Below are 115343 nucleotides of genomic sequence, written 5' to 3'. Positions count from 1 at the left end.
ATCTACGCGATGCTGGCGGTAGTGCTGGTCGCCGTCGGTGGTGTGACCACCTACAAGATCTTCGTGCCGAAGGAGGCATCGATCACCAACGACGTCGTCCATCGGCAGCTGGAGGAGGTCCAGGATCTCACCACGATGGTGGAGCGCGACTACGGGTTCGTCACCTACAAGGACGGCAATACGGTCTTCACCACGAAGCAGTTCACGATGTTCTACATCTATGAGGCACGCGCCGGCTTCGACCTGTCCAAGGCGAAGATCGAGGTCAAGGACAAGACGGTCGACGTGACGCTTCCCGCTCCCACGGTCCAATCGATCTCCATCGACTCCGATAAGCTGCGTTTCTTCGACAAGTCGTCGACGCCGTTGAATCAGATGGATGCCGAGGACACCAAGAAGGCGTTGGACGTGGCGAAGAAGCAGTGCGAGAAGGATCTGGACCGGTCGGAGCTGCTGAAATCGGCCAACGAGCACGGCAAGGAGGTCGTCAGGAAGCTGCTGTTCGGAGCGTTGTCCGAAACGGACGGCTACACGGTGAACGTGACCACCACCGAGCCGAAGTCGTGACGATCCCAGTCGCATGAGGGAGAGGCCTAGAGCCTCTCCCTTTTTTCGTATCCGCCGGTTCCCGATTCCCGGCGTCCCGGAATCGGGAACCGGAACCGCGCATCACCGAACGTCGATGATTCCTCGCAGCGGCGGAATACCGGGGAACCCGGTGTCCATGTGAACAGGGCGCCGGTTCCCGATTCCGATCGGACGAAAACGGGGAACCGGACCGGCCTGAACATACGACAAAAGGGAGACCCGAAGGTCTCCCTTTTGTCCATACGGACGCTAGATCATCACGCGGCGAAGTACTCGACGCCGGCCTCGAACAGCGGCTGGTACTTGTCGCCCGGGACGTTCACGTACAGACCGTTGCCGGAACGCTCCGAATGACCCATCTTGCCGAACACGCGGCCGTCCGGGCTGGTGATGCCCTCGACGGCGAGCATCGAACCGTTCGGGTTCACCGCGAGATCCATGCCCGGAACGCCGGACTCGTCCACGTACTGCGTGGCGATCTGGCCGTTGGCCTTGAGCTGCGCCAGCACCTCGTCGGAGGCTACGAAGCGGCCCTCGCCGTGGGAGATGGCGACCGTGTGCACGTCGCCCACGGAAGTCTTCGCGAGCCAAGGGGACAGGTCCGACGCCACGCGCGTGCGCACGAGGCGGCTCTGGTGACGGCCGATCGTGTTGAACGTCAGCGTCGGGCACTCGGCGGTCATGTCGACGATGTCGCCGAACGGCACCAGACCCAGCTTGATGAGCGCCTGGAAGCCGTTGCAGATGCCGAGCATCAGGCCATCGCGGTTCTTGAGCAGGTCGCGCACCGCCTCGGTGACGGCCGGGGCGCGGAAGAACGCGGTGATGAACTTGGCGGAGCCGTCCGGCTCGTCGCCGCCGGAGAAGCCGCCCGGAATCATCACGATCTGGCTCTTGTTGATCTCCTCGACCAGCTTGGCGGCGGACTCGGCCACGGCCTGGGGCGTCAGGTTGTTGACGACCAGCGTGTGCGCCTCGGCGCCGGCGCGTTCGAACGCGGCCGCGGAATCGTACTCGCAGTTGTTGCCCGGGAACACGGGGATGATGACGCGCGGCTTGGCCACGCCCGCACCGGTGTACACGGTCTTCTTCACACCGGCGGATTCGGCGTGGAAGTCGACGGTCTCGACGGTCTCGGTCTTCTCGGTGCCGTGGGAACGGTACGGGAACACGGACTCGATGCCGCCCTCCCACGCGTTCTGCAGCTCGGCGAGGTCGATGGTCTCGCCGCCCGCGACGAACTCGTACTCCGAGGAGGTCACACCGATCTCGCCCACCTCGACGAGGTTGGAGACGGCCGGGATCTTCTCGTTGTCCTTGAGCTCGACGATGAACGAGCCGTAGGCCGGCGCGAACAGGTCGTCGAGGGCGATGTCGTCGTTCAGGGTCAGTCCGATGCCGTTGCCGACGGTCATCTTGAACAGCGCCTCGGCGGTGCCGCCGTAGCCCGGAGTGGACACGGCCAGCGCGGTGCCGAAATCGGTGAGTTCCTCGACCAGGCCGAACGCGTCGAGCAGCGCGTCCTTGTCCGGCGTGAGGCCGTCGGCCAGGTAGCGCGGCGCGATGCGCACGACGCGGTGGCCGGCGCCCTTGAACTCGGGGGAGGTGGCGCGCTTCATGCTGCCCACGGCGACGGCGAAGGAGATTAGCGTCGGCGGCACGTCAAGCGCCTCGAACGAGCCGGACATCGAATCCTTGCCGCCGATGGCGCCGGCGCCGAGGTCGATCTGCGCCATCAGCGCGCCCAGCACGGCGGCCGTCGGCTTGCCCCAGCGTTCCGGCTCGTCGCGCAGCTTCTCGAAGTACTCCTGGAAGCTCAGATAAGCCTTCTCGTGCTCGAAGCCCGCCGCGACCAGCTTGGCCAGCGATTCGACGACGGACAGGTAGGCACCGGTGAACTGGTTCTTCTCCATGATGTACGGGTTGAAGCCCCAAGCCATCGCGGAGGCGGTGGTGGTCTCGCCGAACACCGGGAACTTGGCGACCATCGCCTCGTTCGGGGTGAGCTGCTTGACGCCGCCGAACGGCATGAGGACGGTGCCCGCGCCGATCGTCGAGTCGAAGCGCTCCGACAGGCCCTTGTTGGAGGCCACGTTGAGGTCGGTGACGAGGGCGTGCATGCGGTCGGAGAGGGAGCCGGAACGCCATGCGGCCGGCGTCTCGTACGCCTGCTGGACCTCGACGTGCACCGACTGGTGCTTCGGGGCGCCGTTGGAGGCGAGGAACTCGCGCGAGAGGTTCACGATCTCGTCGCCGTTCCAGGTCATCACCATGCGCGGGTCCTCGGTCACGGTGGCGATCACCGTCGCCTCGAGGTTCTCCTCGCGCGCGTAGCCCAGGAACTCGTCGACGTCCTCGGCCGCGACGTCCACGGCCATGCGCTCCTGCGATTCGGAGATTGCCAGTTCGGTACCGTCGAGACCCTCGTACTTCTTCGGCACGGTGTCGAGGTTCACGTACAGGCCGTCGGCCAGCTCGCCGACCGCCACGGACACGCCGCCGGCGCCGAAGTCGTTGCAGCGTTTGATGAGACGGCAGGCGTCACCGCGGCGGAACAGGCGCTGCAGTTTGCGTTCGACCGGCGCGTTGCCCTTCTGCACCTCGGCGCCGTCGAGTTCGAGCGATTCGACGTTGTGCGCCTTTGAGGCGCCGGTCGCGCCGCCGATGCCGTCGCGGCCGGTGCGACCGCCCAGGAGGATGACCTTGTCGCCGGGAGCGGGGGTCTCGCGGCGTACGTGGTCCGCCGGAGTGGCGGCCACGACCGCGCCCACCTCCATGCGCTTGGCCACGTATCCGGGGTGGTAGATCTCGTTGACCTGACCGGTGGCGAGACCGATCTGGTTGCCGTAGGAGGAGTATCCGGCGGCGGCGGTCGTCACGAGCTTGCGCTGGGGGAGCTTGCCCTCAAGCGTTTCGGAGACCGGCACGGTCGGGTCGGCGGCACCGGTCACGCGCATCGCCTGGTACACGTAGGAACGGCCGGACAGAGGGTCGCGGATGCAGCCGCCGATGCAGGTGGCCGCGCCGCCGAACGGCTCGATCTCGGTGGGGTGGTTGTGCGTCTCGTTCTTGAACAGGAACAGCCAGTCCTCGTCGTGGCCGTTGACGTCCACCTTCACCTTGACGGTGCAGGCGTTGATCTCCTCGCTCTCGTCGAGGCCGGTGAGGATGCCGTTCTTCTTGAGCCACTTCGCGCCGATCGTGCCCATGTCCATCAGGCACAGGGGCTTCTCTTCGCGGTCGAGTTCGCGGCGCAGCTCCAGATAGCGTTCGAACGCGGCCTTGACCACGTCGTCGTCGATGGCGACGTCGGTCAGGATCGTGCCGAACGTCGTGTGGCGGCAGTGGTCGGACCAGTAGGTGTCGATCACCTTGATCTCGGTGATTGTGGGTTCGCGTCCGGCTTCGGAGAAGTACTTCTGGCAGAACTCGAGGTCGGCGAGGTCCATGGCGAGGCCGCGCTCGTCGATGAACCGCTGGCCGGCCTCGGCGTCCATCTCGTTGAATCCGGCGATGACTTCGACCTTGCCGGGGGTCGGCACGGCGGTCTTCAGCGTCTTCTTCGTCTCGAGCGACGCTTCACGCGCCTCGACCGGGTTGATGACGTAATGCTTGATCGCCTCGACGTCCGCGTCCGTCAGATCGCCTTCGAGGGCGTACAGCTTGGCGGAGCGGACGACCGGACGCTCGCCCTGCGAGATGAGCTGGATGCATTCGGCGGCGGAGTCGGCGCGCTGGTCGAACTGGCCGGGCAGGAATTCGGTGGCGAACACGGACGCCTCGCCGAACTCCGGCAGGTCGGCGTACACGTCGTCCACCTGCGGCTCGCTGAAGACGGTCGGCGTGGCCTTGTCGAACAGGGCCTTGTCGATGCCTTCGACGTCATAGCGGTTGACGATGCGGATGTGCTTCAGCCCCGTGATGCCGAGGATGGTTTTGAGCTCGGTGCCGAGCTGCTGGGCCTCGACGTCGAAGCCGGGCTTCTTCTCCACGTACACGCGGAAAACCATAGGGGATCCTTTCCTTGGTGGAAGTCGTCTTGGAAGTCTTATGCGGGAAAACGAGCTGGCTCCCCTCATGAAGTCATGAAAGGGGAGCCAGCGGAAGAATCATTCGGCGCGTTCGATGCCTTCGGCCTCGGCCAGCTTGACCAGGCGACCGTAGATCTCCTCGTACGCGGGGATGATGTTGCCCAGGTCGCGGCGGAACAGGTCCTTGTCGAGGTGCTCGATCTTGCCGGACTTGTCCTTGAGGTCCCACAGACGGCAGGTATCCGGGGTGATCTCGTCGGCGAGCAGGATGGTGCCGTCGGAGGTCTTGCCCTCCTCGATCTTGAAGTCCACGAGCTGCACGTCGATCTTGGAGAAGATGTCCTTGAGCCCCTCGTTGACGGCGCGGGCGATGCGGGAGATCTCCGCGAGCTCCTCTTCGGTCGCGAGACCGAGGGCCACGATGCCGTCGTCGTTGATGAACGGGTCGCCCAGATCATCGGACTTGAGGCAGAACTCGAGGATCGGCTTCTTGAGGGGCGTGCCCTCCTCGACGCCATAGCGCTTGGCGAAGGAGCCGGCCGCGGTGTTGCGCATGATGATCTCGAGCGGGTACATGTCCATCTTCTTCACCAGCTGCTCGGTGTCGGACAGACGCTTGATGAAGTGGCTGTCCACGCCGCGGGCCTTGAGCAGGTCGAAGATGACGGAGGTGATGTGGTTGTTCAGGTTGGCCTTGCCTTCGATCTGGGCCTTCTTCGCGCCGTTGCCGGCGGTCGCCTGATTCATGTATTCGACCCACAGCACGTCGGGGTCGTCGGTTGCGTACATCTTCTTGGCCTTGCCCTTGTAGAGCATTTCCAGTTTCTCCATTACTCGCCTTTCAGGAGTGGAATATCTGGGTGAACTAACGGTAAAAGGGTACCAATCGCCGGGGATAACGACGCCGCCGTGCAGCGCATCGTTTCCGTGGGACTCACCGCACCTCGATGTCGAGCGCATCGGCCACGCGGGCCGCCTTGACGCGGGCCTCGTCCGCGGAGCCTCCGATAGCCAGCGCGACCGCCATGCGGCGATGGCCGTGCACCTCCGGCTTGGCGAAGACACGCAGGTCGGTGCCCGGCTCGGCCAGCGCTCCGGAAAGATTCGAGAACTCCGCCTCGCCGTCGCCGGCGACCACGATCGCATGGCTCGCCGCCACGGAGCCGGCGGGCATCGACAGCGCCACATGCCCCTCCGTGATCGGCAGACCGAGGATCGCGCGCGCATGCAGCGCGAACTCGCTCAGGCGCTGCGAGGCCATCGTCACCATGCCCGTGTCATGCGGACGCGGGGACACCTCGTTGAACAGCACCGATCCGTCGGTCAGTACGAACAGCTCCACGCCGAACACGCCCCAGCCGGTCTCGCCGCTTGTCCTCGCCTTCGCGACCAGCCCCTCGACGGCCGTGCGCGCGATGCGGCCGGCCGTCGCCAGCACGGCGTCGGAAGCCGTCGCCGGCTGCCAGGATTCGCGGTAGTCTCCCGACTCCTGACGCTGTCCGATCGGCGCGCACGTCACGATGCCGGCCGACGACGAGACCGTCAGCACGGTCAGCTCGTAGTCGAGCGGCGCCAGCGCCTCGACGATCACACGAGACACGCCCCCCTCGCCGGCGGCGCGACGACCCTCCTGCGCCTCGGTCCACGCGGCGTCGATCGCATCGGCCGAACGCACCACCGACTGGCCGTGGCCGGACGAACTCATCACCGGCTTGACGACGCACGGATACCCCACCGTCGCGGCCCCCTCGCGCAGCTCCTCGAGCGAACCGGCGAAACGGTACGGCGTGGTCGGCAATCCCAACTCCTCATGCGCGATGACGCGTAGACGTTCGCGGTCCATGCAGGTCGCCGCGATCTCGGCGCTCGGCACCACCTGAATGCCGCGGGCGGCCGCGTCGGCCAGCTCGGACGTGGCGATCGCCTCCACCTCCGGCACGACGATGTCGGGCCGCACCTCGTCGAGCAGGGCGCGCAGCTTGCCGGCGTCCGCCATGTCCAGCACGCGGGCCTCATGCGCGACCTGCTGCGCCGGCGCGCCCGCGTACGAATCGGCCGCGCACACCCACGCGCCGAGCCGCATGAGCTCGATCGTCACCTCCTTGCCGAGCTCGCCCGAACCGAGGAACAGCACGCGCGTCGGATGCGCGCCGAGCGGCGTGCCCAGCACGCGCCCGCGGCAATCGGCGGGGGAGAAGGAAGTGGACGGGGAATCAGAGGAAACGTTCACGCTATCGGTCATGCGACACATTGTCGCATCGCGCCGCGCCGCGCCACGCCGGCCCCTCCCCGCCATGGGACCCGCGGCACCGGTCGGAAGACGATTTCATCCGTCGGACGCGTCCTGATAACCCTCCATAAATACCGCGTATAGACACGCCGTGGCCGCGCGTGCCGCCGGGGCGTACGGTGGGTGTCACCGATCGATCGAAACAGACGATCGGGCCAACGTTCAAGGGACCCGCGGGGAGAGACAATGGGGAACGACAATCCGCCGCTCATCGGAAACCTGATTTCACGAAGGGCGGCGGGACTGCCACCGAACCCGTTCGCCGAAGCCGACGCCCGCGTCGCGGCGGCGGTCCGCGCCGGTCGGCGCATCATCGACCTGTCCAAAGGCAATCCGGACGGTGCTCCTCCCTCGTTCATGCAGGACGCGCTCGCCCACGCCGCGCACGACCCCTCCTTCTTCCGTTACCCGCCGTTCGACGGCGTCCCCGAATACCTCGCCGCGATACGCGACTGGTACGCGGAACGCTACGACGTGACGCTCGCTGCGCGTACGCAGCTGCTTGCCGTCGCCGGCGCGTCCGTCGGCATCTCCACCGTCATCGACGCGCTGATCGACGAAGACGACGTGGTTGTGGCCGTCGACCCGTACTACCCGCAGTACGAGGGTTCCACCGCCATCGCCAAAGGCCGTTTCGTGCCGATTCCCGCCGATCCGGCGCACGGGTTCCTGCCCGACCTCGACGCCGTCGATCCGGCCTTGTGGGACCGTGCGAAACTCCTGATCCTCAACTACCCGAACAACCCCACCGGCGCGGTCGCCACGCCGGAGTTCTACGGCAAGGCCGTCGCGCTCGCCCATGCGCACCGCTTCGCAATCATGAACGATTTCGCGTACGCGGGCATCGAATTCGGCGGAGACCCCTCTCCCAGCATTCTCGAGACGCCCGGAGCCATGGATGTCGCCGTCGAGCTCGGCTCCCTGTCGAAGATGTTCATGGTGGCCGGCTGGCGTGGTGGATGGATCGCCGGCAACGCCGATATCCTCGCCGCCGCGAAGGCCGTGCACCGTCAGACCACCGTGCTCGCACCGAGCGTCGTCCAGCAGGCGGGCGCCGTCGCGCTGCAGAGCGACCTGCGCTCGGTCTCCCGGCTGGCCGTGACCTATGGCCATCGCGCGGAGGTGCTCGGCGAGGGACTGCGCGAGGCCGGACTGGACGTGACCGAGGTCCGGGGCGGCCTGTTCCTCTGGGCGCGGGTGCCCGAAGGACACGGCACGTCCGACGGATTCACGTCGTGGCTGCTGGAACATGCCGGTGTGGCCGTCATCCCCGGCTCCTGTTTCGGGCCGCATTCGGACGGCTACGTGCGGTTCAGCCTGCTGCGCCCCGAAGGCGATCTGTACGCCGCCGTGTCCCGCATCGCCGGAGCCCTGTCGTAGGCGACGTAGACTGGAGCAATGCGTGAACACGGAGATGAAGCAGAGCATGAGGAGAGCATCGACCGGCCGTTGACCATCGCGCTGGTGGTCGATACGGTCGGCAACCAGGGCAACGGCACCTCCAATTCGGCGTTGCAATGGGCCGCGGAACTGGAGCGTCAGGGACACCACGTGCGGCTGGTCGGCATCGGCGCGCCGGAATTCCCGGCGCGCGTGAACAGGGTGCCGCTGGTCTCGTGGGTCGCCGCCAAGCAGCAGATGCAGTTCGCCGAACCGAGCGACACCCTGTTCCGCGCCGCATTCGACGGCGTCGACGTCGTGCACATCTACATGCCGTTCAAGTTCGGTCGCCGCGCCGCGAAGGTCGCCCGCCAGATGGGCATTCCGGTGACGGCGGGATTCCACCTCCAGCCGGAGAACGTGTTGTACTCCGCCGGGCCGCTGCGCTACATCCCCGGTATGGAGCGTTTCCTGTACTGGTTGTTCCGCCAGTGGCTCTACAAGCGTGTCGGCCACGTCCACACGCCCACCGAGATGACCGCGAGCCTGCTGCGCGAACACGGGTACAAGGGCGTGATGCATGTGATCTCCAACGGGTATTCGCCGCGGTTCACCGCGCGCAGACCGTTGGACCCGTCGGCGCCCGCGCATGTGCCGTTCCGTGTCGTCGCCTCCGGGCGACTCGCCCATGAGAAGGACCAGATCACGCTCATCAAGGCGATTTCGATGAGCCGGCACGCCAGCGACATCCAGCTCGTCATCGCCGGCACCGGGCCGTTGAAGCGGTACCTCACCTTCCGTGCGAACCGGCGTCTCAAGCGCAGAGCCGACATCGGGTTCCACCGCAACGCCGACATGCCCGCCCTGCTCAGGTCCTGCGACCTGTTCGTGCACTGCTCGATCGCGGACATCGAATCGGTGAGCGTCATCGAAGCGATGGCCTGCGGACTCGTCCCGGTGATCGCGGCATCGGAGCTGTCCGCGGCGAGCCAGTTCGCGCTGCTGGACGAATCACTGTTCCCCGTGCGGGATGCTGCGATCCTCGCCCGGCGCATCGACTGGTGGATCGATCATCCGGACGAGCTCGCGCGTTGGGGAGCCCGGTACGCGGAGCACACGCGCGAACACTATTCGGTGGAGGCGTCCGTCCACCGGTTCGTCGATATGGAGCGCGAGGCCATCGCCGACAGCTGATGCGGACCGACGCGGCCTTGCGCCGACCGACGCGTCACAGCAGCGCGATGAGCGCGTCCGTCTCCTCGTCCGTGGTGGACCAGCTGGTGCAGATGCGCATCACCGTGTGCGTGTCGTCGGCTTTCTCCATGAAGCCGAGACGTACGTGCTCCGACAGCCGGTCGATGGTCTGCTGGTCCAGCGTGACGAAGATCTGGTTCGTGGGCGCCTCGAACGTGAGCGTGTATCCCTTGTCGCGCAGCGCCTTGCGGATGCGGTCCGCCTGTTGGTTGGCGTTGCGTGCGATGTGGAAGTACAGGTCGTCGGTGAACAGCGTGTCGAACTGCACGCCGAGCAGGAACCCCTTGGCCAGGAGCGCCCCGTGCTGCTTGACGAGCGTGAGGAAGTGGCGTGGCGCCTTGCCGAATGCGCCGTGGTTCGTGAAGACCACCGCCTCGCCGAACATCGCACCGACCTTGGTGCCGCCGATGGTGAAGACGTCGGCGATGCGGGCGAGGTCGGGCAGCGTCATGTCGCATCCGGTGGAGGTCAGGCCGTATCCGAGGCGCGCGCCGTCGATGAAGAGCGGCATGTCGTATCGGTGTGCGACCTCGGCGAGACGCTCCAGCTCCGCCTTGGTGTACATCGTGCCGTATTCGGTGGAGATGGAGACGTATACGCAGCCGGGGAAGACCATGTGCTCATGGTTGGCGTCCGCGTAGAACGTGGCGCAATACTCATCGAGCTCGTCCGCGTCCATCCTGCCGTCGTGGTGGGGGAGCGTGAGGACCTTGTGCCCGGAGTATTCGATGGCACCGGCCTCATGCACGTTCGGGTGTCCTGATTCGACGGTGACCACGCCCGCGTATGGAGGGGTGACGGCATCGATGACGACCTGGTTGGCCTGCGTGCCGCCGACGAGGAACCAGACGTCGGCTTCCGGGACGCCGCACGCGGCACGGATCTTCGCCCTGGCGGACTCGCAGATTCCATCGGAGCCGTATCCGGGGTAGAGGCCGTCGTTGATGCGGGTGAGCGCGTCCAGAATCGCGGGGTGCGCGGCGCGCGAATAATCGTTTTCGAAGGAAAGCATGAGAACGAGTGTATGCCCCGGCCGGGGCCGCATGCGTACGACGCGCGGCGTGGCGTCATGCGCATGCGCGAGAGGGGAAGGAAGGAAGAAGATGGCCCCGGAACCGAAGGGAAAAGTTCCGGGGCCATCGTATGGGGAAGGGATGGTACGTCGTTTCCATCTACCTGTGCGGCACGGTGCGGACCGCATTGCCCGGCGCCTGCCGCCATCCATTCACACAGTACACAGCCATCTCGTTCATCGCGGCCCGGCGATCGCCGTATGTCCTTGCCGCGCCTCGTTGCGAACCAATGTTCGCTCTGTTCTGTTGTTCTTCACTTATATCGAAGGCGTTGCGCTTGCGGTCTTACGACGTTCTGCGCTTCGTTGCGACCTGCCGAATCCTCGGCCGATCTTAAACTCCGGCCTTCGATTTGCAGTATACATCATAAGTGAACATAAAAACAAGCTTGACACGCTGAAAACATAACGGGCAGTAATGCTGAGCGCGTATCATACAAACAAACAAAAACGAACACGATTCCGTTTTTACGGAAATGAAACGAACAAACCGTGGTTGATTGCACAGTGCGACACGCCGAGTTTGGACAGGCTTCGAAACTCGTGTACAGTAACCACCTGTTGTCAACAACCGGTGCAAGCCGGTCGGAGACACCACATGGTGGCTATAGCTCAGTTGGTAGAGCATCTGATTGTGGTTCAGAAGGTCGCGTGTTCGAGCCACGTTAGCCACCCCAGGGAAACCCCCGAGGCATCACCTCGGGGGTTTCGCATATCCCGCGTCGCCCGGCGCCGTGGCATCGGGTAGCGGATGGGGATTCCAGATTGTGGCGTGTCGTCGTCCAGGGTCTCCGTATCATGGATATTCGTGTGTGCCGACGGCATGCCTTATGTGACAGGCGTGCGGGTCGGGATATCCCGCGAATCGTTTGGATCGCGCGCAGCAATGCGGCGGCGAGAGAGGGGCGGGCCATCGGGCCGGTGGACCGTGGCTTACTTTCCGATTCGGATTGGTTTCCGGAATCCAGGGGAAGTGTGGCTCACGATGCTGCGGGCCTCACGGAAACAAGAGATAACACTGAATCGGAGAATTCAAGTTGCCTACTATCGAACAGCTCGTCCGTAAGGGACGTTCGCCGAAGCCGAAGAAGTCGAAGACTTTGGCGCTCAAGGGCAGCCCGCTGCGCCGCGGCGTGTGCACCCGTGTCTACACCACCACCCCGAAGAAGCCGAACTCGGCTCTGCGTAAGGTCGCCCGTGTGCGCCTGTCCTCCGGCGTGGAAGTCACCGCCTACATCCCGGGCGAGGGCCACAACCTGCAGGAGCACTCCATCGTGCTCGTGCGCGGCGGCCGTGTGAAGGATCTGCCGGGCGTGCGCTACCACATCGTGCGTGGCGCGCTCGATACCCAGGGTGTCAAGGACCGCAAGCAGGGTCGTTCCCTGTACGGAGCAAAGAAGGCGAAGTAAGAGATATGTCACGTAAAGGACCCTCCAAGAAGCATCAGGTGCTGCCCGATCCGATCTACGGTTCGACCGTCGTGGCGCAGCTCATCAACAAGATCCTGCTTGACGGCAAGAAGTCGATCGCCGAGGACATCGTGTACTCCGCGCTCGACATGGTCAAGGAGAAGACCGATCAGGAGCCCGTGGCCGTGCTGAAGCGCGCCCTGGACAACATCCGTCCGTCCCTCGAGGTGCGTTCCCGCCGAGTCGGCGGCGCCACCTACCAGGTGCCGGTCGAGGTCAAGCCGAACCGCGCGAACACCCTGTCCCTGCGCTGGCTGACCGACTTCTCCCGCGCCCGTCGCGAGAAGACCATGGCCGAGCGTCTCGCCAACGAGATCCTGGACGCCTCCAACGGCCTCGGCGCTTCTGTCAAGCGTCGCGAGGATACTCATAAGATGGCAGAGGCCAACAAGGCCTTCGCCCACTACCGCTGGTAATTCAAGTAGAACGAGAGTTAAGGAAAACTCATGGCGCTAGACGTCCTTTCGGATCTTCACATGATCCGCAATATCGGCATCATGGCTCACATCGATGCCGGTAAGACCACCACCACCGAGCGTATTCTGTACTACACCGGCAAGAGCTACAAGATCGGCGAGGTGCATGATGGCGCCGCGACGATGGACTTCATGGCGCAGGAGCAGGAGCGCGGCATCACCATCCAGTCCGCCGCCACCACCTGCTTCTGGAACCGTCAGTCCCACGACACCAAGGACAAGTTCCAGATCAACATCATCGACACCCCGGGCCACGTGGACTTCACGGCCGAGGTGGAGCGCTCCCTGCGCGTGCTCGATGGCGCCGTCGCCGTCTTCGACGGCAAGGAAGGCGTGGAGCCGCAGTCCGAGACCGTGTGGCGTCAGGCCGACAAGTACGGCGTGCCGCGCATCTGCTTCATCAACAAGATGGACAAGCTCGGCGCGAACTTCTACTACTCCGTCGACACCATCAAGGAGAAGCTGGGCGCCAACCCGATCGTCATGCAGCTGCCGATCGGCGCCGAGAACGACTTCGCCGGCGTGGTGGACCTCGTCGAGATGAAGGCCTACGTCTGGAACGGCACCGAGGGCCTCGGCGCCAAGTACGACGTCACCGACATCCCGGCCGATCTCGCCGACAAGGCCGAGGAATACCACGAGGCGCTCGTCGAGGCCGCCGCCGAGGCGAACGACGAACTCATGGACAAGTTCTTCGAGTCCGGCGAGCTGACCAAGGAAGAGATTCGCGCGGGTGTGCGTGAGCTCACCATCGCCAAGAAGGCCTTCCCGGTCTTCTGCGGCTCCGCCTTCAAGGATAAGGGCGTCCAGCCGATGCTGGACGGCGTCGTCGACTACCTGCCGTCCCCGGAGGACGTGCCGGCCATCAAGGGCTACAAGCCCGGCGACGAGTCCGTCGAGATCGACCGCAAGCCGGTCACGACCGATCCGTTCTCCGCGCTGGTCTTCAAGATCTCCACCCACCCGTTCTACGGCAAGCTCGTGTTCGTGCGCGTCTACTCCGGCGCCGTCAAGCCGGGCGATTCCGTGCTCGACTCCACCCGTGAGAAGAAGGAACGCGTCGGCAAGATCTTCCAGATGCACGCCGATAAGGAGAACCCGGTGGATGCCGCCGAAGCCGGCAACATCTACACCTTCGTGGGCCTCAAGAACGTCACCACCGGCGACACCCTGTGCGCCATCGACGCTCCGATCACCCTCGACTCCATGACCTTCCCGGAGCCGGTCATCCAGGTGGCCGTCGAACCGAAGACCAAGGCCGACCAGGAGAAGATGGGCATCGCCCTCGCCAAGCTGGCCGAAGAGGATCCGACGTTCCAGGTCACCACGGACGAGGAGTCCGGCCAGACCCTGATCGCCGGCATGGGCGAGCTTCAGCTCGACATCATCGTCGACCGTATGCGTCGCGAGTTCAAGGTCGAGTGCACCCAGGGCAAGCCGCAGGTCGCCTACCGCGAGACCATCCGTAAGGCCGTCATGGACCAGGGCTACACGCACAAGAAGCAGACCGGTGGTTCCGGCCAGTTCGCGAAGGTCCTGATGAACTTCGAGCCGCTCGAGACTACCGAGGGCAAGACCTTCGAGTTCGAGAACGCCGTCACCGGCGGCCACATCTCCCAGGAGTTCATCCCCTCCATCGAGGCGGGCGTCAAGGAAGCCATGGAATCCGGCATCCTCGCAGGCTTCCCGGTGGTGGGCGTCAAGGCCACCGTCACCGATGGCCAGATGCACCCGGTCGATTCCTCCGAAATGGCCTTCAAGCTCGCGGGCTCCATGTGCTTCAAGGAAGCCGCCCCGAAGGCCAAGCCGGTCATCCTCGAGCCGATCATGGCCGTCGAGGTCCGTACTCCGGAGGAGTACATGGGCGAAGTCATCGGCGATCTCAACCAGCGCCGTGGCAACATCCAGTCCATGACCGACGCCACCGGCGTCAAGGTCATCGACGCCAAGGTCCCGCTGTCCGAGATGTTCGGCTACATCGGCGACCTGCGTTCGAAGACCCAGGGCCGCGCCATGTTCACCATGCAGATGGACTCCTACGCCGAGGTGCCGAAGAGCGTCTCCGACGAGATCATCAAGGCCCAGCGCGGCGAGTGACACGCGTAGCTACGTTGATTTGCGTCACGTCTCCAGTCAGCGGTAATATCGTGTACCGCTGACTGGGTTCTGGCTCATCAATGTGGCACGAAACCCAGAAACCCAGTAACCCTACGAAACGTCCAGGAGGACAAAGTAATGGCAAAGGAAAAGTACGAGCGTACTAAGCCGCACGTTAACATCGGTACCATCGGCCACGTCGATCACGGCAAGACCACTCTGACCGCGGCCATCTCCAAGGTGCTGCACGAGGAGTTCCCGGATGTCAACCCGGAGTACGACTTCAACCAGATCGATTCCGCTCCGGAAGAGGCCGCCCGCGGTATCACCATCAACATCGCCCACATCGAGTACCAGACCGCGAAGCGTCACTACGCTCACGTGGACTGCCCGGGCCACGCCGACTTCGTGAAGAACATGATCACCGGTGCCGCCCAGATGGATGGCGCCATCCTCGTGGTCGCCGCCACCGACGGCCCGATGGCCCAGACCCGCGAGCACGTCCTGCTCGCCCGTCAGGTCGGTGTCCCGAAGATCCTGGTCGCCCTGAACAAGTGCGACATGGTCGACGATGAGGAGCTCATCGAGCTCGTCGAGGAAGAGGTCCGTGACCTGCTCGACGAGAACGGCTTCGATCGCGACTGCCCGGTCATCCACGTCTCCGCCTACGGCGCCCTGCACGATGACGCCCCGGATCACGAGCACTGGGTCGAGCAGATCAAGAAGCTCATGGACGCCGTCGACGAGTACATCCCGACCCCGGTCCACGACCTCGACAAGCCGTTCCTGATGCCGATCGAGGACGTCTTCACCATCTCCGGCCGTGGTACCGTCGTCACCGGCCGTGTGGAGCGTGGCCAGCTGGCCGTCAACTCCCCGGTCGAGATCGTCGGCATCCGTCCGACCCAGAACACCACCGTGACCTCCATCGAGACCTTCCACAAGACGATGGACGCCTGCGAGGCCGGCGACAACACCGGTCTGCTCCTCCGTGGCCTCGGCCGTACGGACGTCGAGCGTGGCCAGGTCGTGGCTGCCCCCGGCACCGTGACCCCGCACACCAAGTTCGAGGGTGAGGTCTACGTCCTCACCAAGGACGAGGGTGGCCGTCACTCGCCGTTCTTCTCCAACTACCGTCCGCAGTTCTACTTCCGCACCACCGACGTCACCGGCGTCATCGAGCTGCCGGAAGGCGTCGAGATGGTCCAGCCGGGCGATCATGCGACCTTCACCGTCGAGCTGATCCAGCCCATCGCCATGGAGGAGGGCCTCACCTTCGCCGTGCGTGAGGGTGGCCACACCGTCGGCTCGGGCCGTGTCACCAAGATCCTCGCCTGATTCACATCGGAGCGATCTTCGCGACGCGCTTGAACTAGCGTGCTGAATGGGTCCCGGAACCACTTTGGTTCCGGGACCCATTTGTATATTCGGCCGTTTGTGGAGATGTCCTACGCCTCCGGGCAAGGAAACCGACCGTGTTCTTATCATCCTCGCCGCCGTGTCGCGGTAGAGGGGTGATGGCATAATAGCCAAGGCAAATTTTGGGTAAGCCCTCGACACTAGAAACATAGGTGAGAATCGTGGCACAGACTACCAATGACATCAAGAACGGATCCGTCCTGAACCTCGACGGCCAGCTGTGGACCGTCCTCAAGTTCCAGCACGTCAAGCCGGGCAAGGGCCCCGCCTTCGTGCGCACCACCATCAAGAACGTCCTGTCCGGCAAGATCGTCGACAAGACCTTCAACGCGGGCATGAAGATGGAGTTCGAGACCGTCGACAACCGCAACCTCCAGTACTCCTACGAGGATGGCGACAACCTGGTCTTCATGGACATGACCACCTACGACCAGGTCTACGTGCCGAAGTCCCTCGTCGACACCAAGTTCCTGCTCGAAGGCACCGACTGCATCGTCTCCTTCCACGACGAGACCCCGCTGAGCGTCGAGCTGCCGGCGTCTGTGGTCCTGACCATCACCCACACCGAGCCCGGCCTGCAGGGCAACCGTTCCAACGCCGGCACCAAGCCCGCCACCGTCGAGACCGGCGCCGAGATCCAGGTCCCGCTGTTCATCAACGAAGGCGAGAAGGTCAAGGTCAACACCACCGACGGCTCCTACCTGGGCCGCGAGAACTGATTCGACCGCATCAGGCCAACAGCAGACCGGCAGACCAGCACCAAGAAGAAGGACCAGCAGAGGCATGGCACGTTCCACCGCACGAAAAAGGGCTCTGAACACGCTGTACGAAGCGGACGAGAAGGGACAGGACATCCTTTCCCTTCTGGAGGAGCGCATCGAGACGCCTGGCGCGCAGACGCCGCTGCCGGAGTACGCCATCGACATCGTCAAAGGCGTCGCCGAGCACATCGCCGACATCGACTCCACCCTGGACGAGCACTCCACCGGGTGGAAGGTCAAGCGCATGGGTGTCGTCGACCGCAACATCCTGCGTATCGCCGCATGGGAGATTCTCTTCAACGACGAGGTGCCGGACAAGGTCGCCATCGACGAGGCGCTGTCCCTCGCGAAGACGCTGTGCGACGACGACTCGCCCGCGTTCATCCACGGATTGCTGTCCGCCATCTGCACGGCCAAGGAAAAGCCGATCGATTAGTCATTGCTTCAAACGCCTCCCCGCAACACGGGAGGCGTTTTCATGAGCGGACGCGTCGCACGACGACGCGATGGCCGCACCAACGCGGCCGCAGCCGGCGCATCGGACGCATACCGCACACGCGGCGTGTGAGTCTGCGCTGGCCGATAACCTAAGTTACGGATAACCCGAGTGATCACAAAGGGGGTTTTGGTGAGCGAGAACGCAAACTATTCCAAGGACGACGCGGTCCTTGTGCTGGAGGACGGCCAGGTGTACGTGGGAGAGCCATACGGTGCCCGCGGTGCGACCACGGGTGAGATCGTGTTCGCCACCGGCATGACCGGCTATCAGGAGACGCTCACCGATCCAAGCTACGACCGCCAGATCGTCGTGCAGACCTTCCCGCACATCGGCGACACCGGCGTCAACCATGAGGACCCGGAGTCCTCCCGCATCTGGGTGGCCGGCTATGTGGTACGCGAACCCTCCCCGAACGTGAGCAACTGGCGTGCCGAAGGCAGCCTCGACGACGATCTCGTGGCTAACGGCATCGTGGGCCTCGCCGACATCGACACCCGCAAGCTCGTACGTCACCTGCGTTCCGCGGGCGTCATGCGCGCCGGCATCTTCTCCGGCGACGCCCTCGTGGACGACTCCGGCCACGTGAGGGAGCTCGATGAGCTCCTCGCCCGTGTCAAGGACACCCCGCAGATGCAGGGTCTGAGCCTGTACGACGAGGTGTCCACCAAGGAGACCTACACCATCGAACCGTGCGGCGAATACGAGGGCAAGGAGCCGCTGTACACCGTGGCCGCCGTCGACCTCGGCATCAAGGGCATGACCCCGCACCGCATGGCCGAACGTGGATGCCGCGTGCACGTCGTGCCCTCCACCATCACGTTCGAGGAGATCGAGGAGCTCAACCCGGACGGCGTCTTCTTCTCCAACGGCCCGGGCGATCCGGAACAGGCCGGTCCGGAGGTCGAGCTGCTGCGCAAGGTCCTCGATGCCGGCTACCCGTTCTTCGGCATCTGCTTCGGCAACCAGCTGCTCGGCCGTGCGCTCGGCTTCGGCACCTACAAGCTGAAGTTCGGTCATCGCGGCATCAACCAGCCGGTCAAGGACATGACCACCGGCAAGATCGAGATCACCGCGCACAACCACGGCTTCGCCGTCGACGCGCCGATCGGCGAGACCGTCGACGCTCCGTTCGAGGACGGCAGGTATGGCAAGGTGTTCGTCAGCCACATCGACCTCAACGACGACGTGGTCGAAGGACTTCAGTGCGTGGACATCCCCGCGTTCTCCGTCCAATACCACCCGGAGGCCACCGCCGGCCCGCACGACGCAGCCTACCTGTTCGACCGTTTCTGCGAGCTCATGAAGAACAACCCGCGCGCAGAGCGCACCAACTCCAAGGAAGGTAAGTGATATGCCGAAGCGCACCGACATCAAATCCGTGATGGTCATCGGATCCGGCCCGATCGTCATCGGTCAGGCGGCGGAGTTCGATTACTCGGGCACCCAGGCATGCCGCGTCCTCAAGGAGGAAGGCATCCGCGTCATCCTCGTCAACTCCAACCCGGCCACCATCATGACCGATCCGGAGATGGCCGACGCCACCTACATCGAGCCGATCGCCACGCCGATCCTCGAGCAGATCATCGCCAAGGAACGCCCCGACGCGCTCCTGCCCACCCTCGGCGGCCAGACCGCGCTGAACGCGGCCATGGCCCTCGGCGAGGCCGGCGTGCTCAAGAAGTACGGTGTCGAGCTCATCGGAGCGTCCCTTGAGGCCATCGACCGCGGCGAGGACCGCGAGCTGTTCAAGAAGGTCGTCGACGAGGCTGGCGCCGAATCCGCACGTTCCCGCATCGCGCACACGCTCGCCGAAGTGGACCGCATCGCCGAGGAGTTCGGCTACCCGCTGGTCGTCCGCCCGAGCTTCACCATGGGCGGTCTCGGCTCCGGCATCGCGCACGACGAGGAGGAGCTCCACCGCATCGCCGGTGCGGGCATCCACTACTCGCCGACCGACGAGGTCCTCATCGAGGAAGGCATCGAGGGCTGGAAGGAATTCGAGCTCGAGCTCATGCGCGACCGCAAGGACAACGTCGTGGTCGTCTGCCCGATCGAGAACGTCGACCCCGTTGGCGTGCACACCGGCGATTCCATCACTGTGGCTCCCTGCTTCACGCTCACAGACCGTGAATACCAGAAGCTGCGCGACATCGGCATCGCCATCATCCGCGGCGTCGGCGTCGACACCGGCGGCTGCAACATCCAGTTCGCCATCCACCCCGAGACCGGCCGCATCATCGTCATCGAGATGAACCCGCGCGTCTCCCGCTCGTCCGCACTCGCCTCGAAGGCCACCGGCTTCCCGATCGCCAAGATCGCGACCAAGCTGGCCCTCGGCTACACGCTCGACGAGATCCGCAACGACATCACCCAGTCCACGCCCGCCTCCTTCGAGCCGACCATCGACTACGTCGTCACCAAGGTGCCGCGCTTCGCGTTCGAGAAGTTCCCGGGCGCCGACCCGACCCTGACCACGTCGATGAAGTCCGTCGGCGAGGCCATGGCCCTGGCCGGCAACTTCCAGGAGTCCCTCGGCAAGGCCATGCGTTCCATCGACAAGCGTCACATGGGCTTCAGCTGGGATGGCGACAAGCCCTCCGCCGAGGAGGTCGCCGATCTGCTCAAGGCCGTGCACGTGCCCACCGAGCACCGCTACCTCCAGATCATGCGCGCCATCTGGGGCGGCGCCACCATCGAGCAGCTGTACGCCGCCACCAAGATCGACCCGTGGTTCCTGAAGCAGCTCACGCTCATCAACGAGACCGCTCAGGCGGTGCGTGAGGCCGAGACGCTCACGCGCAAGCTGCTGCGCCGCGCCAAGCTCGCCGGCCTGTCCGACCTGCAGATCGCGCACCTGCGCAATCTGGGCGACGAGGGCGAGAACACCATCCGCGAACTGCGCTGGACCTACGGTCTCAAGCCCGTGTACAAGACGGTCGACACCTGCGCCGCCGAATTCGACGCGGCCACGCCGTACTACTACTCCTGCTACGCGGACGAGAGCGAGGTCAAGCCGCGCGAACGCGAGGCCGTGATCATCCTCGGTTCCGGCCCGAACCGCATCGGCCAGGGCATCGAGTTCGACTACACCTGCGTACACGCGGTGCAGGAGCTCGGAAAGGACTATGACACGATCATGGTCAACTGCAACCCGGAGACCGTGTCCACCGACTACGACATCTCCGACCGTCTCTACTTCGAACCGCTCACCTTCGAGGACGTGCTCGAGATCTACGAGGCCGAGAAGAGGATGGGGCCCGTCAAGGGCGTCATCGTGCAGCTCGGCGGCCAGACGCCGCTTTCGCTCGCCGCGCGCCTCAAGGCCGCGGGCGTGCCGATCCTCGGCACCACCCCGGAGGCCATCGACCTGGCGGAGAACCGCGAGCTGTTCGGCGAGGTGCTCAAGAAGGCGAAGATGAACGCGCCGCGCTACGGCACCGCGCTCAGCCTCGAGGAGGCCCAGGAGGCCGCGCGCAACATCGGCTACCCCGTGCTCGTGCGTCCGAGCTACGTGCTCGGCGGCCGCGGCATGGAGATCGTCTACGATGACGCGCAGCTCGAGAAGTACGTGAACCGAGCCCTGGCCGAAGCCCAGGCCGATACGGTCGTCTCCGGACGTCTGCCCTCGCCGCTGCTCATCGACAAGTTCCTCCAGGACGCCATCGAGATCGACGTCGACGCCCTGTTCGACGGCGAGGAGCTGTACATCGGCGGCATCATGGAGCACATCGAGGAGGCCGGCGTGCACTCCGGCGATGCCGCCTGCACCCTGCCCCCGTCCACGCTGTCCGACGACCAGATCCGTCGTCTGCGCGAGGGCACCTACGCCATCGCCAAGGGCTGCAACGTTCAGGGCCTGATCAACGTGCAGTACGCCTTCATGGCCAACACCCTGTACGTCATCGAGGCCAACCCGCGCGCCTCCCGCACCGTGCCGTTCGCTTCCAAGGCCACCGGCGTGGCGCTGGCCAAGGCCGCCGCCCGCATCATGGCGGGGGAGACCATCGCCGACCAGCGCGCCAACGGTCTGCTGCTGCCCAAGGGCGACGGCGGCGTCATGCACCGCGGCCAGCAGGTGGCGGTCAAGGAGTCCGTCCTGCCGTTCAAGCGTTTCCGTACGCCCGTCGGAAAGACCGTCGACATCCTGCTCGGACCGGAGATGCGCTCCACCGGCGAGGTCATGGGCTTCGACCGCGACTTCCCGCACGCGTTCGCCAAGAGCCAGCTCGCCGCCTATGAGGGAGGCCTGCCCACCCACGGCAACGTGTTCATCTCCGTCAACGACACCGACAAGCGCCAGCTGCCGCTCATGGCCGTGCGTCTCGTCGAGCTCGGATTCACCATCTGGGCGACCGAGGGCACTGCGTCCGTGCTGCGCCGCTACGGCATCGAATCGAAGATCGTGGACAAGATCTCCACCCGCGTGGACTCCGACCCCGAGGCTCCGGTGCAGGTCGTGCACGCCGAGGGATCCGTCGGCAAGAACGTCGTCGAACTCATCGAGGAAGGCGCGATCGACATGATCCTCAACACGCCGAACTCGAGAGGCTCGCGTTCCGACGGATACTCCATCCGCGCCGCCGCCATCGCCGCCGACCTGCCGCAGTTCACCACCATCACCGAGTTCTCCGCGGTGCTGCTGGCCATCGAGGCGGTCAAGCGCAACGACTACCAGATCATGAGCATCCAGGAGCATTCGAAGCAGTTGTTCGCCTTGGAAAGCAAGGATTTCTGACCAACGGAATTCCTCTCGCACGAAGGAAGGGATCGCGATGAGTGACAGCCCCATTGAGGAACAGGACAAGGAACGGCTCGCGAGGCGTTCGGACTTCGGTCTGCGCCTGCGCAATTCGATGGACAAGTACGGTCCGTTATGCGTGGGCATCGACCCGCACCGAAAGCTCCTGACCGATTGGGGCTACAACGTCGACGCCGACGGCGCGGAGATGTTCGCCATGCGCATGCTGCAGGCCGCGAACGGACGCGCCGCCGCCGTCAAATTCCAGTCGCCGATGTTCGAACGGTACGGTTCGAAGGGATTCGCCGCGCTGGAACGGGTGCTGTACGCGGCCCGGCAGATGGGCATCATCACCATCGTGGACTGCCTGCACGGCGGCCTGTCCACGACGATCTCCGCCATCGCCGACGCCTACTTCAAGCCGGGCGCCCCGCTCAGGGCCGACGCGATCACGCTGCTGCCGTACTACGGCGCGAGGTCCCTGCAGGGGCTCATCGACGACGCGCTCGACAACGGGCGCGGCGTGTTCATCGCCTCCCTCACCTCCAATGACGAGGGACGCAGCCTGCAGAGTGCTATCCGGCAGCGCGGCGACTACGAGGGCAAAACGGTGGCGTACGGCATCGCCGCCACTGCGCAGAAGAACAACCGCAACGTGGACGGCATGGGCTCCGTCGGCCTCGTCATCGGCGCGACCATCGGCCAGTGGATCACCGAAACCGGCGTGGACCCCGCCAAGTTCACCGGTCCGATTCTGTCTCCCGGCTACGGCTGGCAGGGCGCCGACGCCAAGGACCTGCGTACCGTGTTCAAGGGGACCAGAGGCAACGTGCTCGTCACCGTCTCCCGCTTCATCGCCTCCCACGGGCCGGACATCTCCGCGTTGAGCGAAGCGACCGAAGCCATCTCCCTGGACGTGCGGCAGGCGCTGCTCGAGGCCACCAGAATCGGGGACGAGGAGTCGGACACCGCCACCATCGTGGACATGAAGCCGGCCGGCGGCAACGCCGACAACGATCATCAAGGAACGGAAAACGTGACCGAAGACAAGACCGAAGCAACGGACGCCGCCGTCGAAACCGCCACGCCGGAACCGTCCGTGGACGGCGCTCCCGCCGCCGACGTCGCGCCGGGAACCGACGCCAAGGAGGACGACGCCTCGGCGCTGCGCGGAGGACGTCTCCTCGTGCTCACCGGACCCGCCGGCGTAGGCAAGGGCACCGTCGAAGTGGCGCTGCGCAAGAAGCACCCCGAAGTATGGGTGTCCGTGTCCGCCACCACCCGCGACCCCCGTCCCGGCGAAGTCAACGGCGTGAATTACTGGTTCATGAGCGAAGAGGAATTCGCCGAGAAGGAGAAGGCGGGGGAGTTCCTCGAAACCGCACTCGTGCATGGCATGGCCCATTACGGCACTCCGTTGAAGCCCCTCGAGGAGCATCTCGCGGTGGGCACCCCCACGATTCTCGAAATCGACCTGCAGGGGGCGCGCCGCGTCAAGGAGAAAGCCGCCGAACTCGGGCTCGACGTGATGACCGTGTTCATCGCGCCGCCCAGCTTCGACGAACTCGTACGCCGTCTGACCGGCCGCGGCACCGAGACCGAGGAGCAGCGCAAGCGTCGTCTCGAGACCGCCAAGGTCGAGCTCGCCGCCGAAGGCGAATTCGACGTGACCATCATCAACGATGACGTCGAACGCGCCGCGGGCGAACTGTGGAGCCTCATCGCCAAGGAGTACGGCATCAAGGAATGACGGACGCGGCTTCCGCGAACGCCGTGCGACGGTTCGCGGGTGGCCACATCCCATCATGACGACGGAGGGCCGATCCCGTACCACGGGACCGGCCCTCCGTCATATCCGGGCGGAATCGCGGACGAATCGCGAATCAGCCGACCGAACGCTGCGACGTCTCCGCGCCGAAGAAGCCCACCACCAGCATCGACGCGATGGCGATGGCGCTGATCGCCACGAAGATGGACGTGGCGCCGAGCGCGGTGAGCATCCAACCGACCACCATCGGCATGAGCACGTTGAGCAGCTTCGCGATGGCGTTGGCCAGACCGACGCAACGGAAACGCACCTTCGTGGCGAACAATTCAGGTGCATACACCGCCACCACGGACGCCATCAGCGTGTACAGGCACATCATGAGCAGGAACCCGACCACGATGGCGCCGACGGTGGAGGTCTGGAACGCGTACAGCATGCCGAACACGCCGGTGAACAGGAACGCGGGCACGATGGTGCGCTTGCGGCCGATACGGTCGATGAGCAGCGAACCGATGAGGCAGCCGACCGGCGCGCCCAACATCATCAGCGTGGACGTGATCAGGGAGCTGGACAGGTTGATGCCGCGCTTGACGAGAATCGTCGGCACCCAGGAGGTGAACGCGTACGAGCACACGTTGGTGGCGCCCACGGCGACGATGGCGACCAGCAGGCATACACCCAGCGAGCGGCCGCCCGCATTGCGGGTCTGAGCGGCCGCATCGGCGGACGTCGCCGCCGCATCCACCGGACGGGAGCCGTTGGCCTCCATGCGGCGGACAATGGCGTCCGCCTCCTCATAACGGTCATGCACGGCGAGCCAACGCGGCGATTCGGGGATGTCGCGACGCAGCCACCAGATCACGGCGGCGATCAGGCCGATGCCCACGAACAACGGGCGCCACGACCACCGGGGGATGATCCACGCGCATAGCAACATGGCGATCGGCACGCCGCAATTCGCCACCAGGGACACGATCGCGCACCAATGACCGCGGCGGTTCATCGGCGCGAACTCGTTGACCATGGCGAACCCGGTGACGATCTCCGCGCCCAGACCGAGCCCCGCGCCCAGACGGCACAGGGCGAGGACCGGCATGGATGGCGCGAACGCACCCAGGAACGTGAAGCCGCCGAACAGCAGCAGGTTGATCTGATAAGCCACTCGGCGCCCCTTGAGGTCGCCGACGAAACCGGCCAGCAACGAGCCGATGAGCAGCCCGAGGAAACCGGCCGACATGAACGTGGAATTCTGCTGCACGGTGGACCAGTGGGTGGCCAGCGCGCTGCTGGCGACCGCGCTTCCGATGTACACGTCGATGCTGTCCATGAGCATGCCCGCGGCGACCAGCGCCACGATGCGGTGGAACATGGGGGTCTCGTTGGCCCTGTCCACGCGTGAGATGATGTCCTGCACCTGTTCCGAATGTCGTGTTTTCGAATCTGCCTTCGAATGATCCGTGGCGCCCCGTGCGCCGCTGTGCCCCGCCGTGGCGGTGATGCTCTGCCCTTCGGCAGCGGTCATGATGAATTACCTCTTATACTGCGAACCCTTGGCCCGCACGTCCTGCCTGCCGTCGCTCCCGTTGTGCGGGACACGGACAGGCCATAGCGTGCGGAGCCTGAATCCAGGATCGCGACGGTCATTGTGTGACCCGCCTGCGATTTTCCTGCACCATAGATTAGGAGGATGACGACGAGGGGCCTGTCGCCGGTCACTATGTGACCGGCGACAGGCCCCTCGATGCGGACCGGGCGGATCAGATGGATCAGATGAACGGAATGGCGGAGATCAGTGCTCCGGCTGCTCCTTGACGGCCGCGGACCGACGTTCGGCGATGATCGCGTCGGCGAGCTTCGGCTTCTCCGTAAGTTGGCCGGTGAAGCCGGGGCGGATGTCCATGTGGAGCACGAGGCTCGTGCGATAGCCCTGTTCAGCGAGTTTCTTCGCGGCCTCACCGGCCACGTGCAGCACGTCGTCGAGGTTGCCCTCCACGTCCGTGAACAGGGCGTTGGTCTCCTGCGGGAGGCCGGAGTCTCGGATCACCTCGATGGCCTGCGTGACGTAGGGGGAGACCTCGGCGCCCGCGCCCGTCACCGACACCTGGATTGCGGCCACCGTGTTGAGATACGATTTGCCGGTCTTCGGGTCGATGGGGACCTCCTGCCTCACGGCGAAACGGTCGGTCGCCGTGGCGAGCGCCGCGTCACGCGCGTCCGAAGCGGTGCGCCCGGTGGCGTCATCGTTCTGCGTCATCGTCATTCCTCCTTCTCTCACCGCCACTGCCACGCGTGGTCCATCGGGCCGGAACCGTGGCCCAGGTCGAGCATCGCGTTCAACGCGCCGGTCAGATACTCCTTCGCATGCCGGATCGCCTCGGGCAGCGTCTCGCCCTTCGCGAGATTCGACGCGATCGCGGAGCTCAGCGTGCAGCCGGTGCCGTGCGTGTTCGGGTTGTCCACGCGGTCGCCCTCGAACCACGTGACCGTGCCGTCGGCTTCGGCGAGCACGTCGTTCGCGTCGTTCGTGTGATGACCGCCCTTGACGAGCGCCGCGCAGCCGTAGCGCGTGACGAGGGCGCGCGCCGCCGCCTCCATCGAATCGGCGTCGACGATCGCCATGCCGGTGAGCTCCTGCGCCTCGGGGATGTTCGGAGTGATGACCGTAGCCAGCGGGAACAGCTTCGACGTGAGTGCGGCGATCGCGTCGTCGCTGATGAGTTTCGCTCCGGAGGTCGCGACCATGACAGGGTCGAGCACCACGTTCGTCGCGTGATGGAACGTGAGCCGGTCGGCGATCACATCGATGATGTCGGTGGCGGAGACCATGCCGATTTTGACGGCGACCGGCGGGATGTCCTCGAACACGGCGTCGATCTGATCGGCGAGGATGTTCGGCTCGGTGTCCTGGATGGAGCGCACGCCGGTGGTGTTCTGCGCGGTGAGCGCAGTGATGGCGCTCATGCCGAACACGCCGTTGGCGAGCATGGTCTTGAGGTCGGCCTGCATGCCGGCGCCGCCGGAGGAGTCCGAACCGGAGATGGCGAGTACGGGGGGAAGGGTCGTGGTTGCTTGAGTTGACATATGACACAGCTTAGTCGCGAAGCGCCGGTTTTTCACCAGTTTTCCTTGAATATCCGACGTCCTTGTGGTGTGATGGTGTGAGCCTACGAGAGAGGGGTATCATGACCGACGACGTGTTGCGCCGCGACGGCGTGCTGGCGCGCATCACCGGATTCGACGAGGGGCGCGTCGCCTATTACGCGACGATGCCGAACGGGCGGAGCACGCAACTCACGTTCCCGCGTCAGGAGGTGTTCGACGTGGGCGACGTGCTGCTCGTCGGCGACGGTTTCTACACGAAGGTGCCCGCCTCCGTCTGGCCGGTGAAACCCCGCGTCGGCGTCGTGCGCCGCGCTCTGGAGGACGCGGTCGTGCTGGAGACCTCGGATGGGTTGGAGCTCCTCGAAGGCGACTATCCAGTGGACATCGCCCCCGGCAACACGGTCGAGTTCACCGACCTGTTCGGCATCGAACGCGTACTGTGGCCGACGGCCATCCGACCCGGCGAATCCGACCACGACGACGACATCAAACAGTACCGGATCACGCCGAGCGCCGACCCTGACCTCACGTTCTCGTCGTTCGGCGGCTACGAGCAGGTCGTCACGCGTGCCAAGGAGCTCATCGAGACGCAGCTCGGCAACAGCGTGCAGATGCGCGCCATCGGCGCGAAACCGATCAAGGGCGTGATCTTCACCGGAGCATCCGGCACCGGCAAGACGCATCTGGCGCGCATCATCGCCAATGTGGCCGACGCGCAGTTCTACCTCGTCTCCGGTCCGACCATCGTGAGCAAATACGTGGGCGACAGCGAGGAGACGCTGCGCATGATCTTCGCCGCCGCGCAGGCCGACCAGCGCGCCATCATCTTCTTCGACGAGATCGATTCGATCGCCTCCTCGCGCGACACCGACACGAACGGCGTCGGCAAGCGTCTCGTCGCGCAGTTGTTGACGCTCATGGACGGTTTCGCGTCCAAAGGCAACGTGGTGGTCGTCGCCGCCACGAACCGCATCGAGGATGTGGACCCGGCGCTGCTGCGCCCGGGCCGATTCGACTGGCAGATTCCGTTCCCGATGCCGAGCGAACACGATCGACTTGCAATCCTCGAAGTGCAGGAACGTGCGCTTTCGACCGAGGGGGAGTTGCCCCTCGCGGACATCGCACGGCGCACCGAAGGGTGGAGCGGCGCCGAGGTATGCGCCATCTGGACGGAGGCTGCGCTCGTCGCCGCCAAGGACCGTCGCGCCGCGATCCGCGCCGCCGACCTCACGACCGCGTTCGAACGCGTCGAATGCCGCCCGGAGCTGCGCGCGCATCGGGGATAGCCGCAGGGAATCGCACCCGATGATGAAGCCCTCTCCCCGGGAACGAGGAGAGGGCTTCATCATCGGACCGGTCGAGGAGGCCGGATCACTCGGTGGCGGTGGAGTAGAGCTTGCCGCCCTGGGCGGTGTACTTCTCGCTCATCGCGTCGAGGCCGGCGCGAATCTCCTCGGGGCTCAGCACGTTGGCGGAGACGACGCCGTCGGCCGCGGCCGAAGCGGTGTCGGCGGAGGCCGGGATGCGGCCGGCGAGCGAATCCTTCACGATCTGCTCCTGGGCGGCCGCACCGCCGAACGCCTTGCGGATGTTCTGCGAGATGGCCATCGAGCAGAACTTCGGACCGCACATCGAGCAGAAGTGCGCCATCTTGGCCGGCTCGGCGGGCAGCGTCTCGTCATGGAACGCGATCGCGGTGTCCGGGTCGAACGCCAGGTTGAACTGGTCGAGCCAACGGAACTCGAAGCGGGCCTTCGAGATTGCGTCGTCACGATCCTGCGCGTGCGGGTGGTGCTTGGCGATGTCCGCGGCGTGGCAGGCGATCTTGTAGGCGATCACACCCTGCTTGACGTCGTCCTTGTTCGGCAGACCGAGGTGCTCCTTCGGGGTCACGTAACACAGCATGGCGGTGCCGTAACGGGCGATCTCCACGCCGCCGATCGCGGACGTGATGTGGTCGTAGCCGGGGGCGGTGTCAGTGGTGAGAGGCCCCAGCGTGTAGAACGGGGCGCCGGAGCACACGGCCTTCTCCAGTTCGATGTTCATGCGCACCGTGTCGAACGGGATGTGGCCCGGCCCTTCGATCATGACCTGCACGTCCTTCGCCCAGGCGCGCTGGGTGAGCTCGCCGAGCGTCATCAGCTCCGAGAGCTGCGCCGCGTCGTTGGCGTCCGCGAGGGAGCCGGGGCGCAGACCGTCGCCGAGCGAGAACGCCACGTCGTACTTGGCGAAGATGTCGCACAGCTCGTCGAAGTGCGTGTACAGGAAGCTCTCCTGATGGTGGCGCAGGCACCAGTCGGCCATGATCGAACCGCCGCGGGAGACGATGCCGGTCATGCGGTTCGCGGTGAGCGGCACGTAGCGCAGCAGCACGCCGGCATGGATCGTCATGTAGTCGACGCCCTGCTCGCACTGTTCGATCACGGTGTCGCGGAACAGCTCCCAGCTGAGCTTCGAGGCGTCGTCCTCGACTTTCTCCAGCGCCTGGTACATCGGCACGGTGCCGATCGGCACGGGGGAGTTCCTGAGGATCCACTCGCGGGTGGTGTGGATGTCGTTGCCGGTGGACAGGTCCATCACGGTGTCGGCGCCCCACTTGGTGGCCCACGTGAGCTTCTCCACCTCCTCGTCGATGGACGAGGTGACGGCGGAGTTGCCCATGTTCGCGTTGAGCTTGGTGAGGAAGCGGGAGCCGATGATCATCGGCTCGGCCTCCGGGTGGTTGATGTTGCACGGCATGACGGCGCGGCCGGCGGCCAGTTCGGAGCGTACGAGCTCCACCGGGCAGTTCTCGCGCTCGGCCACGTACTTCATCTCCGGGGTGACGATGCCGTGGCGGGCGTACCACATCTGGGTGATCGGGTGGTCCTTGGCGCGCAGCGGCTGGTGCTTGCGTCCGCGCCATTCCTTCGTGGCACGGCCGCGCTTGATGGCGCGCTTGCCGTCGTCCTCGAGGTTGCGGGCGCGGCCTTCGTACTCCTCGACGTCGCCGCGGTCGCGGATCCAGTCGAGGCGCAGGGGCTTCAAGCCCTCCTTCGGATCGCACTTCGGACCTTCGGTGTTGTAGTCGATGAACGGCGGGTTCGGGCCGACGCCGGGCGTGTCGGAGAGCTTGATCTCGGTGTACGGCACCTCGAGGTCGTAGGAGCCGTATTCGTAGGAGAACGGCACGGACTTCGTCTTGCGGATGTGGGCCTTGTCGCGCTGTTTGGAGCCGCGGGCGGCGATGTCGACGCGCTGCTGCTTGGCGAGCTTCTGCGCCTCCTTCGCTTCCTTGGCGTTGGTGAACTTCTTCTCGGTGGCCTCGGCGCCCGGCTTGGCGGCACCCTCCTGCGCGGCCTGCGTGTCGGCGGCCGGCGTGTGGGTGACGATGCGAGGCGCGTAGCCGTGACGCTTGTCGCCGCGCACGGCCTTCCAGCCCTCGACCATCGCGCGGGTGGCCTCCTCCGGGTTCCCGGCGCCCGCGATCGCGGAGACGGCGAACCAGCCGGCGGCCTTGGTGCCGGCGAGCATGGCCATGTCGGCCGCGGTCACGCCGCCGCCGACCACGACCGGGAAGTCGGAGGCGGAGCAGATGGTGTCGATCTGACGTGCGTCCAGGGTCTTGCCGGATCCGTCGTTGCCGCCCACGGAGGCCTCGGGCTTGGTGGAGGAGACGTGCAGCGGGCCGGCGCCGATGTAGTCGATGCAGCCGTCCGGCAGTTCGTTGATGAGACGGACCAGCGACTCGGTCTCGGCGGACAGGCCCACGATCGCCTCGTCGCCGAGCAGGGCGCGGGCCTCGCGCGGTTCCATATCGGTCTGTCCGATGTGCACGCCGTCCACCTTGATGCCCTTGCGGCGGGCCTGCCACACCACGTCGGCGCGGTCGTCGATGACGAATGCCACGGAGTCGGACTTCCCGTTGTCCTCGATGATCTGCGCGATGTCGCGGGCCATGTCCGTCAGCTCGGAGGCGTCGGCACCCTTGGCGCGTAGCTGGATGAACGTGGCGCCGCCGCGCAGGGCCTGGTCGACCACGTCGGTCAGCGGGCGGCCGTTGCAGTCCTCGGGGCCCGCCACGAAGTACGCGGACAGGTCGAACGAATCGCGCATCGAGGCGTAGGGATATTCGTTGCTCATTTCTTGTTCCTTTTGGTTGGTTGTTGGATCAAGTCTGCTAGCGGATGGCGGGTCCTGATGGCCGCCATGGGTCCGCCGGTGGAACTCAGGCGACGTGAATCTCGCTTGCGGCCACCTGATTGGAGGTCGTGTTCCACAGGGCGTCGAGGAATGCGACCTGGAACGAGCCCGGACCATGCGATGCCGCCTCGGCGGTCTCGCCGGCACGGTTGTAGAGGGCGGTCGCGGCGAGCGCGGCGACGAGGGGATCGGTCACAGCGAGGTAGACGGCGGTCACGCCGCCGAGCGAGCAGCCTGCACCGGTGATCTTCGTCATCATCGGGCTGCCACCGGGCAGCCGGTAGACGGTCGCTCCATCGGTCACGAGGTCGACGGCACCCGAGACGGCCACCGCCGCCTTGCCATCAGGCGCGAGGGAGGCCAGATGACGGGCAAGTCGCCTCGCCGGTTCGATCGCGGCGTCGACTTCGTCGACCGATTCCACTCCCGCAGGGCGGCTGACCGGCGTATTGCCGGGTTCGGCCTCCTCGGCGAGTCCCCACATGTCCGTCAGGGCGATGATCTCGGAGGCGTTGCCGCGCACGATGGTCGGGGGAGCGGCGCGGAAGGACCTGAGAATCTCGGTGCGCGTCTCGCCGATGCCGGCGGCCACCGGATCGAGCACCCACCGGTGCCCGGCCTTGTGGAACGCGCGGGCGATCTTCGGCAGCGCGTCCTTGTAGAACGGCAGCAACGTGCCCACGTTGACGTAGTCGGCACCGGAGATGGCCGCCGTGTCGATGACGTCGTCCGGCAGGAAGCTCATGGCCGCAGCGCCGCCGGCGGCGAGCTGGGCGTTGGCGACGAGGTTGATGGTCACGAAGTTGGTGAACGACTGGGCCATCGGCGTCGTGGCCCGCACCTGTTCGACGGCGTGCCTCATGTGTTCGCGAAGCTCGGCGAGGCGGTCGTCGGACGGGACGTGGGAATCGGCATCGCGGCCGTTGCGATGGGTATGCGAGGAATCGCTCATCTGTCACTGCTCCCTACGCTGGTCTTAACCAACAGGTTCAAAGGGTCGGGCCGTGCGCCCATCTCAACCCGCCGGAGTGCCGCGGGTTCCCCTGCATTTCGTTATCGTTTCAGACGCTAGGGGGCGATATGGACAAGATGTGACGGAATCGCACATCCGTGGGCGTCGCCTCTGGCGGGTCCCGGCGAGGCGTGGTAGCGGGGCCGGTCGGCGGCCGGTCGGCGTATGCAGGTAGGCTGAAGCGGTTGTAAGACCCCAAACCGTTCAAACCAGAAGGTGCATTGTGGCTCAGTCCAAACTTGATGAAGTCGTATCCCTCGCGAAGCGTCGCGGTTTCGTGTTCCCCGCCGGCGAGATCTACGGCGGAACCCGTTCCGCCTGGGATTACGGCCCGCTCGGCGTCGCGCTGAAGGACAATATCAAGCGCGAATGGTGGCGTTCGATGGTCGTCACCCGTCCCGACGTCGTCGGCGTCGACACGTCCATCATCCTGCCGACCCCCGTGTGGGTCGCCTCCGGCCACGTCGCCGTGTTCAACGACCCGCTGGTCGAATGCCTCAACTGCCACAAGCGCAACCGCGCCGACAAGCTCCAGGAGAGCTACGCCGAGAAGCACGGCGACAAGCTGCCGGAGAACGGCATGGCCGACATCGTGTGCCCCGACTGCGGCACCCGCGGCAAGTGGACCGAGCCGCGCGACTTCAACATGATGCTGCGCACGCACCTCGGCCCGGTCGAGGACGAGAACAGCCTGCACTACCTGCGTCCGGAGACCGCGCAGGGCATCTTCGTGGACTTCAAGAACGTGATGACCTCCTCGCGCTCCAAGCCGCCGTTCGGCATCGCCAACATGGGCAAGTCCTTCCGCAACGAGATCACCCCCGGCAACTTCATCTTCCGCACCCGCGAGTTCGAGCAGATGGAGATGGAGTTCTTCGTCGAGCCCGGCACCGACGAGGAATGGCACCAGTACTGGATCGACGCCCGCACCCAGTGGTATCTGGACCTCGGCGTCAAGCCGGAGAACCTGCGCCACTACGAGCATCCGAAGGAGAAGCTCGCCCACTACTCGAAGCGCACCGTCGACATCGAATACAAGTTCGGCTTCCAGGGCTCCGACTGGGGCGAGCTCGAGGGCGTCGCCAACCGCACCGACTTCGACCTGTCCGCGCATGCCAAGCACTCCGGCGAGGATCTGAGCTACTTCAACCAGGCCACCGGCGAACGCTACGTGCCGTACGTCATCGAACCGGCCGCCGGCCTGACCCGATCCCTCATGTGCTTCCTCGTCGACGCCTACGACGTTGACGAGGCCCCGAACACCAAGGGCGGCGTCGACAAGCGCACCGTGCTGCGCCTCGACCCGCGTCTCGCCCCGGTCAAGGCCGCCGTGCTGCCGCTCTCCAAGAAGCCGGAGCTGCAGTCCGTGGCCCAGGACCTCGCCGCCGACCTGCGTCAGCACGAGTGGATGATCGACTACGACGAATCCGGCGCCATCGGCCGCCGCTACCGCCGTGAGGACGAGATCGGCACCCCGCTGTGCATCACCGTCGACTTCGACACCCTCGACGACCACGCCGTCACCATCCGCGACCGCGACACGATGAACCAGGAGCGCGTCTCCCTGGACAAGGTCGCCGAATACGTGGACTCCCGCATCGGCGAGCACCGCACGCGCGTGCCCATGAAGCCAGTCGCCATGGGCGGCGAGGCGTGGCCGGAATCCGTGAGGATCAACGAGGCCGGCGGTCTGTACTGATTCCCGACCCCCATCGAAGGACCCATAAAGGACCCGTATCCCAGTGACTTCCGACAACGAAATCACCATCGACGAGCGCGGTGACTGCCTCACGGGGCAGGACCCGCGCTCGCCGCGTCGTGCCGTCGACGCCCCCACCGTGGCCGCGGCCGTCAAACCCGTCGGACTCGGCCCGATTGAGGTGCCGACCCCGGTGGTGCTCTCGCCGATGGCGGGCGTCACCAACTGGCCGTTCCGCGTGCTCTGCGAGGAATATGGCCCGGACGGGCTCTACGTCGCCGAGATGATCACCGCCCGCGCGCTCGTGGCCCGCAACCCCAAAGCGCTGCGCCTATGCCGCTTCGCGCCCTCTGAACGGGTGCGTTCGCTGCAGCTGTACGGTGTGAACCCCGCGATCGTCGAGCAGGCCGCCCGCATCGTCGTCGACGAGGACATGGCCGACCACGTGGACCTGAACTTCGGGTGCCCCGTGCCGAAGGTCACGCGCCGCGGCGGCGGTTCCGCGCTGCCCTGGAAGACCGACATCTACACGGATGTGATCCGACGCGTCGTCAAGGTGTGCGGCGAGGCCGGCATCCCCGTCACCGCGAAGATCCGTGTCGGCATCGACCACGAGCATGAGACATTCCTCGAGGCCGGACACATCGCCCAGGAGGAGGGGTGCGCGGCCGTGACGCTGCACGCCCGCACCACCGCCGAATACTATGGTGGCCATTCCGATTGGAGCCGTATCGCCGAGCTCAAGAGCCATGTGGACATCCCGGTGTTCGGCAACGGCGACATCTGGGGCGCGGACGATGCGCTCGCCATGATCCGCGAGACCGGATGCGACGGCGTGGCCATCGGCCGCGGCTGCCAGGGGCGTCCGTGGCTGTTCGCCGACATCAAGCACGCGTTCGAGGGGTCCGGCGAGCGGTTCAACCCCACGTTGGGCGAGGTCTGCCGCGTGATCTCGCGCCATGCGCGCCTGCTCGTCGAGTTCTACGACGGCGACGAGCGCATGGCCGTGCATGATCTGAGGAAGCACATCGCCTGGTATCTGAAGGGGTTCCCCGTCGGCGGCTCCACGCGCAAGGCGTTCATGGAGTGCGAGAGCCTCGAGGACGTGGACCGCGAGATCGGCAGACTCGATCCGGACATACGTTTCCCGGAACGGGTGGTCGACAAGCCCCGTGGGCGCGTGAGGTTCGCCAAGAAGGTGCATCTGCCGTATGGCTGGCTGGACTCCCGCGTCACCAGTCATGAGGAACGGGAGACCCTGTTCGGGGACGACCCCATGGACGCCTCGTACTGATTCCTGCGCGCCGGTCCGGATGCGGCCGGCGCGCGCGTCCCAAAAATGCGTTACACGCGCGAAAATATCACACCAAACGGTAAGGCCCTGCGCTACTCTAGGGTGTAACCGTGTAGTGACAGGAGCACAACGTGAGCGAGACCGCCCAGACTGAGTTCAACGACAAGACCAACATCAAGGTCGTCGGCGTAGGTGGCGCCGGCGGCAACGCCGTCAACCGCATGATCGCCGAGGGTCTGGCGAACGTTGAATTCGTAGCAGTGAACACCGATGCGAAGGACCTGTTGCGGTCCGACGCCGACGTGAAGATCTCCCTGTCCGACCAGTCCAGCCGCGGTCTCGGCGCAGGAGCCGATCCCGAGAAGGGCGCGAAGGCCGCGCAGGACCACCAGTCCGACATCGAGGAGGCCGTCAAGGGCGCCGATATGGTGTTCGTCACCTGCGGCGAGGGCGGCGGCACGGGAACGGGCGCCAGCCCCATTGTGGCGAGGGCAGCGCATCAGCAGGGCGCGCTCACCATCGCCGTGGTCACCCGTCCGTTCAGCTTCGAAGGGCCCCAGCGTTCCGCCTCCGCGGAGCTTGGCATCGACAATCTCCGTCAGGAGGTCGACGCCCTCATCGTCATTCCGAACGATAGGCTCCTGGAACTGTCCGACCGCTCCATCACCATCATGGACGCGTTCAAGACGGCCGATTCGGCGCTGCTGTCCGGCGTGCAGGGCATCACCGACCTCATCACCTCCAACTCGTACATCCACGTGGACTTCTCCGATGTCACCGCCATCCTGCGCAATGCCGGAACCGCGTTGTTCGGCATCGGTTCGGCGCGCGGCGAGGACCGCGCCACCCAGGCGGCCGAGCTGGCCATCAGCTCGCCGCTTCTCGAGGAGAGCATCGAAGGCGCCCACGGCGCGCTCATCAACGTGGCCGGTCCCACCGACATCGGCCTGCAGGAGGCGTCCGCCGCCGTCGAGCTCGTGCGCAAGGCCATCCACCCCGAAGCCCAGATCATCTGGGGCCTCGCTCTGGACGACGCGTACGGCGACGAAGTGCGCGTCACCGTCATCGCCGCGGGCTTCGACACCGCCAAGCAGGCCGCGATGAACGCCGCCGCCTCGGCGATTCCGCAGCATCAGTCCTCTGCGCAGCCGCGCACGACCGCGCAGAGCGCGCCGGCTCCCGCCACGCCCGCGGCACCGGCCGCACCGGCGACGCCGTCGCCGGCCGCACCCGCCGCACCCGAGCAGACGGCTCCCGCCGCCCAGCCGGCCCAGCAGCCTTCGCCGTTCACGTTCGCCCCGTCCACCGGTGCCCCCGCGCAGCCGTACGAGCCGTATCAGCCTGCTCCGGGCGCGGATGACGCCGGCGATCTCGACATCCCCGACTTCCTGCGCTGACGGCGGACACCACACGAGAAAGGATTGAGACATGGCTGGATTCATGAAGAACGCGATGTCCTATCTGGGCATGTCCGACGTCGCCGAGGAGGACGATGACTTCGACGTCGAGGAGGAGCCCGAGACGCCGGCCGAGACACCCACGTCCTTCGACTCCGACCGCACGGTGACTCCAATGCCCACCAAGCCGTCCGTCTCCTCCTCACCGGCCTCGTCCTCCACCGCCTCGTCGCGAGGAGGCAACCCCTTCCAGGGAAGGCTGAGCCGCATCACCACCATCCACCCGAAGTCCTATGACGATGCGCAGATGGTCGGACGGGCCATCCGCGACGGCGTCCCCGTGGTGCTCAACCTCACCGGCGTGTCCGAGGCGGTGGCCTACCGCATCATCGACTTCTCCGCGGGAGTGGTGTTCGGCGTGCACGGATCCATGGAACGCGTCACCCCGCGTGTGTTCCTGCTCAGCCCCGCGCAGGTGAACATCAAGGTGGAGGAGTCCGCCTCCGCGAACAGCGCGCGAGACCTGTTCGCGGACTGAGCGCATCGGCCGGGCGGGTGCGTCGCGCGGTGCCGTCACCAACGACTGTCCACATGCCGGACGTGCGTCCGGCATTTCCTTGTGGGGATGACGGTACGTCGTCGGCGAACATGGACGTCCGCATGCGGGGCCGTTGGTAAGTTGGCATCATGCTGTTCCTTATTCTCCAACACGTCGTCGATGGGGCGATCGACGCCTACATCACGGTGCTGTTCATCCGCATGATTCTCGATTGGGCCGCGATACTCGCACCACGCTGGTATCCGCAGGGCGTCGTCGCACGTCTCATCGGCGTGGTGTATGACATCACGAATCCTCCGCTCAGGTGGCTCAGACGCTTCATCCCCCCGCTGCGGATGGGGGCTGTCGCGTTGGACATGAGCTTCCTGGTGCTGTATTTCCTGCTCGTTCTTCTCCGCGTTTTCATCTGACACTCATGTAAACGCCGCGAAACCTGCACGAATGACGGGGTACGTGGTAAGGTCATGTCTTGATACATACGTAAGCGAGGCATAGCCCCAAAGCGAGGTGTAGATTTATGGCTCTGTTGACGCCTAAGGACATCAGGGAACGTACTTTCCAGACGGTGCGTTTCAAGGAAGGATACGACGTTGACGAGGTCGACGATTTCCTCGATCAGGTGACGGAGACCGTCGAAGCGCTCGGCAAGCAGGCCGTCGCCGGCGGACAGTCCACCCAGGCATTGGGGCCGGAGGTGACCGCTCTCAACCAGAAGATCTCCGATCTGACGGCTCAGGTGCAGCAGCTGCAGGGTGAGAACGAAAAGCTCAAGGGTGCCGCCCAGCAGGCAGCCGCCAACGGCGACGAGAACGCGCAGGCCGTGGCTTCCAAGCTTCAGGAGGCCGAGGAATCCAACCGCGCGCTGTCCTCCCAGAACGAGCAGCTCAAGGCCCAGGTGGACCAGCTGAACGCGCAGATCGACCAGCTCACCGCGCAGGTCTCCCAGGCGTCCGGCAATCAGGATGCCGTCGCGCAGCAGATCGCGTCCATCCAGCATGAGCGTGACCAGTACCGTGCGCAGAACGAGGAGCTCGGACGTCAGCTCGCCGCGTTCCAGCAGCAGGCCGCCGGCGCGCAGCAGCAGGCCCAGCAGGTGGCCGAGCTGACCCGTCAGCTCGAGGAGTCCAAGCAGCGTGAGAACCAGCTGCGCGAGCAGGTCTCCAAGGTCGAGCCGAACACCGAGACCGGCTCCCTGCAGAAGATCGCCGGCGCCGCCGCCGGAGCGGGCACCGAACCCGAGCGCGCCACCGCCATGCTCACCCTGGCCATGCAGCTGCACGACCAGTACGTGGACAAGGGCAAGGCCAAGGCCAAGGAGATCACTGAGAAGAGCCAGCGCGACTACAACGAGCTCATCGGCAAGGCCAATGACTACAACGACCGCACCCGCGGCGAGGCCGACGAGTACAACAAGCGCATCCACTCGGATGCGGACGCCTACTCCGACCGCACCCGTTCCGACGCCGACGCCTACTCGGTGAAGACCCGTCAGGACGCGGACACCTACCTGACCGACAAGCATAACGACGCCGACCAGTACGAGGCCGAAGTGCAGCGTCGCGCCGCAGAATACGACAAGAAGATTCGCGGCGCCGCCGACGACTACAGCACCAAGACGCGTGCGACGGCCGACGACTACGCCAACCAGGTCCGTGAGAACCTCACCAACGAGTCCAAGCTCATCGAGGGCAACATCCAGGGACTCAAGCAGTTCGAGACCGAATACCGCAGCCGTCTGACTGACTTCCTCGGCCAGCTCATCAACCAGGTTTCGGACACGAACACCTACAACCAGACCGAGCAGTCTGGTCAGTGAGAGCGGACTGAACCCCCGGTATGAACAAGGTTCATGAAGGACGGCTGCGCGTACGCGTGGCCGTCTTTGTTTGCGTTTCACTGATTGCCGTCGTCATCGACCAGGTGACCAAACTCTGGGCGTTGCGTGCGCTCGGGGATGGGCGCACCGTCCCCGTGGTCAAAGGACTGCTGTCGTTGACGCTCGTCCGAAACCCCGGCGCTTCGCTCGGCTTCGGTTCCGGAGCCACATGGGTGATCACGCTGCTGGCCGTCGCCGCATGCGTGGCGTTGGCCGTCCTTGCCGTGCGCACCACATCGATGATGTGGGATGCGGCGTTCGCGCTTGCGTTCGCCGGCGCGTTCGGCAATCTCATCGACCGCGTCGTCTATGCGGAGGGATTCCTTGATGGCAAGGTCGTCGATTTCCTGAATTACGGCTGGTCCGTAGGCAATGTCGCCGACGTGTATCTGGTGGTGGCCGGGGTGGCCATCGTCCTGATGATTCTGCTCAACGTGCCGTTCGACGAGCGTGCGCGTGGCGGGAAGTCCGCAGGCTCAGAACGGGAGCAGGGGGAGGAGACGGCATGAGTCGTCTCGCCCCCGCCCCCGACGCGCTCGTCGGCAAGCGGTTCGACGTCGCGGTGGCCAAGATGCTCGGGGTGTCGCGTTCGAAGGCCGCCGACCTCATCGACACCGGGCAGGCGCGCGTGCTCGGCCGGACGTTGACGAAGTCCGGCATCCTCCAATCGGGGGAGACCGTCGAGTTCGATCTCGCCGAGGAACGCCACGACCCCGAACCCATCGCCGGCGACATGGCCGTCGTCTACGAGGACGACGACGTCGTCGTCGTGGACAAGCCGGTCGGCGTCGCGGCGCACGCCTCCGTAGGATGGACCGGCCCCACGGTGCTGGGCTCCCTGCGCGACCGGGGCGTGCACATCACCTCATATGGGGCCGCGGGACGCGAGGGCATCGTCTCACGCTTGGACGTCGGCACCTCCGGGCTCATGCTCGTCTGCAAGTCCGATCTGGCGTACGTGGAGATGCGGCGGCAGTTCGCCGAGCATGAGGTCGTGAAGACGTACCATGCGCTCGTGCAGGGATGCCTTCGGCAGGACAAGGCCACCATCGAAGCGCCGATCGGACGTGCGAAGGTCTCCGATTTCCGGTTCTGCGTGACGCCCGCCGGCAAACCGGCCGTGACCCACTGGGACGTGATGGAGCGGTTCGGTTCCGAGGCCACCTTGGTCTCCGTGAACCTGGAGACCGGACGTACGCACCAGATCCGCGTGCATTTCTCATCCATCGGACATCCCTTGGTCGGTGACCACATGTATGGTGCCAACCCGGTGCTCGCCGCCGATCTCGGGCTGGAACGCCAGTGGCTGCATGCCATGCAGCTCGAATTCCGGCATCCGCGCACCCACGTGTGGACCACGGTGAAATCGGAGTATCCGGCCGATCTCGCTCATGCGTTGACGGTGATGCGTGAACGGCATGAGGAGCCAGGCCGTTCCTCCAATTGATGTCGACGTCCGGCCGGGTATGCGCATACGGTCACGTCATGCCGGGCAGCAGCGGCACGATATGGACGACGAAGCCGAACACCGCCAGCGGCGTCGCCGCGAGCACGGTCCCCGCGATGGCCAGGGCCATTCCCGAGCCGGCGGCGGATGGTGACGGAACGGCGCCGCGACGTGTCCGAACGATCTGCACTATGCAGGCCACCGACAGGCCGAGTGCCACGATGGACACGAGCGGGCACAGCCATACGGCCATCATGCCCGTCAGGAACAGTATGAACGCTCCCCGGCCGGTTCCGGGAACCCCCACGGTTCCCAGCACCGCCAGTATGAGCAGCAGCATCGCCATGCATGCGGCGACGAATGCGGGAATGGCCAGTTGGTTGCGCCTCATCGCGTCTCCTTGGTCTCGATCGATTCCGGAAGACGCACGGCCGATGCCGTGCGGTTCGTTCCATCGTGAACGCGATGTGTGGGGGAGCGCAAGGGCTCCGGAGGATTGTGGATAGAGCCCTCACGAATCTTCACATTTCGCCGGTGTCGTCCGTTGCGTCCGAACCGTCCGTCGCGTCCGTTGCGTGTGACGTGTCCGATGCGTCCGATGCGGCGTCGTCACCGGATTCTCCGCGATGATCGGAGTACAGTTCTTTGAGTTTCTTTCCTGTGGTACGCAGCATGGCGCGCAGATGTTCCGGAGCGAGCACCTCGATCTGCCCCGATTCCGCGTATTGCAATACCCACCAGAGCGTGGCCTGTTCCCCGGCCCGGATGTGCACGTCCCATACGTCGTCACCGATGCGCTCGACCTGTGCGTCCTCGAACCAGTCGTACAGGGGCTCGAGGTTTTTCTTGATCCGCAGATGGATGGGCACGGCCTTGCCTTTGACCGGGTAGGGGCGTTCATCCATGTGGCGTGCGATGTCGAACGGTTCGCCCGGAACGTCGCTGAAACTGTCAAGCGTGCGTTCGAGCGAATGGTCCTCGCCGCTGATGGAGAGGTCCCGGAACCGTTCCACATGCAGGTAGGAGAGGTCCTTGTACGGGCGCATGTGGCACACGAGATAATATTTGTTGTTCTTGTAGCGCAGGTCGTACGGGTCGGCGTGGTAGAGACGCATGCCGCCGTCACGACTGCGCCGGGGCACGAGGTTGCCGTCCATATCGTACGTGCAGTAGTGGAAGGTGATGGCGCGCTCGTGCGCGATGGCGTCGTTGAGCAGTTCGATGTTGTTGAGGAACTCCGTGTTGTAGTTCTTCGGGGTGTCCAACTGCGCCAGGCCGCGCAGCTGGCCGGACCGGCCTGCGAACGAGTAGATCTTCGCGACGAGGTCGCGCAGGTAGTCCCCGTCCGAACGGGACATGAGCGCTCCATCCGTGAGCAGACGCATCTGGGCCGTGTCGAACACCGGTTCGATGTACCAGCCCGGACGAGGGTCGGCGCTTTCCGCATGGGCGAGTTCATGGCGTTCGATGCGCCCGACTTTGCGGCCGAACGGGGTCATCGCCTCGAGGGTCTTCAGATGCGTGCGTACGGTCTTCTCGTTGACGCCGAGTTCGCCTGCGATCCATGCGGCACTGACGCCATGCTCACGATCGGTGTGGCGGTCGAGCAGCTCGAGGATTTCCACCACGGTCTGCGCGGTGGATTGCGTTCCCTGTCTGCCCGCCACACGTCGGTGGTCTCCGCTCAAGGCGTCGGTCATCGTCGGGCCCCCCTCTCGGCACGCAGTCCCGTCCGCCGTGGCATGGGGCGGACATACCTCTCCATGGTACGCGTGGGACGCCGTGGAAGGCAATGCGGTCCGATGCCGTGCGGTCGCACAGGCGTGGTGCGATATATGGTCGTCACGGATTCCGACGCGTCGGAATGCGGTAGGGTAACGGAAACGACGTGCCGTGAAAGGACGGTCGATGATGCCTGTTGCCGTTGCGCACTGCGGCCCCATATCCGCGCCGACATTGGGTCTGCCCGTCTCGATGGCGGTGCCGGAGACGAAGGGGACGCTGCCCAAGACGATGTTTCTGAGACTTCCCGTCTCCGCAAAACTCAGACAGCGGCTGCAGACCGAAATCGAATCGGTCACGATGCTCGCGATCATGAGACCGGACAACGCCGACGTCGCCGCGGGGAGCGGCAGGATTCCGGAGATTCTCGTCATCGGGCTGAAACTTACCGGACGGACCGAAACGGTGCCGGTCGAACTCGTCGAACTCATCTCGTCGATCCGCAGTCGGTCCGGCATCGTGTTCGCGTGCGTGCGCGACGTGCCGCACGAAGGAACGAATCGTGAGGAGTGTGCGCTCGCCGTCCGCCGTGCCGTGCCTGTCAAGCCGGGACGCCCCGCCGTCGCGAAGGTGTATGCGGGACGGTGGAAGCCGGCCGATGGGATGCGGCTGGAACGGAACGGCGACACGATGGACGCGTTGTGGGATTCGCTGTGCGCGCAGACGATTGTGGACGATGCGGACGGCACGGGCCTTGACGAACGCATCGCAAGGCGTGATCTGCTGGAACGGCTCGTCGCCGAGGAGGCGAAGCTCGTGAGGGACCATCAGCGCGCGAAGAACCCGGCCCAACGCAACGAGATCTACGCGCGTCTGCATAAGGTCCGGGCCCGTATCGCGCAGCTCGAGAGCTGTTGAGCTGCGCGATACGGGGCCTCAGGACCGGTGTTACGGTGTCAGTGGCCGACAGAACTGAGAAATGCGCGGATGTCGGCGATCTCCATGTCGCCGACGGCATGCCCCATCCCCGCGTATTCGCGCGATTCGAGACGACCGGTCGCATCGAGCACGCGGTGCGCCGCGCGCTGGTCGTCGAAGGGGATCGTATGGTCCTCGGAGCCGTAGAGCAGCAGGAAGCGCGTGTCGCCGGCGATCCCCGTACCGTCGGTCTTCTCCTCGCCCTTGAACGACGGGCTCATCAGAATCGCCGCGTCGAACACATGCGGATGCTCGCGCACGAGACGGTACGACAGGTATCCGCCCTGCGAGAAGCCGACGAGGATCTTCCGGCGCGTGGCGAACATCGGTGAATCGAGCAGCGAGACCACGGCGTCGCCAACGGCGGAGCACGCGGCGCGGCGCTCGTCGACGCCACAACCATCCGGATACCAGTAGGCGCCGCCCATGTAGGCTCGGTCGGTCGTGCCATGGAACGAGAGGTAGCTGGGACCCCGGCCGGTTCCTGCGTACACGGCGTCGATGATGCGGATCATCTCGTGCTCGTCGTTGCCATACCCATGGAACATGACGAACAACCGGTCGTCGGACCGGTCTCCGTCATGCGGGTCGTTCACCTGACAGACCATCTTCAGCCGCATGGACATCATCCTTTCCTTCCGGGGCCAGGGGCTCCCGGTCAGTCCTCCTCGTGCCAGTGCGGATCCTGCGCGAAGGAACGGCCTTCGGGATTGTCCATGGCGGCGAAGTCCTTCATGTCCTGCTCATCGAGCGTGAAACCGGTCAGATCGAGGTTGGCGCGCTGGCGCTCGCGGTTCATCGACTTCGGGATGGCCACGTCGCCGAGCTGGACATGCCAGCGCAGGATGGCGGCCACGGGGGAGACGCCGTGCTTGGCGGCGATGCGTGTGACGGTCGGGTCCTTGAGCATCTGGTTGGCGCGGCCGAGTGGGCTCCATGCCTCGGTGATGATGCCGTGGGCGTCGTCGTAGGCGCGCTGTTCGGTCTGTTGGAAGTACGGGTGCAGCTCGATCTGGTTGACCGACGGGGTAACGCCGGTGGCGCGGATGAGCAGGTCGATGTGGCCGGGCAGGAAGTTGCTCACGCCGATATGCTTCACGATGCCCTGCTTCTGGGCGTCGACGAGCGCCTGCCATGCCTCCACGAACCGGCCCTGCGAAGGGTTCGGCCAGTGGATGAGATACAGGTCGATGTAGTCGAGGCCCATGCGTGCCACTGACTCCTCGATGGCGATGCGCGCCTGATCGTACTGATGGTGGCGGCCGGGCAGCTTCGAAGCGACGATGATGTCCTCGCGTGGTACGGCGGATTCGCGGATCGCCTTGCCGACCACGCCCTCGTTCTCGTAGTTGAACGCCGAATCGAGCAGCCGGTATCCGACCTCGAGCGCCGAGCTGATGGCCTCGACGCCGGCGAAGCCGTTCACTTTGTATGTGCCGAAGCCGATGGCCGGCAGTTCCAGCCCGTCATGCGCGCGACGCGTGGGAATGGCCGGTGGTTCGAGCAATGCAGCCATGGTGGGTCCTCCGTTGGTGTGAATGGAGTTGTATCGTCGATTCTGATTCTAGGACCCGTATGATGCGCGTCGGGTGCGCATCCTCGTTGGGCGAACGCCGCGACACGCCGAAGCGGTGCGGATACCGGTAGATATGTACCGGCATGCGGATTGCGCCTGATGATGTCTTCCAAGGAGGTGCGGTCATGGAACAACTGAATGATGGATACCACAGCCTATTCAATGGGAAGGTGTTCGATCGCGGGCAGGCGTATTACGACGCCGGCAAGGTCGATGCGCCAATGGAGATCGCCGAAGGGCTGTGGCATGCCGTGGTGCGAGGCGAGGAGGAGTATCAGGTCGACGTGCGGCTGCGCCACGGCAAGGTGGTCTCCGCCGCATGTACATGCCCGTATGCCCAAAGGGTCACCTACTGCAAGCATGTGGCCGGCGTGCTGATCGCCATGGACGAGCGTTCAAGGCCCGGTACGCTTCCGACGTCCGCTGCCTCGCCCCTCGTGGGCATGTATGCCATTGAGACGTTCCCCGCGTGGCGCGGCTTCGGGGAGACTGAATGGCGTATGGTCCGGAGTCTTCTGGAACGGCTGTTTTGCCTTTCGGATCTGGGCAAACTGCTGCTTCATGACGAACTGACGATACTGGGCGACCTCGCCCATGCGGAGAAGGACGATATCCCCACGGGGGAGAGCGCGCATGACCGGGAGGTGCGTCGCCGCAAGGCCAGACGTGCCCATGATAATGATTTCGAGCCACGCTCACACACCATGGCCGAGGAGCATGCGTCGACAAGACGCAGGCGAGACAAGGATTGGGAAGCCGATGTGGCATTGGCGAACATGCGTCTCATGGTGCCGTTCGTCAGACCGGCCAGATTGGACGAACTGCCGCATACCTGGATGACGTTCCTGGAGGCCGCCTACGAGCATTTGAAAGACGTCGAAGGACTGCGACGGCTGTATGCGTACTACATCCTCATCGCCCAGACCTATCCGGAGGCGGTCTACGTGGAACGGCTCCGGTACATCAGCGGTGAGCATTGGGAGGAAGACCGGGATCTGATCGTCTCCCTGTGCGAGAAGCAGCGCCGCGGTCTGATGTGGCCGGCGGTGAACCCGGCCTACGAACGTCTGCTGCGTGAGGATCGATTGGCCGATGCCGCGATGAAATACACAAGGTTGAAATCCCCGGACGTGATGGTGCGTATGCTCGACGTCATCGCATTGGACCCGCAGCACGCGCAGGAGGCGTTGCGGCGTCTGTGCGAGGTGCTTCAGGACCCGGATTCGGTGCTGTATGAATCCGACGATGCGCGGTCCGCGAAGCGTGTGGGACGGTGGATCCGCAAGATCGAGGCGGTCTACGGCTTCGAACAAGCCGCCGCATGCAGCGAGGACATCATCAGCATGTTCCCGCATCGTTCGGAGCTGCGGGCCGAACTATCCGAATACCTTAGGACCGTTGATGAGCGTACGCGAGATTCCACATCGGACGAGGGGACATCGGACGCGAATCATCCGGATGAAACCGAAGCGGACGGAACAATGATGAACGAAACGACGGCGGATGAGGCCGCACCGGTCGACGGTGCGTCGGATGACGGAGCACCGGATGAGACGGCGGGTGCGGGCGAAGGCCAATCGGATGAGATGCCGCGACAGGAGGAACCGGAACGATGAACGACATCGAACAGCGGAACGGGACGGACGGTCCGGCCATCATAGGCGACGGTTCGGCGGGCCGCGAGCTTTACGCATACATCTATGACCATTTCGGAGGGCATGCGTTCACCCGCGACGAGACGACCGACTACAGCATGATCACCGACGTGCAGGGCTGGGAGTGGATACGAGCCTTCATGGAGCGTCTGCTCGCCATGGACGACCTCGAAAGGGCCGTGACCGTGGACAACGCGCGCCACGCCGACCGGCTGTTCCAATACTGCGGATGCGGCGGCGACGATGAACGGGCCGTCCCACGGGTGCTGAACCCGCCAAGCATCTGCTGGACCTGGCTGGAAGCCGCGTACGAACGATTGGGCGATGCGGACGGGCTGCGACGCCTGTACTCGTATCGCATCATCACCAGCAGGGACGACGGGCGCATCGGGACGGAGGAGTCCAATCGCGCCGTGAGGAGACTGATCCGCTCGCTGCGCGAACTCGCAGGAGACGAGTGGTCCGACTGCGTGCGGCGCATCGTCGACCTGCAGCAGCGTTACCACGGCGACCCCATGGTCCACGGGAGGAACCCCGCATACGAGATGCTCCTGAAACAGGAGAGGCTCGGCGAGGCCGCATGGGAGTACTGCCGGTCGAGAAACCGCGATCTGCGAGCCGACGCGGTCATCGACGAACTGTTCGCCGTCATGGCGGAATCTGATGCCGAACAGGCGTGCGCACTGCTGCTGGAACCGTTGCATGACGCCGATTCCCCGCTCATGCGCGCGGACACGCAGGAACACATTGAACGTATCTGCACCGTATTGCGTCGCCTGGCCGATTCACTCGGTCCGGACAGGATGCGGACCGAGACGGATCTGCTACTGCGGCGCTACAGGCGCCGCAAGGCGCTGCGTGAGGCGTTGGAACGGTTGCTCCGTGAATACGACGGGCGGCAGATGGTGAATATGAACGAACGGTGACGCGCGGGCGACGGATGGGTGCGTCGCGCGTCGGCGAAATGGTCTATAGTCGGATAGGTCACGTTAGTGGCCACCTTATCCGCTTCAACGCACGAAAGGTGAGCCGTGTCAACTCCACAAGAGCCGGCGGAGACGCCGATGATCGGTAAGAGCGTCATCTCCCTCGACGACCTCTCCATCCCCCAGATCCAAGACCTGCTGCACAAGGCGCAATACATCGATTCCCATCGCAGGGAAGTGGCGCACGCGTGCGACGGCAGGGTGCTCGCCACGTTGTTCTACGAGCCGTCCACCCGCACCCGTCTGAGCTTCGAGACCGCGATGCTGCGTCTCGGCGGCAAGGTCATCGGCTTCGCCGGCGCGCAGCTCGCCTCCGTCACCAAGGGCGAGTCCATCGCCGACACCCTGAAGACCGTCTCCAACTACGTCGACGTCGTCGCCATCCGCCATCCGAAGGAAGGCGCGGCCCTCGTCGCCTCCCGTGCCGCGAGCGTACCCGTCATCAATGCGGGCGACGGCGGCCACATGCACCCGACGCAGACGCTCGCCGACCTCGCGACCCTCCAGTCCCGCTTCGGCCGCGTCACCAACCTGACCGTCGGCCTGTGCGGCGACCTCATGTTCGGCCGCACCGTGCATTCGCTCATCGAGACGCTGTGTCGCTTCGGCAACGTGAACTTCGTGCTCATCAGCCCCGACGAGCTCAAGACCCCGCAGTATGTGCTCGACCGCATCGACGCCACCCCGTCCTGCTCCTACGTGGAGGTCAAGGACCTTGTCTCCGTGATCGGCGACCTCGACGTGCTGTACATGACCCGCGTGCAGAAGGAACGATTCTTCAACGAGGACGACTACCTGCGTCTTCGTGACACCTACATCCTCGACGAGGACAAGCTCTCCCACGCCAAGAAGGACATGGCCGTGCTGCACCCGCTGCCGCGCGTCAACGAGATCGCCGTGGAGGTCGATGACGATCCGCGCGCCGCCTACTTCGAACAGGTGAAGAACGGCATGCTCATGCGCATGGCGCTCGAAAGCACCGTGATGGGCGACGAACTGCCCGGATACGAACCGTTCGAGACCAAGGAGGTCCAGGCCTGATGGAAGTCACCAGCATCGTCAACGGCATCATCATCGACCACGTGCCGGCGGGCACCGCGCTCAAGGTGCTCGACTACCTCAAGATCGATCCGGCGAAGACCAAGCTCGCCCTCATCATGAACACCGACAGCCACCTCTACGGCTCGAAGGACATCATCAAGATCGAGGACCGTGACGGCGAGGAGAACCCGCGCATCGACCTCGACGTGCTCGGCCTCGTGGCCCGCACCGCGACCGTTGGCATCGTACGCGGCGGCCACATCGTCGAGAAGAAGACCCCGACGCTGCCCGAGCACGTCGTCAACATCCTCACCTGCCGCAACCCGCGCTGCGTGACCACCACCGAACGCGGCATCGACCAGATGTTCCACCTGACGCACTCCGAGCGCCAGGAGTACCGCTGCGACTACTGCGACGAGGAAGCCAAGCTGTGAACCCGTCGTCCCGGGGCCGGCGGAGCCGCCCTGGGACGATTCGTAGCCCCAAGGAGAGCCAATGCTTACGCTGCGCAACATCAAGGTGTGGGACACCGACGAGATCATCGACTTGAAGGTGCCCACGGACGGGACGCTGTTCGAGGACGGCGCGCGAGGCGCCGACGGCTCGGCGACGGCCGACGACATCGAGATCGACGCCACCGGACTGACCCTCGCGCCGGGATTCGCCGACCCGCACGTCCACTTTCGCGACCCCGGCCAGACCTACAAGGAGTCGATGGTCTCCGGTTGCGCGGCGGCGGCCTCCGGCGGCTACACCGACGTGCTCATCATGCCGAACACCGTGCCCGCCGTGGACGGCGAACGAATCTCCGACCCGGCCGCTCCGGGCGCGAAGGAGGTGCTCGACGCCGGCTATGACACCGTCATCGACTACCTCCAGCACTACGGGACCGTCCACGGCGTGAACCTGCCGGTACGCTACGACCTGTGCGTGTGCGCGTCCAAGGGTCGTGCTGGCCACGAAGCCACGGATCTCGCGAAGTGGCGCCGGTACATGCCCGGCGTCGACGACGAGACGAAGGATGCCGGCCAGCTCGACCACCCCGTCACCGCAATCAGCGACGACGGTTCGGCCGTCACTCCCGAGACCCTCGACGATGTGCTCGCGCTGGCCAAGGCGAGCGGATTGACACTGATCGAGCACTGCGAACACCACGACACCGGCGCCGTCAACGAGGGCCCCGTCTCCCGCGAACTCGGCGTGCCGGGCATCCCCGAGGACACCGAGCTCAAGGTCGTCGCGCGCGACATCGCCAAGGCCCGCGAGACCGGAGTCCACATCCACTTCCAGCACGTGAGCACCGCGATTTCCTTCGAAGCGATCCGCGCAGCCAAGGCCGAAGGCCTGCCGATCACCTGCGAGACCGCGCCCCACTACCTCGCGCTGAGCGATGAGGCGCTGCTCGAATACGGCACTCTCGCCAAGATGAACCCGCCGCTTCGTTCGGAGGCCGACCGCAAGTCCACCATCGCGGCCATCGCCGACGGCACTGTCGACCTCCTCGCCACCGACCATGCGCCGCACACGATGGAGGAGAAGGAACGCGGCTTCCTCGAAGCCCCCAACGGCATCATCGGCCTCGAATGCGCATACGGCGTATGCCACTCGCGTCTCGTCGACGGCGGCTTCATCTCCGACAAGCGCCTCATCGAGCTGATGAGCGTCGAGCCGATGCGGCTGATGGGCCACGAGCCCACCGACGTCAACGCCCTGCTCGACCGCGAGACCGACGCCTCCCGTGAACCGGACGCCAAGCGTGTGCTCGACCTCTCGGCCGTACGCGACGAGACCGCCGACGGCATCGGCCTGGTCGTGCTCGACACGGCCGCCGAATGGACCGTCGACCCGGAGGCGTTCCATTCGAAGGCGCGCAACACCCCATTCGGCGGATGGAAGGTCACCGGCCGTCCGCTCGCCACCATCATCGGCCGCAACCTCGCGTTCAGCCGAATCTGACCGCAACCGCGACCGAACCCGTCCGAGGACGGAACCGATCCGGAAACGACTCCCAGGAGGAAACAACCATGGACCGTCTCATCGACGCGATTGAGGCGACGCAGAACCCCAGCGTCGTCGGGCTTGACCCCACCGAGGCGCTCGTGCCGCCGCAGGTCGTCGCGAGCTTCGCCGAGGAGGTGCGCGACTCCGTCGACACCCCCGAAGAGGTGCCCGCCGCGCAGCTCGCCGTCGCCTTCTACGAGTTCAACCGCACCATCATCGATGCGGTCGCCGGCATCGTGCCCGCCGTCAAGCCGCAGATCGCCATGTACGAGGCGCTCGGCCCCGCCGGCGTCGACGTGTACACGATGACCTGCGAATACGCGGCCCAGCAGGGACTGTACGTGCTCGCCGACGCCAAGCGCGGCGACATCGGCTCAACCGCCGCCGCCTACGCGCGCATGCTCACCGGAGTCGAAGGCCACGACCCGTGGCATGTGGACGCCGTGACCGTCAACCCGTACCTCGGCACCGACGGTATCACCCCGTTCGTCGACGCCGCCAAGCAGACCGACAAGGACCTGTTCGTGCTGGTGCGCACCTCCAACCCGTCCTCGAGCGAGCTGCAGATGCTCGACCTGGCCGACGGATCCAAGGTGTACGAGCACGTCGCCGACCTCGTCGAAGGCTGGGGTGCCGACACGATCGGAAGCCACGGCTACTCGCGCGTGGGCGCGGTCGTCGGCGCCACCCATCCCGAGGAGGGCAAGGCGCTGCGTGCACGTATGCCGCACACCTTCTTCCTCGTGCCCGGCTACGGTGCACAGGGCGGCACCGCCGCCGACGTGCGAGGCATGTTCGACAAGGACGGATCCGGCGCCATCGTCAACTCCTCACGCGGCATCATCGGCGCGTGGAGGAAGCATGGCGGCTACGCCGAATCCATGTCCGCCGACGATGCACTCGCCCTCGTCTTCGACAGCGCCCGCGACGCCGCCATCGCCATGCGCGACGACCTGCGCGCCGTGCTGTAGGCCGTCCGGAGCCTCCGATCCGTCTCCCGACACCTCCGATTCATCCCTCACCCGAACCATCCTTCGACAAGGAGCATGATGACCGCCACCTTCACCCCGACCTATGACGTGGTGGACGAGGCCGTCGCGGCCGGGTACTTCCCGCCGCGCCACCCCGTCGAGATCACCCGCGTCGAGACGCTTGCCGACCGCGTGACGCGCCTCACCTTCCGTGATCCCTACATCGCGAAGCACGCCCGTCCCGCCCAGTTCGTGAACCTGTTCACCAACGATCCGCTGATGCCGATGCCACGCCCGTTCGGCGTCAGCGAGGTCCACGACGACGAGGTGAGCGTGATCTTCGCCGTCGTCGGCAAAGGCACCGCCGAATTCGCCGGCCTCGAACCCGGCGACCCGCTGCAGGTGCTCGGCCCGCTCGGACGTCCGTTCAACACCAAGCAGGCCGCCCATTACGTGCTCGTGGCCGGCGGCCTCGGCGTGCCGCCGCTCATCTATACCGCCCAGTGCCTCGCCGAGGATCCGGCGATGAGGACCACCGCCGTGTTCGGCTATCGAGATGAGCATTTCGCCGACCGGTTCGTCGCACCGTTCGCGGACTCCACCGTAAGCATCGACGAGTCCGACGGCAACGTCATCACGCTGCTCGACCGTCTCGAGGCATCCGGAAACCTCCATGCCGAAGGGCTGGAGACCATGATTCTCTCCTGTGGTCCGCTGCCGATGATGAAGGCCGTCGCCGCATGGGCCGCCAAGCGGGGCCTCGCCTGCCAGCTGAGCATGGAGCAGCGCATGGGCTGCGGCTACGGCACCTGCGTGCTGTGCACCGTCGACACCGTCGACGGCCGACTCAAGGTGTGCGCCGACGGACCGGTGTTCACCCGCGAACAGCTCGGATGGGGGGAGTGAGCATGACCGGGACCACTTCGAACGACAAGCATATCAACCTGTACGAGAAGCACGAGTGGAAGCACCCCACCCAGGTGGCGGGCGTCACCTGGAAGAACCCGGTCGGCACCGCCTCCGGCACCTTCCAGTATGCGGCCGTGCGCTGGTTCTACGATGTGAGCCAGCTCGGCGCCGTCTCCACCAAGGGCTGCTCGCCCGTACCGTGGGAGGGCAATCCGTCCCCGCGCACCGCGGAGGGGCCTGCCTCCAACATCAACGCCGTCGGCTTGCAGAACCCCGGCGTCGACCATTACCTCGAGGACGACCTGCCCAAGCTCAAGCAGGCGGGTGCCACGGTCGTCGCCAACGTGGCCGGCCACAGCGACGACGACTACGCGGCCGTCGTCGCCAAACTCGCCGACTCCGATGCCGACATGCTCGAGATCAACGTGAGCTGCCCGAACGTGACCCATGGCGGCATGAGCGTCGGCACCGACCCGGTGGCCCTCGCCAAGCTCATGGACCGGCTTCGCCCGATGACCGACAAGCCGATGATCATCAAGCTCACGCCGAATGTCACCGACATCACCGTGCCGGCGCGCGCGGCCGTCGAACACGGCGCCGACGCGCTGAGCATGATCAACACGCTGCTCGGCATGCGCATCAACATCCGCACCGGCGAACCGATCATCGCCAACGTCACCGGCGGCGTGTCCGGGCCTGCCGTCCTGCCGGTCGGCCTCGTGGCCGTCTACCGCACACGCACCGTGTTGCCGGAGATTCCGATCATCGGCATCGGCGGCATCGACTCCGGCGAGAAGGCGCTCGAATACCTGTACGCCGGCGCGAACGCCGTCGAAGTGGGAGCCGCCGCGCTGTTCGATCCGGTCGCGCCCCTGCGCGTCGCTCGCGAGCTCGATGATCTGCTCGACGAACGTCCGGAACTCGCCGCCAAGCTCGCCGCGGGCGAGACCTGGCGCTGACCATCGCACACCACGCAACCCGTTCCAAGGAAGGGAAACCCTATGACTGACACAGCATCGCTCGACATCCGCTTCACGCAGTTCCTGCTCGAGGCGCAGGCCCTCAAATTCGGCGAGTTCACGCTGAAGTCCGGCCGCAAGTCCCCGTACTTCATCAACGCCGGCGCGTTCAACGACGGCACGAAGATCGCCACGCTCGGCGCGTTCTACGCTGAGAAGGTCGCTACTGAGATCGAGGCCGGCCGCCTCCCGAAGGACATCGACACCGTGTTCGGCCCGGCCTACAAGGGCATCCCGCTGGCCGTGTCCACCGCCATCGCGCTCACCTCCGCGCACGGTATGGAGATCGGCTACACGTTCGACCGCAAGGAGAAGAAGGACCACGGCGACGGCGGCATGATGGTCGGCACCCAGCTCAAGGACGGCATGAAGGTGCTGCTCGTCGACGACGTGATGACCGCCGGCACCGCCGTGCGCGAGGTCATCCCCAAGCTCAAGGCCGAGGCGGACGTCGAGGTCGTGGGCCTCGTGCTCTCCGTCGACCGCATGGAGAAGACCAAGGACTCCGACACCTCCGCCGTCAAGGCCATCGAGGCCGAGTTCGGCTTCCCGGTGTTCGCCATCGCCAACGTGCGCGAGATCTTCGAGGCCGGCCAGCACATCGAGACGACGTCCGGCGAACCGTATGTGACCCCGGAGATCAAGGCCGCGGCGGACGCGTACCTCGCACGGTACGGCGCCTGATTCCCGTCATCCCCTGTCAGCGGACACGACGGTGGGAACGCCGACGCGTCACGTACGCATCGCCACGAAACCCCGGCCCTCCCGGCTGGGGTTTCGTGCGTTCCGGAGTCTGCGGAACGTGCCGCCCAAGCATCGTCCGACGGGTGTTTCCGTTCCTCGGCCACCTATAATGGCATCGGTGAACGTCGCAAGATGAGGGAAGGGAAGTCATCATGCTGTGGATTGCGGTGGTTGTGGGGTTCATCGCGGTGGTGGCGTTGTGCGCCGTGTTCGGGGTGCAGCATCATCTTGACGACAAGGCGGACAGGCTGTCGCATGGCGACGAGACCGACCGCGAATATGCGCGCGAGATGCGCGAGGTGTCGCACAAGATGGATCAGGGCAGGTATTTCCCGTTCTGATCGCACGTCACGGGTCACGCACGACGGTCGGTCTCGTCCGTGGAAGCGTACGATGGAGGTGATTCACGTCCTCGACGAGGGAGTCCGTCATGGGGAACATCACCGATGACATCCGCACGCGGTTCGATACGTTCGCCGCGTCGTCGTTCAACGAGACGGACAGTCTCGCGTTGTCCCAATTGGCGTATGCGCGTATGCCCGACAACGTGCCGCGGTACCGGCCCGACGAAGCCGGCCTGCCTACCGTGCTGCTGCGCGACCTGCTGCGCGCCGAATGCTACGAGGCGATGTTCGGCCGCGTGTGGTCGCCGCCTCTCAACGTCGACCTGCTGCGCGCGATGGCCGAAAGTCCGAGATGGCGTGGATTGCGTGTCGGCGCATATGTGGACGAGTTCGATCCCGAGACCACGAAGCAGTTCGCCGCGTGCGCGTTCGACGTGGGGGATGGCTCCCTGTACGTCGCCTTCCGCGGCACCGACAGTTCGATTGTCGGGTGGAAGGAGGACTTCACGATGGCGTTCCGGCGTCCGGTCGCCTCGCAGGAGTCCGCCGTCCGGTATCTGACCGACATCGCCGCACGATGGGACGGGCCGATTGCGGTCGGTGGCCACTCCAAAGGCGGCAACCTCGCGGTCTACGCCGCCGCCTGCGCGCCCGCCGACGTGAGACGTCGCATCACGGGCGTCTACTCGCACGACGGCCCGGGTTTCGACGAGGCGTTCTTCGCGACGCCCGGTTACGCGGACATCGCTCCCAAGGTCCATAAGTCGGTGCCGGAGTCGTCGATCATCGGCATGCTGTTCGAATCGCGCGAGGACGCCGCCGATGGCTACACGGTGGTGAACAGCGACGGCCTCGGCATCATGCAGCACTTCGCCCTGCACTGGCAGGTGGCGGACGGCGCGTTCGTGCGCGCCGACGGGCTTGACGCGGGCGCACGATACGCGGCGCGTACGCTGAACGACTGGATGGCGCGTTACGACGACGAGCGTCGACGCCTCTTCATCGAAGGATTGTTCGCCGTACTGGAGGCCGGTGGACGGGCCGTCGCCCCGGACGGCGGGCACGCCACCTTCGGTGAACTCTCCTCGCACTGGACGCAGGCGTTGCCGGTCATGCTCGCCACCGCCCGCGGCATCGACTCCGAGGACCGGAGCGTGATGCTCGACGTGCTCAAGGGCTTCGCCGCGACGGCCGCCACGTCGGTGACCGCCGTGATTCCCACGGGCAGATAGCGGCTATGCGAAAGGCTCCCCGAAGGGAGCCTTGGGATGTCGCGGGACCGGGAGAACGGCGCCGGAGCGACGTCGCCGACGCGCCTGCGGACGATTAGTCGATGAGCTTGTAGCCGTGGCTCGACACGACCGACTTCAGCTTGTCGAGGTAGTTTTCGGCGGCGGCGGAGAGCTTGGCGCGCTCGTTGGTGATCCAGCCGACGAGCATCGTCTCGTCGGAGTCGAGCGGGACCGTGCAGATCTTCTCGTTGTTGAGGTCGCCGTTGTCGATGCCGGTGCACACCGTGTAGCCGTTGAGGCCGATGATGAAGTTCAGGATCGTGGCGCGGTCGGTCACGTTGATCTGCTTGGGGGAGTAGTCCGGCCAGACCGCCTCCTCGGCGAAGTAGAACGAGCCGTCCTCGCCCTGCTCGTACTGGATGAACGGGAAGGGCTTGAGGTCCTTCATCGTGACGACCTTCTTCGTGGCGAGCGGGTTCGTGCGCGCCAGGAACACGTGCAGCGGGGCGCGGAACAGTGCATGGAACTCCAGATGCTTTTCGCGCAGGAGCTTGCCGATGACGTCCTTGTTGAAGTCGGACAGGTAGATGATGCCGACGTCGGAGCGCATGTTGGCGACCGAGTCGATGATGTCGCGCGTGCGCGTCTCGCGGATCGTGAACTCGTACTCGTCGGACTTGATGGAATTGATCATCTCGACGAACGCCTCGACCGCGAACATGTAGTGCTGCGTGGAGACGGTGCACAGCTGCTTGCGCGGCTTCGCGTTCTTGTAGCGCTCCTCGAGCAGCGACGCCTGATCGAGGACCTGACGCGCGTAGGTGAGGAACTCCGCGCCGTCGACCGTCAGGGCGATGCCCTGCGAGGAGCGGGTGAAGATCTCGATGCCGAGCTCCTTCTCGAGCTCCTTGACGGAGGAGCTCAGCGCGGGCTGGGAGACGTAGAGTTCGTGGGAGGCCTCGTTCATCGAACCGCATTCGACGATCTTGACGATGTATTTGAGTTGCAGAAGCGTCATAAACACCGATTATACCAGCAGGGCTGGCCGGCGGTCGTGGTTATAACGGGGAATGTTCGCGATATCGGACGGCATGTGAGACGGGCCGGTCGTCTGGGTGCTCGGAACGGGGCTCTCCGGCATCCGTTTCGGCGGAAGGGCGGATATACGACGAAGGCGCCGTCTGCGATCGCAGACGGCGCCCTGATGAATCGGCCTTCGGTCACGGATCGGACGGCGATGAACCATGCCGGTCCGTAATGGGCTCAGGCTTCCTTCGTCTTCGCCATGAACAGGATTACGACGTGCGCGAGCAGCGCGCCGTAGGCGAGGAACGTCAAGAGCAGAATGCCGATGCCGTACACCTCGACGGCCTCGAGGATCTCGACGAGCAGCTCCACGCCGGCTCCGGCGCACAGGATGATGAAGCCGGCCATGCGGTACCACGGCAGGGTCCTGACCGTGTTGATGCCGAACGCGAACAGGGCGACGGCGAGCGTCAGGTACGACCACGGGGTGAAGTAGACGATCAGCGTGGCCGCGGCGTGGCTGTTGTAGACGGCGCTGCCGACCAGCAGGTGGATGAACGACTGCAGCGTTTCGATGCCCATGAACACCACCATGAGGATGAGGCTCAGCTTGGTGGTCTTGGCCACGTCGAGGGTGTCGAGGAAGTTCGGCGCCTGCTGCGCCGGCGCGGTCGGCTGGGCGGGGTAGCCCGGCTGCGGCGCCGCGTAGTTGGTGTAGCCCGGCTGCGCGGGCTGCCCGGCGGGGGCGTTGTACTGCTGTCCGGTCTGCGCGTACTGTCCGGTGGTGTACGCGGGGGCGCCGGTGGGAGCCGGAGCCGCGGGCTGCTGCGGAACCGCCGGCTGGGGCGGGGTCTGCGGATTCTGCGGGTACGGCTGCTGTGGAACGGTCATCATGTCCTTCTTTCACTGCATGGACTTTTCCTACGGTTCCTAGAGTAGCGCTACCATGCGCCGGCCCGTCAGAACCTCCGCGTGGGGGCGTCGGTGCCGTACGTCCCGTATCCGTTGCCGGATGAGTCCGCGGTGCTCACGCTCCATGAGATGGGCACGAGCGTCAGTCCTACATAGTCGAATTGGTCGAGCACCTGGATATGGCAGTCGGCGTTCGGCCCGCATACGCCGCTCCCGATGTCGGACGAGCTGAGCGCGAAGTAGGTGTGGCGCACGTTGCCGGCGTCGTCCTGCACCTGAAAGTTCACCTCGTAGAAGGTGTACGTGTTCGACGTGTTGTTGTGCACCGTCATGGGAATCGTGGTGTAGCCGCCGGCGCTGGTGCCACGTTCCCCGATGCCGGCGACCGTGATCGCCGGACTCTCGCTGGCCCGTCCGGCCTTGTCGAACTCGTCGACGACCGCCTGGTAGGTGGCGGCGTCCTTGTCCGCCTGCTTGTTGGCGTCGTTGGCCTTGCCGATGTCCCGGGTGCGGTTGACGACGTCCTCCTGCGATTCCTTCAGATCGCTTTGCGCCCAACGCAGGTCGCGGGCGCGTTGCGTGTACTGCGGGGTGCGGGTCACGTCCACCGACGCGACGCCCATGGCCATGCCGGTGTGCCCGACCCATCCGAGCAGCGCGACGACGGCCAGCGTGGCCGCGATCTTCAGCAGTCCATGGAATCTGTCGGCTGCGCCTTCGAGCAGGCCGGAGGCGATCATATGCCCGTCGCCGATCCGTCCATGCCGCTCGTCGTCCGGTGCGGTCGCGTCGGCCTGCTTCGGCGCGTCGTCCGGCGTGTCCTCGTCGTGCTTGTCGTCGTCCGTCATGGAATCACCTTCTTCGCCGCATCTCCGGTGAACGTGGCCTCGCTCTGCTTGCCGCCGTCCTGCGCTGTAGTCGCATAGTATTCGCCCAGCGTGAGCGTGGCCCCGGAATAGCCGGCGTCGTCGTACACGTCGGTACATACCGCGGTCCTGCCCGGATAGACGCGCAAGTAGGAGGCGGAGACGTAGACGTCGTCCTTGACCGTCGAGCCGTCGGCGCGCGTCACCGTCCCCTTGATGCCGACCGAGGTGAGGATGTGCCCGGACGTGTTGCGCACGGTGACGGTGACGTGGATCTCGTTGCCGCTCAGGTAGCGGCGGGGTTCGTTGGTGACGTCGAACGATTCCAGGGCGAGCGGCGCGTCGCCCACGGAGCCTTCCGGCACGTAGCCTTCCGCCTTGCGTTTGACGTCCGCGAGCGCCTTCTGCTTGTCGGACACCTTGCGTCGCAGCCCGTCGCGTTCCTTCGTGAGCTTCGCCGTCTTCCGATGGTTGTCCTTGACGTCGCGTCGTGTGGCCGCGATGCGGGAGTCCAGCCGGTGATAGGCGTCGCTGCCCGTCGGGTCGACGGTGAATCGGCCGTAGGCGTACGAACCGCCGAACACGGCGGCGACCGCCAGCAGGATGAGTGCGATGACCACCCACGGCCGTTTGTCGTCCTTCATATCATCCACTGTAGCGACGTGAGGCGTACCGCCGGTGCGATGTCACCCAAAGTTCATCTTCGCGCCCGTCCCGTCTTACAGGGAGCCATGGCGTCACAGCGTCACGCCGAGCTCGGCGAGCGCCTCCCTCGCCTGGAGGGCGTTCTCGAAGAGCACGCCGTGGATGCCGACTTCGTCCGCTCCGACGACGTTCTTCGCGGTGTCGTCGAAGAACACGCAGCGTCCGGCTTCGAGGCCGAAACGGGAGAGCGCCAGCTCGTAGATGTCGGCGTTCGGCTTGTGCATCTTCTCCACGCCCGAGACGATGGTGCCTTGCAGCAGCTCCTTGAGGCGCGGGAACTTCTCGAAGGCGAGGTGGAACGTCTCGTGCGACCAGTTCGTCAGTCCCCATACGCCGTAGCCATGGGTCTTCAGGTCCTCGAGCAGTTCGACCATGCCGGGCAGCGTGCGCGGCAGCGCGTCGCCGTAGTGCTCGATGTAGTAGCGGAAGATGCCGGCGATGTCCTCGCCCTGTTCGCGCACCACGTCAGGGTAGATGTCGTCGAAGTCCTCGCCGGCGTCCATGCGGTCCTCGTAGCGGAAAAAGCCGTGCGGGTCGTCGTCGACGCAGATCGCGTCGACCACGTCGTCCGGGAAGCGTCCTTCGAGACATGCGCGGGTGTTCCAGTCGAGCAGCACGCCGCAGAAGTCGAAGATCACGTCGGTGATGGGGGAGTCGGCCATGGAAGCTCCTTCGGGTTGAACGTTGACCATTGTCGGTGATCGGGATTCCAACGACCAGTGTACGGATATGACGGAACCCCGTCCGCGGGAGCGTGGATTCCGTGGACGGGATTCGTGGTCCGGTGACCGGCCTGGCGGATGCCGGCCGCTCAGCCGATGAGGTCCGCGATCGCGTCGGGAATCGCGGCGATCACGTCCGAGGCGACAATCGGACGCCCTAAGGCGTCGAAACGGGACGGCCGGGAGGTCATGCCGAACAGTTCCGGAGGCTGCCATCCGCACTGTCCCGATTCGGAGGCGATGCCGGCCGCCACGCCGTGTAGGTAGGCGGCAGCGGCGGCCGTGTCGGCGACGAGCGCCGCGTCGTAGGCGAGGGCGTCGCCGTCCGCGGCGCCTTCGCCTACGCCAGCGTCGCTTGCGTCCGGTCCGGCGGATACGCCATCCAGGTCGTCGTCCATCTGTGCGAGCAGCGCGCCCGCGATGCCGGCGAGCACGTCGCCCGCCCCCGCAGTGGCCAGCCACGCCGGAGCGGCCCCGGAGACCATCGGATGCTCCCCGTCACCCACGACGATCGTGGCCGCGCCCTTGAGCAGTACGGTCGCGCCGGTGCGTTCGTGCGCCTCCGTCGCGTATCGGAACGGTTCGGTTTCGACTTGCGTGCGCGACACGCCCAGCAGCCGTGCCAGCTCGCCCTCATGCGGGGTGATGACGACCTGCGGTGGCACATGGTCCGGCATGAGGTCGAGCGCGCCCGCGTCGACGACGATCGGCGGCATCACGCGCGAGCCATCCTCGTCCGTCGAATAGTGGGCGAGCAGCGCCGCGATCGTCTGCCGTTGGATGTCCTTCAATTCCGGATCGCCGTCGTTGTCCGGCACGCCGGATCCGACCGTCCACGACTGCACGTGCCCCTTGCCGATGACCGCCTCGGGCAGTGCGGCGAGCACCATGTCCTGCGCGCGCTCGGGGCCGAGGTAGCGCACCATCCCCGCGTTCGTGCGGGCCGCGGCGCGCGTCGTCAGCACCGCCGCGCCCGGGTAGCGGGCCGAACCCGTCGCCAGTCCCACGACGCCCCGCGAGTATTTCGCGTCCATCACCCGCGGCAGCCTCACCGCGGCGGCCGCAAGGTCGTGCGACATCGCCTCGGCCGCTGGTTCGACGCCGTCCAAGTCGAACCCGAAGTCGACGAGCGTGATGCGTCCACACGCGAACGTCGCCGGCGGCAGCACCGCGCACGGCTTCATCGCGCCGAACATCACCGTCTCGTCGGCCGGGATGTACGCGCCCGTCAACGCGCCGTCGTCCACGCCAACGCCGGAGGGCGTGTCCACCGCGAGCACGAGCGGAAGGTCGGCGTCGTCGGACGCGCGATCCGGCAGCGCGGGACGGTCGGGCAGCGGGGAGCCGTCGCCGCGGTCCGGTCCTGCGGCCGGCATGCCCAACGATGCGGCGAGCGTCGCCGGCACGCCCCTCAGGTCGCCCGCCAATCCGATGCCGGTCATCGCGTCGATGACCAGATGCGAACGACGTGCCAGCCTCACCGCCGTCTCGAGCCGTTCGCCCGCCTCGCCCGGCGTGAACCCGGAAGCGCAGCCCGGAATCTCCGCCGCCGGATCCAGGACCAGCACCTTGCCTCCGGCATGCACGAACGCGGCGAAGCCCGCGTCGTGCAGGGACCGCCCGGTCGCCACGGCCGTGACCGTCGCGCCCTCGTCGGCCAGGGCGGCCGCCGCGAACAGGCCATCGCCGCCGTTGTCGCCGGCGCCTGCGAGCAGCGTCACGGACGCATCCTCGATGTCGACGCCGGCGTCGTCGAGCATGCGCGCCGCCACATGCGCCGCCGCATTGGCCGCCATGCGCATCAGCGGCACGTCGTCATCGAGCAGCGGCCGCTCCATCTCGCGCACGTCGGCCGCGCGATAGGCGGCGTGCAGCAGCATCCCACGACGTTCCGAATCGTTCCTGACGTCCATGACGGCCTCCTTGAACCGGCGGCGGGCCCTCGAGACCCGCGTTCCGCGTACCAGTCTAGTCCGCGCGCCGTCGCCGTCACGGTTTTTCACGCCTCACGTTATAGTGGTCAATCGGCAAAACGGCGGACCCGGCAGCGCACGTGCACGGGGCCGTATGACGGAAACGACGACGACGGAAAGCGGCAGGTGAGGCATGGCGATCGATGCACAGGGTCTGGAGATTCAGATCGGCGCGCGCACGTTGCTCCATCCCACCGACTTCCACGTCGCCAAAGGCGACAAGATCGGCCTGGTCGGACGCAACGGCGCCGGCAAGACCACCCTTACGCGCGTGATCACCGGCGACATGCTGCCCACCGCCGGCAAGGTGCGCGTCTCCGGCAAACTCGGCTACCTGCCGCAGGACACGCACGCGGCCGACCCGGAGCAGACCGCGCTCGACCGCATGATGAGCGCGCGCGACATCGCCTCCATCATCAGCCGCATCCGCAAGGCCGAGAAGGAGATGACCGACCCGGACCCGGACGTCATGACGAAGGCCATGAACCGCTACGACAAGGCCATGCAGGACTTCGACAAGGCCGGCGGCTACGCCGCCCAGTCCGAGGCGATCACCATGGCCGCCTCGCTCGGGTTGCCGCAGGAGGTCATGGAGCAGACGCTCGGCACGCTCTCCGGCGGCCAGCGCAGGCGCATCGAACTGGCGCGCATCCTCTTCTCCGACGCCGACACGCTCATCCTCGACGAGCCCACCAACCATCTCGACGCCGACTCCATCGAATGGCTGCGCGGATATCTCAAGAAATACGAGGGCGGCTTCCTCGTCATCTCCCATTCCACCGAACTGCTCGACGAGGTCGTCAACAAGGTGTGGCACCTCGACGCCCAGCTCGGCCAGATCGACATGTACTCGCTCGGCTGGAAGGCGTACCTGCATCAGCGCGTCGTCGACGAGGAGCGCCGCCGCCGCGAGCGCGAGGTCGCCGAGAAGAAGGCCGAACGTCTCATGAAGCAGGGCATCCGTCTGCACGCGAAGGCCACGAAGGCCGTCGCCGCGCAGAACATGATGCGCCGTGCGGAGAAGCTCCTCGAGAACACGTCCGAGGCGCAGAAGGCGGAGAAGGTCGCCGACATCCGCTTCCCCGAACCCGCCCCCTGCGGCCGCACGCCGATCATGGCCAAGGACATCTCCAAGGCGTACGGTTCGAACATCGTGTTCGCCGGCGTCAACCTCGCCATCGACAAGGGGTCGCGCGTCGTCATCCTCGGCTACAACGGCGCCGGCAAGACCACCACGCTGCGCATCCTCGCGCACATCGAGCAGCCCGACACCGGTTCGGTCGACTACGGCCACGGCTGCAAGATCGGCTACTTCGCGCAGGAGCACGACACCCTCGACCTCGACGCCACCGTGCTCGAGAACCTCACGCACGTGGCCCCGGACCTCAACGACACGCAGGCCCGCTCCATCCTCGGCTCGTTCCTGTTCTCCGGCGACGACGCGCTGAAGCCCGCGCGCGTGCTCTCCGGCGGCGAGAAGACCAGGCTCGCGCTCGCCACGCTCGTCACCTCGCGCGCCAACGTGCTGCTGCTCGACGAGCCCACCAACAACCTCGACCCGGCCTCCCGCGAGGAGATCCTCAAGGCCATCGCCAAATACGAGGGCGCCATCGTGCTCGTCACCCACGACGAGGGCGCCGTCGAGGCGTTGAACCCTGAGCGCGTGCTGCTCATGCCGGACGGCGACGAGGACCTGTGGAACGACGGCTATCTCGAACTCGTCGCCGAGGAATGACGGGACTTCGGCCGCACCGGCCGCCGTCGCGTCGGACGGGACGGCCGGCATCCCCGGCGGGAAGTGCGGCGGTCAATCGAAGAACCCGCTGACCGAGCCGTCCGCGGACGGCGACGAGACGTCACGGGCCCCGGGGCGACGACGCGTCAGCTGATCCTCCTCGAACGCCGAAAGCCGGCTGCCGCGACGCATGTACGCGAACACCTCCGCCTCCGAAGGCTCGGGCAGCCGCATCCACGCCGCGCCCCCGGCGAGCAGCGGATCGCGCGCGTCGATGCGTTCGCGCATCATCCGTATCGTGCCGGCGCCGCGCTGCAGGCCGTCCGGATCATGCAGACGCATGCGCTGCTCCACACGGTCCAGATACGCGCGCTGCGCGCGCAGATCCTCATACAGGTGGACCTCCTCGCACAACGCCGTGTACAGCTGCTCGCGCCGGCATTCGCGCTGCGCCCGTTCGAGGCTGTCGCGGCGCATCCGGGCGACGCGTTCCATATCGCGCTGGCGCACCACGCACGCCACCAGCGAGTCGAATACGGAGGGAAGCCTCGATTCGACGAGCGACTTGCTCGAATCCTTGCCGGACTTCCGGTGGGTGTAGTCCATGTCGCTGTCGACGACGAACCCCAGTACGCCGGACGCCACGAACGCGCGGGAACGTTCCGCCATCCACAACGGCATCGGTTCCGGATCCCCGGTGTTCCCGTCATCCGGGACGTCCCCGTCCCGCATGCCGTCGGAGTTCCCGTCCTCCCCGTCGGCTCCCGGAGGAGCAAGGGACATCGAGGCCTCCGCAAGATGGAACGACGCCATCCGCCCGTTCCCCAGATCGACGAGGACATGCGGCCATGGCCAACGCCGTTTCCCCACCAGGTCCAGCAGCGTCTTCGACGGCGCCGGCACATCGAAGCCCCGGGACGTCGCCTCCCTGACGATGCCGCTGATGAGGTTCACCGCGCGCGGCGTCTGCCGCTCCGACACGTACCTCCGGTCAGTGTCCGCGACGAACCTCGATATCCACGGCTTCGCCAGCTGTTCGAAACGGCCGTCCGCGCCATGTCCGTCTCCGGTGCTCCGTACCTTCCCCATGCCCGGCTCCTCCTGTGGAGCCGGACGATCCGATGTCCTCGTCATGATGGACCTTCCATTCCTCATCCGGCACGATCGTCGTCGACCATGCCGCCCGTCGTCGAACCGGGACGACGTGTATCTCCACATGTACCCGGCCCGCGTCGTCAAGGCAACTACGGGACGGAGACGGTGGATGAATGTGGATAACCCGGTGGATGATTCCGGGTTTTCGACGGAAAAGGTATTGCCAAGCGCCGCCGCGGCCGTTACATTGGGTATGCCCGAACGCACGAACGGAGACTTCATTGAACGACCAGACGTCGATCGAACCCTCGTCCGCCACCACGTCCGCCACCTCGTCCGCAGCCGGCGGGCGGAAGGGCCTGCAGGTGCCCGACCTCATCTCCATCGGCGTGTTCAGCGCGCTGTACTTCGTGATGGTGTGCGTGGCCACCCTGATCAGCACCGTGGCCACCGCCGGATTCGCCTCGATCTTCCTGCCGGCGATCGCCGCGTTGATCGCCGGCCCCGTGTTCATGCTCTCCGCGGCCCGCGTCGGCAGGTTCGGCGGCATCACGGTGATGGGGTTGGTGATCGGCCTGTTCCTGTTCGTCTCCGGCCATTTCATCCTCTCGTTCGTCGCGAGCCTCGTGTTCCCCGTCGCCGCCGACCTCATCGCCCGGATCGGCGCCTACCGGAGCAGGCCGCTGCTGCTCGTCTCCTACGTGGTGTTCTCGTACGGTCTGACCGGACCCATCCTCCCGCTGTGGTTCATGCGGGACGCGTACGTCGCCAGCCTCGAGGCGCGCGGCAAGGACGCCGCGTACATCGACGGCGTGTTCGCGCACATCACCATGGGAACGTTCGCGGCGTCGATGGCCGCCATCCTCGTGTGCGCCGTCATCGGCGGATGGTTCGGACAGCGCCTGTGCGCCAGGCATTTCGCCAAGGCCGGCATCGTCTGATGCCCGGTCGCGGTCCTCGTCCTCCCGCCGCGACGGACGCGGCGGCGCCCGGCTCCGCCGTACGCGGCCTCGACCCGCGCACGAAGCTGGCGTTGCTGTTGCTCGCCAATCTCATGATGTTCTTCCATGCGGCCCTCCTCACGCAGACCGTCATGGTGGTCCTGTTCCTCGTCCCGCCGCTCGCCGCGGGACGATGGCGCATGGCCGCCCGTTTCGCGTTCCTGTACGCCGTGACGGCCGCGCTCGGCGGGCTCGACCCCGACGCCCTGGGAATGCCGTGGCTGCATGCGCCCGCCGCGCTCGCCGTCGGCTGCGCGATGATGCTGCCGTGCCTCATCACCGGCGCCTACGCGTTCACGACCACGTCGGCCAGCGCGTTCGTATGCGCGATGCGGCGCATGCGCATGCCCGAGAGCGTGGTCGTGCCATGCATCGTGATCATCCGGTTCTTCCCGACCATCGGCGAGGACTATCGCGCCATCCGTGACGCGATGGCGCTGCGGGGTCTCGTGTCCGGCCGTCTCGCCATGCTGCGCCATCCTGCGCGCAGCCTCGAATACGTGATCGTGCCGCTGCTGATGAACGCCGCCCTCGTCGCCCAGGACCTGTCCGTCGCGGCGTTGACGAAGGGTCTGGGCCGCGACGGTGTCCACACGTCGCGTACGACGATCCGCATGCGTGCGGCCGATTGGACGGTCATGCTCGCATGCGCCGCGCCGCTCGCGCTCGACATCGCCGGGGTGGTCGGATGACCGCCGCCGAACCCTTGCGTATGAAGGACGTCGTCTTCCGGTATGCGCGGACCGGGGGAACGGCGGTGGACGGCGTGTCCCTGACGGTCCATGCCGGCGAATGCGTCGTCCTGTGCGGGGCGAGCGGGTGCGGCAAGACCACGCTGACCCGTCTCGCCAACGGGCTGGCACCGGCGTTCTTCCGCGGCGACTTTTCCGGCGAGACCTCCGTGTGCGGCGTCGACGCCGCACACGGGCCGATCGACCGGCTCACGCCGTTGGCGGGCAGCGTGTTCCAGAATCCGAAGACCCAGTACTTCAACGCGGATACGACCGACGAGCTCGCCTTTCCCTGCGAGAACATGGGCATGCCCGCCGAGGAGATCGACCGGCGTGTGGAGGACGTGGCACGCCGCTTCGGCGTGACCGGGCTGCTCGGCCGCAGCGTGTCCCGCCTGTCCGGCGGCCAGCGCCAGCGCGTCGCCGTCGCCGCCGCGACGGTGCTCGGTCCGCGTCTCGTCATCATGGACGAGCCGACCGGCAACCTCGACGCCGCCGCGATCGACGACATGCGTGCGGCGGTGCGGCGTCTGAAGGACGAGGGCGTCGCCGTGCTCGTCGCGGAGCACCGTCTCGCCTGGCTGAACGGCGTCGCCGACCGGTATCTGCTGTGCGACCGTGCCCGGATCGTACGCGAATACCGGTCCGACGAGTTCCTCTCCCTGCCGCCGGAGCGCATCGCGGCCATGGGGTTGCGCGCGCTCGACCTGGAACCGTATCGGCGCAGGGTGGCGGGATTGGTGACGCGGACGGCCGACGCCGCCGAGGACGACGCACATGGAACGGAGGATGACGGGGCGGTGCTGCTGCGGACGCGCGGACTCGTCATCGGATACGACGCTCCGCGTCGACCTGCCCTCCCATGGGCGCGCCGCCGCGATGCGACGCGTGGGGGATTCTCCCGCGCCATACCCGACATGACGCTGCGCCCCGGCGAGATCGTCGGGCTGATGGGGCGCAACGGGTGCGGCAAGACCACGCTCGTACGCACGCTGACCGGTCTGGCGCGTCCGATCTCCGGCCGCATCCTCCTGGACGGGAAGACCGCGCGTGCCCATGACCTTGCGCGCGTCGGATTCCTCGTCATGCAGGACGTCAACCATCAGCTGTTCGCCGACGGCGTGCGCGAGGAGCTCACGCTCGGCATGGACGAGGACGGTCCGACGGCGATGCGACGCGACCGGATGCTCGCCGACCTCGACCTCGCCGACGTGGCGGACAGGCATCCGATGAGTCTGTCCGGCGGTCAGAAGCAGCGCGTGGCCATCGGCGCCGCGCTCATGTGCGGCAAGCGGCTCGTCGTATTGGACGAGCCGACCAGCGGTCTTGACCGCCGTCACATGGAGCAGGTGGGCGTTCTGCTGCGTGACGTCGCACGACGCGGCGCCGCCGTGCTGGTCGTCACCCATGACGAGGAGCTCGCCGCCGGATGGTGCGACCGGGTGATGGATCTGTCCCGCTGACCGTCCGTCCGGTCGCCCATAGATTCCGCGACACGCCGTGGCGGCATGAAACCGTACGCGATATGCCTGCCCGCGGGGGCGTGTGTTAGCTTCAAGGGGACAGGAGGCCGGACCGCGTCACGGCTTCGCGGAAAACGGCCGGACGGCAACGGGAGGTGCGCCATGGGCGATGCGCGACGGGAGATGGAGCGGCTGCGGCCGGTCTACGAGACCGGCGTCCTCAGGCTGCTGCTGCGCCGCAACTCACGCCTGTACGTGGCGTTGCTGCGCGCCGCGTTCGATCCGCTCACCGGCGAGCTTCCCCGCGAGAGCGTGGAGGAGCGTTTCGCCCAGGGGCTCGCCTCCCTTGCCGACATCGGCGAATACACCCCGGACCCGGAACAGACATGGGGCGAGGCGGCCCACCGCGTACTCGTGGACCTGTCCCGTGAGGGCGACGGGGAATACGCGTGGCTCGCCAACTCGCATGACGTCGCATCGCACAGGTTCCTCTACCGCCTCACCGCGCGTGCGCACCGCGCCATCGAGGCGCTGGGACGGCTGGAGGACGAATCCCGCACCCTGTCCGGCGCGCAGGCCAACAGCATCATCATGGAGATCGAGCATGCCCGCATGCAGCTCACCGCCGATCCCGGCGAACGTGTGCGTCTGCTCAACCGCGAGATCAAGGAACGCAGGCACGAGATCAAGCGCATCCAGCAGGGGCAGCAGCGCGAGACGCTCGACGAATCGCAGGTGGAGGACGTCATCGCCGTCATCCACAACACGTTGCGCGGCGTGCCCATCGACCTGCGGGAACTCGTGCTCGCCGAACGCGACAACGGCGACGCGCTGCGGCGGCGCATGCAGGCCGGCGACATGAGCGTCGACGAGATACTGGGCGCCTACAACGCCGAATACCGCGCCGACTTCGGCGAATCCGACATCGGACGTCGATTCGAGGACGCCTTCCAGGTGATCATCACCGACGAAGGACGCCAACAGATCGACGACGCGATGCGCGACATCGCGAGAACCCCGTATCTGGCGGGGGAGTCCTCCGCGCTGCTCGGGCAGGTGCGCGAGGAGCTCGCCCACATCTACGACGGCATCGAGGCGGTGCGCGCCCAGATGCGCATCTCCAACGAGGAGATCGGCAGACTCGTGCGCCAGCAGACCGACACCCGGTACCGGTCCATGCTCGCACGGCTCAACCGCCTATACACGGCACTCAACGACGACGCGAAGGCGCATCCGGGCGGCGAGGACAGGCCCTACGGCACGGACGTCGCCGGAGTCAGGCTCCCGCCGCTGCCCACGCGGCCGGCCCGGTCGATGACACGCAAGCCGGCCGCGGGACTGGACGGGGGCGATGGCGACGTGACGGCGCCGCGCATCGACCTCAAGGCCCTGGTCGACCATGGCGGGCCGCGTCTGCGCCGCATGATGACGCTCATCCGGCGCAATCCGGTGATGGACGGGGACGGCATCGACGTCGCCGCCAGCTTCAACCGGCTGCCGCAGACCGACAGGCGGGAAAGCGAGCTCGTCGGATTCCTCGGCGCGATCGGCGGGCAGGGAAGCGGCGACGCCATCTGGCATTGCGTGACGATCGACGGCGGGCCGCGCGACTGGCGTACGCGGCCGCTGACCGCCAGCATGGACGAATTGGACGCCATCATGGAGGAAGGATGACCATGGACGAGGAGACCAACCCCTACGCCCTGTTCGAAGGGGACCGCGGCGACATGAGCGCGGACGCGCGACGGGCCGCCATCGCGCTCAAGCGCGAGCGGTACATCGAAGGCGAACTGTACGACCTCGTCGACGAGAACAGGGACGCCGTCATCCGTTCGCTCAACAACGACATGCTCGCCCTCGTCGATGACGAACGCCACCGCATCATGTACGCGACGCCCGTCACCGGACCGGACGTCACGCTGCGCTCGCTCAAGACGCGCACCAGCCTCAGGCGGGAGGAGGCCGCCCTGCTCGCGTTCCTACGCATCCGCGTGCTCGAATATGAGAACATGAGGGTGTCCGAAGACCAGTGGATCGCGGGATTCGACGAGATCCGCGCCGCGCTCGCCGGCGGAGCCGGATACCTTGCCTCGAGCAACGACGAGGAAGGCGTGCTCAGGCAGGTGGGCGCGCTCGTCAATACGATGGTCACCTACGGCTATCTGGCCGCCACCGCCGACGCGGCCATGTACCGGATCACGCCGCTCGTCCCCGTCGTGCTCGACCGTGGTCTGGCGGACGCATGGCTCGGCGTGGCCGCCGGGAACGACGACGTTGACGAAGGCTCCGACACCGCTCTGCCCGGCGCCGATGAGGGTGGAGCCGACGGGATGGATGCCGATACGGAAGAGGAGGAGTGACGATGGCCGCCAGGGAACTGCAGATGATCGCCGACCGGTGGATGCTGGAAAGCCGCCGCCTCGTCAACTGGGGCTCGTATCAGGGCTACCACGAGTTCAGACCGTCGACCGACCCCGAACTGCCCGTGACGCTGCTCGCTGGAGCCAGCGAATCCGGCAAATCCACGCTCGTCGACGCGCAGATCTCGCTGCTGTACCCGACGGGCACCCCGTTCAACAAGGCATCGAACTCCGGCCGGTCCGAACGCAGCGACTACACGTATCTGCGTGGCATGACCGGCGTGGGCAGCACCGCGGACGGCGACGAGCCGATCTATCTGCGCGGCCGCGACGCCGACGGGGCGCCGCAGGCCATCTGGGGCGCCATCGTGGACACCTACGTGAACGCCACCAGCGGACAGACGCTGTCCTGCGCCAAGTTCCTGTACCTGACGGCGGGCGACGGCCGCGGCGACGTGCGACGGCAGTACGCGGCATGGGGCAGGGCGATCGACCCGCGGCTCATGGACGCCTATCGCGACCATCCGTTCACGCCCACCCAACTGAAGGACACGTACCCGGGGTGCGAGACCTTCACCAGCGCCGACGCGTTCCATGAGCACATCTGGAACATGATGGGACTCAGCGAGGAGGCGTGCAGGCTCCTGCACAAGATCCAATCGGCCGACGCCCCGTCAAGACTCGACGACATCTTCAAACAGGGTGTGCTCGGCGTGCCGGAAGCCCTGGACCTCGCGCGGGACACCGTCGCCGACTACGAGCGCTACGAGGCGAACTTCAACGAAATCGAGGAGAAGGCGAGACGCGTGGCGACGCTCGCCGGCATCCGGGACTCCTACGACGCCTATGCGGCCGCGCGCCTGCGGGTGCGGGAGCTCGACCCCATCGACCCCGGGAGGGAACAGGGGGCGGCGGCCATACGGCGCTGGGCGATGGCCCGCATGACGGCAGAAGTCGCCGAACGCCTGCCCGTCGACGAACGGGAACATCGCGAGCATCAGGCCGCCGCCGAAGCCGCCTTCCGCGACAGCGAGAAGATCCGCGCCGGCATCGAGGCCATCCGGGACCGCATCAGGGGATTGGACGGCGGCAATCTCGCGCGGCTGGAGACGGAACTCGACCAGGCCCGGCGTGCGCTCGCCGACGTGAGAACGAACCGCGGACGCATCGAAGAGGGGTTCGTGGCGATCGACGAGACGATGCCCGGTGACGAACATGCGTGGACGGAACGGCGCATCGCCGCGGTGGACTTCACTCGCCTCTACGACCGGCGTGCACAGGAGCTGGACGAGGAGCGCGACCAGGCGGTCGCAGCCCGCTCCGAGGCGAACGGGGAACTGCGTCGCCTCGAACGTGACTACGAACGTCAGAAGGCGCAGCGCACCCGCATCACCCAGCAGATGGACGAGACCCGCGCCATGCTGTGCCGGGCCACCGGACTGGGCGCCGACGAGCTGCCGTACGTCGCCGAGCTCATGGACGTGCGCGAGGATGAGGAACGATGGCGTCTCGCCATGAACGTCACCTACGGCGCCATCGCGCAGACCATCCTCGTCGACAAACGGCATGAACGGGGCTTCGCCGCCAAGGTCAGCGCTATCGACCCCCATGCGATGGCGCGGCGGACCTGGCAGTTCGTCGACACCTCGGCGGAGGCCGGCGCGGGCGACGGGACGCGGGCGTCGGAGAAGAACGGACCCTGGATGTCCTCCAAGCTGCGGTATCGCGACGATTCGCCGTTCGTCGGATGGCTGCGCGAACAGACCTCATCCGAACGGTTCGACGCCGTATGCGTCGACGCCATCGACGACACCGACCGTGATCGGCGGCAGGTGCAGGCCGACGGGCAGATCAAAAGCGGCCGGCGCGGACAACATGGCGTCAAGGACCGGCGCGAAGTCATTGGATACGTCAACGAGTCCTACCTCGAAGCGTTGGAGCGCGGCATCGCCGAAGCCAGAGAGCGCGCGGCACAGGCCGGACACGACTACGCGGACGCGAAGCGGCGATCCGAGACGCTGCGCAGCGGGCTCGAACTCGCCAAGCAGCTCGCCTACACCTCATGGGAGAACGTCGACGTCGAATCCGCTTCGGCCAAGGTGAGCGAGCTCGAATCATCCATCGAGGCAATCCGGAACAACCCTGAGCTCGCCGAACTCGTGCGGCGCAGGGAGACGATGGAGCAGGAGCTCGAGCGCAGCGAGCAGCATCGGTTCAACGAAAAGCAGCAGGCCGACTCCGCCTCCGCGGCATGCGAGGCCGCCCGTCGGTGGCTGGACGACAACCGGGATGCGATGGCGGGGGAGCGTGGTGCCGGCCAGGATGCCGACCCCATGCCGGACGACGAAACGGGCGCGGTGCTCGACCACTCCTACGGGAACGCGTTCTCCGGGGTTCCGGACGCGCTGCGCGCCCACATGATCATCGGGGCCGGCGGCGGCCCGGCCGTGGGCACGCCGTTCCCGGAACGTCTCATCGCCGGGATGCGTGACGATGTGGCCTCCCACATCGGGATGCTGGTCGAGCGGTCTCGCGCCGCGAAGGACGTGGTCGAGACGAGGATGGAATCGTACAAGGCCATGTACGCCGCGGACGACGACGCGCTGTCCGCCACCGTGGACGACTACCGGTACTATCTCGACGAACTGGACGGTCTCTCCCGTCTGACCGCGGGATCCGCGACCGACGCCGAGTACCGGCGTTGCCTGGAGCAGCTGCTCATGAGTCTGCTGACCATCAAACGCGCCATCGACACCGACGAGGCCGACATCCGCGACCAGCTCGACCGCATCAACGCCATGCTCGACGGGCAACGGTTCGGTCCCAAGCACGGCAGTCTGTCGTTGCATGCGGACGTACGCAGGCCCGACCGTGTCTTCGCCGCGCAGCTCATGCGGGCGATCGGGACGCTCAACGACTGGAAGTCGTCGGGAGACGGCGACACGGCGGCCATGCGCAAGGTGTTCGCCTCGTGCGGCGGCGTCATCGGCCTGCTGCGGGCCCAGCTCGCACAGGTGAGGGACGCGAACGGCGTGAGAAGCTATGGCGCGCGCGACCTCGATCCCCGGTGCCGCTCGGCCTTCTATGCGATCGTGCACCATGAGAACGGGCCCGACGAGCGCATCACCTCCACCGGAGGACGGTCCGGCGGCGCCCTCCAGGAACTCACCTCCTTCGTCTACGGCGCCGCGCTCATCTACCTGCTCGGCGGCGGCATGGAGAACCGGCTCAAGCCGAGCTATACGACGCTGTTCCTCGACGAGGCGCTCATCAAGGCGGACGGCCGCTACACCCAGCGCGCCCTCACCGTGCTGCCGCGCCTCGGCTTCCAGGTGATCGTCTCCGCGCCGGAAAGCAAGACCGGCGAGATCCTCGAGGTGTCCACCAAGGCGTACGTCACCTACAAGGACCCGGACACCGGCCTCACCTCCCTGCGTGAGGCCGTGCTCGAAGGCTTCGGAACACAGGATCCAGACCATGGGGCCCGTGGACAGGAACCGTCGGCGGATGAGGAGGAGGCGCGGTCATGAGCCGTATGAAAAGCGTGAGGGAATGAGATGACCCGCCGCTTCCGGGAAAGAGACACGCCTATCGAACATGTGTTCGATATGAGTCGGGGTTTCGGGTATTCTTGGTGCGGGAAATTCCCGGTCCTCAGGGGCCGATCGGCAGGCGGACCGCGACATGCGGCGGAAGGCGGGGTGTGCGATGGCGGTGAAACGGAAGACCACGAACGGCAGGAGCGGCGAGGTCGTCGTCGAGAAGGTGATGACCAGCGATTCGTTCCTCACGCGTGAGATCCGCAAGGCGCCGCTCGTCGAGCATGACGGTTCGCTCGTGGCGGACATCTCGCACATTCCCAACGACCTCAAGATCACCATCCAGGGCGCCCGCGAGCACAACCTCAAGAACGTGGACCTCGCCATCCCGCGCAACCGCATGGTGGTGTTCACCGGACTGTCCGGCTCGGGCAAATCCTCGCTCGCGTTCGACACCCTGTTCGCCGAAGGCCAGCGCCGCTACGTCGAATCGCTGTCCGCGTACGCGCGCCAGTTCCTCGGCCAGATGGACAAGCCCGACGTGGACTTCATCGAAGGCCTGAGCCCCGCCGTCTCCATCGATCAGAAGACCACGAACCGCAACCCGCGCTCCACCGTCGGCACCATCACCGAGATCTACGACTACCTCAGGCTCCTGTTCGCCCGCACCGGCGTGCCGCACTGCCCCGAATGCGGCGAACCGGTCGCCTCGCAGACCCCGCAGCAGATCGTCGACATCCTGATGGACTACCCGGAACGTACCCGCTTCCAGATTCTCGCGCCGGTCGTCAAAGGCCGCAAGGGCGAGTTCGTGGACATGCTGGAGCTGCTGCGTTCCGACGGCTACGCCCGCGCGCTCATCGACGGCGAGATGACGCAGCTCGGCGACGACATCAAGCTCGCCAAGCAGAAGAAGCACACCATCGAGGTCGTCATCGACCGTCTCGTCGTCAAGGACGGCATGCGCCAGCGCCTCACCGATTCCGTCGAGACGGCGCTGAAACTTGCCAACGGATCCATCGTCATCGACTTCGTCGACGAGGAGGAGGGCTCTCCCGCGCGCCGCCGCCCGTTCTCCGAACACCGCAGCTGTCCGAATGGCCACGTGCTCGAACTCGACGAGATCGAACCGCGCACCTTCTCCTTCAACGCGCCCTACGGCGCATGCCCCGCATGCACCGGGCTCGGTTTCAAGCTCGAGATCGACCCGGAGCTCGTCATCTCCGATCCGGACAAGTCGCTGGCGGAAGGCGTCATCGAACCGTGGAGCAACACGAAGATGACCTCCCAGTACTACGGGCATATCCTCGAGGGCCTCGCCAAGGAGATGGGGTTCTCGATGCGCACCCCGTGGAAGGACCTCCCATCAGATGTGCGCCATGACATCCTCTACGGCCACGAGTTCAAAGTCAATGTCTCCTACCGCAACCGCTGGGGACGTCTGCGCGAATACTCCACCGGCTTCGAGGGCGTGATCCGCACGCTCATGCGTCGGCACGAAGAGACCGACTCGCAGTCCATGAAGGAATACTACGAGTCGTACATGCGCGAGGTGCCCTGCCAGGTGTGCAAGGGCATGAGGCTCAAGCCCGAGGTGCTCGCCGTCACCGTCGAGGGGAAGTCCATCTTCGACGTCACGGACATGCCCGTCGTGCGCGAGCTCGAATGGGTCAACGGTCTGAAGCTCGAAGGCTCGGCCGCCATGATCGCCGGGGAGGTGCTCAAGGAGATCCGGGCCAGGCTTGGATTCCTCAACGACGTCGGCCTTGACTACCTCACCCTCTCGCGCGCCGCGGCGACCCTGTCCGGCGGCGAGGCGCAGCGCATCAGGCTCGCCACGCAGATCGGCTCCGGTCTCGTCGGTGTCATGTACGTGCTCGACGAACCGTCCATCGGCCTGCACCAGCGGGACAACGCGCGTCTCATCGAGACGCTCCACCACCTGCGTGACCTCGGCAACACGCTCATCGTCGTCGAACACGACGAGGACACCATCCGCGGCGCCGACTGGCTCGTCGACATCGGACCTGGCGCCGGCGAACACGGCGGCGAGGTCGTATACTCGGGGCCGGCGAAGCACCTCGTCGAAGCGAAACGCTCCATCACCGGCGACTACATCGCGCACCGGCGCGAGATCGCCGTGCCCGAACACCGCCGCAAGGTCAACAGGACCGCGCAACTCAAGGTCGTCGGCGCGCGCGAGAACAACCTGAAGAACATCGACGTGAGCTTCCCCTTGGGCGTGTTCACCGTCGTCACCGGCGTGTCCGGCTCAGGCAAATCCTCGCTCGTCAACTCGATCCTTTACCCGGTGCTCGCGGACAAGCTCAACGGCGCACGCATCGTGCCCGGCAAACACCGGCGCGTGGAGGGCGTCGACCAGGTGCGCAAGGTCATCCACGTCGACCAGAACCCGATCGGCCGCACGCCGCGCTCCAACCCCGCCACCTATACCGGCGTGTGGGACAAGATCAGGGCCCTGTTCGCCAAGACCCCCGAGGCGCAGGTGCGCGGCTACGGGCCCGGACGGTTCTCCTTCAACGTCAAGGGCGGGCGCTGCGAGGCCTGCCACGGCGACGGCACGCTCAAGATCGAGATGAACTTCCTGCCGGATGTGTACGTGGAATGCGAGACCTGCCACGGCAAACGGTACAACCGCGAGACTCTCGAGGTGAAATACAACGGCAAGACGGTCTCCGACATCCTCGACATGCCCATCGAGGAGGCGGCCGACTTCTTCAAGGCGTACACCGGCATCTCCCGGTATCTGAAGACCCTCGTGGACGTCGGCCTCGGATACATCCGTCTCGGCCAGCCCGCCCCCACCCTCTCCGGCGGCGAATCGCAGCGCGTCAAACTCGCCACCGAGCTCCAGCGCCGCTCCGACGGGAAAACGGTGTACATCCTCGACGAGCCCACCACCGGCCTGCACTTCGAGGACGTCAACAAACTGCTCAAGGTGCTGCAGGGTCTCGTCGACAAGGGCAACACGGTCATCGTCATCGAACACAACCTCGACGTGGTCAAGTCGGCCGACTGGATCATCGACCTCGGACCCGAGGGCGGCGACGGTGGTGGCACCGTCGTCACGCAGGGCACGCCGGAACAGGTGGCGGCGTGCGGGGAGTCGTGGACCGGCAGGTTCCTCAAGGACATGCTGTGACGAACGACATCGAACGGCATGCGCCGGAGACCTGGCGCAGGACCGCCGAAGCGTTGCGGGCCGACCAGGGCGCGGCGACGTCCGGTTCCCCCGACGGGAGTCCGGACGTCGCCGCGGGCAAGGTCAACAGGAACGGGGCGCCGCTGCTCGGCGACTCGCGCGACCTGTTCCGCCCGAAAACCTCGGACATCCCGGCCAGTCCGGGCGTATACAAGTGGCGCGACGGCGAAGGCCGCGTCATCTACGTGGGCAAGGCCAAGAACCTGCGCAACCGGCTGACCAACTACTTCCAGCCGCTGTACCTGCTGCACCCGCGCACGCAGACCATGGTGCTCACCGCCCGCAGCCTCGAATGGACGGTCGTGGGGACCGAACTCGAATCGCTGACCCTCGAATACACGTGGATCAAGGAGTTCGACCCGCGGTTCAACGTGCAGTTCCGTGACGACAAGACGTATCCGTACCTTGCGGTCTCGGTGGACGAGAAGGTGCCGCGCGTATGGGTGACGCGCAGCCGCCGACGTCATGGGGCGCGGTATTTCGGCCCCTATGCGAAGGTGTGGGACCTGCGCCACGGTCTCGACCGCCTGCTGCGTGCCTTCCCGGTACGCACCTGTACGGCGGGTGCCTACCGCAAGGCGGAGATGAGCGGTCGTCCGTGTCTGCTCGCCTCCATCGGCAAATGCTCCGCCCCCTGCGTGGGACGGATCGACCCCTCCGAACACCGCCGCATGTGCGAACGGCTCATCGGCGTGATGACCGGACGGCTGGGACGCCCGTACATCGCGCAGCTCACGCGGGACATGAAGGAGGCCGCCGCGGACCTCGAATTCGAGAAGGCCGCGCGCCTGCGCGACGAGATCCAGATGCTCTCCACCGTCGTCGAGCAGAACGCCGTCGTCTTCGACCAGGACGTGGACGCCGACGTCTACGGCTTCGCCTCCGACGAGCTCGAGGCGTCCGTGCATGCGTTCCATGTGCGGGCGGGATCGATCCGCGGCGAACGCAACTGGAGCGTCGAACGCGTCGAGGACATCGACGACGCCGACCTCATGGCCGGCCTCATCGTGCAGGTCTACTCCGAACTGACCGGCAGCGAGGCGGAGAACCTTCCCCGGGCTGACGGCGACGGCAGGGTGAAGGAGCGGCGCGAGGCCATCGGCTCCACGCAGACCGTGACCGCGGTGGACGCCCAAGCGCGCGCCCAGGCCACCCGTGAGCGCAACGCGCGTCAGGACGTCACCGGGCGCGCCGACCTGCTCGCGCCGATCGCTCCGGTGCCGCGCGAGGTCATCGTGCCGGTCGAGCCATCCCGCCGCGAGGAGCTCGAAGGATGGCTCACCGGGCTGCGCGGGGGAGCGGTCTCCATCCGCGTCGCCTCGCGAGGCGACAAGAAGCGGCTCATGGACCGGGCGGACGAGAACGCCGACCAGGCGCTCCGTCGCAGCAAGCTGAGCCGCATCTCCGACATGGGTTCCCGCACGCAGGCCATGAACGATGTCGCCGACGCGCTGGGCCTCGACGAGGCCCCGTTGCGCATCGAATGCTACGACATCTCCAACACCGTCGGAGGCGCATACCAGGTCGCCTCCATGGTGGTGTTCGAGGACGCCGTGGCGAAGAAATCCGAGTACCGTCGCTTCGCCATCCGGGGAGGGGACGGCCGTGGCGCGCTCGACGACCTCAGCGCCCTGTACGAGACGCTGACGCGCCGGTTCCGCCACGGCAACGTCGCCGGGGATTCCGGTGACAGCCTCGACGCGGAGCGTCGCGCGAAGGCGGCGTCCGCCGCGTCGGCGCATGCGGGCGCGGCGGACGGGACGGACGCCTCCGACGCCTCCGACGCCGTGGTCCAGCAGAACACGGATCGCCATCGTTTCGCCTACAAGCCGAACCTCGTCGTGGTCGACGGCGGCAGGCCGCAGGTCATGGCCGCGGCCAAAGCGCTGCGCGACTGCGGCGTCGACGACGTGGCGGTATGCGGACTGGCGAAGCGTCTCGAGGAGGTGTGGGTGCCGGACGACGACTATCCGATCATCCTCAAACGACAGTCCGAAGGCATGTACCTGCTGCAGCGCGTGCGCGACGAGTCGCATCGTTTCGCCATCACCTACCACCGGCAGACCCGTCGCAAGGGCGCGCTGCACAGCGCCCTCGACGACATCCCCGGCGTCGGCGCGACCAACAGGAAGCGCCTGCTCGCCCATTTCGGCTCGGTCCGCGCCATGCGCGGGGCGAGCGTCGAAGAACTCGAGGCGGTCAAGGGCATCGGACGCGCCAAGGCGGAGGCGATCCATGCGGCATTGCACGCCGAGAGGGATGCCGTACAGGCCGTTCGGAAGGCGGACTCCGAGGGCACCGCCGTACGTGACGGGTGATCGTGCGGCGGAACCGTCCGGGCGAAATCATCCGCCCGAGGTGTTCTTCGAGTAGGATGGGCGACAGACGCCCGGTAGCCAAGGAGGGAAGCATGACGATCGCCAATCGGTGCGCGGTGCTCGGCAAGCCGATCGCGCATTCGCTGTCACCGGTCCTGCACAACGCCGCATACCGTTCGCTGGGACTCGACGACTGGTCCTACGACAGACACGAGGTGGGGGAGTCGGATCTGGACGCCTTCCTCAAGAGTCTTGACCCCACGTGGCGCGGACTCAGCCTGACCATGCCCCTGAAGAAGACCATCCAGCCGTACGGCACACCACGCAATGTATGGGCACGCGAGCTGCACGTGGCCAACACCGCGGTGTTCGACTGGTCGAAGGCGACGCATGACGATTCGTCATGGCCCCATGGGCGACCGGGCATCAGGCTCTACAACACCGACGTGGCGGGCATCCAGCTCGCCTTCGACCACGCCGAACGCGAATTCGGTCTGCACGGGGGCGGCGTGGGCGAGGGACGTGCGCTCATCATCGGCAACGGCAACACCGCCACCTCCGCCGTGGCGGCATGCATGATGATGCCGCGGATCGGACGCATCACCATCGCCGCGCGCCACCCCGGACGCGATCTGGGGCTTGACGGCGCCGCGAGGATCTTCACCGGCGAGGCCCGGCGTCCCTATGACGAGATCGATCTGAACGATGCGGACGCCGTGACCGAGGCGGCGCGCGGGGCCACCCACGTCATCAACACCATCCCCGGGCACGCCGCCGACGGCGTCGCCGCGAGGCTCGACGCGTCCGGGGCGACGTTCCGCGGGCTGCTGCTGGACGTCGTCTACGATCCGCGCCCGACGAGACTCATGCAGGTGTGGCGCGCCCATGGCGGCCGGGCGATCGGCGGTGAAGAGATGCTGCTGTATCAGGGGCTCATCCAGGTGCTGCTCATGACCGGCATCTGGGACGACGACCCGCCGTCCGACGCCGATCGGCGGCTGCAGGACGTCACCGTGGACGACGACCATCTGGAGATCGCCATGCGGCGTGCGCTGGAGGAGGCCCTATGAGCGGGAACGGCACGGACGGAAACGATCGGAAGGAAGAGGCCATGGATGTCGTCGACGTGAACGGCAGAGCGAAGACCGAGGACCGCCCGGCCCCCGCGGACGGCTTCGAGGTGCTGCTCATCACGGGCATGTCCGGCGCGGGACGGTCCCATGCGGCCGACTGCGTGGAGGACATGGGCTGGTACGTCGTCGACAACCTGCCCCCCAAGCTGCTCGTCCCTCTCGTCGACATGATGACCAACGCGGGAGGCGGCAAAGGCGTGCATAAGCTCGCCGCCGTCATCGACGTACGGTCCAGGTCCTACTTCGACGACCTCAACGAGGTGCTGAGCCATCTGGACGATCTCGGCGTGCACACGCGCATCCTGTTCCTCGACGCCCGGGACGACGTGCTCGTCAAGCGGTACGAGTCGGTGCGCCGGCCGCATCCGCTCCAGCATGGCAACCGTCTCATCGACGGCATCAACGAGGAGCGGGCCCTGCTTGCGAATCTCAAGGAACGCGCCGACATGGTGATCGACACGTCGGCGCTGTCCATCCATCAGCTGTCCACCAAGCTCTACGAGGCGATGGTCGGCAAGGGACCGTCCACCGTGGCCGTGCACATCTTCAGCTTCGGCTTCAAATACGGGACGCCCACCGATGCGGATTTCGTCGCCGACGTGCGTTTCCTGCCGAACCCGTTCTGGGTGCCGAGCCTGCGGGAGCTCACCGGACTCGACAAGCCCGTGTCCGACTACGTGCTGGGCAGCAAGGGGGCCGTGGAGTTCCTCGACGCCTATGAGCGGGCGCTGCTCATCGCCATCGAGGGGTACGCGAAGGAGGACAAGCACTTCGTCACCATCGCCGTCGGCTGCACCGGCGGCCAGCACCGTTCCGTGGCCATGAGCGAGGAGCTTGCGCGACGTTTGCGTTCACATGGGCTTGACGTCACCGTTTCCGCCAGGGAGCAGCGCAAGCGCGCCGAACGGCGCTGACCACATGCCGAGACGTGTTGCGCCAAAACCTGCGCCGCGCGGGAGGGTTGTCCAAGATAGCCGGTATCACGGAACTTCGGCGAACAGCGGGAACATGGTCCCCGCACCAAGCCCGGGACCATTGAGAGGGACGAGACTTAGGAGGTTGGCTCTTGGCTCTTCTGGATGATGTGAAAAGCGAGCTTGCTGCGCTTGAGGACGAGAAGGCGGACGCCAGGAAGGCGCAGGTCACCGCCATGATTCGTTTCGCCGGCGGGTTCACCAACAATGCGCAGAAGCAGATCGTCATGCTCGCCAACTTCGATTCGCTCGTCGCCGCCGAATGGCTGAAGACCAACATCGAAGACCTGTACAACCTCGAGGCCAAGCTCATCACGTCGACGAGAGCCACGCCGAAGGGACCGCACGAATACCATGTGGTCAAGGTGGAGCGCGGCGCGGTGAACCTCGCCGTCGCCACGGGTCTCATCGACCGCAACAAGGCCGTGCGCGGCCTGCCGGTCAAGATCGTCCAGGGCAAGATCGCGCAGGTCCGCGCCGCATGGCGCGGCGCGTTCATGGCCAAGGGTGCGCTGTCCGACCTGGGCAAGAACCCGTACATGGCCATCGTCTGCCCGAGCAACGAGGCCGCCATGGCCCTCGCCGGTCTGGCCCGCCGTCTCGGCATCACCGCCAAGCCCAGGCAGCTCACCAAGTCCTGCTGCGTGGCTCTGAGCGACCCGGATTCCATCGAGCGCATGCTCAACTCCATGGGTGCGGTGCGGTCCGCCCGCGATTGGACCGGCAAGCGCTCCGACGGGGAGACCCGCTCCAAGGCGAACCGTCTCGCCAACTTCGACGACGCCAACATGCGCAGGTCCGCCAAGGCCGCGGCCGAGGCGTGCGAGAAGGTGCGCAAGGCGTTCGAGCTGTTCGACGAGGCCGGTGTGGAAGTCCCCGACAACCTTCGCGCCGCCGGCCGCCTGCGTCTCGAGCACGGCGACGCCAGCCTCGAGGAGCTCGGGCGCATCGCCGACCCGCCCATCTCCAAGGACGCCATCGCAGGCCGCATCCGGCGTCTGCTTCAGCTGGCGGAGAAGACCGCCAAGGCGCGTGCATGACCGCACGCGCGTGAACGTCCGTGCCATCCCATGGCGATGAGCGGCGACGTTCCAAAAAATCCTGTGTCAGGCCCGCCTATCCGGCGGGCCTGATGTATTATGCGAAGTGGCAAGACACCGCCACTTTCCCGCGGAAGCGGTTATGAAAGGATATTCATGAAGACACTCAAGGATCTTGGAGATCTCAAGGGCAAGCGCGTTCTGGTGCGCGCCGATTTCAACGTCCCGCTGGACGGCACCACGATCACCGACGATGGCCGCATCAAGGCCGCCCTGCCGACGATCAAGACGCTGCGCGAGGAGGGTGCGAAGGTCATCCTGATGGCCCACCTCGGCCGTCCGAAGGGCAAGGTCGTCCCGGAGCTGTCCCTGGCCCCGGTCGCCAAGCGTCTGGGCGAGCTGCTCGGCGTCGAGGTCCCGCTGGCCAAGGACACCTACGGTGAGGACGCCCAGGCCAAGGTCGCCGCGATGAACGACGGCGACGTCGTCCTGCTCGAGAACGTGCGCTTCAACCCGGAGGAGACCAGCAAGGACCCGGCCGTGCGCGCCCCGTACGCCAAGAAGATCGCCGCCCTCGGCGAGGTCTTCGTCTCCGACGGCTTCGGTGTCGTGCACCGTGCCCAGGGCTCCAACTACGACGTGGCAGCCGATCTGCCGGCCGCCGCCGGCCTGCTGGTCGAGAAGGAGGTCAAGGCGCTGTCCAAGGCCACCGAGAACCCGGAGCGTCCGTTCACCGTCGTGCTCGGCGGCTCCAAGGTCTCCGACAAGCTCGGCGTCATCGAGAACCTGCTCGACAAGGCCAACCGTCTCGTCATCGGCGGCGGCATGGTCTTCACCTTCCTCAAGGCCAAGGGCTACGAGGTCGGCACCTCCCTGCTCGAGGAGGACCAGCTCGACAAGGTCAAGGGCTACATCGAGACCGCCGAGAAGAACGGCGTCGAGCTCGTGCTGCCGACCGACATCGTCGTGAACCCTGGCTTCCCGGCCGGCGACACCCCGGTCGCCCCGGAGGTCGTGTCCGCCGACGCCATCCCGGCCGACAAGATGGGTCTCGACATCGGCCCGGACTCCCAGAAGCTCTTCCACGACAAGATCGTGGACTCCAAGACCGTCGTGTGGAACGGCCCGATGGGCGTGTTCGAGATCCCGGAGTTCGCGGCCGGCACCAAGGCCGTGGCCCAGGGCCTCGTCGACGCGACCGCGGCCGGCGCCTTCACCATCGTCGGCGGTGGTGACTCCGCCTCCGCGGTGCGCAACCTCGGCTTCCCGGAGGATGGTTTCTCCCACATCTCCACCGGCGGCGGCGCCTCCCTCGAGTTCCTCGAGGGCAAGGAGCTCCCGGGCCTGAAGGTGCTCGAGTAGTCGAATCAATGAAGGCCGGCCCGCTGGGCATGGCCTGTCGGAAGGGGCGGCGGAAGCCGCCCCTTCCCGTTCCGATCCGTTCCGCGGCCCAGGCGGCCGTCCGCACAAGCAAAGGAATCCCATGGCGTCCGAACGCATCCCGCTGGTTGCCGGCAACTGGAAGATGAACTTCGATCATCTGGAGGCCACGTATTTCGTGCAGAAGCTCGCGTGGCTGCTGCGTGACGCCCGTTTCGACTACCGTGCCGTCGAGGTGGCGCTGTTCCCCGCGTTCACCGCGCTGCGCAGCGTGCAGGTGCTCGTCGAATCCGACAGACTGGGCATCCGCTACGGGGCGCAGTCCGTGTCCGTCACCAACCAGGGGGCGTTCACGGGCGACATCTCCGCGGACATGATCGCCCGGCTCGGCTGCTCATACGTCATCATCGGCCATTCCGAACGGCGTAAATACCATCCGGAGGACGACGCGAACATCGTCGACCAGGTGCGCGCCGTGCTCGCCGCGGGCATGCGGCCCATCCTGTGCGTGGGTGAGAGCTATGAGGAGCGTCGCCAGGGCATCGAACTGGATTTCGCCGTCGGACAGGTGCATGACGTCACGCGGGACCTCAACGAGGACGAGGCGTCCCGGCTGCTCATCGCCTACGAACCGGTGTGGGCCATCGGCACCGGCATGGTGGCCACCCCCGAATCCGCCCAGGACGCGGCCCAGGCCATCCGGTCCGATCTGAGGACGACGTTCGGCGGCGATGTCGCCGAAACCGTGCGCATCCTGTACGGAGGGTCCGTCACGTCACGCAACGCCGTCGAACTCATCGGCGAGCCGGACGTCGACGGCTTCCTCATCGGCGGCGCCGCCCTCGACGTGGACGAACTGGCCCGCATCTGCCGGCTCACCGAGAAAAGCGTCCGATAAATCACCGGACGATTCGTCCGTTTTCACCACGTTGCGCTATGCTTGAGCGCAGCAATAGAACAACTCGGAGGTAATCCACCCGTGACCGCTGTGAAAATCGCCTTGGAAATCGTAGTCGTCGTGCTGAGCGCGCTGCTGACGCTGCTCATCCTCATGCACAAGGGCAAGGGCGGCGGTCTGTCCGACATGTTCGGCGGCGGACTCACCCAGAACGCGGGCACCTCCGGCGTCGCCGAGAAGAACCTGAACCGTTGGACCGTCATCATCGCGCTGCTGTGGGTCGCCATCATAATCGCCCTCGGCCTGATGACCAAGTTCAACCTCGTCTGAGATGATAGGGCGCCGTGCCCGGCGCCAATGACGACATCCATGAAAGGGACCCATGACCGTTTCGGCCATGGGTCGCATTCGTTTGCAGGGGATCGCCACGGGCATCCCACGACTGCCGGAATCGCAAGGAGAAGCACAATATGGTCACCATGAACCGCAACAAGGTCGTCATCGTCGGCACCGGCCAGGTGGGCGCCACCGCGGCATTCGCCATCGTCACGCACGGCCTGTGCAACGAGCTCGTGCTCATCGACCACTTCGCCGTCAAGGCGACGGGGGAGAGCCATGACCTCGATGACGGCAGCGAGTTCCAGGACCGCCACGTCAAGGTGCGCACCGGCGAATACGCCGACTGCAAGGACGCGGACATCGTCGTCATCACCGTCGGCCGCAAGCCGCCGGCCAACTCCACGCGTCTGGCCGAACTCGGCTTCACCGTCGGCCTCGTCGGCGACGTCGTCGACCATGTCATGGCCTCCGGCTTCAACGGCGTGATCGTCATGGTGTCCAACCCGGTGGACGTCATGGCCTGGTATGCGTGGAAGCGCTCCGGTCTGCCGCGCACGCAGGTCCTCGGCACCGGCACCGCCCTCGACACCTCCCGCCTGAAGACCATCATCGGCGAGGAGACCGGCCTCGACCCGCGTAACGTGGGCGGCTTCGTCATGGGCGAGCACGGCGACTCCCAGTTCACCGCATGGTCCACCGTCTCCCTCGGCGGCAAGCCGTTCGCGCGTTTCCTCGCCGACAACCAGGACCGTTTCGCCTCCGTCTCCACCGCCGAGATCGAGGAGAAGACCCGCATGCGCGGCAACGAGATCGTCGCGGCCAAGGGCGGCACCAACTTCGGCATCGCCTCCACCGTGGCCGGCATCGTGCAGACGATTCTGTGGGACGAACGTCGCATCGTGCCCGTCTCCACACTGCTCGACGGCGAATACGGCGAGCACGACGTCTTCCTCGGCGTCCCCACCGAGCTGCGCGCCAACGGTGCCAACGAAATCGTCGAACTCGACCTGACCGACGAGGAGCACGCCAAGCTCCACCACTCCGCCGAGCTCGTCCGCTCCTACTGCGAGGGCCTGCTCTGACGGTCCCCGGACCATACGTGGCCGCCACATCGGAACCGACGCGGGCGGCGGCCACATCCATGTCATGACGCAGGTCCGGCGGACCTGCGCATCGCACACCGCAACAAGGAAGCCAACATGACCGCACCCTCCCGCCTCATCGTCGCCGACCTCGACGGCACGCTCCTGCACGGCGCCCCCACATTCGAGGGCCGATACATCACCGAGCGTTCCGTGCATGCGGTCGAACGTCTCCACGACGCCGGATACCGGTTCGCGATCGCCACGGCGCGTCCGGTGAGCACCGGATACGTCTACGCGGAGAAACTGCCGGTGGACGCCTACATCTACCTCAACGGCGCGCTGATCGACTTCGCGCCGGCGCGGTCCGACTACGGTATGCTCACCTCCGGCGTGATGCCGACCGACGGGCACCTCATGAAGATCGGCTTCCCGTCGTCGCGCGCATGCGAGGTGTGCCGGATGTTCCTCGACGAGATTCCGGGGCTCAAAGTCGGCATCGTCATGGACGACGTGCGCTACACGAACTTCGACGTGAGCGTCTACTGGAAGACCCAGACCTGGCGGCTCACCGACTTCACCGACGTGCCCAAGGGCGTGGCCGACAAGCTCATCGTCTTCCCCGAGCCGGGGGAGCAGTGGGAACGCCTCGAGAGACTCGTCCCTCCGGACTTCGACGTGGCGATCTCCGAGGGAGTGATGTGGATGCTCATGAACCCGCTCGCCAACAAGCGCCACGCCCTTGAAACCCTGTGCGACCATATGGGTGTGCCGATCGAGAAGACCGTGAGCTTCGGCGACGACCTCATCGACATCGACATGATGACCGCCTCCGGGCGCGGCGTGGCCGTCGCCAACGCCAATCCGAAGGTCCTTGCGATCGCCGACGAGGTCTGCCCCGCCAACGATGAGGACGGCGTCGCCCAATGGATCGAGACGCACCTGCTCGGCTGAAGTTCAATTCACGGTGCGAGACATACGGCATGGCGAAATTGAACTTTGTCTTGAACCCGGACTAGCTTTTGAACCAATGTTCAACGTCGACGCGGCGGCGTCGGCGCGAAATTGAACTTTGGTTTGGAGGAAGCCATGACCACTACGGTGTTCGCCGATCGCCTGCGCAACGCGATGATCGACAGGGGAATGAAGCAGATCGATCTCGTCCACGCGGCCGAACGCCGGGGCGTCAAGATGGGCAAGAGCCATATCAGCCAGTACGTGGCCGGCAAGACCATGCCTCGCGAGGACGTGCTCGACTTCCTCGCCGGCGAGCTCAGGGTGGATGCCGGCTGGCTCCGCGGCGACGTCAGGGGAGAATCCGTCGGCAACCCGGACACGTTCTCCTCCGCCGCATATCCGGACTCGGAGGACACCGCCGAGAACGACCCGATCGTCGAACCGTCCCCGGAACCCACCCACGCCGAACGTCCATCGGGCGCGGCGGCGACCCCGTCCACCGACGGCGTCGCGCCCCGGCGTCGCGCATTCGGCAAGTCCCATAAGCTCGACAATGTCCTCTACGACGTGCGTGGCCCGGTCGTCGACGAGGCGGCCCGCATGGAGGCCGACGGCACCCACATCCTCAAGCTCAACATCGGCAACCCCGCGCCGTTCGGCTTCCGCACGCCGGACGAGGTCGTCTACGACATGGCCCACCAGCTGACCGAGACCGAAGGCTACTCGCCGTCCAAGGGCCTGTTCTCCGCGCGCAAGGCCATCATGCAGTACGCTCAGCTCAAGAACCTGCCCAACGTCACCATCGACGACATCTACACCGGCAACGGCGTGAGCGAGCTCATCAACCTGTGCATGTCCGCGCTGCTCGACGACGGCGACGAGGTGCTCATCCCGAGCCCTGACTACCCGCTGTGGACCGCCTGCGTGAACCTCGCCGGCGGCACCGCCGTCCACTATGTGTGCGACGAACAGTCCGAATGGTATCCGGACCTCGACGACATCCGTTCCAAGATCACCGACCGCACGGTCGCCATCGTGCTCATCAACCCGAACAACCCGACCGGCGCGCTCTACCCGAAGGAGGTGCTGCAGGAGATCGTCGACATCGCGCGCGAACACCAGCTCATGATCTTCTCCGACGAGATCTACGACCGTCTCGTCATGGACGGGCTCACGCACACGTCCATCGCCTCGCTTGCCCCCGACCTGTTCTGCGTGACGTTCTCCGGCCTGTCCAAGTCGCACATGATCGCCGGCTACCGCGTCGGCTGGATGGTGCTGTCCGGCAACAAGCGGATCGCCCGAGACTACATCGAGGGCATCAACATGCTCGCGAACATGCGCATCTGCTCGAACGTGCCCGCCCAGTCAATCGTGCAGACCGCGCTTGGAGGCCATCAGAGCGTCAACGACTACGTGGTGCCCGGCGGCCGCCTGTACGAGCAGCGCGAGTACATCTACGACGCGATCAACGCCATTCCAGGCCTGTCCGCCGTCAAACCGAAGGCCGCGTTCTACATCTTCCCGAAGATCGACGTCAAGCGGTTCAACATCCACGACGACGAGCAGTTCGCGCTCGACCTGCTGCACGACGAGCGCATCCTCATCACGCGCGGCGGAGGCTTCAACTGGGGCAAGCCCGACCACTTCCGCATCGTCTACCTGCCGCGCATCGAGGTGCTGAAGGATGCCACCGCCAAGATCGGCGACTTCTTCTCCTACTATTGGCAGAACTGAGTCGATCTAGCGGTCGCGCCGACGGGTGCGCAGCTCCGGCAGCATCACCCGGAGCAGCATGACCGCCAGCACTGCGGTGATGAGGTCGGCGAGTGCCTGCGCCGCGATCACGCCGGCGTATCCCGCCACGCGTGAGCCGACGAACAGCGTCAACGCGAGGACCACTCCCTGGCGTCCGATCGACAGCAGGAACGCGCCCAGCGCCTTGCCTGTCGACTGGAATGTGCAGGTCGTGACCATGACGACCGCCACGCACACGAGGCTCAGCAGCTGCACGCGAAGCATCCCGGCGCCCAGGGTGATGATCTTCCCGCCGGCGATGAAGAACCGCATGAGCAGGCGGTCGCACAGGCTCAGGACCACGGTCATGACCAGCGCGAACGAGCACAGGAACGTGTACGCGAAGCGCATCACCCCTGCCAGTCTCGTCATGTTCCGCGCCCCGTAGTTGTAGCCGATGAGTGGCTGCGCGCCGAATGCGAATCCGACGAACACGAGCACCGCGATCATCACCACCTTGAGCGCGATGCCCATCGCCGCCACGGCGTCGGTGCCGTAGGGCAGCAGGAACAGGTTCACCATCACCATGCCGACGCTCTGCGTGAGGTTCGTGATCGCCGAGGGGATGCCGATGACGAGGATGTCGCGGATCTCGCGGCTCGTGATGTCGAGACGGCCGGCGCGCGTCGTGCGGGCCGCTGCGGTGTTGTCCGCGGCATCGACTGAGACGTCGACGGTCCCGTCGCCGTCGTCCTTGTCGGACGTGCCGCTACTGCGGAACATGAGCCGCGGGTCGATGGACAGGTTTGGGCTGCGCTTCAGCAGGAACCACACGAAATACGCGTCCGTCAGGATGTTCGCGATGACCGTGGCGCCCGCGGAACCGGCCGCGCCCCAGCCGAACACGTGGATGAACAGCGGATTGAGGGCCACGTTGATCACGGTGCCGGCGACCGAGCCGATCATCGACTGCACCGCGTGCCCTTCGGTCCGGAGCATGTTCGTCGGCGTCATCGACACGATGATGAACGGCGAGCCGATGATGATCAGCGTGTAGAACTCGCTCGCCGATTCCCATGTGTCCGCGGTCGCGCCGAGCAGCGCGAGCATCGGATCGCGGAAGACCAGTCCCAATACCACGATGAGGATGCCGGTCGCGATCGCCGCGTAGAAGCAGAACACGCTCAGGCGTCGTCCGTCGGCGAACCGGTGCCGGCCGAACAGGCGGGAGATGACCGAGCTGCCGCCAAGGCCGAAGATGTCTCCCAGCGCGATCATCACCGTGAACACCGGGGCCGTGAGCGAGACGCCGGCCACCATGGCCGTGTCGCCGGTATGCGCGATGAAGTACGTGTCCACCATGTTGTACACGAGCGTGACCAGCATGCTCAGCACCACCGGCATCGCGAGCGCGAAATACGCTTTCGGGATCGGCGCCCGTTCGAACAGTTCGCTGTCCATCGTCTTCTCCTGCCTCCTCATGCCGTCCGCCGCATCCGTGACGTGGGCATTGTATCCGTGACAGTGCGGACAACGACACGCCAGGATGAGGATGTCCATTGGCCGTATCCGCCGCACTCCGCCGCTCCTCGCCGCGCCCGCCACGTGCCGTCGCCATGCCTGACGGGCATGAACCGCGCGTCGCCTCCGGTATTTGCCTGGACGGGCCATGCCTCATACGCTGGGAGCGTCGGGGTCATCGGAACCGGCGGAATCATCGAAACCATCGAAACAACCCGAAGGCGGCGGCCGTCGCGGCGCGGCCGCCGGGAAGGAAGGACACGTCATGTTCGGCAGGAAGAAGGGCGGCCTGTTCGCCGACGACAAACCCACGCTCGGCCAGTGCGATCCGGAGTTCATCGAACTGTTCACGAACTTCGCCTACGATGAGGTCATCAACGAGCCCGGGGCGAACCACCCCGACCTTGATGACGCCACCCGTTCGATGGCCATCCTCGCCACGCTCCTCGGATGTCAGGGCACGGACGCGTTCGGGACGATGCTGCCGATCGCGCTCGATGGGGGAGTGACGCCGGTACAGGTCAAGGAGATCGTCTACCAGGCCGTCGCCTACCTTGGGTTCGGTCGCGTCATGCCGTTCCTGACCATCGTCAACGAAACGCTCGTCGCTCGCGGAGTCGACCTTCCGCTTGAAGGCCAGTCCACCACCACACCGGAGACGCGCGCCGAAGCCGGCGAGCGTTCACAGATCGAGATCTTCGGCGAGGGCATGCGCGGTTTCGCACAGTCCGGCCCCGAGGAGACCCGCCACATCAACAAGTGGCTCGCCGACAACTGCTTCGGCGACTACTACACGCGCGGCGGGCTCGACACGCGTCACCGCGAGATGATCACCCTCTGCTTCCTCGCCGCGCAGGGCGGCTGCGAGCCGCAGCTCGTCGCGCATGCGAAGGCCAACATCGCCGTCGGCAACGAGAAGCGCTTCCTCATCGCCGTCGTCTCCCAGACGATGTCCTACATCGGCTATCCGCGCACGCTCAACGCCTTGCGCTGCATCGACGAGGCCGCCGACGCAGCGCAAGGGACGGCGGACAAGGCGAGGACGGAGTGACGTCGGAACCGTCGGCGGCCGATGACGGTCCCGACGGCATGGAGGCGGTCCGTCGTCGACGTCACCGCCTGCGCACGAGGGAATCGACGACGCCGACCATCACGCCCAGAACGGCCGGCGTCACCCAGCCGAGCCGATCGCCCTGCAACGGCAGCATCGCCAGCACGGCATCCAGCCACGGGAGCGCGCCCTCGAATCCGAACACGGCGAGCAGTGACGAGATGCAGCCGCCGAACGCGACGATGCCGACCAGCAGCACGGTCCAGAAGTACACGCGCGAGAACTTCGAACCGAGCACCCGGTGCGTGAGCGCGAGCAGCACCAGCACGATCGCCATCGGATACAAGGCGGACAGCACCGGCACCGACACCTTGATGATGAGGCTCAGCCCCGCGTTCGACACCACGAAGCTGAACACGGTGAACAGCACCTGCCATGCGCGGTAGCTCACCGCATGTCCGCCGATGACGGGGAACCGCTTATGGAAGTAGGTCGCACAGGTGCAGATCAGGCCGGTACACACGTTGAGGCAGGCGATGACGAATACGACGCCCAGGAACGCGGTGCCGGCCGTGCCGAAGATCGACGAGGTGAGGTTGGTGAGCACCGTGGCGCCTGTGTCCGTGGACGGGTCGATCGCCGTGATCGCCCCGGAGACGACGCCCACGTAGCTCAGCGCGCCGTAGATGAGGATCAGCAGCACCCCGGTGCCGAGACCTGCGTACGCAGTCTCGGTCTGCACCTGACGCTCGTCGTCGACCTGTTGCGCGCGGATGTTCGCCGAGATCACGATGCCGAAATACAGTGCGGCCAACAGGTCCATCGTCTGGTAGCCGTCGAGGAAGCCGCGCGCCAGCTGGCCGGTCGTATAGTCGCCCGAGGGTGTGGCCGCCGTGCCGACACCGTGGACGAGACAGGCGGCGAACAGCACGGCGATGAGGATGAGCAGCAGCGGGCCCATGAAACGGCCCAATACCTTGGAGAGTTTCTCCGGGTGCTGGGCGAACAGGAACGATAGGGCGAAGAACGTCAGCGAATAGACGAGCTGGACGATCCAACGAGGGGCCGATTGCGGGTCGTCGGGGATGAAGGGCGCGACCATCATCTCGAACGAGGTGGTCGCCGTACGTGGAATCGCGAAGCACGGCCCGATGGTGAGGATGATCGCCAATCCGAGCCACAGGGAGAACCTGGGGGAGACGCGTCCGGCGAGTCCGTCGAAGCCGCCGGAGAACGTGACCGCGAGCACGCCGAGAATCGGCAGACCGACCGCGGAGACGATGAACCCGATGGCGGCGGGCATGGCCGCCGAGCCCGCCTGTGCGCCGACGAACGGCGGGAAGATCAGGTTCCCCGCGCCGAAGAACATCGAAAAGAACGTGAACGTCATCACCAGACGTTGGCGTGCGGTCAGTGTCATGAGCGTGTCCTCTCTCTTCCGTGGCGGTCCGTTCTTCCGCTGTGCGGCATCACCCACCATAAACGGGGAGGCTCCCGACCTTGCGGTCGGAAGCCTCCCCGTTTCAGCTATGCAGCCGTTATATGGACGCTCGTTGAACGTCCGTGGCGATCATCTCAGCCGTTGACGCGGTCGATGCCGGCCTGCACGTCGGCCAGGACCGAATCCCAGGACTTGATGAAGGCGGCGACGCCGTCGGCCTCGAGCTTGTCGGTGACGTCCTTGAGGTTGATGCCCAGCTCGGCCAGCTTGTTGATGATGGCGTGGGACTCCTCGTAGGTGCCCTCGATGGACGGGGCGCCGTTGCCGTGGTCGGCAAGGGCGTTCAGGGTCTTCTCAGGCATGGTGTTGACGATGTGCTTCGCGACGAGCTCATCGACGTACTTGCAGTCGGAGTAGGCCGGGTTCTTGGTGCCGGTGGAGGCCCACAGCGGACGCTGGACCTTGGCGCCCTTGGCGGCCAGCTCGGCCCAACGCGGATCGTTGGCGAACTTGTTCTCGAACAGCTCGTAGGCGAGACGGGCGTTGGCGACGGCGGCCTTGCCCTCGAGGGCCTTGGCCTCATCGGAGCCGTTGGCTTCCAGCAGCTTGTCGACCGCGGTGTCCACGCGGGAGACGAAGAAGGAGGCGACGGAGCCGATGTGCTTCAGGTCGTGGCCGTTGGCGGCGGCCTGGGCGATGCCCTCGATGTAGGCGTCGATGACCTGCTCGTAGCGCTCGAGCGAGAAGATCAGGGTGACGTTGACGGAGATGCCCTTGGCCAGGGTGGCGGTGATGGCCGGCAGGCCCTCGAGGGTCGCCGGGATCTTGATCATCGCGTTCGGACGGTTGACCTTCTCCCACAGCTCGACGGCCTGCTTCTCGGTGGCCTCGGTCTCGTGGGCCAGACGCGGGTCGACCTCGATGGACACGCGGCCGTCGACGAAGTCGGTCTTCTCAGCGATCTCACGGAAGATGTCGGTGGCGTTGCGCACGTCGGTGGTGGTGAGCTCGCGCACGGCGGTCTCGACGTCGACCTTGCCCAGCTCCTTGAGCTGCGCGTCGTACGGGCCGACCTGGCTCAGGGCCTTCTGGAAGATGGACGGGTTGGTGGTGACGCCGACCACGTTCTTGTTGGCGATGAGGTCCTGCAGGGAGCCGGACTCGATGCGGGAGCGGGACAGGTCGTCCAGCCAGATGGAGACGCCGTTGTCGGACGTACGCTGAGTTGCTTCAGTCATTGATTTTCTCCTTGATTCCTTAGTGGATCAAAACTTGGATGATGGCGTGCGGCGGCACGTCACAGCGGCCGCCGCACGCCGGGGGACGGGCTCCTCGTCTCATGCGCTGCCGCATGCCGCGTGGAACCCGTCGGCGAATCACTTGGCGGCTTCGACCTCGGCGATGGACGCCTTGGCGGCCTCGACCACGTGCTCGGCGGTGATGCCCAGATCGATCATGTTCTGAGCGCCGTTGCCCTGCAGGCCGAACTGCTCGATGGAGACGGGCTTGCCGTAGGAGCCGAGGTACTTGTACCACGGCATCGCCACGCCGGCCTCGACGGAGACGCGGGCCTTGACGGCGGCCGGAAGCACGGCCTCCTTGTACTCGGCGTCCTGCTCCTCGAACCACTCCATGGACGGCACGGAGACGACGCGGGCCTTGACGCCCTCGCCGGCCAGGGTCTTGGCGGCGGAGACGGCCCACTGGACCTCGGAGCCGGAGGCCATGATGATGACGTCCGGGGTGCCCTCGGTGTCGACCAGGACGTAGGCGCCCTTGCGGACACCGTCCTTGGCCTTGGCGGCGGTCTCGGCGAGCGTCGGAACGCCCTGACGGGTCAGCACCATGGCGCCCGGCAGCGTGTTCTTCTTCTCGAAGAAGTAGCGGTAGGCCTCGGCGGTCTCGAAGGCGTCGGCCGGGCGGATGACCTCGAGCTGCGGGATGGCACGGAAGGAGGCCAGGTGCTCGATCGGCTGGTGGGTCGGACCATCCTCGCCGACGGCGACGGAGTCGTGCGTCCACACGTATAGGTTCGGGATCTCCATGAGGGCGGCCAGACGGACGGCGGAGCGCTCATAGTCGGAGAACATGAAGAAGGTGCCGCCGAACGGACGGGTGTGGGAGCCCAGCAGGATGCCGTTGGTGATGCAGCCCATGGTGAACTCGCGCACGCCGAAGTGCAGCTGGCGACCGAACTCGTTGCAGTTCGGCCACTGGACGGTGGCGCACTCGGCCGGGGCGAAGGTGGCGGCGCCCTTGAGATCGGTCTTGTTGGAGCCGCCGAGGTCGGCGGAGCCGCCCCACAGTTCCGGCATGACGGCCGCGATGGCGTTGAGGACGGAGCCCGAGGCGCCACGGGTGGCGACGCCCTTGCCGACCTCGAAGGTGGCCTCGAGGTCGTCGATGGCCTTGTCGAAGCCTTCCGGCAGCTCGCCGGCCTTCAGACGGTCGTACAGGGCGGCCTTGTCCGGGTTGGCCTTGCGCCAGGCCTCGAACTTCTCGTCCCATTCCTTGTGGGCCTCGAGGCCGCGCTCGGCGACCTTGCGGGCGTGGGCGAGGGCCTCCTCGTCGACGTGGAAGGACTCCTCCGGGTCGTAGCCGAGGAGCTTCTTGAGGCCGGCGACGGCCTCGGCGCCCAGCTTGGAGCCGTGGGAGGACGGATCGTTGGTCTTGCCCGGGGTCGGCCAGGCGATGAGGGAGTGGACCTTGATGAGCTTCGGCTGGTCCGGGGCGGCGGCCTCGGCCTTGGCGATGACGTCGGCCAGGCCCTCGATGTCCTCCTTGTAGGAGCCGTCGGGCTGGATGAAGCTGAACTCGTCGGTGTACCAGCCGTAGGCCTGGAAGCGCTTGAGCACGTCCTCGGCCAGCACCAGGTTGGTGTCGCCCTCGATCTGGATGCGGTTGGCGTCGAAGATCACGGTCAGGTTGCCGAGCTTCTGGTTGGCGGCCAGCGAGGCGGCCTCGCCGGAGATGCCCTCCTCGATGTCGCCCTCGCCGCAGATGGCCCAGATCTTGTGGTAGAACGGGGACTCTTCCTTCGGGGTGTTCGGATCGAGCAGACCGCGCTGGAAACGCTCGCCGTACGCGAAGCCGATGGCGGAGGCGAAGCCCTGGCCCAGCGGGCCGGTGGTCATCTCGATGCCCGGGGTCAGGCCGTACTCCGGGTGGCCCGGGGTGCGGGTGTCGGCGCCGCCGCGGAAGTGCTTGAGGTCGTCCAAGGTGACGCCGTAGCCGGAGAAGTACAGCTGGACGTACTGGGTGAGGGATGCGTGACCGCCCGAAAGGATGAAGCGATCGCGGCCTTCCCAGTTGGGATCGTTCGGATCATGCTTGATGAAGTGCTGGTACAGGGTGTAGGCGACGGGCGCCAGGGAGATGGGGGAACCGGGGTGGCCGGAACCGGCCTTCTCAACCGCGTCGGCCGACAGGACCTTCGCCATCTTGATGGCGCGTTCGTCCAGTTCGGTCTCCTTGAATTCGGTCATGGATTACTTTCCTTCCAATTGGTCGGGCCGCGTATCCGGCTTGTGCCGAGCGCAAGACGCCCTCACATTGCGTTACCCATGCTACCGTCCTTTCGCGACGTAGCGGTGTGATTTTTGGCGTGTTTTGGTAAGTTCTGTTCTGTTAGCGTTCACAATGCGGTGCGGTTCGCCGCCGACGAACGGATTAGCACTCGGCATGCCGGAGTGCTAATACAATATTCGTGTATGAGAGCGGCCTGTCGGGGCGGTTCCGAGGCCGACGGGCGGAGTTCCGGTCGGCCGGGAGGGACGATTCCGTGGCCGCGCGGCGTCGGGGAAGGACGTGCGTCGGCACGCCGTCGACCACGACGCGAACTGTTGGTGAACATCGTCCGATGCCTACGTACCGGACGGCATGGCAAGGAGGTGCGCATGCGGCAATCGAGACGCATGCTGGTGTTGCGCGCCGTCGTCGAGGACTACATACGTTCGCAGGAGCCGGTGGGGTCGACGTCGCTCACCAGGCAGCATGACCTGGGCGTCAGTTCGGCCACCGTGCGCAACGACATGGCCGCGCTCGAGGATGACGGATACCTCATCCAGCCGCATACCTCGGCCGGTCGCGTACCCACCGAGAAAGGGTATCGGTACTTCGTGGACCGTCTCGCCACGGCCATGCCCCTGTCGGCGGCGCAGCGCCGCGGCATCGACGGTTTCCTGTCCGGATCCGCGAACCTGCAGGACACGCTGCAGCGGGCGGCGAGACTCCTCGCCCAGATCACCGGGCAGGTCGCCGTCGTCGCGTCGCCGTCCCTCGCCAAATCGACGTTGCGGCACGTCGAGCTCGTCCCCGTCTCGATGACGGTGGTCCTCGCCGTCGTCATCACCGACACCGGACGGGTGGCGCAACGCACCCTCCCCGTCCCGTCCATGCCGTCCGGCGAGGCGATCGGACGCGTGTGCGACGCGGTCAACGCCGGATGCGCGGACGCTCCGCTGTCCGTCGCGGCCCGTCGGACCAGGGGCATGGCGTCCGACGCCTCCTTCAGGAGCGAACGCGCGTTGGTGGAGGAGCTCGCCGATGCGTTCGAGGACATGGCGGACGGCGAACAAACCAGCGAGCTGTACATGTCCGGGGCGTCCAGCCTGGCCCATCAGCGGACGCTGTCCGATCTCGGGCCGTTGTTCGATGCGCTCGAGGAGCAGGTGGTGCTCATGAAGCTCATGAGCGCGTTGAGCGAGGAGTCGACGCGCGGCGACGGCGTCGGCGTCGCCATCGGGTCCGAAACACACACGCCGGGACTGCTGCATGCATCGGTCGTATCCAGCGGATACGGGCACGCGGAATCCGAACCGTCCGAAGAGGACGGCGACGGGACGGCGCGTCTCCTTGACCAAGGCGACGCATCCGATGACGGACGGGACGCGGCATCCGTCGCGCCCATCCACGATGCGGCCGGTCGGCCGGTCGCCTTCGTCGGATCCATCGGCCCGACCCACATGGACTACGCCGCGACCATCGCCGCCGTCCGGGCGGTCGCACGTTACCTGACGGACTTCCTGGCCGACGGCGAACCCTCGCCGGAGGACGGGGCGGACGCATCGCCGGCAGCCGACGGGACGTCGGACGGGCATGCGGAGGCGACCCTCGGGGCGTCCGGATCCGCATCCGCGCGGAATCCCTCCGGTCCCGATCGCCGGGAGCCCTGACCTCGCCTTATGGCACAATAACCCGCTAGCAACCAACTGAAATAAAGGACCGAACGAACCGTGGCAGACTACTACGAGGTGCTGGGCGTCGAACGCACCGCGAGCGAAGAGGAAATCAAGAAGGCCTATCGCAAGATGAGCCGCAAATACCATCCCGACATCGCCGGACCCGAGTTCGAGGACAAGTTCAAGGAGGTCAACAACGCCTACGAGGTGCTGAGCGATCCTGACAAGCGGCGCATGTACGATTCCGGCGTCGACCCCAACGATCCGAACGCCGGTGCGGGCTTCGGCCAGGGCGGCTTCGGCATGGGCGACATGGGCGACGTGTTCAGCACGTTCTTCGGCGGCGCGTTCGGCGGCGGATCGCAGGGCCCCACGCCGCGCACGCAGCCCGGCCGCGACGCGCTGGCCAGCATGAGCATCGACCTCAGGACCGCCGTGTTCGGCGGCACCGAACAGGTGCGCGTCACCACCTTCGGACTGTGCCCCGACTGCTCCGGATCTGGGTCGGCGGACGGCTCGAGGCCCACGCCGTGCCCTGACTGCCACGGCAGCGGCTTCCGTCAGAAGGTGGTGCGCACCATGCTCGGGCAGATGATGACCTCCGCGCCGTGCGAGCGCTGCGAGGGACATGGCGACGTCATCGGCAAGCCGTGCCCCTCCTGCATGGGGCATGGCCGCGTCCGCGTCACCCGCAACGTAGGCGTGAAGGTGCCCGCGGGCATCCGTGACGACTCCCGCATCCGTTTGGCCAACCAGGGAGAGGTCGGCGAGGGAGGCGGCCCGGCGGGCGACCTGTACGTCGACATCCGCATCAAGTCCGACAAGCGCTTCACCCGTGACGGCGACGACCTCCACTGCTGGGTGCGCGTGCCGATGAGCTGGGCCGTGCTCGGCCATGACCTGGAGATCGACACGTTCGACGGCAAGCGCACCGTAAGCGTGCCGGCGGGGTGCCAGCCCGAGGACACCGTCACCCTCAAGGGGCTCGGTGTGGCCAAGCTGCGCGACCCCGAACAGCGCGGGGACCTCGTCGCGCACATCGCCGTGGAGATTCCCACCAGGCTCAACGATGAGGAGCGGGACCTCATCACCCGCTTCTCCGAATCGCACGACGGCGACGCCTCCCATGTGGCGCAGAGCTCGCGCCCTGCCTCTGGCGCCGCCGGCGGCAGGAAAGGCTTCTTCAGCAAGCTGAAGGACGCGTTGAGCTGAGCGATGATCGGAAGATGCGGATGGGCCGCCTTCCCGCGAATGCGGGAAGGCGGCCCATCCGCATCTATGGCATCGGGTCATAGACGGATGTCGCGACCGAGATAGTCGATGATGTCCTGTTCGGTCACCGGTCGGTCGGCGTAGATCCGCCGCGGCGCGTCATCCTGTGCGGCGGCGTCGAAGTCGTTGCGCACGTCTACGAATCCCAGCCGGTCGGCGATGAGATGGGCGGTGTGGTTGCGTGACAGCGTGTTCATGAAGACCGGGGCGTCGCCGTCGAAGTGTCGTGCCGCCTTCAGCGCCCATTCGGCGATGTAGGTGGCGTATCCGTGATGCCATTGTCCGGGCATGATCCAGAAGCGCAGGTTCCATGCCCGGCCGACGCGGCGGATGCCGCCGGCGCCGACGAACATGCCGGACGGGGTGCGTGCGATCCAGTATCCGATGTGGTCCCGCTCCCAATCCTCGATCCATGCGTCGAGACGACGCCTGGTCCGGACGATGTCGGTGTCGGGCAGTCCCGGGAGATTCCACCATGTTCGCGGGTCGGCGTACATGGCATCGAGGTCCTCGAGGTCCTCCGACGTCGGTGTCTTCAGATTCGGTGGGAACACGCGTCGTCTACCGTCGGCGTACCTATCGGGGTTGCCTCCATGTTCGGGGGTGGTGGATTGTTGCTGTGGCCTCTGATTCTTCGTATGAAAGTTGCTCATACCCCCGTGATAAAACTATGCCCCCATATTATGGTGAGGTTGTCACTATGTGGTCATTTTTGGCCATTTTTGGTGTGATTCTCGTTTTCCGGCCGTTCCGAGGCATGGTCCGTCGGTTGTTTCGGGTGCTATCCCGTCCTTCCGTCCCGTCCTCCTATTCCGTCCGGAAACAGGGAAGGGACGTCGCCTCCGATCGGGATGGATCGGAGGCGACGCCCCTTCAGACCAGGTTTCGGTTCCGCCCGCTCGGGAACGGGGCCGTCAGCCGGCCACCGACGGATCGATCGCGGGCAGCACGCCGGTGATCAGCAGCAGCGCTACGACGACGGCCAGCGCGATGCGGTAGATGGCGAACGCCTTGTAGGAGAACGTGCTCACGAACTTCAGGAAGCCGATGATCACGATGTAGCCGATGAAGAACGCGACGACGGTGGCAGCGATCGTCGGGCCCCAGCCGGGCCAGACATCGGCGCCGCCGATGGCCGCGCACGCCTTCACGTCGCCGCCGTCGCACGCGCTGACGTCCTTGATGGCGGACACCGATTCGAGAATCCCGGCGCCGAACACGGCGGGAATCGCCATGAGGAAGCTCACGCGCACGGCATCCTCGCGCGTGTAGCCCATCGCACGGCCGAACGTGATGGTGCCGCCGGAGCGGGAGACGCCCGGAATCAGGGCGAGCATCTGACCGACGCCGAACAGGAGCGCATCCTTGACGGTCATCTGCTTCATGGTCTTGACCTGCTTGGAGCGGGCGTCGAAGATCCACAGCAGCACGCCGAACACGGCGAGCACGGTGACCGTGATCCACAGGTTGCGCAGCGTCGTCTCGATCATGTCCTTGAACAGCAGTCCCGCCACGAGGATCGGCAGCGTGCCGATGATGATGAACCATCCCATCTGCGTGTCCGGGTTCTTCGCGCCGAGACGGGACCTGATGTCGGTCCCTTCCTTGCCGAACAGGGAGCCGAACCATGCGCCCAGGATGCGGATGATGTCGCGGCGGTAGAACAGGATCACCGCCAGTTCCGTGCCCAGCTGGATGATGGCGGTGAACGCGGCGCCCGGATCGGAGCCGATCATCAGATCGCCGATGATCCGGATATGCGCGCTGGACGACACCGGCAGATACTCGGTCAACGCCTGGACGAAGCCGAGGAATATAGCCTGAAAGAAATTCATAACCCTTCCAACCTCAGTGGATATACATGTATCGGGTGCGACGATTTCATCGATTGCCCTGCCCACTGTACTCAATGGGGCCTAAGACCACGCTTGCGCCGGGCGTCGCCGGCGGATGTCTTGCACAATGCACACAATGAGGCCATCGGTGGGGCCGCCGTGCCGATGCCGATTCCGATGCTGGGCGGATCGCCGCGGCAATGCGTTGAAGGAGCGTTTCATGGACAAGTACCGCAAGAGCAGGGCGTTCGCGCCGAAGGGTTTCTTCGAATGCGAGGGGAGGGGGCTGCAGTGGCTCGGCGAGGCCATGGCGCAGGGCGGTCCCCGCGTGGTGCAGGTGATCGGATGGGGAGATGGATACCTCGACATCGAGAAGGTGCATTCCGCCATGCCGACGGTCAAGGCGGCGCATGACTTCGGCGCCGCGCTCGCCCGCATGCATGATGCCGGCGCCCCGCATTTCGGTTCCGCGCCCGCAGGCTACGACGGCACCTGCTACTTCGGGCCGCTGCAGGATCCGGTGCCGATGGACACCGGCGCGTGGGACGATCCCGCCACCTATTTCGCCGAAGGCCGTCTGCTGCCGATGGTCGAACTCGGCATGCGTCGCGGCGAACTCGACAAGCACGACATGGAACTCACACAGCGCGTCGTCGACGCCCTGCCCGACCTGCTCGGCCGCGCCGCGGACGACAAGCCGGCGCGCGTGCACGGCGACCTCTGGAGCGGCAACGTGATGTGGACCGCCGACCGCGGCTTCAGCGAGGCGGTGCTCATCGACCCCGCGGCGCATGGCGGCCACCGCGAGGAGGACCTTGCGATGCTTGGCCTGTTCGGTATGACCTATCTGCGCGACATCCTCGACGGATACCAGTCCGTCCATCCGCTGAAGGCCGGATGGGAGGAGCGCATGACGCTGTGGCGGCTCTATCCGATCGCGGGGCACTGCGTCTTCTTCGGCGGCGGCTACGTCAGCGAATACCGGTCCATGTGCCGTTCGCTGCTGGGATGAGGCACGCCGCCGGGATGGCGGTCGCGGCGGGCCGCGTGATGGTCTCCCGCGGTATGGTCATAGGTTCTTCAGGAAGTCCTCCGTCTCCCTGACGAGCTGTTCGGCCCGGCCCGTGGCGTCCCCGACGTCGTGACGGGCCCTGTCGGCGGCATCCCGGTCACGTTCGAGATGCCGCACGTATTCGGCGAGCTGGTCGCTGCAGCGCGTGAGCATCGTGACCTTGGCCCTCCATGCGTCCGCTCGTTCGTTCAGGGAACCGGCGTCGAGAGAGGTCCCCATCTCCCGTTCGAGGGCGTGCAGCAGGGAGAGTGTGGCCTGCGGGCAATCGTCGGAGCCGGCATACTGGGGGATGGACACCCAGATGGAGGCGGTGTCGAACGATTGCTCACGGGCCATGTCGTCCAGCACGGTGGGGATGCCCACGGGGCCCGTGTATCCTTCCGTGTCCGATTCGCCGCAGGCGCAGGACCCGTCGGGACGGTCGGCCGCGTATCCGCCGTGCGTCACATCCACCGGGAGCGGACGCGTGTGCGGGCAGTCGGCGTACATCGAGCCGAGCGTGATGATGCGGTCCACGTCGAGTTCGTCGGCGATGCGCAGGCTCTGGCGGCAGTATTCGCGCCACCGGTAGTTGGGTTCGGGTGCGATCTGCGCGTAGACGACCCGGTCGGGGGAGAGCTCGATTTCGTAGAACGTCGTCTGCGGCCAGATGATGCGCGGCCGTCCGGTCACCCGGCACAGCATCGGACGCGACACCTGATAGTCGTAGTATCCGTCGCAGCTGATGTGCCGGATCTCCCGGGCGTCATACCGATCCACCAGATGACGGATCACATTCGTCGCCGACTGGCAGGCGTCGTTCCATCCGTCGAATGCCGCGATCAGGACGCGCCGTCCTTCGACTCGTTCCTCACTCATGCCTCCTACGATAATGTGCCGGTGCCGCGGTGCGGCGTCATTCCGCCGGTTTTTCGCCATGGGCGTGCGTCGTTCCGGGCGTGCGACACGCCGTGTTTGGCAAAACCGTGCGACGTCGTTATAGTAGTGCCTCGTGCTTCGGCGGCGATGACCGTCGAGACCGCGTGCGGACATAGCTTAGTTGGTAAAGCGCAACCTTGCCAAGGTTGAGACCGCGGGTCCGAGTCCCGTTGTCCGCTCTAAGGTCCGAAGAGTTGACGACCTTACGGTGGGTTAGCCAAGCGGTTAGGCAGCGGCCTGCAAAGCCGTATAGACGAGTTCGACTCTCGTACCCACCTCTCGGACGGCCGGTGATACGGCCGGAAGAGCATGACCCGGGCGGTTGGCGCAGAGGTAGCGCACTTCCCTGACACGGAAGGGGTCACAAGTTCGAATCTTGTATCGCCCACTCGGACCGATAGGGTCCGGTATCCGATAACTGAATATCATCGCAGGGGCGATTGGCGCAGCGGCTAGCGCACTTCGTTCACACCGAAGGGGTCGTAGGTTCGATTCCTACATCGCCCACTGGAATCCCGCTTCTCACGGCGGGAATCCTCTGCGGACATAGCTTAGTTGGTAAAGCGCAACCTTGCCAAGGTTGAGACCGCGGGTTCGAGTCCCGTTGTCCGCTCCATGTCACCCCGCCGATTGGCGGGGTTTTTGTTTTCCGGCGATCATCCTCCCGGCCTCTCGGCCATCGGTTGTCCGGCCGCACCCGATTGTGAAGATTCATCGGGGCTCTATCCACATTCCTCTGCGCGGCTGGACCCGGTTCATCGTCACTGGAATCGTGGAACCACGAGGAGCCTACCGGACGGGCAAGCGCTCCCCGCGCATCCGACGGCGCGACGCCGACGGATGGACCACGGACGAAGGAGTCGGCATGGACAGGGAATACGAACGGAGAAGACGGCGCAGACGCGCCGTCCGGCAACACGACGCGAGGAACAGGCGTTCACGAGACGACGTGCGCATGCGGCGTCGCCTCATCGTCATGATGACGGCGTCCGCGCTGCTGTCATCCACCGGCATCGCGCTGACGCGTGACGGCGTGGGGCCGGCCTTCGCCGGCGAACCAGAGGACGTGGACGGGTGCGTCGCGGCGATGACCTGGCCGTTGGACGAAGCGCGCGTCGCACGCGGATTCGACGGACCGGAACAACCTTGGATGGCCGGGCATCGGGGCGTCGACCTCGAGGCGGGAGCGGGGGAGCGGATCCTCGCGCCCGCCGACGGCGTCGTCTCCTTCGCCGGGGACGTCGCCGGCAAGCAGGTGGTGAGCATACGGCATGACGGCCTCGTCTCCAGCTTCGAGCCCGCCGTCACCGACCTCGGCGCCGGAGCGGCCGTCACGCGCGGAGCGCCCTTCGCGCAGGTGGCGGACCGTTCCGACCATTGCGACGGTGCGTGCCTGCACTGGGGCGTGCGTCGCGGAGGCGAGCGGTACATCGATCCGGAAGGCATGACGACCCCGCGGCGCATCGCGTTGAAGCCGTACGACCGATGACCGTCACGGGGACAAGGGACTACAATCGGTGGCGTCCACAGCATCAATAGGGGAACACGCATGATCAAGGAATATCTCAGGCCGCTGGAACAGCCGATCGACACCGACGGGAACCTGTTCTCGATTCTCGAGGACCGCGCCGCACGCAGGCGGACGATTCGCTCGTCGAGTACAAGGACCCGCGGACGGGCGCATGGGAGTCCTTCACCGCGGCCGGATTCAGGGACAAGGTCGTCGCGTTGGCCAAGGGGCTCATCGCCCGGGGCGTCATGCCCGGCGACGCGGTGTCCGTGATCTCCAGGACCCGCTGGGAATGGACGGCGCTCGACATGGCCATCATGTCCATCGGCGCGCTCACCGTGCCGGTGTATGAGACGAACTCGGCCACGCAGGTGAGCATGATCTTCAACGATTCGAAGGTGCGGATGGCGTTCGCGGAGAACGACATGCAGCGTGACAAGATCGAGTCCGTACGTGACGAATGCCCCGATCTCGGCGACGTGTACGTCATCGACTTCGGAGCGCTCGACACCATCGAGGAGTACGGCAGGACCGTCACCGACGCTGAATTCCGCGAGCGGGAACGTGCGGTGCACGGCACCGACCTCGCCACCATCGTGTACACGTCCGGTTCGACCGGCACGCCCAAGGGCGTCGAGCTGAGCCACGGCAACTTCCTGTTCATCACCTACTCCGGCGTCCGCTCCATGCCGGACATCGCGATGCCGGAACACGCCCGCCTGTGGCTGTTCCTGCCGCTCGCCCACGTGTTCGCCCGGTACATGCAGTTCTTCTGCTTCGCCGGCAACGTCACGCTGGGCCTGTCCGGCAACCTGAAGACGATCCTGTCCGACTTCGCCGCGTTCAAGCCGACGTTCATCCTCGCCGTGCCCCGCATCTTCGAGAAGATCTACAACGCCGCCTCGCAGAAGGCCGGCGCCGGATTGAAGGGGCGCATCTTCGCCGGCGCGACCGGCGTGGCCCGTGCGTGGAGCGCGGCGCAGCAGTCCGGGCCGATCCCGTTCTGGCTGAACCTCAAGCATGCGGTGTATTCCAGGCTCGTCTACCGGTCGATCATGCAGGTGTTCGGAGGCCACGTCGAATATGCGGTGTGCGGCGGCGCCCCGCTCGACAAGTCGATCGCGCATTTCTTCAACGGCATCGGCCTCCCGCTGCTCGAGGGCTACGGCATGACCGAGACCTGCGCCCCCGCCACCGTCAACCCCACGACCGGATACCGCATCGGCACCATCGGCCTGCCGATGCAGGGCACCGCGGTCGGCATCGCCGAGGACGGCGAACTGTGCATCAAGAGCCCGGCGGTATGCGTCGGCTACCACAACCATCCCGAGGTCACCAGGCAACAGATCGTCGACGGCTGGCTGCACACCGGCGATCTGGGATCGCTCGACGATGACGGCTTCGTGAGCGTGACCGGCCGCAAGAAGGACCTCATCATCACCGCCGGCGGCAAGAACGTCTCCCCGGGCGAACTGGAGGCGTCGGTGATGACCTCCCCGGTCGTCAACCAGTGCGTGGTCGTCGGCGACCGCAAGCCGTTCGTCGCCGCGATCGTCGCCCTCGACCTCGCCGAGACCAATACATGGCTCGAGGCGCAGGGCGCCGCGCCATGCGCGAGCCTCGCCGAGGCGGCCCGCAACCCCATCGTGTACGCGGAGGTGGAACGCGCCGTCAACAAGGCGGACGAACTGGTCTCCCGAGCCGAGTCGATCCGCAAATTCGAGATCGTGCCCGACGACTTCACCGAGGACAACGGACTCGTCACCGCATCGATGAAGGCCCGCCGCGAGGCCATCACCGAGCGCTACCGCGACCTCATCGACAACGTGATCTACGCCGGCAAGCGCTGAGACGGACCGGGACATCCGAAGATGCGACGAGGCCCGCGCCGATCGGCGCGGGCCTCGTCATGGTGCCGGTCCGATGCCGGTCACGTGGCGGCGTCACTGACGCGGCGCGGTCCTCTTCGTGTACATCTGCGTGGCGAGCAGCGTGGCGTAACGCTTGATGACCTTCGGACGGATGACCTTCATCGACGCGGTCATGAGCCCGTTCTCCTGCGTGAACTCCTCGGGCAGGATGATGAACTTGCGTACGGATTCGGCGCGGGAGACGCCCTCGTTGGCCTGATCGACCCACTTCTGCACTTCGGCGCGCACGGCGGCATTGGCCGCTGCCTCCTCCATCGGCATGTCCTCATCCAGTCCCTTCGCCGCGAGCCACGGGCGCAACGACTCCTCGTCCAATGTGATGAGGGCGGAGATGAACGGGCGCTTGTCACCGAGGACCAGCGCCTGCGAGACGATCTCGCAACGCTGGATGACCTCCTCGATGGGCCCGGGGGACACGTTCTTGCCGCCGGCTGTGATGATGAGGTCCTTCTTGCGGCCGGTGATGTACAGGAAGCCGTCGTTGTCGATGCGGCCCAGATCGCCGGTCGCATACCAGCCGTCCTCGGTGAAAGAGGTCTCGGTGGCCTCCTCGTTCTTATGGTAGCGGGGGAACACGGCGCGTCCCTTGACCTGGATTTCGCCGTCCTCCGCGATGCGCAGGGAGAATCCCGGGAACGCGATGCCGACCGAACCGGCATGGAACGGGACGCCCAGCACGTTGAACGCGCACGGGGCGGTCGTCTCGGTCAGGCCGTAGCCCTCATACACAGGCACGCCGGCGCCGCGGAAGAACGCCATGAGTTCCGGATCGAGCGGGGCGCCGCCGGCGACGATCCACTTGGCGCGGCCGCCCAGCACCTCGCGCAGCGACTTGTAGACCAGCGGATCGAACGCGGCTCGCTTCGTACGGGCCAGGGCCCCCGCGTGACCCTTCTCGGAGACTTCCTTCATATAGTTCTGCGCGGCGACGACGGCGGAGGCGAACACCATGCCCTTCGCTCCGTGTCCGGCCTTCTGCGAGGCGGCGTTGTACACCTTCTCCAGCACGCGGGGCACGACAATCATGATGGACGGCTTCGCGACCTGCAGGTCGGAGATCAGCGTCTTGATGCCGGTGGCGATGTAGATGTGGACGTCGGAGGCGACGACGATGTAGTTGATGGCGCGTGCGAACGAATGCGCCTGAGGCAGGAACAGCAGGATCGTGTTCCTCTTGTCGTGCAGCAGGCCCGGCATGTAGTCGGGCAGGTTCAACGCAGTCTGGCAGTAATGCTCGTGCGTCATCTCCACGCCCTTCGGCGCGGCGGTGGAACCGGACGTGTAGACGATCGAGCACAGGTCGGTCTTCTGCACCGAGTCGATGCGCTCGTCCAGCTCCTCGTCGGACACCGACTTGCCGTACGCCTTGATCTCGTCCAATCCGCCGGTCTCGAGGCACACGATGTGCTCCAGCGACGGGCACTCCTCGACGGCGCCATCGGCCTTGTCCCGCATGGCGGTATCCTGCACGATGAGCAGGCGGGCGTCGGAGTTGTTGACGATGTTGCGGATCTGCTCCGCGGAATCCGTGTCGTAGATCGTGGCGAGCACGCCTCCGCACGCCATGACGGCCGCGTCGGTCAGATCCCACTCGTAGGAGGTGCGGCACATGAACGCCACGCCGTCGCCCTTCTTCAGACCGTAGTGCAGCAGGCCTTTGGCGATCTCACGCACCTCCGCGAGGAACTCGTTCGCGGTCTTCGTCACCCACTCGCCGTTCTCCTTGTACGTGTACAGCGGATCGTCGCCCATGCGCGCGGCGCGGTCGGCGTAGATGTCGTAGATCGACGTGCCCATGTCCAGCGGGGGGTTGCCCTGCGTGGAGGTGGTCAGCAGGCCCGAGGCCGGGTCGATCTCCGTCACCGTGGGACGGTCGGGCCCCCAGACGTCGGTGTGAGGGAGTTCGATGGATTCCTCGCGGACGATGTCCTCTCCCGCGTAGTCGGGCTCGCTGCCCGAATCATCTCCGACCGGATGCACGAAGTCGGTGCCGAGATGCAACGCCTTCCGCGTGATGTTCGTGGTTTGCTGTTTCAGCGTGGAAAAAACGGACACGTGAAGCTCCTTGCCCAATCTCTGCAATGTCCTGTCTCAAAGGAGCAAGTCTAGTCGTCTTCGCGCGACACGTCACCTTACGGTGGCGTAGGCGTCATATGCGCCGCCGGCCTCGAATGCCGCGACCGTCGGCGTGGGACGGCCCAAAAGGCGGATGATTCGTCGTCCGGTGAGCACTTTCGGCTACACTGTTCGGCGTAATGACCTACACGGCCAATGTCAGAAAGGGCTCTCATGGCTGGAATCAAGGAAGCCACGGTGGCTTTCGGTGTGCTGGGCGAGACGTCGGATGTCGAATCCCGCGTCGCGTTGACCCCGGACATCGTCACCAGGCTCGGCAGGAGCGGCGTCTCCTGCCTCATCGAACGCGGCGCCGGCGCCGCGGCGCAATACACGGACGAGGACTACGAGAAGGCGGGGGCGACCGTCGCCACGCGCGACGAGGTGATCGCCAAGGCCGACGCGCTCGGTTTCGTCGACCGTCCGGACGCCTCCGTCATCGCCAAGCTGCGGAAGGGACAGTGGGTGATCGGCATGCTCGGCTCCTTCACGGACGCCGACTACGTCGCCTCGCTCGAAAAGGCGGGCGTCGTCGGCGTGGCGATGGAGAAGCTGCCCCGCCAGCTTTCCAGCGCGCAGTCGATGGACGAGATGACCTCGCAGAACTCCGTGATGGGCTACAAGGCCGCGATCCTCGCCGCCGACGCGTATGGCTCCTTCCTGCCGATGATGACCACCGCCGCCGGCACCATCCGTCCGGCGAAGGCCCTGGTGCTCGGCGCCGGCATCGCGGGGCTCCAGGCCATCGGCACGCTGCGCCGCCTCGGCGCGGTCGTCACCGCGTACGACGTGAGACCCGCCTCCAAGGGCGAGGTCGAGTCGCTCGGTGCGAAGTTCCTCGATCTGGGACTCGACTTCTCCAAGGGACAGGGCGAGGGCGGCTATGCGCGCGCCCTGACCCCCGAGGAGCAGGCCCAGCAGCAGGCCGCGGTCGACGCGAAGGCCGCCGGATTCGATATCGTCATCACCACCGCCAAGGTCCCCGGCAGGAAGCCGCCGGTCCTGCTCACCAAGGCCGGCGTCGAGGGCCTGCACCGCGGAGCCGTGATCGTCGACTGCGCCGCCTCCGATCTCGGCGGCAACGTCGAGGGGTCCGCGGTCGGCACGCACGTGACCGACGGCGGCGTCACCATCATCGGCGCGCCGTACCTCGCCTCCGGCGTCGCCACCACCGCGTCCAACCTGCTCGCCCGCAACGTGGCCGACGTGCTCGCCCACTTCGTGCGTGACGGGAGGCTCGCCCAGGACCTGGGCGAGGAGCTCGACTCCGCGCTCGTCGTGGCCGGCCGCGCCGAGGTCCCGGCCGAGGGCAAGTCCGAAGAGAAGAAGTAAAGGAAAGGGGACAAGGAAATGCCTACGCTCGTCGTTTCCATCACGCTGTTCGTGCTCGCCCTGCTCATCGGCATCGAGGTGATTGGCAAGGTGCCTGCCACCCTGCACACTCCGCTGATGTCCGGCGCGAACTCCATCCACGGCATCGTCATCGTCGGCGTCGTCATCGTCGCCGCCGAGGCCAACTCGCCGCTCGCCTACGTGTTCATCTTCCTGGCCGCGGTGCTCGGCACGATGAACGTCGTTGGCGGCTACGTCGTCACCGACCGCATGCTCGAGATGTTCAAGTCCAACAAGAAGAAGGGGGAGGAGAAGTAAATGGCCTCCGCAACCGTCGGAACCATCGACATCGTCGCCTGGTTCGTCTACCTGTTCTCCGCCGTCCTGTTCGTCGTGGGCCTGCACTTCATGAACTCGCCCAAGACCGCCCGCAAGGGCAACCAGATCTCCGCGTTCGGCATGGTCGTCGCCGTCCTCATGGCGTTCATCGTGCTGTTCGCCAAGGGATTCATCAACACGATCGCCGTGGCCGTGCTCGTCGTCGGCATCCTCATCGGCGCGGTCGCCGGCGTCGTGTCCGCCAAGAAGGTCAAGATGACGGACATGCCGCAGCTCGTCTCCGTGTTCAACACGGTCGGCGGCGGCGCGGCGGCGCTCGTGGCCCTGAACGACATCCTCACCAAGGAAGGCCTGCCGGACATCGTCGTGCTCATCACCGCCGGCCTCGGCATCCTCATCGGCTCCGTCACGTTCACCGGCTCGCTCATCGCCGCCGGCAAGCTGCAGGGCATCAAGTGGGTGAAGAAGCTCGCCCTGCCCGGCAAGGGCGTGTGGAACGTGCTGTTCGCCGTCCTGTCCATCGTCGCGCTCGTCATGCTGTGCGTCCAGCCCGAGCAGCGTCTGCTGTGGTCGATCCTCACGACCGTGTTCGCCCTGTGCTACGGCCTCGTGTTCGTCATCCCGATCGGCGGCGCCGACATGCCCGTCGTCATCTCCGTGTTGAACGCCTGCACCGGCACCGCCGTCGCCATGTCCGGCCTCGCCATCGACAACGTCGCCCTGATCGTGGCCGGCGCGCTGGTCGGCTCGGCCGGCGTGACCCTGTCCATCCTCATGGCCCAGGCCATGAACCGTCCGCTGCTGTCCGTCCTCGCCGGCGGCTTCGGCGGCGGTTCGGGTGCGTCCGCCGCGGGCGAAGGCCCTGAAGGCACGATGAAGGAGACCAGTCCGGACGACCTCGCCGTCCAGCTCGTCTACGCCGAGAAGGTCATCTTCGTGCCCGGCTTCGGCCTCGCCCAGGCGCAGGCCCAGCGCGAGCTCGCCGATCTGGGCGAGCTGCTCAAGGCCCACGGCGTCGAGGTCTCCTACGCCATCCACCCGGTCGCCGGCCGTATGCCCGGCCACATGAACGTGCTGCTGGCCGAGGCCAACGTGCCCTACGAGGAGCTCGTGGACCTCGACGAGATCAACCCGCAGTTCCCGCAGGCCAACGTGGCCCTGGTCGTCGGCGCGAACGACGTCACCAACCCGGCCGCCCGCCGACCCGGCACCCCGGTCTCCGGCATGCCGATCCTCGACGTCGACAAGGCGCAGAACGTGGTCGTCATGAAGCGCGGCCGCGGCATGGGCTACGCCGGCATCCAGAATGAGCTCTACTTCGAGGACAACACGCAGATGCTGTTCGGCGACGCGAAGAAGAGCTTGCAAGCCGTCATCAACGCCGTCAAGGAATTGCTGGCGTAAACGAGCCGTTCCGCGTCGGACGAGCAGTGGCCCCTCCATCGGAGGGGCCACTCGCGTATTCCCGGTCCAGCCGGCCGACGGGTCGGGCGGGGAGACCGACCTGGCCTCACAGATCGAACACGCGCGTGACGAACGCGGTGACGCGGCTCCAGTAGAGCTCCGGATCCGTGCTCGCGGCGAGGGCGTGGCCGGCGCCCGGCACCAGCAGCCGCTCACGGTCCGGACATGCGCAGGCGGCGATGTTGCGGTCGAGGAACGCTGGGTCGACGAACATGTCCGCACCGCCGTGGATGAACATCATCGGAATGATCGTGCGACGCAGCGAACGGACGCAGGACGCCTCGGCGAACCCGTATCCGGCGACGCGGCGTGAGATCGACGACATGAGGTCCACGACCGGCACTCCCATCCATCGGCGGGGCAGATGATACATGCCCTTCGCGTTGAACAGGAACTGATCCCGCACCGACGTGTACCCGCAATCCTCGATCGCGGCCTTCACATTGCGGGGCAGGGCCGCCTCGCCGGTCGTCATCATCACCGTGGCGGCACCCATCGAGACGCCGTGCAGCAGGATGCGGGCCTCGGGGTCGCTCGCCGTCACGAGGGAGAGCCATCCCAGCAGGTCGCGACGTTCCAGCCAACCCATGCCGATGTATCGTCCCTCGCTCAGCTCATGACCGCGCTGCGCCGGGACCAGCACGGTGAATCCCATCCGCGCGAACCGATGGGCGTATTTCGCCATGTCGGCGGGCTTGCCCGCATAGCCGTGCATGCAGACCGCGTACAGATGCGGCGCGGGGGAGGCGCAATCCGGATCGAACAGCCACCCGTGGAGGCGCAGCCCGTCCTCGCTGCGCAGCGCCACCGGTTGCTTCGCCTTGTCGAACCAGCGTGCGGCTTCGGCCTCCTCGGCGGCGTCGTGGTGCGGTGCGGCGAGATACGACGCCGAGGCGCCGGAGGACATCAGCCGTTCCATCCAACGCGACCAGTCGAGGTCCAGCGACAGGTGGAACATCAGTTCGGCCATCGCATATGTCCCCGCGGCGAGCAGTCCCGCGCCCGCGCCCGCCCCGATCAGCATGTTCCTGACGATTCGCTCCATTGCAGCTCGATTCCCTTGAAAACCATCGACGACACCAGTCTATCCGCCTCGTTGTCCCGCCGCCTCGTATACTTGGTTGCTGTTGCTTTGGCGAGGGAAGAAGCGGTTCCCCATGGGAATCCGCGCTTCCGTTATCGACTCGGCGTGAATCATCCCTCCTTGGGACGTTCTGCGGCGCGTCGTGGCGTCAAAAGACAGAACGACAAGTGACACAACCCACTTAACGAAACCAACCAAGGAGCATAACCATGGCTACCAAGATCGTCCTCAACGGCGATGTCCGCAACGAGTTCGGCAAGGGCGCCGCGCGCCGCATGCGCGTCGCCAAGCTCATCCCCGCCACCATCTACGCCGGTGGCGCCGAGCCGAAGTTCATCGCCCTGCCGATGAAGGAGACCACCCTTTCCCTGCGCCACACCAACGCCCTGTTCGAGCTGAACTTCGGTGACGAGAAGGCCATGGCCGTCGTCAAGGACGTCCAGAAGAACCCGGTCAAGCGCATCGTCGAGCACATCGACTTCTACGAGGTCAAGGCCGGCGAGAAGATCGACGTCGAGGTGCCGGTGTTTGTCGAGGGCACCCCGAAGGGCGCCGCCGTCGCGTTCGTCGACATCCAGGAGCTCAAGGTCCGCGCCGACGTCGCCAACCTGCCGGAGCGCATCGTCGTGAGCGTCGAGGGCCTGACCGACGGCACCAAGGTGTTCGCCAAGGATGTCGTCCTGCCCGAGGGCGTCGAGCTCGACGTCGAGGATCCGGAGGAGTCCGTCGTCACCGTCGAGGTGCCGGAGGATGCCACCGAGTCCACTGCCGCCACGGAGGCCGCCCCGGCCGCCGACGCCGCTGCCGCCCCGGCCGCGGACGCCCCGGCCGCCAAGTGATCCGAGCCGGAGCGAATCCGGCCGATGGCTTCCCTAGAAGACCCGCGACCCCGGCGGCCGCGGGTCTTTTCATAATGTGAACCATGTCATATTCCGACGTCGGGGATGTGACAAAGTATCCCACAGCACCGCATGCCACGAGCGTGCGGCTGACCCTTCGCAATGAACGCCGTCCCATGGGCGGCCGAATGATAAAGAAGTGAACATGACTGAGAACACGCATCACGATCCGGCGGCGCTCGACAAGCTTGTCGAGCCCTTCACCGTACTGCCGAACGACAACCCCGCATCCGACGCCAAGCGCGCCGAGCTCATCGACAAGCCGGCGTTCGGACAGGTCTTCTCCGACAACATGACCCACATGACCTGGACCAAGGGCGAGGGCTGGGGCGACCGTCGCGTCGAACCGTACGCGCCGCTGAAGATGGATCCGGGCGCCTCCGTGCTGCATTACGCGCAGGAGTGCTTCGAGGGCCTCAAGGCCTACCGTCACGCCGACGGCTCCACCTGGCTGTTCCGTCCGGATGCGAACGCCGAGCGTTTCCAGAACTCCGCCAAGCGTCTGTACCTGCCCGAGCTGCCGGTCGACGATTTCATCGGCTCCGTCGCCGCCCTCGTCCGCCGTGATGTGAACTGGGTCCCGTCCCGCCGCGAGTACACGCTGTACATGCGTCCGTTCATGTTCGCCTCCGAGCCGTTCCTCGGCGTGCGTGCCCCGCACGAGGTCGACTACTGCGTGATCGCCTCCCCGTCCGGCCCGTACTTCCCGGGCGGCGTCAAGCCCGTGAGCATCTGGGTCGAGGACAAGTGGTTCCGCACCGGCCCCGGCGGTACCGGCTTCGCCAAGTGCGGCGGCAACTACGCCGCCTCCCTGCTCGGCGAGTACACCGGCATCGAGAACGGGTGCCAGCAGGTCTGCTTCGTCGACGCGGCCACCAAGACCTACCTTGAGGAGCTCGGCGGCATGAACATGATGGTCGTCCACAAGGACGGCCACGTGGAGACCCCGTCCCTCACCGGCAACATCCTGCCGGGCGTGACCCGTCGCTCCCTCATCCAGCTGCTGCAGGACGAGGGCCGCGACGTGGTCGAGACCATGATCGCCATCGACCAGTTGCTCGAGGACATCAAGTCCGGCGAGGTCACCGAGGTGTTCGCCTGCGGCACCGCCGCCATCATCACCCCGATCGGCCGCTTCAAGTCCGAGAAGTTCGATGTGACCGTCGCCGACGGCGGCTCCGGCGAGCTGACCGTGGCCCTGCGCAACAAGCTGCTCGGCATCCAGCTCGGCGAGATCGAGGATCCGCACAACTGGATGTGGAAGGTCTGCTGAGACCGTTCGAACATCCATTCGACTGAAGGCCCCTCATCCCTTACGAGAGTAAGGGTGAGGGGCCTTGCTTTTCGGCTCGGACCATTCGAACAAAAGTGACTCTTCGTATTTGGCGTGTATGGCCGGTAAAACACAGTACTGTGGCTATGGTACCTGAGGGGGTGGTGACGTTTTGTTGGACGTCGTTGTCTGTATGGTCGTTCAGCACGTTATCGCAGGTGTTCAGGCGACGAGCCCGAGCTCGACGCGTTTGTCCATGATGCTCATGCCGTATTCGGTCTTGATGCGCTTGTCCCTGTACCAGACCAT

At 66.0% G+C, this 115343-nt stretch carries 89 protein-coding genes, 6 tRNA genes, 3 pseudogenes and 1 riboswitch (1 of these 99 running past the window's edge); of the genes and pseudogenes, 69 read left to right on the top strand and 29 right to left on the bottom strand.

What is annotated here, in order from left to right:
* Positions 1–567: the 3' portion of a DUF4230 domain-containing protein gene (locus tag KIH78_RS05715; RefSeq protein WP_219131607.1), read on the top strand. Its footprint begins 96 nt before the window's first position; the window shows 567 of its 663 coding nt (coding positions 97–663); the start codon falls outside the window, past its left edge; its stop codon occupies positions 565–567.
* 278 nt (positions 568–845) lie between these two features.
* Here the strand turns inward: KIH78_RS05715 and KIH78_RS05710 are convergent, their stop codons facing one another.
* From KIH78_RS05710 to purT, 3 genes are all read right to left on the bottom strand, one after another.
* Positions 846–4598 carry a phosphoribosylformylglycinamidine synthase gene (locus KIH78_RS05710; RefSeq protein ID WP_219131606.1) on the bottom strand — a complete coding sequence of 1251 codons (3753 nt, stop codon included), beginning with the start codon at positions 4596–4598 and terminating at the stop codon, positions 846–848.
* Positions 4599–4697: 99 nt separating this feature from the next.
* Positions 4698–5450: a phosphoribosylaminoimidazolesuccinocarboxamide synthase gene (gene purC, locus KIH78_RS05705; RefSeq protein WP_214312610.1), complete on the bottom strand. Its 753-nt coding sequence runs from the start codon at positions 5448–5450 to the stop codon at positions 4698–4700.
* 103 nt (positions 5451–5553) lie between these two features.
* Positions 5554–6861, bottom strand: coding sequence for a formate-dependent phosphoribosylglycinamide formyltransferase (gene purT, locus KIH78_RS05700; protein ID WP_219131605.1), 1308 nt, complete (start codon positions 6859–6861; stop codon positions 5554–5556).
* Positions 6862–7095: 234 nt separating this feature from the next.
* Here purT and KIH78_RS05695 point away from each other — a divergent pair, with 234 nt between their 5' ends.
* Positions 7096–8289 carry a pyridoxal phosphate-dependent aminotransferase gene (locus tag KIH78_RS05695; protein WP_219131604.1) on the top strand — a complete coding sequence of 398 codons (1194 nt, stop codon included), beginning with the start codon at positions 7096–7098 and terminating at the stop codon, positions 8287–8289.
* Between the two features lie 18 nt (positions 8290–8307).
* Positions 8308–9483, top strand: coding sequence for a glycosyltransferase (locus tag KIH78_RS05690; protein WP_219131603.1), 1176 nt, complete (start codon positions 8308–8310; stop codon positions 9481–9483).
* 34 nt (positions 9484–9517) lie between these two features.
* Here KIH78_RS05690 and KIH78_RS05685 read toward each other — a convergent pair whose 3' ends face one another.
* Positions 9518–10555 (bottom strand): threonine aldolase family protein, encoded by a 1038-nt coding sequence (locus KIH78_RS05685; RefSeq protein WP_219131602.1) that lies wholly within the window; start codon positions 10553–10555, stop codon positions 9518–9520.
* A 661-nt stretch (positions 10556–11216) separates the two neighbouring features.
* On the opposite strand from KIH78_RS05685, the gene KIH78_RS05680 reads away from it, so the two are divergent.
* The 11 genes and pseudogenes from KIH78_RS05680 to gmk all read left to right on the top strand — a co-directional run bounded on the left by KIH78_RS05680 (position 11217) and on the right by gmk (position 23824).
* Positions 11217–11292 (top strand) — tRNA-His (locus tag KIH78_RS05680).
* A 360-nt stretch (positions 11293–11652) separates the two neighbouring features.
* Positions 11653–12024: a 30S ribosomal protein S12 gene (rpsL, locus tag KIH78_RS05675; protein WP_094667405.1), complete on the top strand. Its 372-nt coding sequence runs from the start codon at positions 11653–11655 to the stop codon at positions 12022–12024.
* A 5-nt stretch (positions 12025–12029) separates the two neighbouring features.
* Positions 12030–12500, top strand: coding sequence for a 30S ribosomal protein S7 (gene rpsG, locus KIH78_RS05670; protein WP_214312600.1), 471 nt, complete (start codon positions 12030–12032; stop codon positions 12498–12500).
* A 30-nt stretch (positions 12501–12530) separates the two neighbouring features.
* Positions 12531–14657, top strand: coding sequence for an elongation factor G (fusA, locus tag KIH78_RS05665; protein ID WP_214312592.1), 2127 nt, complete (start codon positions 12531–12533; stop codon positions 14655–14657).
* Positions 14658–14795: 138 nt separating this feature from the next.
* Positions 14796–15995, top strand: coding sequence for an elongation factor Tu (gene tuf / locus KIH78_RS05660; RefSeq protein WP_214312578.1), 1200 nt, complete (start codon positions 14796–14798; stop codon positions 15993–15995).
* Between the two features lie 242 nt (positions 15996–16237).
* Positions 16238–16795, top strand: a complete 558-nt coding sequence (efp, locus tag KIH78_RS05655) for an elongation factor P (RefSeq protein WP_214312576.1) — start codon at positions 16238–16240, stop codon at positions 16793–16795.
* A 64-nt stretch (positions 16796–16859) separates the two neighbouring features.
* Positions 16860–17273 carry a transcription antitermination factor NusB gene (gene nusB, locus KIH78_RS05650; protein WP_214312574.1) on the top strand — a complete coding sequence of 138 codons (414 nt, stop codon included), beginning with the start codon at positions 16860–16862 and terminating at the stop codon, positions 17271–17273.
* Positions 17274–17465: 192 nt separating this feature from the next.
* Entirely contained in the window at positions 17466–18686 is a 1221-nt protein-coding gene (gene carA / locus KIH78_RS05645; protein ID WP_338024120.1) for a glutamine-hydrolyzing carbamoyl-phosphate synthase small subunit, read from the top strand.
* Between the two features lies 1 nt (position 18687).
* Positions 18688–22071, top strand: coding sequence for a carbamoyl-phosphate synthase large subunit (gene carB / locus KIH78_RS05640; protein WP_214312564.1), 3384 nt, complete (start codon positions 18688–18690; stop codon positions 22069–22071).
* Positions 22072–22108: 37 nt separating this feature from the next.
* Positions 22109–23032 (top strand): annotated as a pseudogene (gene pyrF, locus KIH78_RS10610) (orotidine-5'-phosphate decarboxylase); the annotation flags it as partial.
* 207 nt (positions 23033–23239) lie between these two features.
* Positions 23240–23824 carry a guanylate kinase gene (gmk, locus tag KIH78_RS10605; RefSeq protein WP_236034456.1) on the top strand — a complete coding sequence of 195 codons (585 nt, stop codon included), beginning with the start codon at positions 23240–23242 and terminating at the stop codon, positions 23822–23824.
* Positions 23825–23957: 133 nt separating this feature from the next.
* Here the strand turns inward: gmk and KIH78_RS05630 are convergent, their stop codons facing one another.
* The 3 genes from KIH78_RS05630 to thiD form a co-directional block, all read right to left on the bottom strand.
* Complete coding sequence (locus KIH78_RS05630) at positions 23958–25364, bottom strand: MFS transporter (protein WP_236034444.1); 1407 nt, start codon at positions 25362–25364, stop codon at positions 23958–23960.
* A gap of 267 nt (positions 25365–25631) precedes the next feature.
* Positions 25632–26096 carry a thiamine-binding protein gene (locus KIH78_RS05625; RefSeq protein WP_214312554.1) on the bottom strand — a complete coding sequence of 155 codons (465 nt, stop codon included), beginning with the start codon at positions 26094–26096 and terminating at the stop codon, positions 25632–25634.
* 17 nt (positions 26097–26113) lie between these two features.
* Complete coding sequence (thiD, locus tag KIH78_RS05620; RefSeq protein WP_214312552.1) at positions 26114–26923, bottom strand: bifunctional hydroxymethylpyrimidine kinase/phosphomethylpyrimidine kinase; 810 nt, start codon at positions 26921–26923, stop codon at positions 26114–26116.
* Between the two features lie 98 nt (positions 26924–27021).
* Between thiD and KIH78_RS05615 the strand changes: the two genes are divergently transcribed.
* Entirely contained in the window at positions 27022–28230 is a 1209-nt protein-coding gene (locus tag KIH78_RS05615; protein WP_219131636.1) for an AAA family ATPase, read from the top strand.
* An 85-nt stretch (positions 28231–28315) separates the two neighbouring features.
* Here KIH78_RS05615 and thiC read toward each other — a convergent pair whose 3' ends face one another.
* Both thiC and thiM read right to left on the bottom strand, forming a co-directional pair.
* Positions 28316–31066 carry a phosphomethylpyrimidine synthase ThiC gene (gene thiC, locus KIH78_RS05610; protein ID WP_219131599.1) on the bottom strand — a complete coding sequence of 917 codons (2751 nt, stop codon included), beginning with the start codon at positions 31064–31066 and terminating at the stop codon, positions 28316–28318.
* An 85-nt stretch (positions 31067–31151) separates the two neighbouring features.
* A complete protein-coding gene (thiM, locus tag KIH78_RS05605; RefSeq protein WP_219131598.1) occupies positions 31152–32078 on the bottom strand; it encodes a hydroxyethylthiazole kinase in 927 nt (308 codons plus the stop codon).
* Positions 32072–32181, bottom strand: a riboswitch (TPP riboswitch). Its footprint overlaps the gene before it by 7 nt.
* 180 nt (positions 32182–32361) lie before the next feature.
* On the opposite strand from thiM, the gene KIH78_RS05600 reads away from it, so the two are divergent.
* From KIH78_RS05600 to KIH78_RS05565, 8 genes are all read left to right on the top strand, one after another.
* Positions 32362–33837 (top strand): glycine--tRNA ligase, encoded by a 1476-nt coding sequence (locus tag KIH78_RS05600; protein WP_219131597.1) that lies wholly within the window; start codon positions 32362–32364, stop codon positions 33835–33837.
* 208 nt (positions 33838–34045) lie between these two features.
* A complete protein-coding gene (dusB, locus tag KIH78_RS05595; RefSeq protein ID WP_420830126.1) occupies positions 34046–35131 on the top strand; it encodes a tRNA dihydrouridine synthase DusB in 1086 nt (361 codons plus the stop codon).
* Between the two features lie 131 nt (positions 35132–35262).
* Complete coding sequence (gene ftsZ, locus KIH78_RS05590) at positions 35263–36528, top strand: cell division protein FtsZ (RefSeq protein ID WP_219131595.1); 1266 nt, start codon at positions 35263–35265, stop codon at positions 36526–36528.
* 31 nt (positions 36529–36559) lie between these two features.
* On the top strand, positions 36560–37066 hold the full coding sequence (locus KIH78_RS05585) for a cell division protein SepF (RefSeq protein WP_214312534.1): 507 nt from the start codon (positions 36560–36562) through the stop codon (positions 37064–37066).
* Between the two features lie 149 nt (positions 37067–37215).
* Positions 37216–37497 carry a YggT family protein gene (locus KIH78_RS05580; protein ID WP_219131594.1) on the top strand — a complete coding sequence of 94 codons (282 nt, stop codon included), beginning with the start codon at positions 37216–37218 and terminating at the stop codon, positions 37495–37497.
* Between the two features lie 107 nt (positions 37498–37604).
* The gene (locus KIH78_RS05575) at positions 37605–38903 is read left to right on the top strand and encodes a DivIVA domain-containing protein (protein ID WP_219131593.1); all 1299 of its coding nucleotides are present in this window, start codon (positions 37605–37607) and stop codon (positions 38901–38903) included.
* 20 nt (positions 38904–38923) lie between these two features.
* On the top strand, positions 38924–39472 hold the full coding sequence (lspA, locus tag KIH78_RS05570; protein WP_214312522.1) for a signal peptidase II: 549 nt from the start codon (positions 38924–38926) through the stop codon (positions 39470–39472).
* Positions 39469–40410 carry an RluA family pseudouridine synthase gene (locus tag KIH78_RS05565; protein ID WP_214312519.1) on the top strand — a complete coding sequence of 314 codons (942 nt, stop codon included), beginning with the start codon at positions 39469–39471 and terminating at the stop codon, positions 40408–40410. The genes lspA and KIH78_RS05565 overlap by 4 nt, the downstream gene beginning before the upstream one ends.
* Before the next feature lie 31 nt (positions 40411–40441).
* Here the strand turns inward: KIH78_RS05565 and KIH78_RS05560 are convergent, their stop codons facing one another.
* A complete protein-coding gene (locus tag KIH78_RS05560) occupies positions 40442–40801 on the bottom strand; it encodes a hypothetical protein (RefSeq protein ID WP_219131592.1) in 360 nt (119 codons plus the stop codon).
* Positions 40802–40931: 130 nt separating this feature from the next.
* Complete coding sequence (locus KIH78_RS05555; protein ID WP_338024119.1) at positions 40932–42077, bottom strand: helix-turn-helix transcriptional regulator; 1146 nt, start codon at positions 42075–42077, stop codon at positions 40932–40934.
* Between the two features lie 241 nt (positions 42078–42318).
* Here KIH78_RS05555 and KIH78_RS05550 point away from each other — a divergent pair, with 241 nt between their 5' ends.
* Positions 42319–43050: a DUF4391 domain-containing protein gene (locus KIH78_RS05550; protein WP_219131590.1), complete on the top strand. Its 732-nt coding sequence runs from the start codon at positions 42319–42321 to the stop codon at positions 43048–43050.
* A 38-nt stretch (positions 43051–43088) separates the two neighbouring features.
* Here the strand turns inward: KIH78_RS05550 and KIH78_RS05545 are convergent, their stop codons facing one another.
* Complete coding sequence (locus KIH78_RS05545) at positions 43089–43730, bottom strand: alpha/beta hydrolase (RefSeq protein ID WP_420830125.1); 642 nt, start codon at positions 43728–43730, stop codon at positions 43089–43091.
* 38 nt (positions 43731–43768) lie between these two features.
* On the bottom strand, positions 43769–44617 hold the full coding sequence (locus tag KIH78_RS05540) for an aldo/keto reductase (protein ID WP_214312891.1): 849 nt from the start codon (positions 44615–44617) through the stop codon (positions 43769–43771).
* 194 nt (positions 44618–44811) lie between these two features.
* Between KIH78_RS05540 and KIH78_RS05535 the strand changes: the two genes are divergently transcribed.
* From KIH78_RS05535 to KIH78_RS05485, 11 genes are all read left to right on the top strand, one after another.
* Complete coding sequence (locus tag KIH78_RS05535) at positions 44812–46302, top strand: SWIM zinc finger family protein (RefSeq protein ID WP_236034441.1); 1491 nt, start codon at positions 44812–44814, stop codon at positions 46300–46302.
* Complete coding sequence (locus tag KIH78_RS05530; RefSeq protein WP_219131588.1) at positions 46299–47267, top strand: hypothetical protein; 969 nt, start codon at positions 46299–46301, stop codon at positions 47265–47267. Before KIH78_RS05535 ends, KIH78_RS05530 begins: the two co-directional genes overlap by 4 nt.
* A 138-nt stretch (positions 47268–47405) precedes the next feature.
* Positions 47406–48368 (top strand): aspartate carbamoyltransferase, encoded by a 963-nt coding sequence (gene pyrB, locus KIH78_RS05525; RefSeq protein ID WP_219131634.1) that lies wholly within the window; start codon positions 47406–47408, stop codon positions 48366–48368.
* Positions 48368–48802 (top strand): aspartate carbamoyltransferase regulatory subunit, encoded by a 435-nt coding sequence (locus KIH78_RS05520; RefSeq protein ID WP_214312507.1) that lies wholly within the window; start codon positions 48368–48370, stop codon positions 48800–48802. The genes pyrB and KIH78_RS05520 overlap by 1 nt, the downstream gene beginning before the upstream one ends.
* 61 nt (positions 48803–48863) lie before the next feature.
* Complete coding sequence (locus KIH78_RS05515; protein ID WP_219131587.1) at positions 48864–50324, top strand: dihydroorotase; 1461 nt, start codon at positions 48864–48866, stop codon at positions 50322–50324.
* 68 nt (positions 50325–50392) lie between these two features.
* The gene (gene pyrF, locus KIH78_RS05510) at positions 50393–51340 is read left to right on the top strand and encodes an orotidine-5'-phosphate decarboxylase (protein WP_219131586.1); all 948 of its coding nucleotides are present in this window, start codon (positions 50393–50395) and stop codon (positions 51338–51340) included.
* Positions 51341–51415: 75 nt separating this feature from the next.
* Complete coding sequence (locus tag KIH78_RS05505) at positions 51416–52246, top strand: dihydroorotate dehydrogenase electron transfer subunit (RefSeq protein WP_219131585.1); 831 nt, start codon at positions 51416–51418, stop codon at positions 52244–52246.
* 2 nt (positions 52247–52248) lie between these two features.
* Complete coding sequence (locus tag KIH78_RS05500) at positions 52249–53208, top strand: dihydroorotate dehydrogenase (protein ID WP_420830123.1); 960 nt, start codon at positions 52249–52251, stop codon at positions 53206–53208.
* Positions 53209–53250: 42 nt separating this feature from the next.
* Positions 53251–53952 carry an orotate phosphoribosyltransferase gene (gene pyrE, locus KIH78_RS05495; RefSeq protein WP_219131583.1) on the top strand — a complete coding sequence of 234 codons (702 nt, stop codon included), beginning with the start codon at positions 53251–53253 and terminating at the stop codon, positions 53950–53952.
* Between the two features lie 212 nt (positions 53953–54164).
* A complete protein-coding gene (locus KIH78_RS05490) occupies positions 54165–54353 on the top strand; it encodes a hypothetical protein (RefSeq protein WP_214312495.1) in 189 nt (62 codons plus the stop codon).
* 89 nt (positions 54354–54442) lie between these two features.
* Entirely contained in the window at positions 54443–55588 is a 1146-nt protein-coding gene (locus tag KIH78_RS05485) for a DUF2974 domain-containing protein (RefSeq protein ID WP_219131582.1), read from the top strand.
* 94 nt (positions 55589–55682) lie between these two features.
* On the opposite strand, the gene KIH78_RS05480 is transcribed toward KIH78_RS05485, so the two are convergent.
* The 6 genes from KIH78_RS05480 to KIH78_RS05455 all read right to left on the bottom strand — a co-directional run bounded on the left by KIH78_RS05480 (position 55683) and on the right by KIH78_RS05455 (position 61732).
* Complete coding sequence (locus KIH78_RS05480; protein WP_214312491.1) at positions 55683–56606, bottom strand: LysR family transcriptional regulator; 924 nt, start codon at positions 56604–56606, stop codon at positions 55683–55685.
* 245 nt (positions 56607–56851) lie between these two features.
* Positions 56852–57508: a DUF2076 domain-containing protein gene (locus KIH78_RS05475; RefSeq protein WP_219131581.1), complete on the bottom strand. Its 657-nt coding sequence runs from the start codon at positions 57506–57508 to the stop codon at positions 56852–56854.
* A 65-nt stretch (positions 57509–57573) separates the two neighbouring features.
* Positions 57574–58374 (bottom strand): hypothetical protein, encoded by an 801-nt coding sequence (locus tag KIH78_RS05470; protein WP_219131580.1) that lies wholly within the window; start codon positions 58372–58374, stop codon positions 57574–57576.
* Positions 58371–59036 carry a hypothetical protein gene (locus tag KIH78_RS05465; RefSeq protein WP_219131579.1) on the bottom strand — a complete coding sequence of 222 codons (666 nt, stop codon included), beginning with the start codon at positions 59034–59036 and terminating at the stop codon, positions 58371–58373. The genes KIH78_RS05470 and KIH78_RS05465 overlap by 4 nt, the downstream gene beginning before the upstream one ends.
* Before the next feature lie 93 nt (positions 59037–59129).
* A complete protein-coding gene (locus KIH78_RS05460) occupies positions 59130–59759 on the bottom strand; it encodes an HAD family hydrolase (protein ID WP_219131578.1) in 630 nt (209 codons plus the stop codon).
* Between the two features lie 149 nt (positions 59760–59908).
* Positions 59909–61732 (bottom strand): bifunctional ADP-dependent NAD(P)H-hydrate dehydratase/NAD(P)H-hydrate epimerase, encoded by a 1824-nt coding sequence (locus KIH78_RS05455; RefSeq protein WP_219131577.1) that lies wholly within the window; start codon positions 61730–61732, stop codon positions 59909–59911.
* A gap of 193 nt (positions 61733–61925) precedes the next feature.
* Between KIH78_RS05455 and KIH78_RS05450 the strand changes: the two genes are divergently transcribed.
* The gene (locus KIH78_RS05450) at positions 61926–63527 is read left to right on the top strand and encodes an ABC-F family ATP-binding cassette domain-containing protein (protein ID WP_214312475.1); all 1602 of its coding nucleotides are present in this window, start codon (positions 61926–61928) and stop codon (positions 63525–63527) included.
* A gap of 72 nt (positions 63528–63599) precedes the next feature.
* On the opposite strand, the gene KIH78_RS05445 is transcribed toward KIH78_RS05450, so the two are convergent.
* Positions 63600–64616, bottom strand: coding sequence for a hypothetical protein (locus KIH78_RS05445; protein WP_219131576.1), 1017 nt, complete (start codon positions 64614–64616; stop codon positions 63600–63602).
* Between the two features lie 305 nt (positions 64617–64921).
* Between KIH78_RS05445 and KIH78_RS05440 the strand changes: the two genes are divergently transcribed.
* The 17 genes from KIH78_RS05440 to KIH78_RS05360 all read left to right on the top strand — a co-directional run bounded on the left by KIH78_RS05440 (position 64922) and on the right by KIH78_RS05360 (position 88797).
* A complete protein-coding gene (locus KIH78_RS05440; RefSeq protein ID WP_420830124.1) occupies positions 64922–65563 on the top strand; it encodes an MptD family putative ECF transporter S component in 642 nt (213 codons plus the stop codon).
* Positions 65563–66315 (top strand): energy-coupling factor transporter transmembrane component T, encoded by a 753-nt coding sequence (locus KIH78_RS05435; protein ID WP_219131574.1) that lies wholly within the window; start codon positions 65563–65565, stop codon positions 66313–66315. Before KIH78_RS05440 ends, KIH78_RS05435 begins: the two co-directional genes overlap by 1 nt.
* Positions 66316–66335: 20 nt before the next feature.
* Positions 66336–67817, top strand: a complete 1482-nt coding sequence (locus tag KIH78_RS05430; RefSeq protein WP_236034439.1) for an ABC transporter ATP-binding protein — start codon at positions 66336–66338, stop codon at positions 67815–67817.
* Positions 67818–67979: 162 nt separating this feature from the next.
* On the top strand, positions 67980–69491 hold the full coding sequence (locus KIH78_RS05425; protein WP_219131572.1) for a DUF3375 family protein: 1512 nt from the start codon (positions 67980–67982) through the stop codon (positions 69489–69491).
* A complete protein-coding gene (locus KIH78_RS05420; RefSeq protein WP_214312452.1) occupies positions 69488–70177 on the top strand; it encodes a DUF4194 domain-containing protein in 690 nt (229 codons plus the stop codon). Before KIH78_RS05425 ends, KIH78_RS05420 begins: the two co-directional genes overlap by 4 nt.
* Positions 70178–70179: 2 nt before the next feature.
* Positions 70180–73707, top strand: a complete 3528-nt coding sequence (locus tag KIH78_RS05415; RefSeq protein ID WP_219131571.1) for an ATP-binding protein — start codon at positions 70180–70182, stop codon at positions 73705–73707.
* 178 nt (positions 73708–73885) lie between these two features.
* Positions 73886–76879 (top strand): excinuclease ABC subunit UvrA, encoded by a 2994-nt coding sequence (gene uvrA / locus KIH78_RS05410; RefSeq protein ID WP_214312446.1) that lies wholly within the window; start codon positions 73886–73888, stop codon positions 76877–76879.
* Positions 76876–79257 (top strand): excinuclease ABC subunit UvrC, encoded by a 2382-nt coding sequence (gene uvrC, locus KIH78_RS05405; RefSeq protein WP_219131570.1) that lies wholly within the window; start codon positions 76876–76878, stop codon positions 79255–79257. Before uvrA ends, uvrC begins: the two co-directional genes overlap by 4 nt.
* A gap of 98 nt (positions 79258–79355) precedes the next feature.
* A complete protein-coding gene (locus KIH78_RS05400; RefSeq protein WP_219131633.1) occupies positions 79356–80327 on the top strand; it encodes a shikimate dehydrogenase family protein in 972 nt (323 codons plus the stop codon).
* Positions 80328–80368: 41 nt separating this feature from the next.
* Positions 80369–81304 (top strand): RNase adapter RapZ, encoded by a 936-nt coding sequence (gene rapZ / locus KIH78_RS05395; protein WP_219131569.1) that lies wholly within the window; start codon positions 80369–80371, stop codon positions 81302–81304.
* A gap of 152 nt (positions 81305–81456) precedes the next feature.
* Positions 81457–82404 (top strand): DNA-binding protein WhiA, encoded by a 948-nt coding sequence (whiA, locus tag KIH78_RS05390; RefSeq protein WP_219131568.1) that lies wholly within the window; start codon positions 81457–81459, stop codon positions 82402–82404.
* A 156-nt stretch (positions 82405–82560) separates the two neighbouring features.
* Positions 82561–83766 (top strand): phosphoglycerate kinase, encoded by a 1206-nt coding sequence (locus KIH78_RS05385; RefSeq protein WP_214312433.1) that lies wholly within the window; start codon positions 82561–82563, stop codon positions 83764–83766.
* A gap of 121 nt (positions 83767–83887) precedes the next feature.
* Positions 83888–84682: a triose-phosphate isomerase gene (gene tpiA / locus KIH78_RS05380; protein WP_214312431.1), complete on the top strand. Its 795-nt coding sequence runs from the start codon at positions 83888–83890 to the stop codon at positions 84680–84682.
* Between the two features lie 81 nt (positions 84683–84763).
* A complete protein-coding gene (gene secG, locus KIH78_RS05375) occupies positions 84764–85012 on the top strand; it encodes a preprotein translocase subunit SecG (protein WP_214312429.1) in 249 nt (82 codons plus the stop codon).
* 140 nt (positions 85013–85152) lie between these two features.
* Positions 85153–86103, top strand: coding sequence for an L-lactate dehydrogenase (locus KIH78_RS05370; protein ID WP_219131567.1), 951 nt, complete (start codon positions 85153–85155; stop codon positions 86101–86103).
* 117 nt (positions 86104–86220) lie between these two features.
* Positions 86221–87057 (top strand): HAD family hydrolase, encoded by an 837-nt coding sequence (locus KIH78_RS05365; protein ID WP_219131566.1) that lies wholly within the window; start codon positions 86221–86223, stop codon positions 87055–87057.
* A gap of 135 nt (positions 87058–87192) precedes the next feature.
* Positions 87193–88797, top strand: a complete 1605-nt coding sequence (locus KIH78_RS05360; protein WP_236034437.1) for an aminotransferase class I/II-fold pyridoxal phosphate-dependent enzyme — start codon at positions 87193–87195, stop codon at positions 88795–88797.
* 6 nt (positions 88798–88803) lie between these two features.
* Here the strand turns inward: KIH78_RS05360 and KIH78_RS05355 are convergent, their stop codons facing one another.
* The gene (locus KIH78_RS05355) at positions 88804–90258 is read right to left on the bottom strand and encodes an MATE family efflux transporter (protein ID WP_219131631.1); all 1455 of its coding nucleotides are present in this window, start codon (positions 90256–90258) and stop codon (positions 88804–88806) included.
* A 325-nt stretch (positions 90259–90583) separates the two neighbouring features.
* On the opposite strand from KIH78_RS05355, the gene KIH78_RS05350 reads away from it, so the two are divergent.
* A complete protein-coding gene (locus KIH78_RS05350; RefSeq protein WP_219131565.1) occupies positions 90584–91369 on the top strand; it encodes a carboxymuconolactone decarboxylase family protein in 786 nt (261 codons plus the stop codon).
* A 61-nt stretch (positions 91370–91430) separates the two neighbouring features.
* On the opposite strand, the gene brnQ is transcribed toward KIH78_RS05350, so the two are convergent.
* The 3 genes from brnQ to tkt all read right to left on the bottom strand — a co-directional run bounded on the left by brnQ (position 91431) and on the right by tkt (position 96295).
* Entirely contained in the window at positions 91431–92789 is a 1359-nt protein-coding gene (brnQ, locus tag KIH78_RS05345) for a branched-chain amino acid transport system II carrier protein (protein ID WP_236034435.1), read from the bottom strand.
* 155 nt (positions 92790–92944) lie between these two features.
* On the bottom strand, positions 92945–94048 hold the full coding sequence (gene tal / locus KIH78_RS05340; protein ID WP_214312415.1) for a transaldolase: 1104 nt from the start codon (positions 94046–94048) through the stop codon (positions 92945–92947).
* 138 nt (positions 94049–94186) lie between these two features.
* A complete protein-coding gene (gene tkt / locus KIH78_RS05335) occupies positions 94187–96295 on the bottom strand; it encodes a transketolase (RefSeq protein WP_219131564.1) in 2109 nt (702 codons plus the stop codon).
* 411 nt (positions 96296–96706) lie between these two features.
* Between tkt and hrcA the strand changes: the two are divergent.
* Positions 96707–97846: pseudogene (gene hrcA, locus KIH78_RS05330) on the top strand (heat-inducible transcriptional repressor HrcA); the annotation flags it as partial.
* A gap of 198 nt (positions 97847–98044) precedes the next feature.
* Complete coding sequence (dnaJ, locus tag KIH78_RS05325; protein ID WP_219131562.1) at positions 98045–99202, top strand: molecular chaperone DnaJ; 1158 nt, start codon at positions 98045–98047, stop codon at positions 99200–99202.
* 77 nt (positions 99203–99279) lie between these two features.
* On the opposite strand, the gene KIH78_RS05320 is transcribed toward dnaJ, so the two are convergent.
* Positions 99280–99816 carry a GNAT family N-acetyltransferase gene (locus KIH78_RS05320; RefSeq protein WP_214312407.1) on the bottom strand — a complete coding sequence of 179 codons (537 nt, stop codon included), beginning with the start codon at positions 99814–99816 and terminating at the stop codon, positions 99280–99282.
* A 360-nt stretch (positions 99817–100176) separates the two neighbouring features.
* Positions 100177–101097 (bottom strand): undecaprenyl-diphosphate phosphatase, encoded by a 921-nt coding sequence (locus KIH78_RS05315; protein ID WP_214312405.1) that lies wholly within the window; start codon positions 101095–101097, stop codon positions 100177–100179.
* A 220-nt stretch (positions 101098–101317) separates the two neighbouring features.
* On the opposite strand from KIH78_RS05315, the gene KIH78_RS05310 reads away from it, so the two are divergent.
* Positions 101318–102109: a fructosamine kinase family protein gene (locus KIH78_RS05310; protein ID WP_214312403.1), complete on the top strand. Its 792-nt coding sequence runs from the start codon at positions 101318–101320 to the stop codon at positions 102107–102109.
* A 57-nt stretch (positions 102110–102166) separates the two neighbouring features.
* Here the strand turns inward: KIH78_RS05310 and KIH78_RS05305 are convergent, their stop codons facing one another.
* On the bottom strand, positions 102167–103027 hold the full coding sequence (locus KIH78_RS05305; RefSeq protein WP_219131561.1) for a PAC2 family protein: 861 nt from the start codon (positions 103025–103027) through the stop codon (positions 102167–102169).
* Between the two features lie 166 nt (positions 103028–103193).
* Between KIH78_RS05305 and KIH78_RS05300 the strand changes: the two genes are divergently transcribed.
* The 7 genes and pseudogenes from KIH78_RS05300 (at position 103194) to KIH78_RS05270 (ending at position 106447) form a co-directional block, all read left to right on the top strand.
* Positions 103194–103266: transfer RNA gene (locus KIH78_RS05300), tRNA-Gly, on the top strand.
* A gap of 28 nt (positions 103267–103294) precedes the next feature.
* Positions 103295–103365, top strand: a tRNA-Cys gene (locus KIH78_RS05295).
* A 38-nt stretch (positions 103366–103403) separates the two neighbouring features.
* Positions 103404–103475: transfer RNA gene (locus KIH78_RS05290), tRNA-Val, on the top strand.
* Between the two features lie 46 nt (positions 103476–103521).
* Positions 103522–103594 (top strand) — tRNA-Val (locus KIH78_RS05285).
* 33 nt (positions 103595–103627) lie between these two features.
* A tRNA-Gly gene (locus KIH78_RS05280) sits at positions 103628–103703 on the top strand.
* Between the two features lie 249 nt (positions 103704–103952).
* Positions 103953–104576: a M23 family metallopeptidase gene (locus tag KIH78_RS10600; RefSeq protein WP_236034434.1), complete on the top strand. Its 624-nt coding sequence runs from the start codon at positions 103953–103955 to the stop codon at positions 104574–104576.
* A 60-nt stretch (positions 104577–104636) separates the two neighbouring features.
* Positions 104637–106447 (top strand): annotated as a pseudogene (locus tag KIH78_RS05270) (AMP-dependent synthetase/ligase).
* 93 nt (positions 106448–106540) lie between these two features.
* On the opposite strand, the gene KIH78_RS05265 reads toward KIH78_RS05270, so the two are convergent.
* Complete coding sequence (locus tag KIH78_RS05265) at positions 106541–108583, bottom strand: AMP-dependent synthetase/ligase (protein WP_219131560.1); 2043 nt, start codon at positions 108581–108583, stop codon at positions 106541–106543.
* A gap of 234 nt (positions 108584–108817) precedes the next feature.
* On the opposite strand from KIH78_RS05265, the gene KIH78_RS05260 reads away from it, so the two are divergent.
* From KIH78_RS05260 to KIH78_RS05250, 3 genes are read left to right on the top strand one after another with little or no spacing between them, the layout of a single operon-like run.
* On the top strand, positions 108818–109975 hold the full coding sequence (locus KIH78_RS05260; RefSeq protein ID WP_219131559.1) for an NAD(P) transhydrogenase subunit alpha: 1158 nt from the start codon (positions 108818–108820) through the stop codon (positions 109973–109975).
* A gap of 18 nt (positions 109976–109993) precedes the next feature.
* The gene (locus tag KIH78_RS05255) at positions 109994–110293 is read left to right on the top strand and encodes an NAD(P) transhydrogenase subunit alpha part 2 (protein WP_101622745.1); all 300 of its coding nucleotides are present in this window, start codon (positions 109994–109996) and stop codon (positions 110291–110293) included.
* Positions 110294–111718 (top strand): NAD(P)(+) transhydrogenase (Re/Si-specific) subunit beta, encoded by a 1425-nt coding sequence (locus tag KIH78_RS05250; protein WP_219131558.1) that lies wholly within the window; start codon positions 110294–110296, stop codon positions 111716–111718.
* Between the two features lie 106 nt (positions 111719–111824).
* Here the strand turns inward: KIH78_RS05250 and KIH78_RS05245 are convergent, their stop codons facing one another.
* Entirely contained in the window at positions 111825–112823 is a 999-nt protein-coding gene (locus KIH78_RS05245) for an alpha/beta hydrolase (RefSeq protein WP_219131557.1), read from the bottom strand.
* Between the two features lie 248 nt (positions 112824–113071).
* On the opposite strand from KIH78_RS05245, the gene KIH78_RS05240 reads away from it, so the two are divergent.
* Positions 113072–113701: a 50S ribosomal protein L25/general stress protein Ctc gene (locus tag KIH78_RS05240; protein WP_219131556.1), complete on the top strand. Its 630-nt coding sequence runs from the start codon at positions 113072–113074 to the stop codon at positions 113699–113701.
* Positions 113702–113906: 205 nt separating this feature from the next.
* On the top strand, positions 113907–115034 hold the full coding sequence (locus tag KIH78_RS05235) for a branched-chain amino acid aminotransferase (RefSeq protein ID WP_214312376.1): 1128 nt from the start codon (positions 113907–113909) through the stop codon (positions 115032–115034).
* The last annotated feature ends 309 nt before the right edge of the window (positions 115035–115343 follow it).

This window comes from Bifidobacterium saguinibicoloris, from assembly GCF_019331725.1.
Lineage (GTDB): Bacteria > Actinomycetota > Actinomycetes > Actinomycetales > Bifidobacteriaceae > Bifidobacterium > Bifidobacterium saguinibicoloris.
This window is presented reverse-complemented; position numbering and strand designations above follow the sequence as displayed.

Excerpts from the sequence above, each read along its gene's own strand:
- thiC (WP_219131599.1), bottom strand. The coding sequence starts at position 31,066 with ATGAGCAACGAATATCCCTACGCCTCGATGCGCGATTCGTTCGACCTG.
- KIH78_RS05250 (WP_219131558.1), top strand. The coding sequence starts at position 110,294 with ATGGCCTCCGCAACCGTCGGAACCATCGACATCGTCGCCTGGTTCGTC.
- KIH78_RS05460 (WP_219131578.1), bottom strand. The coding sequence starts at position 59,759 with ATGGCCGACTCCCCCATCACCGACGTGATCTTCGACTTCTGCGGCGTG.
- KIH78_RS05355 (WP_219131631.1), bottom strand. The coding sequence starts at position 90,258 with ATGGACAGCGAACTGTTCGAACGGGCGCCGATCCCGAAAGCGTATTTC.
- KIH78_RS05490 (WP_214312495.1), top strand. The coding sequence starts at position 54,165 with ATGCTGTGGATTGCGGTGGTTGTGGGGTTCATCGCGGTGGTGGCGTTG.
- KIH78_RS05585 (WP_214312534.1), top strand. The coding sequence starts at position 36,560 with ATGGCTGGATTCATGAAGAACGCGATGTCCTATCTGGGCATGTCCGAC.
- rpsG (WP_214312600.1), top strand. The coding sequence starts at position 12,030 with ATGTCACGTAAAGGACCCTCCAAGAAGCATCAGGTGCTGCCCGATCCG.
- dusB (WP_420830126.1), top strand. The coding sequence starts at position 34,046 with ATGGCGGGCGTCACCAACTGGCCGTTCCGCGTGCTCTGCGAGGAATAT.
- pyrF (WP_219131586.1), top strand. The coding sequence starts at position 50,393 with ATGGACCGTCTCATCGACGCGATTGAGGCGACGCAGAACCCCAGCGTC.
- KIH78_RS05465 (WP_219131579.1), bottom strand. The coding sequence starts at position 59,036 with ATGAAGGACGACAAACGGCCGTGGGTGGTCATCGCACTCATCCTGCTG.
- KIH78_RS05685 (WP_219131602.1), bottom strand. The coding sequence starts at position 10,555 with ATGCTTTCCTTCGAAAACGATTATTCGCGCGCCGCGCACCCCGCGATT.
- KIH78_RS05310 (WP_214312403.1), top strand. The coding sequence starts at position 101,318 with ATGGACAAGTACCGCAAGAGCAGGGCGTTCGCGCCGAAGGGTTTCTTC.
- KIH78_RS05485 (WP_219131582.1), top strand. The coding sequence starts at position 54,443 with ATGGGGAACATCACCGATGACATCCGCACGCGGTTCGATACGTTCGCC.
- carB (WP_214312564.1), top strand. The coding sequence starts at position 18,688 with ATGCCGAAGCGCACCGACATCAAATCCGTGATGGTCATCGGATCCGGC.
- KIH78_RS05235 (WP_214312376.1), top strand. The coding sequence starts at position 113,907 with ATGACTGAGAACACGCATCACGATCCGGCGGCGCTCGACAAGCTTGTC.
- KIH78_RS05500 (WP_420830123.1), top strand. The coding sequence starts at position 52,249 with ATGACCGGGACCACTTCGAACGACAAGCATATCAACCTGTACGAGAAG.
- brnQ (WP_236034435.1), bottom strand. The coding sequence starts at position 92,789 with ATGACACTGACCGCACGCCAACGTCTGGTGATGACGTTCACGTTCTTT.
- KIH78_RS05425 (WP_219131572.1), top strand. The coding sequence starts at position 67,980 with ATGGGCGATGCGCGACGGGAGATGGAGCGGCTGCGGCCGGTCTACGAG.
- uvrA (WP_214312446.1), top strand. The coding sequence starts at position 73,886 with ATGGCGGTGAAACGGAAGACCACGAACGGCAGGAGCGGCGAGGTCGTC.
- KIH78_RS05445 (WP_219131576.1), bottom strand. The coding sequence starts at position 64,616 with ATGGGGAAGGTACGGAGCACCGGAGACGGACATGGCGCGGACGGCCGT.
- KIH78_RS05385 (WP_214312433.1), top strand. The coding sequence starts at position 82,561 with ATGAAGACACTCAAGGATCTTGGAGATCTCAAGGGCAAGCGCGTTCTG.
- KIH78_RS05415 (WP_219131571.1), top strand. The coding sequence starts at position 70,180 with ATGGCCGCCAGGGAACTGCAGATGATCGCCGACCGGTGGATGCTGGAA.
- KIH78_RS05255 (WP_101622745.1), top strand. The coding sequence starts at position 109,994 with ATGCCTACGCTCGTCGTTTCCATCACGCTGTTCGTGCTCGCCCTGCTC.
- KIH78_RS05545 (WP_420830125.1), bottom strand. The coding sequence starts at position 43,730 with ATGCGGCTGAAGATGGTCTGTCAGGTGAACGACCCGCATGACGGAGAC.
- KIH78_RS05580 (WP_219131594.1), top strand. The coding sequence starts at position 37,216 with ATGCTGTTCCTTATTCTCCAACACGTCGTCGATGGGGCGATCGACGCC.
- lspA (WP_214312522.1), top strand. The coding sequence starts at position 38,924 with ATGAACAAGGTTCATGAAGGACGGCTGCGCGTACGCGTGGCCGTCTTT.
- tal (WP_214312415.1), bottom strand. The coding sequence starts at position 94,048 with ATGACTGAAGCAACTCAGCGTACGTCCGACAACGGCGTCTCCATCTGG.
- rapZ (WP_219131569.1), top strand. The coding sequence starts at position 80,369 with ATGGATGTCGTCGACGTGAACGGCAGAGCGAAGACCGAGGACCGCCCG.
- KIH78_RS05450 (WP_214312475.1), top strand. The coding sequence starts at position 61,926 with ATGGCGATCGATGCACAGGGTCTGGAGATTCAGATCGGCGCGCGCACG.
- KIH78_RS05565 (WP_214312519.1), top strand. The coding sequence starts at position 39,469 with ATGAGTCGTCTCGCCCCCGCCCCCGACGCGCTCGTCGGCAAGCGGTTC.
- tkt (WP_219131564.1), bottom strand. The coding sequence starts at position 96,295 with ATGACCGAATTCAAGGAGACCGAACTGGACGAACGCGCCATCAAGATG.
- purT (WP_219131605.1), bottom strand. The coding sequence starts at position 6,861 with ATGACCGATAGCGTGAACGTTTCCTCTGATTCCCCGTCCACTTCCTTC.
- KIH78_RS05315 (WP_214312405.1), bottom strand. The coding sequence starts at position 101,097 with ATGAATTTCTTTCAGGCTATATTCCTCGGCTTCGTCCAGGCGTTGACC.
- KIH78_RS05370 (WP_219131567.1), top strand. The coding sequence starts at position 85,153 with ATGGTCACCATGAACCGCAACAAGGTCGTCATCGTCGGCACCGGCCAG.
- KIH78_RS05245 (WP_219131557.1), bottom strand. The coding sequence starts at position 112,823 with ATGGAGCGAATCGTCAGGAACATGCTGATCGGGGCGGGCGCGGGCGCG.
- pyrB (WP_219131634.1), top strand. The coding sequence starts at position 47,406 with ATGATCGGTAAGAGCGTCATCTCCCTCGACGACCTCTCCATCCCCCAG.
- fusA (WP_214312592.1), top strand. The coding sequence starts at position 12,531 with ATGGCGCTAGACGTCCTTTCGGATCTTCACATGATCCGCAATATCGGC.
- KIH78_RS05535 (WP_236034441.1), top strand. The coding sequence starts at position 44,812 with ATGGAACAACTGAATGATGGATACCACAGCCTATTCAATGGGAAGGTG.
- pyrE (WP_219131583.1), top strand. The coding sequence starts at position 53,251 with ATGACTGACACAGCATCGCTCGACATCCGCTTCACGCAGTTCCTGCTC.
- KIH78_RS05690 (WP_219131603.1), top strand. The coding sequence starts at position 8,308 with ATGCGTGAACACGGAGATGAAGCAGAGCATGAGGAGAGCATCGACCGG.
- KIH78_RS05470 (WP_219131580.1), bottom strand. The coding sequence starts at position 58,374 with ATGACGGACGACGACAAGCACGACGAGGACACGCCGGACGACGCGCCG.
- KIH78_RS05630 (WP_236034444.1), bottom strand. The coding sequence starts at position 25,364 with ATGACCGCTGCCGAAGGGCAGAGCATCACCGCCACGGCGGGGCACAGC.
- KIH78_RS05575 (WP_219131593.1), top strand. The coding sequence starts at position 37,605 with ATGGCTCTGTTGACGCCTAAGGACATCAGGGAACGTACTTTCCAGACG.
- KIH78_RS05240 (WP_219131556.1), top strand. The coding sequence starts at position 113,072 with ATGGCTACCAAGATCGTCCTCAACGGCGATGTCCGCAACGAGTTCGGC.
- KIH78_RS05710 (WP_219131606.1), bottom strand. The coding sequence starts at position 4,598 with ATGGTTTTCCGCGTGTACGTGGAGAAGAAGCCCGGCTTCGACGTCGAG.
- KIH78_RS05430 (WP_236034439.1), top strand. The coding sequence starts at position 66,336 with ATGAAGGACGTCGTCTTCCGGTATGCGCGGACCGGGGGAACGGCGGTG.
- KIH78_RS10600 (WP_236034434.1), top strand. The coding sequence starts at position 103,953 with ATGGACAGGGAATACGAACGGAGAAGACGGCGCAGACGCGCCGTCCGG.
- KIH78_RS05455 (WP_219131577.1), bottom strand. The coding sequence starts at position 61,732 with ATGGACGTCAGGAACGATTCGGAACGTCGTGGGATGCTGCTGCACGCC.
- KIH78_RS05365 (WP_219131566.1), top strand. The coding sequence starts at position 86,221 with ATGACCGCACCCTCCCGCCTCATCGTCGCCGACCTCGACGGCACGCTC.
- KIH78_RS05530 (WP_219131588.1), top strand. The coding sequence starts at position 46,299 with ATGAACGACATCGAACAGCGGAACGGGACGGACGGTCCGGCCATCATA.
- nusB (WP_214312574.1), top strand. The coding sequence starts at position 16,860 with ATGGCACGTTCCACCGCACGAAAAAGGGCTCTGAACACGCTGTACGAA.
- thiM (WP_219131598.1), bottom strand. The coding sequence starts at position 32,078 with ATGAGCGATTCCTCGCATACCCATCGCAACGGCCGCGATGCCGATTCC.
- purC (WP_214312610.1), bottom strand. The coding sequence starts at position 5,450 with ATGGAGAAACTGGAAATGCTCTACAAGGGCAAGGCCAAGAAGATGTAC.
- tuf (WP_214312578.1), top strand. The coding sequence starts at position 14,796 with ATGGCAAAGGAAAAGTACGAGCGTACTAAGCCGCACGTTAACATCGGT.
- KIH78_RS05520 (WP_214312507.1), top strand. The coding sequence starts at position 48,368 with ATGGAAGTCACCAGCATCGTCAACGGCATCATCATCGACCACGTGCCG.
- KIH78_RS05260 (WP_219131559.1), top strand. The coding sequence starts at position 108,818 with ATGGCTGGAATCAAGGAAGCCACGGTGGCTTTCGGTGTGCTGGGCGAG.
- KIH78_RS05550 (WP_219131590.1), top strand. The coding sequence starts at position 42,319 with ATGATGCCTGTTGCCGTTGCGCACTGCGGCCCCATATCCGCGCCGACA.
- KIH78_RS05505 (WP_219131585.1), top strand. The coding sequence starts at position 51,416 with ATGATGACCGCCACCTTCACCCCGACCTATGACGTGGTGGACGAGGCC.
- thiD (WP_214312552.1), bottom strand. The coding sequence starts at position 26,923 with ATGTCAACTCAAGCAACCACGACCCTTCCCCCCGTACTCGCCATCTCC.
- KIH78_RS05480 (WP_214312491.1), bottom strand. The coding sequence starts at position 56,606 with ATGACGCTTCTGCAACTCAAATACATCGTCAAGATCGTCGAATGCGGT.
- KIH78_RS05560 (WP_219131592.1), bottom strand. The coding sequence starts at position 40,801 with ATGAGGCGCAACCAACTGGCCATTCCCGCATTCGTCGCCGCATGCATG.
- KIH78_RS05435 (WP_219131574.1), top strand. The coding sequence starts at position 65,563 with ATGCCCGGTCGCGGTCCTCGTCCTCCCGCCGCGACGGACGCGGCGGCG.
- KIH78_RS05475 (WP_219131581.1), bottom strand. The coding sequence starts at position 57,508 with ATGATGACCGTTCCACAGCAGCCGTACCCGCAGAATCCGCAGACCCCG.
- KIH78_RS05420 (WP_214312452.1), top strand. The coding sequence starts at position 69,488 with ATGACCATGGACGAGGAGACCAACCCCTACGCCCTGTTCGAAGGGGAC.
- KIH78_RS05305 (WP_219131561.1), bottom strand. The coding sequence starts at position 103,027 with ATGAGTGAGGAACGAGTCGAAGGACGGCGCGTCCTGATCGCGGCATTC.
- KIH78_RS05350 (WP_219131565.1), top strand. The coding sequence starts at position 90,584 with ATGTTCGGCAGGAAGAAGGGCGGCCTGTTCGCCGACGACAAACCCACG.
- KIH78_RS05360 (WP_236034437.1), top strand. The coding sequence starts at position 87,193 with ATGACCACTACGGTGTTCGCCGATCGCCTGCGCAACGCGATGATCGAC.
- tpiA (WP_214312431.1), top strand. The coding sequence starts at position 83,888 with ATGGCGTCCGAACGCATCCCGCTGGTTGCCGGCAACTGGAAGATGAAC.
- KIH78_RS05695 (WP_219131604.1), top strand. The coding sequence starts at position 7,096 with ATGGGGAACGACAATCCGCCGCTCATCGGAAACCTGATTTCACGAAGG.
- KIH78_RS05625 (WP_214312554.1), bottom strand. The coding sequence starts at position 26,096 with ATGACGCAGAACGATGACGCCACCGGGCGCACCGCTTCGGACGCGCGT.
- KIH78_RS05515 (WP_219131587.1), top strand. The coding sequence starts at position 48,864 with ATGCTTACGCTGCGCAACATCAAGGTGTGGGACACCGACGAGATCATC.